Origin of the sequence: Actinoplanes philippinensis (assembly GCF_900113015.1) — a bacterium.
Taxonomy (GTDB): domain Bacteria; phylum Actinomycetota; class Actinomycetes; order Mycobacteriales; family Micromonosporaceae; genus Actinoplanes; species Actinoplanes philippinensis.
Genome location: NZ_FONV01000004.1, coordinates 393,556 through 503,966 on the forward strand (window position 1 = coordinate 393,556; position 110,411 = coordinate 503,966).

116 protein-coding genes and 1 riboswitch (1 of these 117 running past the window's edge) are annotated in these 110,411 nt (G+C 72.9%); of the genes, 58 read left to right on the forward strand and 58 right to left on the reverse strand.

The window, feature by feature from the left end; translation table 11 throughout:
- Nucleotides 1–29 precede the first annotated feature (29 nt).
- Nucleotides 30–380, forward strand: a complete 351-nt coding sequence (locus tag BM290_RS12120; RefSeq protein ID WP_093613150.1) for a DoxX family protein — start codon at nucleotides 30–32, stop codon at nucleotides 378–380.
- Between the two features lie 22 nt (nucleotides 381–402).
- Nucleotides 403–1,140 (forward strand): hypothetical protein, encoded by a 738-nt coding sequence (locus BM290_RS12125; RefSeq protein ID WP_093613152.1) that lies wholly within the window; start codon nucleotides 403–405, stop codon nucleotides 1,138–1,140.
- Between the two features lie 181 nt (nucleotides 1,141–1,321).
- Here the strand turns inward: BM290_RS12125 and BM290_RS48245 are convergent, their stop codons facing one another.
- Genes BM290_RS48245 through BM290_RS12135 form a run of 3 tightly spaced genes read right to left on the reverse strand, consistent with a single transcriptional unit; the run spans nucleotide 1,322 to nucleotide 2,285 of the window.
- Complete coding sequence (locus tag BM290_RS48245; RefSeq protein WP_177319672.1) at nucleotides 1,322–1,477, reverse strand: hypothetical protein; 156 nt, start codon at nucleotides 1,475–1,477, stop codon at nucleotides 1,322–1,324.
- A 17-nt stretch (nucleotides 1,478–1,494) separates the two neighbouring features.
- On the reverse strand, nucleotides 1,495–1,878 hold the full coding sequence (locus BM290_RS12130; RefSeq protein WP_093613154.1) for a VOC family protein: 384 nt from the start codon (nucleotides 1,876–1,878) through the stop codon (nucleotides 1,495–1,497).
- The gene (locus BM290_RS12135; protein WP_093613156.1) at nucleotides 1,845–2,285 is read right to left on the reverse strand and encodes a hypothetical protein; all 441 of its coding nucleotides are present in this window, start codon (nucleotides 2,283–2,285) and stop codon (nucleotides 1,845–1,847) included. The genes BM290_RS12130 and BM290_RS12135 overlap by 34 nt, the downstream gene beginning before the upstream one ends.
- A 91-nt stretch (nucleotides 2,286–2,376) precedes the next feature.
- On the opposite strand from BM290_RS12135, the gene BM290_RS12140 reads away from it, so the two are divergent.
- Nucleotides 2,377–3,120 carry a maleylpyruvate isomerase family mycothiol-dependent enzyme gene (locus BM290_RS12140; protein ID WP_203779278.1) on the forward strand — a complete coding sequence of 248 codons (744 nt, stop codon included), beginning with the start codon at nucleotides 2,377–2,379 and terminating at the stop codon, nucleotides 3,118–3,120.
- Between the two features lie 4 nt (nucleotides 3,121–3,124).
- A complete protein-coding gene (locus BM290_RS12145; protein ID WP_093613160.1) occupies nucleotides 3,125–3,766 on the forward strand; it encodes a nuclear transport factor 2 family protein in 642 nt (213 codons plus the stop codon).
- Between the two features lie 9 nt (nucleotides 3,767–3,775).
- On the opposite strand, the gene BM290_RS12150 is transcribed toward BM290_RS12145, so the two are convergent.
- Nucleotides 3,776–4,597, reverse strand: coding sequence for an EamA family transporter (locus tag BM290_RS12150; protein WP_143133712.1), 822 nt, complete (start codon nucleotides 4,595–4,597; stop codon nucleotides 3,776–3,778).
- 49 nt (nucleotides 4,598–4,646) lie between these two features.
- On the opposite strand from BM290_RS12150, the gene BM290_RS12155 reads away from it, so the two are divergent.
- From BM290_RS12155 to BM290_RS12175, 5 genes are all read left to right on the forward strand, one after another.
- Nucleotides 4,647–5,471, forward strand: a complete 825-nt coding sequence (locus BM290_RS12155; RefSeq protein ID WP_177319673.1) for an SDR family oxidoreductase — start codon at nucleotides 4,647–4,649, stop codon at nucleotides 5,469–5,471.
- 262 nt (nucleotides 5,472–5,733) lie between these two features.
- Nucleotides 5,734–6,912 (forward strand): molybdopterin molybdotransferase MoeA, encoded by a 1,179-nt coding sequence (locus tag BM290_RS12160; RefSeq protein ID WP_239143489.1) that lies wholly within the window; start codon nucleotides 5,734–5,736, stop codon nucleotides 6,910–6,912.
- Between the two features lie 47 nt (nucleotides 6,913–6,959).
- A complete protein-coding gene (locus BM290_RS12165; protein WP_093613168.1) occupies nucleotides 6,960–7,379 on the forward strand; it encodes a hypothetical protein in 420 nt (139 codons plus the stop codon).
- Entirely contained in the window at nucleotides 7,379–10,150 is a 2,772-nt protein-coding gene (locus BM290_RS12170) for a DUF4132 domain-containing protein (protein WP_093613170.1), read from the forward strand. The genes BM290_RS12165 and BM290_RS12170 overlap by 1 nt, the downstream gene beginning before the upstream one ends.
- Entirely contained in the window at nucleotides 10,147–11,073 is a 927-nt protein-coding gene (locus BM290_RS12175) for a DUF4253 domain-containing protein (protein WP_093613172.1), read from the forward strand. Before BM290_RS12170 ends, BM290_RS12175 begins: the two co-directional genes overlap by 4 nt.
- Before the next feature lie 18 nt (nucleotides 11,074–11,091).
- Here the strand turns inward: BM290_RS12175 and BM290_RS12180 are convergent, their stop codons facing one another.
- Nucleotides 11,092–11,433 carry a YnfA family protein gene (locus tag BM290_RS12180; RefSeq protein WP_093613174.1) on the reverse strand — a complete coding sequence of 114 codons (342 nt, stop codon included), beginning with the start codon at nucleotides 11,431–11,433 and terminating at the stop codon, nucleotides 11,092–11,094.
- 551 nt (nucleotides 11,434–11,984) lie between these two features.
- Nucleotides 11,985–12,638, reverse strand: a complete 654-nt coding sequence (locus BM290_RS12185; RefSeq protein WP_093613176.1) for a GOLPH3/VPS74 family protein — start codon at nucleotides 12,636–12,638, stop codon at nucleotides 11,985–11,987.
- Between the two features lie 187 nt (nucleotides 12,639–12,825).
- Here BM290_RS12185 and BM290_RS12190 point away from each other — a divergent pair, with 187 nt between their 5' ends.
- Nucleotides 12,826–13,353 carry a hypothetical protein gene (locus BM290_RS12190; protein ID WP_093613178.1) on the forward strand — a complete coding sequence of 176 codons (528 nt, stop codon included), beginning with the start codon at nucleotides 12,826–12,828 and terminating at the stop codon, nucleotides 13,351–13,353.
- Between the two features lie 142 nt (nucleotides 13,354–13,495).
- Here BM290_RS12190 and BM290_RS12195 read toward each other — a convergent pair whose 3' ends face one another.
- Entirely contained in the window at nucleotides 13,496–14,659 is a 1,164-nt protein-coding gene (locus BM290_RS12195) for a sensor histidine kinase (protein ID WP_239143484.1), read from the reverse strand.
- A gap of 132 nt (nucleotides 14,660–14,791) precedes the next feature.
- On the opposite strand from BM290_RS12195, the gene BM290_RS12200 reads away from it, so the two are divergent.
- Both BM290_RS12200 and BM290_RS12205 read left to right on the forward strand, forming a co-directional pair.
- Complete coding sequence (locus tag BM290_RS12200; protein WP_093613182.1) at nucleotides 14,792–15,418, forward strand: TetR/AcrR family transcriptional regulator; 627 nt, start codon at nucleotides 14,792–14,794, stop codon at nucleotides 15,416–15,418.
- A 190-nt stretch (nucleotides 15,419–15,608) separates the two neighbouring features.
- On the forward strand, nucleotides 15,609–17,405 hold the full coding sequence (locus tag BM290_RS12205) for a flavin-containing monooxygenase (RefSeq protein ID WP_093613184.1): 1,797 nt from the start codon (nucleotides 15,609–15,611) through the stop codon (nucleotides 17,403–17,405).
- A gap of 37 nt (nucleotides 17,406–17,442) precedes the next feature.
- Here BM290_RS12205 and BM290_RS12210 read toward each other — a convergent pair whose 3' ends face one another.
- From BM290_RS12210 to BM290_RS12220, 3 genes are read right to left on the reverse strand one after another with little or no spacing between them, the layout of a single operon-like run.
- Entirely contained in the window at nucleotides 17,443–18,096 is a 654-nt protein-coding gene (locus BM290_RS12210; protein WP_093613186.1) for a lipoprotein, read from the reverse strand.
- A gap of 38 nt (nucleotides 18,097–18,134) precedes the next feature.
- The gene (locus BM290_RS12215) at nucleotides 18,135–18,608 is read right to left on the reverse strand and encodes a hypothetical protein (RefSeq protein ID WP_093613716.1); all 474 of its coding nucleotides are present in this window, start codon (nucleotides 18,606–18,608) and stop codon (nucleotides 18,135–18,137) included.
- 7 nt (nucleotides 18,609–18,615) lie between these two features.
- Nucleotides 18,616–19,722 carry a phospholipase D-like domain-containing protein gene (locus BM290_RS12220; protein WP_177319675.1) on the reverse strand — a complete coding sequence of 369 codons (1,107 nt, stop codon included), beginning with the start codon at nucleotides 19,720–19,722 and terminating at the stop codon, nucleotides 18,616–18,618.
- 258 nt (nucleotides 19,723–19,980) lie between these two features.
- On the opposite strand from BM290_RS12220, the gene BM290_RS12225 reads away from it, so the two are divergent.
- The 3 genes from BM290_RS12225 to BM290_RS12235 are packed head-to-tail and all read left to right on the forward strand — an operon-like array spanning nucleotide 19,981 to nucleotide 22,282.
- Nucleotides 19,981–20,574 (forward strand): RNA polymerase sigma factor, encoded by a 594-nt coding sequence (locus tag BM290_RS12225; protein ID WP_177319676.1) that lies wholly within the window; start codon nucleotides 19,981–19,983, stop codon nucleotides 20,572–20,574.
- Entirely contained in the window at nucleotides 20,564–21,058 is a 495-nt protein-coding gene (locus BM290_RS12230) for a hypothetical protein (RefSeq protein WP_093613192.1), read from the forward strand. Before BM290_RS12225 ends, BM290_RS12230 begins: the two co-directional genes overlap by 11 nt.
- A gap of 21 nt (nucleotides 21,059–21,079) precedes the next feature.
- Nucleotides 21,080–22,282 (forward strand): S8 family peptidase, encoded by a 1,203-nt coding sequence (locus BM290_RS12235; RefSeq protein ID WP_093613194.1) that lies wholly within the window; start codon nucleotides 21,080–21,082, stop codon nucleotides 22,280–22,282.
- 170 nt (nucleotides 22,283–22,452) lie between these two features.
- On the opposite strand, the gene BM290_RS12240 is transcribed toward BM290_RS12235, so the two are convergent.
- Entirely contained in the window at nucleotides 22,453–25,500 is a 3,048-nt protein-coding gene (locus BM290_RS12240; RefSeq protein ID WP_093613196.1) for a CHAT domain-containing protein, read from the reverse strand.
- A 310-nt stretch (nucleotides 25,501–25,810) separates the two neighbouring features.
- On the opposite strand from BM290_RS12240, the gene BM290_RS12245 reads away from it, so the two are divergent.
- Nucleotides 25,811–26,056, forward strand: a complete 246-nt coding sequence (locus BM290_RS12245; protein WP_143133713.1) for a hypothetical protein — start codon at nucleotides 25,811–25,813, stop codon at nucleotides 26,054–26,056.
- A 300-nt stretch (nucleotides 26,057–26,356) separates the two neighbouring features.
- On the opposite strand, the gene BM290_RS12250 is transcribed toward BM290_RS12245, so the two are convergent.
- Nucleotides 26,357–27,409: a DUF7379 domain-containing protein gene (locus BM290_RS12250; protein ID WP_093613200.1), complete on the reverse strand. Its 1,053-nt coding sequence runs from the start codon at nucleotides 27,407–27,409 to the stop codon at nucleotides 26,357–26,359.
- Between the two features lie 139 nt (nucleotides 27,410–27,548).
- Here BM290_RS12250 and BM290_RS48250 point away from each other — a divergent pair, with 139 nt between their 5' ends.
- Together BM290_RS48250 and BM290_RS12255 are read left to right on the forward strand one after the other, a co-directional pair.
- Nucleotides 27,549–27,725: a hypothetical protein gene (locus BM290_RS48250; protein WP_177319677.1), complete on the forward strand. Its 177-nt coding sequence runs from the start codon at nucleotides 27,549–27,551 to the stop codon at nucleotides 27,723–27,725.
- Between the two features lie 23 nt (nucleotides 27,726–27,748).
- Nucleotides 27,749–29,746, forward strand: a complete 1,998-nt coding sequence (locus BM290_RS12255) for an aKG-HExxH-type peptide beta-hydroxylase (RefSeq protein WP_093613202.1) — start codon at nucleotides 27,749–27,751, stop codon at nucleotides 29,744–29,746.
- A gap of 423 nt (nucleotides 29,747–30,169) precedes the next feature.
- Here BM290_RS12255 and fxsT read toward each other — a convergent pair whose 3' ends face one another.
- The 4 genes from fxsT to BM290_RS12275 all read right to left on the reverse strand — a co-directional run bounded on the left by fxsT (nucleotide 30,170) and on the right by BM290_RS12275 (nucleotide 37,022).
- Entirely contained in the window at nucleotides 30,170–33,967 is a 3,798-nt protein-coding gene (gene fxsT / locus BM290_RS12260; RefSeq protein WP_093613204.1) for an FxSxx-COOH system tetratricopeptide repeat protein, read from the reverse strand.
- Entirely contained in the window at nucleotides 33,964–35,466 is a 1,503-nt protein-coding gene (locus BM290_RS12265; RefSeq protein WP_093613206.1) for a VMAP-C domain-containing protein, read from the reverse strand. Before BM290_RS12265 ends, fxsT begins: the two co-directional genes overlap by 4 nt.
- Before the next feature lie 133 nt (nucleotides 35,467–35,599).
- On the reverse strand, nucleotides 35,600–36,484 hold the full coding sequence (locus tag BM290_RS12270; protein ID WP_093613208.1) for an alpha/beta hydrolase fold domain-containing protein: 885 nt from the start codon (nucleotides 36,482–36,484) through the stop codon (nucleotides 35,600–35,602).
- 58 nt (nucleotides 36,485–36,542) lie between these two features.
- The gene (locus BM290_RS12275; RefSeq protein WP_093613210.1) at nucleotides 36,543–37,022 is read right to left on the reverse strand and encodes a DUF1877 family protein; all 480 of its coding nucleotides are present in this window, start codon (nucleotides 37,020–37,022) and stop codon (nucleotides 36,543–36,545) included.
- Between the two features lie 50 nt (nucleotides 37,023–37,072).
- On the opposite strand from BM290_RS12275, the gene BM290_RS12280 reads away from it, so the two are divergent.
- On the forward strand, nucleotides 37,073–37,819 hold the full coding sequence (locus BM290_RS12280) for an SAM-dependent methyltransferase (RefSeq protein WP_093613212.1): 747 nt from the start codon (nucleotides 37,073–37,075) through the stop codon (nucleotides 37,817–37,819).
- Between the two features lie 30 nt (nucleotides 37,820–37,849).
- Here BM290_RS12280 and BM290_RS12285 read toward each other — a convergent pair whose 3' ends face one another.
- Nucleotides 37,850–38,350: a nitroreductase/quinone reductase family protein gene (locus BM290_RS12285; protein ID WP_239143483.1), complete on the reverse strand. Its 501-nt coding sequence runs from the start codon at nucleotides 38,348–38,350 to the stop codon at nucleotides 37,850–37,852.
- A gap of 82 nt (nucleotides 38,351–38,432) precedes the next feature.
- On the opposite strand from BM290_RS12285, the gene BM290_RS12290 reads away from it, so the two are divergent.
- The 4 genes from BM290_RS12290 (at nucleotide 38,433) to BM290_RS12305 (ending at nucleotide 40,744) form a co-directional block, all read left to right on the forward strand.
- The gene (locus tag BM290_RS12290) at nucleotides 38,433–38,909 is read left to right on the forward strand and encodes a macro domain-containing protein (RefSeq protein WP_093613214.1); all 477 of its coding nucleotides are present in this window, start codon (nucleotides 38,433–38,435) and stop codon (nucleotides 38,907–38,909) included.
- Nucleotides 38,910–38,998: 89 nt separating this feature from the next.
- Nucleotides 38,999–39,388: an STAS domain-containing protein gene (locus tag BM290_RS12295; protein ID WP_093613216.1), complete on the forward strand. Its 390-nt coding sequence runs from the start codon at nucleotides 38,999–39,001 to the stop codon at nucleotides 39,386–39,388.
- Nucleotides 39,389–39,432: 44 nt separating this feature from the next.
- On the forward strand, nucleotides 39,433–40,155 hold the full coding sequence (locus BM290_RS12300; RefSeq protein ID WP_093613218.1) for an STAS domain-containing protein: 723 nt from the start codon (nucleotides 39,433–39,435) through the stop codon (nucleotides 40,153–40,155).
- A gap of 37 nt (nucleotides 40,156–40,192) precedes the next feature.
- Complete coding sequence (locus BM290_RS12305; protein ID WP_093613220.1) at nucleotides 40,193–40,744, forward strand: thymidine kinase; 552 nt, start codon at nucleotides 40,193–40,195, stop codon at nucleotides 40,742–40,744.
- Nucleotides 40,745–40,793: 49 nt separating this feature from the next.
- On the opposite strand, the gene BM290_RS12310 is transcribed toward BM290_RS12305, so the two are convergent.
- On the reverse strand, nucleotides 40,794–41,522 hold the full coding sequence (locus tag BM290_RS12310) for a Rossmann-fold NAD(P)-binding domain-containing protein (RefSeq protein ID WP_093613222.1): 729 nt from the start codon (nucleotides 41,520–41,522) through the stop codon (nucleotides 40,794–40,796).
- Between the two features lie 47 nt (nucleotides 41,523–41,569).
- Between BM290_RS12310 and BM290_RS12315 the strand changes: the two genes are divergently transcribed.
- A complete protein-coding gene (locus BM290_RS12315; RefSeq protein ID WP_093613224.1) occupies nucleotides 41,570–41,950 on the forward strand; it encodes a winged helix-turn-helix transcriptional regulator in 381 nt (126 codons plus the stop codon).
- Between the two features lie 7 nt (nucleotides 41,951–41,957).
- Here the strand turns inward: BM290_RS12315 and BM290_RS12320 are convergent, their stop codons facing one another.
- From BM290_RS12320 to BM290_RS12345, 6 genes are all read right to left on the reverse strand, one after another.
- A complete protein-coding gene (locus tag BM290_RS12320) occupies nucleotides 41,958–42,785 on the reverse strand; it encodes a GNAT family N-acetyltransferase (RefSeq protein ID WP_093613226.1) in 828 nt (275 codons plus the stop codon).
- A gap of 74 nt (nucleotides 42,786–42,859) precedes the next feature.
- Nucleotides 42,860–43,936: an acyltransferase family protein gene (locus tag BM290_RS12325; protein WP_177319678.1), complete on the reverse strand. Its 1,077-nt coding sequence runs from the start codon at nucleotides 43,934–43,936 to the stop codon at nucleotides 42,860–42,862.
- A 26-nt stretch (nucleotides 43,937–43,962) separates the two neighbouring features.
- Entirely contained in the window at nucleotides 43,963–44,460 is a 498-nt protein-coding gene (locus tag BM290_RS12330; RefSeq protein ID WP_093613230.1) for a hypothetical protein, read from the reverse strand.
- Nucleotides 44,461–44,537: 77 nt separating this feature from the next.
- On the reverse strand, nucleotides 44,538–45,776 hold the full coding sequence (locus BM290_RS12335) for a hypothetical protein (protein ID WP_093613232.1): 1,239 nt from the start codon (nucleotides 45,774–45,776) through the stop codon (nucleotides 44,538–44,540).
- Nucleotides 45,757–46,299: a SigE family RNA polymerase sigma factor gene (locus tag BM290_RS12340; RefSeq protein ID WP_093613234.1), complete on the reverse strand. Its 543-nt coding sequence runs from the start codon at nucleotides 46,297–46,299 to the stop codon at nucleotides 45,757–45,759. The genes BM290_RS12335 and BM290_RS12340 overlap by 20 nt, the downstream gene beginning before the upstream one ends.
- Before the next feature lie 97 nt (nucleotides 46,300–46,396).
- Nucleotides 46,397–47,590 carry an MFS transporter gene (locus BM290_RS12345; RefSeq protein WP_239143480.1) on the reverse strand — a complete coding sequence of 398 codons (1,194 nt, stop codon included), beginning with the start codon at nucleotides 47,588–47,590 and terminating at the stop codon, nucleotides 46,397–46,399.
- A 74-nt stretch (nucleotides 47,591–47,664) separates the two neighbouring features.
- Here BM290_RS12345 and BM290_RS12350 point away from each other — a divergent pair, with 74 nt between their 5' ends.
- The 3 genes from BM290_RS12350 to BM290_RS50610 all read left to right on the forward strand — a co-directional run bounded on the left by BM290_RS12350 (nucleotide 47,665) and on the right by BM290_RS50610 (nucleotide 49,484).
- A complete protein-coding gene (locus BM290_RS12350) occupies nucleotides 47,665–48,420 on the forward strand; it encodes a DeoR/GlpR family DNA-binding transcription regulator (protein ID WP_093613238.1) in 756 nt (251 codons plus the stop codon).
- A gap of 177 nt (nucleotides 48,421–48,597) precedes the next feature.
- On the forward strand, nucleotides 48,598–49,272 hold the full coding sequence (locus tag BM290_RS12355; RefSeq protein WP_143133716.1) for a DUF6891 domain-containing protein: 675 nt from the start codon (nucleotides 48,598–48,600) through the stop codon (nucleotides 49,270–49,272).
- A gap of 80 nt (nucleotides 49,273–49,352) precedes the next feature.
- Nucleotides 49,353–49,484, forward strand: coding sequence for a hypothetical protein (locus BM290_RS50610; protein WP_275413241.1), 132 nt, complete (start codon nucleotides 49,353–49,355; stop codon nucleotides 49,482–49,484).
- Nucleotides 49,485–49,488: 4 nt separating this feature from the next.
- Here BM290_RS50610 and BM290_RS12360 read toward each other — a convergent pair whose 3' ends face one another.
- Nucleotides 49,489–50,151, reverse strand: a complete 663-nt coding sequence (locus BM290_RS12360) for a nitroreductase (RefSeq protein ID WP_093613242.1) — start codon at nucleotides 50,149–50,151, stop codon at nucleotides 49,489–49,491.
- Nucleotides 50,152–50,179: 28 nt separating this feature from the next.
- Between BM290_RS12360 and BM290_RS12365 the strand changes: the two genes are divergently transcribed.
- Nucleotides 50,180–50,599, forward strand: a complete 420-nt coding sequence (locus tag BM290_RS12365; protein WP_093613244.1) for a type II toxin-antitoxin system VapC family toxin — start codon at nucleotides 50,180–50,182, stop codon at nucleotides 50,597–50,599.
- Here BM290_RS12365 and BM290_RS12370 read toward each other — a convergent pair.
- Complete coding sequence (locus BM290_RS12370) at nucleotides 50,596–51,012, reverse strand: VOC family protein (RefSeq protein ID WP_093613246.1); 417 nt, start codon at nucleotides 51,010–51,012, stop codon at nucleotides 50,596–50,598. The genes BM290_RS12365 and BM290_RS12370 overlap by 4 nt on opposite strands.
- Nucleotides 51,013–51,085: 73 nt before the next feature.
- On the opposite strand from BM290_RS12370, the gene BM290_RS12375 reads away from it, so the two are divergent.
- Nucleotides 51,086–52,300 carry an MFS transporter gene (locus tag BM290_RS12375; RefSeq protein ID WP_093613248.1) on the forward strand — a complete coding sequence of 405 codons (1,215 nt, stop codon included), beginning with the start codon at nucleotides 51,086–51,088 and terminating at the stop codon, nucleotides 52,298–52,300.
- 128 nt (nucleotides 52,301–52,428) lie between these two features.
- Here the strand turns inward: BM290_RS12375 and BM290_RS12380 are convergent, their stop codons facing one another.
- The gene (locus BM290_RS12380) at nucleotides 52,429–52,926 is read right to left on the reverse strand and encodes a YfbM family protein (RefSeq protein ID WP_093613250.1); all 498 of its coding nucleotides are present in this window, start codon (nucleotides 52,924–52,926) and stop codon (nucleotides 52,429–52,431) included.
- A 46-nt stretch (nucleotides 52,927–52,972) separates the two neighbouring features.
- On the opposite strand from BM290_RS12380, the gene BM290_RS12385 reads away from it, so the two are divergent.
- Nucleotides 52,973–53,917: a DUF2332 domain-containing protein gene (locus BM290_RS12385; protein ID WP_093613252.1), complete on the forward strand. Its 945-nt coding sequence runs from the start codon at nucleotides 52,973–52,975 to the stop codon at nucleotides 53,915–53,917.
- On the opposite strand, the gene BM290_RS12390 is transcribed toward BM290_RS12385, so the two are convergent.
- Nucleotides 53,884–54,474 (reverse strand): hypothetical protein, encoded by a 591-nt coding sequence (locus BM290_RS12390; RefSeq protein ID WP_093613254.1) that lies wholly within the window; start codon nucleotides 54,472–54,474, stop codon nucleotides 53,884–53,886. The two genes, BM290_RS12385 and BM290_RS12390, sit on opposite strands and share 34 nt — an antisense overlap.
- A 20-nt stretch (nucleotides 54,475–54,494) precedes the next feature.
- On the opposite strand from BM290_RS12390, the gene BM290_RS12395 reads away from it, so the two are divergent.
- From BM290_RS12395 to BM290_RS12405, 3 genes are all read left to right on the forward strand, one after another.
- Nucleotides 54,495–55,010, forward strand: a complete 516-nt coding sequence (locus tag BM290_RS12395; protein ID WP_244903908.1) for an NUDIX domain-containing protein — start codon at nucleotides 54,495–54,497, stop codon at nucleotides 55,008–55,010.
- Nucleotides 55,007–55,219, forward strand: a complete 213-nt coding sequence (locus BM290_RS12400; protein WP_093613258.1) for a hypothetical protein — start codon at nucleotides 55,007–55,009, stop codon at nucleotides 55,217–55,219. Before BM290_RS12395 ends, BM290_RS12400 begins: the two co-directional genes overlap by 4 nt.
- Nucleotides 55,220–55,251: 32 nt before the next feature.
- Nucleotides 55,252–55,328: riboswitch (ZMP/ZTP riboswitch) on the forward strand.
- 23 nt (nucleotides 55,329–55,351) lie between these two features.
- Nucleotides 55,352–56,218 carry a metallophosphoesterase family protein gene (locus BM290_RS12405; protein ID WP_203779263.1) on the forward strand — a complete coding sequence of 289 codons (867 nt, stop codon included), beginning with the start codon at nucleotides 55,352–55,354 and terminating at the stop codon, nucleotides 56,216–56,218.
- A 67-nt stretch (nucleotides 56,219–56,285) separates the two neighbouring features.
- Here BM290_RS12405 and BM290_RS12410 read toward each other — a convergent pair whose 3' ends face one another.
- Nucleotides 56,286–57,713 carry an MFS transporter gene (locus BM290_RS12410; protein ID WP_093613260.1) on the reverse strand — a complete coding sequence of 476 codons (1,428 nt, stop codon included), beginning with the start codon at nucleotides 57,711–57,713 and terminating at the stop codon, nucleotides 56,286–56,288.
- Between the two features lie 83 nt (nucleotides 57,714–57,796).
- Between BM290_RS12410 and BM290_RS12415 the strand changes: the two genes are divergently transcribed.
- On the forward strand, nucleotides 57,797–58,453 hold the full coding sequence (locus tag BM290_RS12415) for a TetR/AcrR family transcriptional regulator (RefSeq protein WP_093613262.1): 657 nt from the start codon (nucleotides 57,797–57,799) through the stop codon (nucleotides 58,451–58,453).
- Entirely contained in the window at nucleotides 58,450–59,259 is an 810-nt protein-coding gene (locus tag BM290_RS12420) for a phosphotransferase enzyme family protein (RefSeq protein WP_093613264.1), read from the forward strand. The genes BM290_RS12415 and BM290_RS12420 overlap by 4 nt, the downstream gene beginning before the upstream one ends.
- On the opposite strand, the gene BM290_RS12425 is transcribed toward BM290_RS12420, so the two are convergent.
- Nucleotides 59,254–59,814: a suppressor of fused domain protein gene (locus BM290_RS12425; protein ID WP_177319679.1), complete on the reverse strand. Its 561-nt coding sequence runs from the start codon at nucleotides 59,812–59,814 to the stop codon at nucleotides 59,254–59,256. The genes BM290_RS12420 and BM290_RS12425 overlap by 6 nt on opposite strands.
- A 107-nt stretch (nucleotides 59,815–59,921) precedes the next feature.
- Between BM290_RS12425 and BM290_RS12430 the strand changes: the two genes are divergently transcribed.
- A complete protein-coding gene (locus BM290_RS12430) occupies nucleotides 59,922–61,070 on the forward strand; it encodes a M50 family metallopeptidase (protein WP_203779275.1) in 1,149 nt (382 codons plus the stop codon).
- Here the strand turns inward: BM290_RS12430 and BM290_RS12435 are convergent.
- The 4 genes from BM290_RS12435 to BM290_RS12450 form a co-directional block, all read right to left on the reverse strand.
- Nucleotides 61,067–61,705: a gamma-glutamylcyclotransferase family protein gene (locus BM290_RS12435; RefSeq protein ID WP_093613268.1), complete on the reverse strand. Its 639-nt coding sequence runs from the start codon at nucleotides 61,703–61,705 to the stop codon at nucleotides 61,067–61,069. The genes BM290_RS12430 and BM290_RS12435 overlap by 4 nt on opposite strands.
- Before the next feature lie 17 nt (nucleotides 61,706–61,722).
- Complete coding sequence (gene yidC, locus BM290_RS12440) at nucleotides 61,723–62,505, reverse strand: membrane protein insertase YidC (protein ID WP_093613270.1); 783 nt, start codon at nucleotides 62,503–62,505, stop codon at nucleotides 61,723–61,725.
- 69 nt (nucleotides 62,506–62,574) lie between these two features.
- Nucleotides 62,575–62,856: a DUF6412 domain-containing protein gene (locus tag BM290_RS12445; RefSeq protein WP_239143479.1), complete on the reverse strand. Its 282-nt coding sequence runs from the start codon at nucleotides 62,854–62,856 to the stop codon at nucleotides 62,575–62,577.
- Between the two features lie 9 nt (nucleotides 62,857–62,865).
- Nucleotides 62,866–63,174, reverse strand: a complete 309-nt coding sequence (locus BM290_RS12450; protein ID WP_093613272.1) for a TM2 domain-containing protein — start codon at nucleotides 63,172–63,174, stop codon at nucleotides 62,866–62,868.
- A 135-nt stretch (nucleotides 63,175–63,309) separates the two neighbouring features.
- Between BM290_RS12450 and BM290_RS12455 the strand changes: the two genes are divergently transcribed.
- Together BM290_RS12455 and BM290_RS12460 are read left to right on the forward strand one after the other, a co-directional pair.
- Nucleotides 63,310–64,395 (forward strand): glycoside hydrolase family 19 protein, encoded by a 1,086-nt coding sequence (locus tag BM290_RS12455; RefSeq protein WP_093613274.1) that lies wholly within the window; start codon nucleotides 63,310–63,312, stop codon nucleotides 64,393–64,395.
- Nucleotides 64,396–64,509: 114 nt separating this feature from the next.
- A complete protein-coding gene (locus tag BM290_RS12460; RefSeq protein ID WP_093613276.1) occupies nucleotides 64,510–65,667 on the forward strand; it encodes an FAD-dependent oxidoreductase in 1,158 nt (385 codons plus the stop codon).
- Here the strand turns inward: BM290_RS12460 and BM290_RS12465 are convergent.
- The gene (locus tag BM290_RS12465) at nucleotides 65,627–68,875 is read right to left on the reverse strand and encodes an AfsR/SARP family transcriptional regulator (RefSeq protein ID WP_093613278.1); all 3,249 of its coding nucleotides are present in this window, start codon (nucleotides 68,873–68,875) and stop codon (nucleotides 65,627–65,629) included. The two genes, BM290_RS12460 and BM290_RS12465, sit on opposite strands and share 41 nt — an antisense overlap.
- A gap of 124 nt (nucleotides 68,876–68,999) precedes the next feature.
- Between BM290_RS12465 and BM290_RS12470 the strand changes: the two genes are divergently transcribed.
- Complete coding sequence (locus tag BM290_RS12470) at nucleotides 69,000–69,635, forward strand: DUF998 domain-containing protein (RefSeq protein ID WP_203779261.1); 636 nt, start codon at nucleotides 69,000–69,002, stop codon at nucleotides 69,633–69,635.
- Here the strand turns inward: BM290_RS12470 and BM290_RS12475 are convergent.
- The 3 genes from BM290_RS12475 to BM290_RS12485 form a co-directional block, all read right to left on the reverse strand.
- Nucleotides 69,632–70,627 carry a glycerophosphodiester phosphodiesterase family protein gene (locus BM290_RS12475; protein ID WP_093613280.1) on the reverse strand — a complete coding sequence of 332 codons (996 nt, stop codon included), beginning with the start codon at nucleotides 70,625–70,627 and terminating at the stop codon, nucleotides 69,632–69,634. The genes BM290_RS12470 and BM290_RS12475 overlap by 4 nt on opposite strands.
- Nucleotides 70,628–70,649: 22 nt before the next feature.
- On the reverse strand, nucleotides 70,650–73,127 hold the full coding sequence (gene rph, locus BM290_RS12480; RefSeq protein WP_307837934.1) for a rifamycin-inactivating phosphotransferase: 2,478 nt from the start codon (nucleotides 73,125–73,127) through the stop codon (nucleotides 70,650–70,652).
- 90 nt (nucleotides 73,128–73,217) lie between these two features.
- Entirely contained in the window at nucleotides 73,218–74,399 is a 1,182-nt protein-coding gene (locus BM290_RS12485; protein ID WP_143133718.1) for a hypothetical protein, read from the reverse strand.
- A 106-nt stretch (nucleotides 74,400–74,505) separates the two neighbouring features.
- On the opposite strand from BM290_RS12485, the gene BM290_RS49100 reads away from it, so the two are divergent.
- Nucleotides 74,506–75,021 carry a hypothetical protein gene (locus BM290_RS49100; protein ID WP_093613284.1) on the forward strand — a complete coding sequence of 172 codons (516 nt, stop codon included), beginning with the start codon at nucleotides 74,506–74,508 and terminating at the stop codon, nucleotides 75,019–75,021.
- A gap of 137 nt (nucleotides 75,022–75,158) precedes the next feature.
- A complete protein-coding gene (locus BM290_RS49105; protein WP_093613286.1) occupies nucleotides 75,159–75,809 on the forward strand; it encodes a PH domain-containing protein in 651 nt (216 codons plus the stop codon).
- Nucleotides 75,810–75,827: 18 nt separating this feature from the next.
- Here BM290_RS49105 and BM290_RS12500 read toward each other — a convergent pair whose 3' ends face one another.
- From BM290_RS12500 to BM290_RS12515, 4 genes are read right to left on the reverse strand one after another with little or no spacing between them, the layout of a single operon-like run.
- Complete coding sequence (locus BM290_RS12500; RefSeq protein ID WP_239143478.1) at nucleotides 75,828–76,541, reverse strand: FKBP-type peptidyl-prolyl cis-trans isomerase; 714 nt, start codon at nucleotides 76,539–76,541, stop codon at nucleotides 75,828–75,830.
- A gap of 48 nt (nucleotides 76,542–76,589) precedes the next feature.
- Nucleotides 76,590–76,868, reverse strand: coding sequence for a hypothetical protein (locus BM290_RS12505; RefSeq protein WP_093613288.1), 279 nt, complete (start codon nucleotides 76,866–76,868; stop codon nucleotides 76,590–76,592).
- A gap of 47 nt (nucleotides 76,869–76,915) precedes the next feature.
- On the reverse strand, nucleotides 76,916–77,608 hold the full coding sequence (locus BM290_RS12510; protein ID WP_143133719.1) for a hypothetical protein: 693 nt from the start codon (nucleotides 77,606–77,608) through the stop codon (nucleotides 76,916–76,918).
- A 26-nt stretch (nucleotides 77,609–77,634) separates the two neighbouring features.
- Complete coding sequence (locus BM290_RS12515; RefSeq protein WP_093613292.1) at nucleotides 77,635–77,991, reverse strand: MerR family transcriptional regulator; 357 nt, start codon at nucleotides 77,989–77,991, stop codon at nucleotides 77,635–77,637.
- Between the two features lie 95 nt (nucleotides 77,992–78,086).
- On the opposite strand from BM290_RS12515, the gene BM290_RS12520 reads away from it, so the two are divergent.
- The 4 genes from BM290_RS12520 (at nucleotide 78,087) to BM290_RS12535 (ending at nucleotide 82,517) form a co-directional block, all read left to right on the forward strand.
- Nucleotides 78,087–78,833, forward strand: a complete 747-nt coding sequence (locus BM290_RS12520; RefSeq protein ID WP_093613294.1) for an NADPH-dependent F420 reductase — start codon at nucleotides 78,087–78,089, stop codon at nucleotides 78,831–78,833.
- Nucleotides 78,834–78,961: 128 nt separating this feature from the next.
- Nucleotides 78,962–79,147 (forward strand): hypothetical protein, encoded by a 186-nt coding sequence (locus tag BM290_RS12525; RefSeq protein ID WP_093613730.1) that lies wholly within the window; start codon nucleotides 78,962–78,964, stop codon nucleotides 79,145–79,147.
- Entirely contained in the window at nucleotides 79,147–81,852 is a 2,706-nt protein-coding gene (locus BM290_RS50615; protein ID WP_093613296.1) for an ATP-binding protein, read from the forward strand. Before BM290_RS12525 ends, BM290_RS50615 begins: the two co-directional genes overlap by 1 nt.
- Nucleotides 81,853–81,866: 14 nt before the next feature.
- Nucleotides 81,867–82,517, forward strand: a complete 651-nt coding sequence (locus tag BM290_RS12535; RefSeq protein WP_143133720.1) for a hypothetical protein — start codon at nucleotides 81,867–81,869, stop codon at nucleotides 82,515–82,517.
- 769 nt (nucleotides 82,518–83,286) lie between these two features.
- Here the strand turns inward: BM290_RS12535 and BM290_RS12540 are convergent.
- From BM290_RS12540 to BM290_RS12560, 6 genes are all read right to left on the reverse strand, one after another.
- Nucleotides 83,287–84,006 carry a class I SAM-dependent methyltransferase gene (locus BM290_RS12540; RefSeq protein ID WP_093613300.1) on the reverse strand — a complete coding sequence of 240 codons (720 nt, stop codon included), beginning with the start codon at nucleotides 84,004–84,006 and terminating at the stop codon, nucleotides 83,287–83,289.
- Nucleotides 84,007–84,050: 44 nt separating this feature from the next.
- Nucleotides 84,051–85,580, reverse strand: coding sequence for a tetratricopeptide repeat-containing diguanylate cyclase (locus BM290_RS12545; protein ID WP_143133721.1), 1,530 nt, complete (start codon nucleotides 85,578–85,580; stop codon nucleotides 84,051–84,053).
- A gap of 282 nt (nucleotides 85,581–85,862) precedes the next feature.
- The gene (locus tag BM290_RS12550; protein ID WP_177319680.1) at nucleotides 85,863–86,651 is read right to left on the reverse strand and encodes a tetratricopeptide repeat protein; all 789 of its coding nucleotides are present in this window, start codon (nucleotides 86,649–86,651) and stop codon (nucleotides 85,863–85,865) included.
- A complete protein-coding gene (locus BM290_RS12555; protein ID WP_093613304.1) occupies nucleotides 86,648–87,916 on the reverse strand; it encodes an MFS transporter in 1,269 nt (422 codons plus the stop codon). Before BM290_RS12555 ends, BM290_RS12550 begins: the two co-directional genes overlap by 4 nt.
- Before the next feature lie 12 nt (nucleotides 87,917–87,928).
- The gene (locus tag BM290_RS50620; protein ID WP_275413238.1) at nucleotides 87,929–88,057 is read right to left on the reverse strand and encodes a hypothetical protein; all 129 of its coding nucleotides are present in this window, start codon (nucleotides 88,055–88,057) and stop codon (nucleotides 87,929–87,931) included.
- 132 nt (nucleotides 88,058–88,189) lie between these two features.
- Nucleotides 88,190–89,251, reverse strand: coding sequence for a helix-turn-helix transcriptional regulator (locus BM290_RS12560; protein ID WP_093613732.1), 1,062 nt, complete (start codon nucleotides 89,249–89,251; stop codon nucleotides 88,190–88,192).
- A 63-nt stretch (nucleotides 89,252–89,314) separates the two neighbouring features.
- Between BM290_RS12560 and BM290_RS12565 the strand changes: the two genes are divergently transcribed.
- The 3 genes from BM290_RS12565 (at nucleotide 89,315) to BM290_RS12575 (ending at nucleotide 91,587) form a co-directional block, all read left to right on the forward strand.
- Nucleotides 89,315–90,253 carry an alpha/beta fold hydrolase gene (locus BM290_RS12565; protein WP_093613306.1) on the forward strand — a complete coding sequence of 313 codons (939 nt, stop codon included), beginning with the start codon at nucleotides 89,315–89,317 and terminating at the stop codon, nucleotides 90,251–90,253.
- An 87-nt stretch (nucleotides 90,254–90,340) separates the two neighbouring features.
- Nucleotides 90,341–90,946 carry a ribonuclease FAU-1 family protein gene (locus BM290_RS12570; protein ID WP_093613308.1) on the forward strand — a complete coding sequence of 202 codons (606 nt, stop codon included), beginning with the start codon at nucleotides 90,341–90,343 and terminating at the stop codon, nucleotides 90,944–90,946.
- Between the two features lie 2 nt (nucleotides 90,947–90,948).
- Nucleotides 90,949–91,587 carry a hypothetical protein gene (locus tag BM290_RS12575; RefSeq protein WP_143133722.1) on the forward strand — a complete coding sequence of 213 codons (639 nt, stop codon included), beginning with the start codon at nucleotides 90,949–90,951 and terminating at the stop codon, nucleotides 91,585–91,587.
- A gap of 41 nt (nucleotides 91,588–91,628) precedes the next feature.
- Here BM290_RS12575 and BM290_RS12580 read toward each other — a convergent pair whose 3' ends face one another.
- The 6 genes from BM290_RS12580 to BM290_RS12605 all read right to left on the reverse strand — a co-directional run bounded on the left by BM290_RS12580 (nucleotide 91,629) and on the right by BM290_RS12605 (nucleotide 98,136).
- Nucleotides 91,629–92,597: a DUF1152 domain-containing protein gene (locus tag BM290_RS12580; RefSeq protein ID WP_093613312.1), complete on the reverse strand. Its 969-nt coding sequence runs from the start codon at nucleotides 92,595–92,597 to the stop codon at nucleotides 91,629–91,631.
- A 40-nt stretch (nucleotides 92,598–92,637) separates the two neighbouring features.
- Nucleotides 92,638–93,501, reverse strand: a complete 864-nt coding sequence (locus BM290_RS12585; RefSeq protein ID WP_093613314.1) for a response regulator — start codon at nucleotides 93,499–93,501, stop codon at nucleotides 92,638–92,640.
- A gap of 117 nt (nucleotides 93,502–93,618) precedes the next feature.
- Nucleotides 93,619–94,311 (reverse strand): VOC family protein, encoded by a 693-nt coding sequence (locus BM290_RS12590; RefSeq protein WP_093613316.1) that lies wholly within the window; start codon nucleotides 94,309–94,311, stop codon nucleotides 93,619–93,621.
- A 2-nt stretch (nucleotides 94,312–94,313) separates the two neighbouring features.
- Nucleotides 94,314–95,246: a phosphotransferase family protein gene (locus BM290_RS12595; RefSeq protein ID WP_093613318.1), complete on the reverse strand. Its 933-nt coding sequence runs from the start codon at nucleotides 95,244–95,246 to the stop codon at nucleotides 94,314–94,316.
- Nucleotides 95,247–95,288: 42 nt separating this feature from the next.
- Nucleotides 95,289–97,325, reverse strand: a complete 2,037-nt coding sequence (locus BM290_RS12600; RefSeq protein WP_093613320.1) for a S9 family peptidase — start codon at nucleotides 97,323–97,325, stop codon at nucleotides 95,289–95,291.
- The gene (locus BM290_RS12605; RefSeq protein WP_093613322.1) at nucleotides 97,261–98,136 is read right to left on the reverse strand and encodes a helix-turn-helix transcriptional regulator; all 876 of its coding nucleotides are present in this window, start codon (nucleotides 98,134–98,136) and stop codon (nucleotides 97,261–97,263) included. Before BM290_RS12605 ends, BM290_RS12600 begins: the two co-directional genes overlap by 65 nt.
- A gap of 88 nt (nucleotides 98,137–98,224) precedes the next feature.
- On the opposite strand from BM290_RS12605, the gene BM290_RS12610 reads away from it, so the two are divergent.
- Together BM290_RS12610 and BM290_RS12615 are read left to right on the forward strand one after the other, a co-directional pair.
- A complete protein-coding gene (locus BM290_RS12610) occupies nucleotides 98,225–99,205 on the forward strand; it encodes an NAD-dependent epimerase/dehydratase family protein (RefSeq protein ID WP_093613324.1) in 981 nt (326 codons plus the stop codon).
- A 48-nt stretch (nucleotides 99,206–99,253) separates the two neighbouring features.
- The gene (locus tag BM290_RS12615) at nucleotides 99,254–100,000 is read left to right on the forward strand and encodes a hypothetical protein (protein ID WP_093613326.1); all 747 of its coding nucleotides are present in this window, start codon (nucleotides 99,254–99,256) and stop codon (nucleotides 99,998–100,000) included.
- Here the strand turns inward: BM290_RS12615 and BM290_RS47245 are convergent, their stop codons facing one another.
- The gene (locus tag BM290_RS47245) at nucleotides 100,001–100,429 is read right to left on the reverse strand and encodes a DUF2262 domain-containing protein (protein ID WP_143133723.1); all 429 of its coding nucleotides are present in this window, start codon (nucleotides 100,427–100,429) and stop codon (nucleotides 100,001–100,003) included.
- A gap of 217 nt (nucleotides 100,430–100,646) precedes the next feature.
- Here BM290_RS47245 and BM290_RS12625 point away from each other — a divergent pair, with 217 nt between their 5' ends.
- Complete coding sequence (locus BM290_RS12625; protein WP_143133724.1) at nucleotides 100,647–101,930, forward strand: MFS transporter; 1,284 nt, start codon at nucleotides 100,647–100,649, stop codon at nucleotides 101,928–101,930.
- 98 nt (nucleotides 101,931–102,028) lie between these two features.
- Nucleotides 102,029–102,505, forward strand: a complete 477-nt coding sequence (locus BM290_RS12630) for an HIT family protein (RefSeq protein WP_093613330.1) — start codon at nucleotides 102,029–102,031, stop codon at nucleotides 102,503–102,505.
- 9 nt (nucleotides 102,506–102,514) lie between these two features.
- Here BM290_RS12630 and BM290_RS12635 read toward each other — a convergent pair whose 3' ends face one another.
- The 3 genes from BM290_RS12635 to BM290_RS12645 all read right to left on the reverse strand — a co-directional run bounded on the left by BM290_RS12635 (nucleotide 102,515) and on the right by BM290_RS12645 (nucleotide 106,246).
- Nucleotides 102,515–103,153: a DUF4241 domain-containing protein gene (locus BM290_RS12635; protein ID WP_093613332.1), complete on the reverse strand. Its 639-nt coding sequence runs from the start codon at nucleotides 103,151–103,153 to the stop codon at nucleotides 102,515–102,517.
- A 146-nt stretch (nucleotides 103,154–103,299) separates the two neighbouring features.
- Nucleotides 103,300–103,647 (reverse strand): hypothetical protein, encoded by a 348-nt coding sequence (locus BM290_RS12640; RefSeq protein ID WP_093613334.1) that lies wholly within the window; start codon nucleotides 103,645–103,647, stop codon nucleotides 103,300–103,302.
- Nucleotides 103,648–103,669: 22 nt separating this feature from the next.
- Entirely contained in the window at nucleotides 103,670–106,246 is a 2,577-nt protein-coding gene (locus BM290_RS12645; RefSeq protein ID WP_093613336.1) for a DUF6493 family protein, read from the reverse strand.
- Between the two features lie 134 nt (nucleotides 106,247–106,380).
- Between BM290_RS12645 and BM290_RS12650 the strand changes: the two genes are divergently transcribed.
- The 6 genes from BM290_RS12650 to BM290_RS12670 form a co-directional block, all read left to right on the forward strand.
- Complete coding sequence (locus BM290_RS12650; RefSeq protein WP_093613338.1) at nucleotides 106,381–107,262, forward strand: fructosamine kinase family protein; 882 nt, start codon at nucleotides 106,381–106,383, stop codon at nucleotides 107,260–107,262.
- A gap of 81 nt (nucleotides 107,263–107,343) precedes the next feature.
- On the forward strand, nucleotides 107,344–107,847 hold the full coding sequence (locus tag BM290_RS12655; protein WP_093613340.1) for a hypothetical protein: 504 nt from the start codon (nucleotides 107,344–107,346) through the stop codon (nucleotides 107,845–107,847).
- 43 nt (nucleotides 107,848–107,890) lie between these two features.
- Nucleotides 107,891–108,349, forward strand: coding sequence for a hypothetical protein (locus tag BM290_RS12660; RefSeq protein WP_143133725.1), 459 nt, complete (start codon nucleotides 107,891–107,893; stop codon nucleotides 108,347–108,349).
- A gap of 121 nt (nucleotides 108,350–108,470) precedes the next feature.
- Nucleotides 108,471–108,626: a hypothetical protein gene (locus tag BM290_RS48265; protein WP_177319681.1), complete on the forward strand. Its 156-nt coding sequence runs from the start codon at nucleotides 108,471–108,473 to the stop codon at nucleotides 108,624–108,626.
- 12 nt (nucleotides 108,627–108,638) lie between these two features.
- Nucleotides 108,639–109,832 (forward strand): PP2C family protein-serine/threonine phosphatase, encoded by a 1,194-nt coding sequence (locus BM290_RS12665; protein WP_093613736.1) that lies wholly within the window; start codon nucleotides 108,639–108,641, stop codon nucleotides 109,830–109,832.
- Nucleotides 109,829–110,411, forward strand: the 5' portion of a protein-coding gene (locus tag BM290_RS12670; RefSeq protein WP_239143477.1) for a lysophospholipid acyltransferase family protein. Its footprint extends 116 nt past the window's final position; only the first 583 of its 699 coding nucleotides appear in the window; the start codon lies at nucleotides 109,829–109,831; its stop codon lies beyond the right edge, outside the window. Before BM290_RS12665 ends, BM290_RS12670 begins: the two co-directional genes overlap by 4 nt.

Below are 110,411 nucleotides of genomic sequence, written 5' to 3' on the forward strand. Positions count from 1 at the left end.
CCGCAGCATCGACCACTGAGGAGGATCCTTTGTCCACGGCCTACACGATCGTCACGCTGGTGACAGCGTTCCTCACCGGCAGCGCCGCCGTCTTCTACCTGATCGGCCACGAGTACCCGAAGTCCCAGGCCGACATGAAACGGATCCCGCGCCGCTACGTGCCGGTGCTGGGGTCCCTGCTGGCGGCCGGCACGGCGGGACTGCTGACCGGTTTCGCCGTACCCCCGATCGGCACCGCCGCCGCCGTCGGCCTCGTCCTGTATTTCTCCGGCGCTCTCGTCGCCCACCTGCGGGTCGGCTCCCGCAACCTGCTCGGCTGGGCGATCTTCTTCGTCACCGTCGTGACCGACCTGGCCGTAAATCTGCTGCACCTCCACTGACCGCGGCCTACGCTGCCCGGTGATGCCGAACCTCGTCCACATCACCCCGCACCGCCACGCGACCCGGATGCCGCGCGGCGGTGTCGCCGCACGCAGCCGCGGCTGGGACGGCGACCGCGGCGTCTACACGATGGCGGTGCTGCCCGACTTCACCCTCACCCACCAGTGGGTGCGGGAGCTGCGCCGCTGGAAGCCGGGCGTCCTGGTCGCCGTGGACCTGCGCCTCCCCGGCGACGAGCCGGTCACGGTCGGCCGCTACGGCCGCGAGCCGCTGCGGCTCACCGCCGCCGAGGCCGCCGGACATGTTCGAGAGCTGGCCGATCCGCGCGGCTACGAGATCTTCGTCCCGAGAGCGATCCGACCCACGGAGGTACGCCGGATCCGCGCTCTGCCGCAGGGCATCGGCTGGCGGCACGTCCCGGACGCCCACGGCCGCCGCCCGTGCACCTGCCCCGCCTGCCTGCAGCCGGGCACGCCGGGTTCCGCCCGGGTCCGCCGCCGTTTCCCCTACGACGACCCGCCGGTCCCGAAGCCGCAGCTGATGGCCGACCTGCGCGCGGCCGTGACCCCGGACGAGATCGTGAGCGCGTTGTGGGCCCTGTCCGGCCGCCGCCGCGGCGGCGCCGAGGAGCTGGCCCACCTGGCCGACCACCCCGACCCGGAGGTCCGCGAGACCTTGGCCGACCTGCTGGCCGGCTACCGGGGACGGTCGGCCCGCACCCTACGGGACCGCCTGTCGGCCGCCGGCGACGCGTCGTAACGATCGGGCGGCGACGGCCACCGTGACGACCAGGACGACGCCGAAGCTGACCGTGTACACCCACGACCGGCCGGTGATCAGGCACATGGTGATGAGGGCGCCGAAGTACGGCACACCGATGCCGAGGCCGAGGACCGCTCCACGTCGCGCTCGTGCCCGCCACTGCCCCGGCGCGGTCGGGTCAGCGGCTGGAGCACCGGAACGAACGCAGGGCCCATTCCGCGACCGGCGGCATCAGCGCCCACATCGCGCCCTGCAAGGCGCTGGCGGCGAGGATCCGGGTCAGGGGATCACCCTCGTCGAGCAGCGCAACCTTCCCGCCCCGCGCCAGGCCCACTCCTCCCCGGCGGAGGGTCAGGCGCTGACGCAGAAGCGGTTGCCCTCCGGGTCGGCGAGGACCACGTAGGGCAGCTCGTCCGGGTGGCGGTCGCCCGAAGACGGATAGTACGGCCAGTCCACCCTGGTCGCGCCGAGGGTCACCAGGCGTTCCACCTCGGCGTCCAGGCCGTCGGGGCCGGCGCTCAGGTCGAGGTGGATCCGGGGGAACTCCTCGGCGGGGCTTCCGCTGTCGTCCATCGCGATCGGCGCGCCGGGCCGGCCGGGCGGCGGCTCCAGGACGATCCAGTCGTCGCCGGGCCAGCGGGGTGGCCGCCGCGCCCAGCCGAGGGCCGCCGCCCAGAACGTGCCGGCGCGGTCGCAGTCGGTCACACCGAGGGAGATCTGGGCGAAGACGGCCATGCGCCGATGGTAGGGCGCAGCCGGCCGGTCAGCAGGAACACCGCGATCGTGTTGGCGGCGAACAGGGCCGACGACGTGACGGTCAGCCAGTCCGGGAACTCGTAGCGCAACGCCAGGGCGGTCAGCCCGGCACACGCGACCGCGAGCAGGGCGGTGACGACGCATCCGGTGAGGTGGGCGGCCCAGGTGCGTACCCCGCCGACGAGGGCCGCCACGGCCGGGCAGAGCAGGGCCACCGCGGCGAGGGCGACGACCAGGTAGAACACCGAGTCGTCGGTGGCCCAGAAGAGCATCTGCAGGGACAGTGGGAAGGCCGTCGCAAGGGCGGCGACGGCGTCGGCGGCGAGCACGATCGGGGCGACGACGGCGGCCGCCGAGACCGGGCCTCGGCTGTTGTTCGGGAGCACGCCGGAACGCTAACCGTCTTCTATGCTGCGACGGTGGCCTCCGCACGCCACCTGCACGTGTCCTTCACCGTCTCTCCGCAAGGGATCATCCGTGGCGCACAGCGACGTGTTCGACGATCTGGAAGCCGAGCAACAGCAGCTGGAGACGGTGCTGGCCGGTCTCGGCCCGGACGACTGGACCACCCCGTCGGCGGCGGCCGGCTGGACGATCGCCGACGTGCTGCTGCACCTGGCGCAGACCGAGGAGGCGGTGACCGCCACCGTCGGCGAGCACGGTGATCCGGTCCGCTGGCACGAGCTCGGCGCCACCGTGGACGAGGCGATGGGCGCCCTCGTCGAGGCCGAGCGCGGCGACGGCCCACGGATCCTGGACCGGTGGCGGGCGGCGCGGCGCGAGGCGGTTGCGGCCTTGCGGTCGGCCGACCCCGATCAGGCGGTACGGTGGGTCGCCACCCCGCTGAAGCCGCGCACGCTGGCCACCACCCGGCTGGCCGAGCACTGGGCCCACGCCTTGGACATCACCGTCCCGCTCGGTGTGGACTATCCCGACACGGCCCGCCTGCGGCACGTCGCCTGGCTGGGGCTGAGCACCCTGCCGTATGCGTTCCGCCTGGCCGGGCTGCCGCCGGCGCCGGTGCGCGCCGGCCTGACCGCCCCGGACGGCACGTCCTGGCAGCTCGGCGACCCGGCCGCGGAGACCGTGATCAGCGGCCCGGCCGGCGACTTCTGCCGTGTCGGCGCGCAGCGGCTCGCCCCCGCCGACACGACACTGCGGGCCACCGGCCCGCACGCGGCGACCGCGCTGCGTCTGCTGCGCAACTACGCGGTGAGCTGAGGCCATGACGACGACCGAGTGGGCACGGCGCTGGGCGGCGACGTGGCGGGCCGGCTGGCCGGCGCAGGACGTGGAGGCGATCGCCGCGTTGCAGGCGCCGCACGGCGACCACTGGGCCGGGATCACCCGGCGTTTCCGTGGACGGGACGGTCTCCGTGCGTACCTCAGGGAATGCTTCGACGAGGAGACCCGGCCGGCCGAGGTGTGGTTCGCGGAGCCGGTCGTCACCGGGCAGACGGCGAGCGTCGAGTACTGGGCGATCACCCATCCCGGCGGGGAGCCGCTGACCATCGCCGGCTGCACGGTGCTGCTCTTCGGCCGGGGCGGGCTGGTCGTCGAGGCCCGCGACCACTCGCACGCCGAGCCCGGCGCGATCCGGCCGGACAGCCACGTGTTCCTTCCCGAGCATCTGCGCCCGGCCGTCGACGAGCTGCACCGGGCGTACCCCGGCGGGTTGCCGGAGGCGGACTATCTACCGCTGCTGGCCGCTGTGGAGGACGAGTTCAGCGACCGCAACCGGGCCGCCGTGGTCGCCGCGTTCCTCGGCCGGGACCCGTTGCGGGTCGCCAACGACGCGGCCGGCGAGCGGCCGTCCCCCGGCGAGGTGGCCCGCGTCCGGGAGATCCTGCGCCGCGCGGCCGGGTAAGGACACCGGTCAGCGCAGCGCGAGCAGGGCCGCTCCGGCGAACACCAGGACCGCGCCGGCGGCGGCCGCGCGGGTGAAGGTGCGGTCGATCAGCCAGGACAGCGGGATGACGAAGAGGGTGCCGGTCTCGCGGAGGGCGGCGATCGCCGGGACCTGGCCGGGCTCCACCATCGACAGCGCCGTCATCAGCAGACCGCCGGACGCGACCATGCCGGCGCCGGTCGCGATCGTCGCCGGCCGCAGCGCCGCCCGCAGTCCGGGACGGTCGGTGACCAGCGCGATCGCCAGGGTGCCGACGGTCAGCGGCGCGGTCGACAGCCACAGGTAGGCCGCCGGGTCGGCGTGCCGCAGACCGTACCCGGCGACGAACGGGTAGGCGGCCGCCGAGATCGCCACCGGGAACGCCGCCGCCAGCACGCGCCGGTCCACCGACCCGGTCGCGCTCAGCCAGACACCGGCGCTGATCAGGGCCACCGCGGGGTACGCCACCCACGGCACCGGGGCGCCACCGGCGGTCGTGGCCACCAGCACCAGCACCGGCCCGAGACCGCGGGCGACCGGATACACCGTGTGGGCCGGCGCCCGCAGGTAGGCGCGGCGCAGCACCACCAGGTAGTAGATCTGGAAGGCCGCGCTGACCAGCAGGTACGGCCATGCGCCGGCCTCGATGCGCCAGCGGGCCAGGGCCACCGGCGCCCACACGGCCAGGCCGGCGACATTGGTCACGGCCAGCGCGGCGACGCCCCGTGACGCCCGGGCGAAAAGGACGTTCCACAGGGCGTGGACGAAAGCCGACGCCAGCACCAGGGCCAGCGCACCGACGGGAACCATGCGACCTCACCGGGGGAAGAAATCGGACGGGCGGGTTAGCGTGGGGGTCATGAGCCTCGACAGCACGATTCTGGTGCTCGGCGGGACCGGGACGGTCGGCAGCCGGGTGGCCGCGCGGCTGCGGGACGCGGGACGGGACGTCCGGGCCGTGTCGCGTCACAGTTCGCCACGGTTCGACTGGACGGATCCCGGCTCGTGGGTGGGGGCGCTTGGCGGCGTACACACCATGTTTGTGCTTTTGCCTGATCGGTTCGGCATGCCGGAGGGGTTCCTTCCGGCGGCGCTGCGCGCCGGGGTGCGGCGGATGGTGCTGCACTCCGACCGCGGCCTGGAGGTGATGGGTCTCGGTCACCTCCAAAAGGCCGAGCAGGAGGTACGGGACTCCGGCGCCGCCTGGTCCATCGTGCGGCCCGACTGGTTCCACCAGGACTTCGAGACGTTCTTCCGGCAGCCGGTGATCGACGGGCGGCTGTGCGTGCCGATCGGCGGCGCCGGGCAGGGCTTCATCGACGCCGACGACGTCGCCGCGGTCGAAGTGGCCGCTCTGACCAGCGACGATCTGCTCGGTCAGGTGGTCGAGGTGACCGGGCCGCGGACGCTGTCGTTCGGCGCGGCGGTCGCCTCGATCGCCGCCGCCACCGGCCGGGAGATCACCTTCGACGGCACCGCCGAGGGGTACCGCGAGACGATGCGCGCCGACGGCCTGCCCGATGAGGTGATCGAGACGCTGATAGCCGATTTCGGTCGTCTCGCCGCGCGCGGGGACACCCGGCCGACCGGCGCCGTCGAACGGATCCTGAACCGTCCGGGCCGCGACTTCACCGACTACGTCGCCGAGGCGGCCGCCCGCGGCGTCTGGCGCCCGGCCGGGTAGCGCCGTACAGGCCGTAGGACCCTGTCCGGTGGGCCCGGCGACAGGCAGGATCGGGCCATCGCCGGCCGGGTCGATGAACCGGCCGGGTCGAGGGATCGGCCGGGTCGATGAGCCGGCCGGGTCGAGGGATCGTCGGTGGGCGGGGATCCGGGCGCATCGCCGGTCACAACGGGAGCGGACAGTGGGTGAGGTTTTGGTCGCACGGCGGCAGCAGGGTGGGCACGGCGCGGACACAGCGGGCGGGTCTACTCGGGCGGTGCACATGTCGTGGGCGGACGCCTATGCCGTCGCGCGGGACACCGCCAAGCCGCTGGCCGCCGAGCTGACGCGGGTGGTCGAGGCGACCGGGCGGGTGCTGGCCGCGGCGGTGCGGTGCGAGCGGCCGGTTCCAGCGTTCGACAACGCGGCGATGGACGGGTTCGCGATCGCCGGCGACGGCCCCTGGACGGTGCGGGGCCGGGTCCTCGCGGGGCGGCCCGCCGACGGCGGACGGCTGCTCCCGGGCACGGCCGTGGAGATCGCGACCGGGGCGCTGCTGCCGGACGGCGCCGAGGCGGTGCTGCCGTACGAGGACTGCCGTGTCGAGGACGACCTGGTCATCGAGGTCGCCGCGACCGAAGACCGGCCGGACGGCCGGCCCGCCGGAGATCAGACGGGTCCTCGCCGGAAGCGGCACATCCGCCGGGCCGGTGACGCCCTCTCCCCCGGCACGCTGATCGCCCCCGCCGGGCGGATCGTCACCGCCACCGTGGCGGCGGCCGCGCTGCAGGCCGGAGCCGAACAGGTGCTCGCCCACCGCCGGCCGACCGTGACGATGCTGGTCACCGGCGACGAGGTGATCACCGAGGGGTCGCCCGGCCCGGGCCAGGTACGGGACACCTTCACCGGGCTGGTGACCGCGATCACCGCACGGGCCGGCGGCCGTCTCGACATCTCCCGGCGGCTGCCCGACGACCCGGCCGCCCTCGGTGAAGCCCTGCACGGCGCGTGCTCCGACGTGATCGTGGTCAGCGGATCATCCTCGGCCGGGGCGGCGGACCATCTGCACCGGCTGCTGGACGAGGCGGCCGCCACGTGGCTGGTCCGCGGGGTGGCCTGCCGGCCCGGGCATCCGCAGGCGCTGGCGGTGCTGCCGGACGGGCGTCATGTGGTCAGTCTGCCCGGGAACCCGTACGCCGGCCTGGTCGCCGCCCTGACCCTGCTGGAACCGCTGGTGGCCGCCCTCGCCGGACGCCCGCCCGCGCCCCTGCCGACCGCGACGGTGACCGGTCCCGTCAGGCTGATGGCCGGCGGCGTCCGCATCGTCCCGATCGGCCCGGCCGGTGATCTCGCGGCCGCCGGCCCGGTCGGACTCCACGCCGCGGCGGTGGCCGGCGCCCTCGCCGTCCTCCCGGACGACTGGACCGACGGCGACCCGGCCGTGACACTCACCGTCCCCTGACCCCGCCGCACCGGAGTTTGTCGTACCCCTGCTCTAGGGTTCGCGGCATGGTCGACGTCGAGGTGCGCAGCCGGGTGACCGGCACGTCCGAGGGCCTGCCCCCGGTGCTGGTGCGGCTGGCCGGCGAGCAGACGACCGCGCGGGAGCTGATCCACCGCGCGGTCGAGGAGCAGATCCGGCTGGCCGGCGCCGACACGTCCCGCTGCCGGCGCGCTCTCGACCGTCAGTTCCTGTCCGACGACGATCTGCGGGCCCAGGCCGCGACAGGCGTGATCCGCATGCCGCGCGCGCCGTCGTCGCCACCCGATGTCGAGGCCGAGGTCGCGCGGGCGCACCGGGCCTTCCGCCGCGGCACGTTCGTCCTGTTCAACGGCGGCCGGCAGGTCACCGGGCTCGATGAGCCGATCACCGTCCGCCTCGGTGAGCCGGTGGTGTTCCTGCGCCTGGTCGCCCTGGTGGGTGGCTGATGGCCGACCCGATCGACTTCGTCCCGGAGGTCTGTGTCGAGGGTGTCCGCCGCGGCCGGGAGGTCCTGCTGGGCCTGCTGGAGCGCGCGCGGGCCGCCACCCCGGCCGCCCTGGTGCCGCTCGCCGACGAGATCCGGTTGTCGATGCGCCGCGGCGGCCAGTCCTCCGGCGGCCACCTGCGGTCGTGTTCCCTCGACATCGTCGCGGCGTTCGACACGATCTACGACGACGCGTTCCCGGTGCGCGACCCGGCCGACGTCGCCGGCCTGCTCGACGTCCCGTGGGCGAGCGCGTCCCGCCGTGCCCTGCTGATCGAGGCGGCCGGTTCTCACCTCTTCCTCGACGAGGTGACGCGGCGGGCCTTCGCCACCGGCGACGTCCGCCTGCTCGAAATCGTGCTCCACACCCCACACGGCAACTCACCGCGCCAGACCGTCGCCCGCATCCTCGACGCCCTGCACGCCGCGAAGGCTCTGGATGCCGCAGCGGTCGCCCGCGCCTTCACCGACGATCCCTACGTGTGGCGCGACATCGCCGGCCTGCCGTGCGCCGACGCGGTGCGCTCCCACATCGACACGATGATCTGGCACCTGGTCAGCGCCCCCGACCGCCACCACTCCCGGCCCGAGGCGGCGGCCCCCACCGCCGTCGGCCGCACACCCGGCCGGACCCTGCCCTCCACCGGCGGCCCCGCACCCGGCGCGTCCCTCTCCCCGTCGACCGGGCTCACGCCGCAACCCGCCCTCCCGACCCCCACCGGCCAGGTGGGCTCCACCGCTCGGCCCGATGTCCCGGCCGGCTCCACCGCTCGGCCCGATGATCCGGCCGACTCCGCTCGGCCCGATGACCCAGCCGACTCCGCTCGGCCCGATGTCCCGGCCGGCTCCACCGCCGAGGCCGCTGTCCCGGAGGCGGCCGGTCGCGTGGATCGGCTGGCCGACTTCCCGGAGGGTCCGGCCCCCCGGGGCCTGCGGTTCGTGCGGGCCGCTCTCGACGGGGCCGGTGGGCAGGACGGCGCCGACTATCTCGGCACGGCCCAGCTGACCTCCGCCGAGCAGCACGAGCTGGTGGAAATGCTGCGCGACCGCCCCGCGGCCGACCGGGAACGGGTCTGGCGGTGGCGGGTCGAGGCCGGCGACGACGCGGCCCTCCTGCCGCTCTTCGACCTGGCGGGCGCCGCGCCCCTGCTGCGCCTGATCCGCGCGATGCCGACCGGTCACGAGCCGTTCCGGCAGGACCGCGCCGAGATCCTCGCGGTCGTGGAGTCGGTCGGCCCCGAGATCGCCCGCCGGCTGCTGAAACGGCAACCCAGCGAGCTGGTGTCGGCGGTCCTCGGCGACAACCGGGCCGCCGTCCTCAAACGGGTGAAGAACAACGCGTTGCAGGGCATCGCCGCGTTCGGGATGCTGCCGCTCGCGCCCGACGAGACCGTTCTCGATCGCTACCTGGCGGTGCGGGAGGTCGCGAGGAGAGGCCCCGCCCTCGGCCCCAACCGTCGCCTCTCCCACGCGGCGGCCGTCGACATCGCCCTCGACCACCTCGCCCAGGTGACCGGCGCCGGCGACGCGAGCCGTCTCGAGTGGGACTGTGAGGCACGCCTCGCCGCCGAGACACCGGCCGCGGCCGACGCCGGCGACTACCGGATCGAGCTGCGGTTCGACGGCGCCGAGCCGCTGCTGGCGGTGAGCCGGGCCGGCAGGCCGCTGAGATCGGTGCCCGCCGAGGTCCGGGCGCACCCGTCCTACAAGGAGCTGCGCGAGCACCAGGAGCGGCTTCGCGAGCAGGCCCGGCGGATGCGGACCGGCCTCGTCGAGCGACTGGTCGCCACCGCGGCGACGCTCACCGCCGACGAGCTGGCCCGGCTACGGTCACTACCGGCCGGCGCGGCCATGCTGCCCGCCCTGATCTGGCGCGACCACACCGGCGCCGTCGGCCTGCTCGACGACCTCGACACGGCCGGCCCGGTCACCGCCGTGCACCCGTTCGACCTGCTCACCGCGGGCACACTGGCCCACTGGCAGGAGGAGGTCGTGCGGCGCCGGCTGCGGCAGCCGGTCAAACAGGCGTTCCGGGAGCTGTACGTGGTGACTCCCGCCGAACGTGCAGCGGTCGACGTCTCGCAGCGCTTCGCCGGGCAGACCGTGACCGGCCGGGTCGCCGCCCAGCTGCTGGCGGGCCGCGGCTGGAGCACGGGCCACGAGTACGGCGATCAGCAGGCCACCCGTCCCGCCGGTGACGGGCTGACCGCGGCGCTGAGTGCCGGCCTGCACGGCTACTGGGGCGTGAGCGACGTGCTGATCGGCGGCCTGCGGTTCCTCCGGGACGGCCGGCCGATCCCGCTGGCCGACGTACCACCGATCGTGTTCTCCGAGACCATGCGCGATCTCGACCTCGCCGTCTCGGTCGCGGGCACCGGCGGCGAGCCCTGGGGGTCGCCGGCGCAGGCGGAGAGCCGGGCCCGCGTGCTGGCCGCCCTGATCACCGACCTGGGCCTGACACGGGTCAGCATCGACGGGACAGCCGCCGTGGTCCGCGGCAGCCGCGCCACCTACCGGGTGCACCTCACCAGCGGCAGCATCCACGTCGAGCCGGCCGGCTACCTGTGTGTGGTTCCGGCCGGTTTCGGGGCGACCGCCCACCAGCGCCTGTTCCTGCCGTTCGCCGACGACGACCGGATGACCAGCGTGATCCTCAGCAAGGTCCTCCTGCTGTCCGAGGACGACCGCATCACCGACCCCTCGATCCTCCAGCAGCTGAAAACCCTCACATGACACTCTTCGCCATGCCCGCCACCGAACGGCTCGCGGTCACCCCGTCGGGCGCGGAGGTCACCGGTTTCACCGTCGGCAGCGACACGGCCCTGGACTGGTGGCACCGGCTGCGCGCGGCCTATCCGGAGACCGGGTTGTGGCCGCTGCTGATAGACGACGACGCTCCCGGATACCTGGAGGATCCGTACACCCACGCCACCGTCGAGGAGTCGTTGACGCAGGCGTACGCACTGGACGGCGCCGCGATACTGGCCGGATCCGACGGACCGTCGCCAACCTGCCACGACCAGGTGTCCGCCGCCGAGATCCCCACCGAACCAGCCGACCGACCGTCGCCGGCCCGCCACGACCAGTCATCCGCCGCCGAGATCCCCACCGAACCAGCCGACCGACCGTCGCCGACCTGCCACGACCGGGCGTCCGCCGCCGAGATCCCCACCGAACCAGCCGACCGACCGTCGCCGGCCCGCCACGACCAGTCATCCGCCGCCGAGATCCCCACCGAACCGGCCGACGACGGCGAGTGGCCCGGCGACCCGGAGCGGCCAGGTCTCTGGCTGCCCTACGACGGGAACGGCCGGCCATTGCCGATCACGGTCGCCCTGGTCCCGGCCGCCGAGCCGTGGCTGGTGCCGGTGACCCTGCACTACGGAGGGTGGAACGGCTACCCCGACCCCGGGGAGCACGCCGCGATCATGCGGCATTTCCTCGACGAGTACGGCGCCGAGCCGGTGTTCTGGAGCGGCGCGAACCTCGACTACCTGGTCGCCCGCCCACCCACGACTCGCCCGGAGGCGGTGGCCCTGGCCTGGAAATACCGCCGGTACAACGACGGCGAGTACGACTTCTACCGGGCCGAGACCCTGACCGGCCTGGCCGCGGCCCTGCTGAACAACCCCGTCTGGCGCATGTGGTGGGACTGACATCACCCGATCGTGTCGTCAGCCTTCGACGGCGCGTGGCGCATACATGATGACGGCGAAACCGAGCAGGCACAGCCCGGCCCCGATCAGGTCCCAGCGGTCCGGCCGGAAACCGTCGACGAGGACGCCCCACAACAGCGATCCGGCGACGAAAACCCCGCCATAGGCGGCCAGGATCCGGCCGAAATTCGGATCGGGCTGAAAAGTCGCAACGAAGCCGTATGCACCGAGCGCGATCACGCCGGCGGCGATCCACCACAGGCCCCGATTCTCCCGCCAGCCCTGCCAGATCAGCCAGGCTCCCCCGATCTCCGCCACCGCGGCCAGCACGAACAGAAAAAGCGACCGCGCAGTGATCATGAACGGACCCTATCCCCGGGCCCGCACCGCACCGACCGGAGGCGGGCGTCCCCGAACAGGCTGGGGCGGCACCGGATCAGCCGGCGGACGACGAGCGATCAGAGCCCGCAGTGGCATGCCACCGAAACCGAAGTCCCATCGGCAACGGACCGGCCATCGGCACAGCCCCGCGCGGCGGCTGGTCGTGGGTGCTGTCGCAGGCCTTCCCTGAACAGCCGGCCCGCTTCCGAAGGGTGCGTCCGGCGGCGGGTAGCGAGTGCCGTCGCGGGGCCGCCGGCCCGACTCCGAACGTGCGCCGTCCCGGCGGCCGGTAGCGAGCGCCGCCGCAGGCCGCCGGCCCGACTCCGAACGGGCGCCGTCCCGGCGGCCGGTAGCGAGCGCCGCCGCAGGCCGCCAGCCCGACTCCGAATGCTGCCGCCCCGGCGACCGGTAGCGAGCACCGCCGCAGGCCGCCAGCCCGACTCCGAACGGCGCCGTCCCGGCGGCCGGTAGCGAATGCCGTCGCGAGCCATTGCATAGCGGCTCGGTCTCCGGTCCGACGACGGGACCGCTCAGCGGGCGGACGCCGGCACCGGCTCGGCGGCTGCGGCCCGGGTGTGCGCTACCAGGTGGGCGAGCGGCGCAGGCAGGTTTCGGCGGAACTGGTCGGAGAGCCGCGCCCGGTCGCGGGGGTTGCACGTGTCGAGGACGAACGCGTCGAGGCCGGTGGCGAGGATCAGGCCGGCGAGCATCAGGTCGGCGATGTCGAGGTTCTCGTTGTACGACAGGTGGGTGCGGATCCGGGCGGCCGGCTCGCCGGGGCTTTTCGGGTCGGCGAGGACCAGCGACGTGGTGCCGGAGCCGAGGAGCCGCCGCTTGGTCTCCAGGCGCAGTGTGCCGGCCGCGATGAGGCGGCGTTCGACGAGTTGGGTGGCGGTGCCGTTGGCGAGGTGGGCGATCCACTGGCCGAGCCCGTGCGGGCCGGGGCCGCGCGTCAGCCGCTGGAGGATCGCGGAGGTGGCCGGGTCGCCTGTGGGAGTGGCGTCGGCCACGTACAGCGTGTCGCCGTCGGGGCGCACCCGCCGCCAGAACATCAGCTCGCCGAGGAGCGCCGCGCCGAGGCCGACGCCGAGGAGGCGGTCGGGCAGCAGTGACCGGCCGCCTATTCCGTCGTGTGCGGCCAGGTAGAACTCGTCGGCGGGCGCTAGTTTCGGCGGCGATGTCATCGGCTCAGCCCCAGAGATCGACGTCCGTGTCGAACCGCGAGACTATCCGCGGATGGTTGCCGCAAGGTTGCCTCCCGGTGAGAGGTGCCTGGGGATTCCCGTCGTAGGGTGAGCAACGGCTCTCACGTGCGGCACGGACGTGTCGATACGGCAAGAGGATCAGTGGTCGCATCGGAGCGGAGGTCGGATGGACGAGTACGGGACGGATTCCGCCGGGGTCGGGGCGGCTCCCTCGGTGGCGCGCCTGCTGCTGGAGCTGCGCAGCCGGGCGACCATCGACGTGAAGCCACTGGGCAAGGCGCTGCAGGTGCGCCCACAGGGCAAAACCGGCGTCGCGGTACGCATTCACCCGGGCGGGGTGGACTTCGCCGTCGACCGGGAACGGGCCAACGACGTGGCGCTGAGCATGCCGGGCTCGTTCGTGATCGACCCGGACGACCCGGACTGCTGGGTGTCGGTCCAGGCCGACTACATCGACGACAACTACGACGCCCTGCTGGACGCGGCCGCCGAGGCGGTGGAACTGCGGGCCGCGGGCAAACCGGCGCCGGTCAAGCGCGTCCGGGCCGCCGCGGCGCCGAAGGCGGCCGGCACGAGCACGCCGAAGACCCGGGCCGCAGCCAAGCCGGCCCCTCGCCCCGAGCCGGCACGCTGCCCGAAGTGTCGCCAGTACGAGCTGCTGGCCAGCGGAGAGTGCCCGTCCGGCTACTGCTGACCACCCGCCGAAGCACCCGGGCGACCGCCCCCTCTCCCGATCTTGTGGAGTGCCGCAGTGACGTTGCGCAGCACCTCCACAAGATCGCGAAGGAGCGGTCGGCCGACAACAGGCCGGCGGCCAGACCGACGGCGGCGGGATGTCAGGGTGGGAGCGGGAAGGTCACGACCATCGCCACGCCCGGGTCGCGCGCCTCGGCCACCGCCTGACCCCCGTGGGCCGCGGCCAGTTGGCGGACGATCCACAATCCCAGCCCCACCCCTTGATCGCCGCCGACCGCGAACTGCCCGAACAACCGGGGTCGCAGATCGTCCGGAATGCCGGGCCCGTGATCGCGCACCGACAGACGGTCCCCGCCGGCGTCGCGGGTGAAGCCGACGATCACCGGCGGCCCGCCGTAGCGCAGCGCGTTGGTGACCAGGTTCATCAGGATCTGCTCGAAGCGTTGCTTGTCGACGTACACGGTGAGGTCCTCGTCGACCTCGAAGCGCACATCGGCGTCGTCCCGGACATACGTCAGGACATCCTTGACGAGCAGGTGCGCCGGATACCGTGCCCGGTCGAGCTTGAGATGCCCGGTGCTGTCGATGCGCTGCAGGTCGAGCAGGCCGTCGGCGAGCCGCGCGATGCGCGTCGTCTGCCGCAGGGCGGCGCCGATCATTGAGGCGTCCGGTCCGGTCGCGGTTTCCGCGAGTTCTTCGAGCGCCATGTGTACGGTGCTGAGCGGCGTCCGCACGTCGTGCGCCAACGTGTTGATCATGGCGGCACGCCACTGCTCGATCCGGGACAGCCGGTCGCGTTCGTCACGCAGCCGCCGGGCCTGGGCCTCGATCAGGAACGCGACGGCCAGCGCGATCGGCATGAGGACGGCGGCGCTGCCGAGCACGAGGGGCGGCTGCCCGGTGACGACCAGCGGGAGCAGGTAGGCGAGGGTGGCCGGAAGCGCGTAGGCGGTGAGGATCCAGCGCGGGAAGTGCAGGGCCGCCCACGCGTAGAGCAGCACCAGGAACGGGCCGGTGCCGGCCGCCACCCCGCCGAACGACCAGGTGGAGAAGCCGAGGACGACGAATCCGGCGAGCCCGAGCAGGGCGGGGGCGTGCCGGTGGAGGCGCCGCCACGGCAGGAGTGATCCGATCGTGGCGAGGGCGAGGTCGCAGCCGGCGACGGTGAGCAGCCGGCCGGTGCGCGCCGGGTCGTTGAGGGTGCCGATGACGGCGAGCAGGCCGGCGACCGCGAAGAGGACGGCAGCCTGCCGGGCCGCGGCTCGCGGCCCGGTCCCCAACAGGCGGAAGGGTCCGTTTTGCACAGCTCTGGCAGCATATAGCGGCTCGGCGGAGCGAACGGGTGACTCCGGTGTCCCGGGCGGGCCGAGGCAGGCCCTATCCTGGCGCTTTCCCCACGGCACTGAGTTCAACGATGAGCACGGGCGGGTTCGACGATGAGCACGGGCGGGCGGCGCGCGCGGACCGAGCAGGCGGAGCAGACGCGGGCGCTGATCCTGGCGACGGCCGAGCGGCTGTTCGCCGAGCACGGCGTGCACGCGGTCTCGAACCGGCAGGTCGGCGAGGCGGCGGGGCAGGGCAACAACGCGGCGGTCGCCTACCATTTCGGGACAAAGACGGATCTGGTACGCGCGATCATCCGCCGGCACGCCGTCCCGACCGAGCGGATCCGCCGACGCATGCTGGCCGTGCACGCGGGCAGTGGCGATCTGCGTGACTGGGTGACGTGCGTGGTCCGGCCGATCACCGATCATCTCGCCGATCTGGGCCATCCGAGTTGGTATGCCCGGTTCTCCGCACAGTTGATGACCGAGCCGGCACTGCTGGAGGTGGCGACCGAGGAGTTCCGGCACGCGGCGGGGCTGAACGCAGTCATCGACGGGCTCCAGCGGTGCCTGCCGGACCTTTCCGAGGTGGTACGCCAGGAGCGAACCCACATGGCGCACACCCTGCTGGTGCACTTCTGTGCGCAGCGGGAACGGGAGGCCGCGCCGGCGTGGGAGGTGACCGCGGCCATGTTGATCGACGCGATCGTGGGGCTGTTCACCGCGCCGGTGACCTGACGACGCCTCTTGCGCGGGGCGGCACGCGGGCGATCGTACGATATGAGGCTTTTGAATTGCCTTTCTCCGGCGTTCACGTCAATTTTTCGGACATCCCCGCGGTGGAGCACGCTTTTGGTAAGACAAGTGCTTTAAATTGTGCCCTCTGAGTTTGGTCGCACCACCGGATCAACCCCGCGAAAGGGCCCGCATGTCCCCCTCAACCCCCATCCCCCACCGCCTCAAGCCCGAGGATCTCGCAGCGTTACGCGAGCGTTACCGGGTGGAGCGGGAACGGCGCATCCGGCCGGACGGTGTCGCGCAGTACCGGCGGGCCGCCGGCGAGTTCGGCAATTTCGCGCAGGACCCCTACACCGAGCGGGCCGAGCGGGACCCGAAGAACGACCGGATCGAGGCGGTGGTGATCGGTGGCGGATTCGGCGGGCTCCTCACCGGCGCCAAACTGCGGCAGGCCGGCGTCCAGCAGATCCGGACGATCGACGAGGGCGGCGATTTCGGCGGCACGTGGTATTGGAACCGGTATCCCGGAGTCCACTGCGACATCGAGGCGACCGTCTACATGCCGCTGCTGGAGGAGGTCGGTTACGTCCCGAAGTGGAGGTACGCGCCGGGCGAGGAGATCCGGCAGCACTGCATCAACCTCGCGAAGCGCTTCGACCTGTACGCCGACACCCTCTTCCACACCCGCGTCACCGGCCTGACCTGGGACGAGGAGAACGCGGAGTGGCAGGTCACCACCGACCGCGGCGACGACTTCCGGGCCCGTTACGTGGTGATCTCCTCCGGCACCCTGACCCAGCCGAAGCTCCCCGGCATCCCCGGCATCGAGGACTTCAAGGGCCACACCTTCCACACCAGCCGATGGGACTACGCCTACACCGGCGGTGACCAGTCCGGCGGCCTGACCGGGCTGGCCGGCAAGCGGGTCGCCGTGGTCGGCACCGGCGCCACCGGCATCCAGGTGATCCCGCACCTGGCCGAGGCCGCCGGGAAGCTCTACGTCTTCCAGCGCACCCCGTCGACCGTGGACGTCCGCGACAACCGGCCCACGGACCAGTCGGTCCTGGACGCCGTGCGGCCCGGCTGGCAGCAGGAGCGGATGCAGAATTTCCTGCTCAACGTCACCGGCGAGTGGGCCGATGAGGACCTGATCGACGACCGGTGGACGTCGACGGCGAAGCTGCAGCGGCAGATGCTCACCGGCAGCGTCGACTCGAACATCTCCGAGGAGGAGCGCGAACACCTCGACGAGATGGCGGATTTCCGCAAGATGGACGAGATCCGCGAGCGCGTCGACGCGATCGTCACCGATCCGGCCGTCGCGGAGACGCTCAAGCCCTGGTACCGCTACATGTGCAAGCGGCCCACCTTCAGCGATCACTACCTGCAGACCTTCAACCGGCCCAACGTGACGCTGGTGGACACCGCCGACCACGGTGGCATCACCCGGATGACCGAGACCGGTGTGGTCGTCGGCGACACCGAGTACGAGGTGGACTGCGTCATCTTCGCCACCGGTTTCGAGGTCGGCGTCTCCGGTGTGCTCTCCGGGACGCTGCCGGTCACCGGCCGGGGCGGGATGCCGCTGCTCGGGCACTGGCGCAACGGGCCGCGGACGCTGCACGGCTTCTACAGCCACGGCTTCCCCAACCTGTTCCACCTGGGCTCGCTGCAGAACGCCGCCGCCGTCAACTTCGTGCACGTGCTGCAGGAGCAGGCCATCCACATCGCGGCCGTGATCGCCGAGGCGGAGAAGCGGGGCGCCCGCTGGATCGAGCCGACCGCCGAGGACGAGGAGACGTGGGCGCAGATCATCTTCCAGACCGCGCCGAAGACCTTCAAGTTCCAATCCGAGTGCACCCCCGGCTACTACAACGGCGAGGGCAAACCCCGCCCGGTGATGTTCTCCTACGGGCCGGGGCCGGTCGCCTTCCACGAGCTGCTGCGTGAGTGGCGGGCCGAGGCCGTCGACACCGTCCTGCGGTGAGCGCCGGGCCCGGGGCGCCGCCCCGGGCCCGGGCCCTCTAGTCGTCGATCTTCACGGTCGTCCTGGCCAGCTCGTAGGCCGGCTGCATCGACGTGAACTCGCCGGTGTCCAGCGGAGCCAGCTGCACCACAACGATGCCCTTCTTCGTGTTCAGGGCGAACGCCGTGTACTTGCTGCGGATGTCGTACTCCTTGTCGAGGGTCTCCCAGGACCCCTCGGCGGCCTGCGCCCCACCGATCTGCACGTCGGTGATGTCGGTGTTGGACGCCTCCCGCTTGCCGATCGCCGCCTTCATGAACTCCTGCAGATGCTCGGCCGGCGCGCCGCTGAGCCCGTCGGCCACGTGCACCCGGAGGAACCCGATGTTGCCGGCCGGCTTGGCGTCGATCTCGCAGACCACGGTGAAGTCGCCGACCTTGGCCAGCGCGGCGAGCTCGCCCTTGGCCTCGACCTTCTTGGCCTTCCAGCCGGCCGCCGCCTGGAACGAGACCGGCAGTTCACAGGCCGAGCCCTCGGCCCCGACGGTCGCCCCCGCGGCGGCCGCGGGGGGTGCGGCCGGAGCACTGCTCGCCGCCAGCGCCGGCGGTGCCTGCGGTGCCTGCGGTGCCTGCGGCGCCGGGTCGGCGGAACAACCGCTGACGGCCAGAACGAACGCGAGCGCGACGCCCGCCGATGTGTACGTGGTCTTCACAGTCCGGGAACCTACACGCCGGGTACGACATCGACGGCTCAGAGACGGGCCGCCCAGTCGAGAACGTGATCGATGTCGGACCTGGTCCACCCGACCGCCGGGTCGATCGACACCAGCAGCGTCGGCGCCGGACGGGCCGCCGCCCATCGCAGGCCGCGGGTGGTGTGGTTGTCGTCGATCCACGCCGCCGGCCGGCCGCCGGTCACCAGGTCGACCGCGGGCACCTTCAGCTCCGGCTCGAACGGGACCGGCGGGAACCGGACCACCGGCAGCGGATCCACGCCCAGCATCGGCAGGAAGCGCTCGTTGGCGTGCTCGCCCCAGCCGGTCGCCCACCACAGCTCACCGGCCGCGGCCAGCTCCCGGATCCACGCGCCGTGTGCCGGGCAGTAGCGGTGCGGCGGCTCGCCCTCGAAGAACACCCGCTCCAGGTAGCCCTCGGGGCAGGTGGGCGCCGCGAACGGGCTCAGTACCCCGTCCAGGTCCAGCAGCAGAACCGGTTTCTCTCGCACACGCACACTATGCCGCGATCGGGCGGCAGAGGCCCGTCACGATCCGATCGATTTCGGCCAGGGCGTACGCCGCGAGCCTGCGCTGGGCGGTCTCGGCGGCCGGATCGGTCTCCTCGAGGTCGCCGAGCACCACGATGTTCTCGTCGTTGAGCGTGTTGGCGGGCGCGGTGAAGTTGAAGCTGCCCGCGACCACCAGCCGCCGGTCGATGACCATGAGTTTGTGGTGCACCTTGCGGACCCCGTTGCCGGGTGTGTTCTCGTAGAGTTCGGCGCCGGCCGCCTTCAGGCGCTTGGTGGCCGCCCACTCCTGCGAGCCCTGGCCCCGGTCGAGGATCCCGCGGATCGGGATGCCCGCCCTGAGCAGCCACTCCATCGTGTCGTCGATGCCGGACGACCGGGCGAACGTGAACATCGCGAAATCGACCCGCTCGGCCGACTTCAGCATCTGCTTCATGATCTCCATCTCCGGCCCGTGGTAGGGCGCGAAGATCGGTTTCACCCGGATCCGCCCGAGCCGGAACTCCGCGGGCCGCGGGGTCACCCGCTCCTGCAGGGCGCCGAACGTGCCGGACCGCATCCGCTGGAACTCTGCCACGTAAAGGCTCGCCGCCGTCTGCCCGCGCAACACGACCAGGTGGTTGAGGTTGTTGCCGCGCTGTTGCGGATTGTCCGGGGGATTGAGACCGGTGTCGGTACGGGTGAAGTTCGTCGACCCGGTCAGCACCGCCGCGGTGTCGAGCCCCGGATCCCGGACGATGAACTTCTGGTGGAAGATCTTCGGGTTCAGATCGGTGATCAGGTCCACCCCGGCCCGCAGCAGCGCGGCGTGGATCACCCGGTTCTCCTCGTTGTTCCCGCTCACCGCCCACGGATCGGCGCGCGGCGGGTCCTCCCGCAGGTAGTCGCCCTCCAGGATGACCTGGACGCGGATCTTACGGCGCTTGGCGGCCAGCACCGCCTCGGCGATCGGCCGGGAGTCCAGCTCCTGCACGGCGATCAGCAGCGTCTCGGCGGCGCCGTCGATGAACTCGCGGATCACACCGTCGAGGTCGTCCGGTCCGCCGAGCACGGGTGGTCCGGCGTAGAACTCGACACTTCCCAGGTCCAGGCCCATGGCTTCAGTGTCGGCCCCGGCGCGCGGCGCGTACCTCATTTGATCGGATCGTCTGATCGTAGGATCCGGCCATGTTCGACACAGCAGCCGAGCCGCGACCGCGGGTGACCTGCCGCCATGCCGCGATGCCCGGCGTGGAGGGCTACTGGAGCGACTGACGTCCGGCGTCCACGGCATACTGATCGACCGGCCGGACGGTAATCCATGAAATCGTTTCATGGCAGGACGGGTCACGCGGAACGACCGAAGGAGGGCTCGATGGAGCCTGAGCAGACGGCGGCGCTGGTACGGCAGGCGGCAGCCGGCGACGCGTCGGCCTGGGAAGAGCTGGTGCAGGCGTACGCGGGTCTGGTCTGGTCGGTGGCCCGTGCCTACCGTCTGGGCCGGGCCGACGCCGAGGACGTCAGCCAGACCACGTGGGAGCGGTTCGCCCGTTCCCTGGACAAGCTGACCGACCCGGGCCACGCCGGCGCCTGGCTGTCCACGACCGCACGCCGCGAGTCGCTGCGGGTCCTCGCCGCCCGCAACCGCACCGTCCCGACCGGTGACCTCGCGTGGATCGGCCCGGCCCGGGAGGACCAGTCGCCCGAGGAACTGGCGGTCGCCGCCGACGAGGAGGGCCGGCGGGACGCGCTGGCCGGCCGGCTGTGGCAGGCGCTCAACCAGCTCGGCGACAACTGCCAGCGGTTGTTGCGGATCCTGATGGGCCAGCCGCCGCCGTCGTACGCGGACGCCGCCGCCGCCCTGGGCGTGCCGATCGGCTACCTCGGCCCCACCCGCCGGCGCTGCCTGGAGAAGCTCCGGAAACTCGCGGATGTATCTGAGCCGGCGGAGCAGGGTCATGACTGGTGACGAAGACCTGCCCCCGTCCGAGGAGGAGGCCGACGCCATGAATGTGGACGCGGCACTGAGCGCACTGATCGCACGTATCGACCCGATGCCACCCGAGGTGGCGCGGTATGCGGTCGCCGCGTTCGCGTTCCGCTCCGACGGTGAGGACTTCGCCGATCTGGAATGGGATTCGCTGACCGACGCCGAGGTCCTCACCCGAGGGCCGGACGACGTGCGGATGCTGGTGTTCGGCCCGGCCGGGCCGGACGGCATCCGCGTGCACCTGGGCCTCTCCCGGACCGCGACCGGGTTCGAGGTGGACGGCTTCGTCGAGCCGGCCGGCCACACCGAGGCGGAGCTGCTCCACGACGGGGGCGCCGTCCGCCGGCCGATCGACACGGCGGGCAGGTTCTACAGTGACCTGCCCATCGTGCGGTCGATCCGGCTGCGGCTGCGGGGCACCGGATCCGCGCCGATCGTCACCGGCTGGGTGGCGCTCGGCTGACCGCGAGAAAGCGAGACGACGATGCCCGGAGAGACCGGTTTCCCGAACCCGTGGGCGCTTGACCCGCGCGTACGGCGTACTGGCAACACCTACTACATGGCCAATGAGATCCTGGTGGCCGCCGACGATGCCGGAATGGTTCGCGGCGCCATGCGGGGCCTGGGCGCACAGCGGACCGAGGCCCCGGACGGGATCGACGAGTATGTTCATCGGTACGTGCTGCCCGAGATGGGCGACGATCCGGCCGCGGTGCCCGGAGTGGTCGGCCAGCTCCGCGCGCTCGGCAACAGCCCGCGCGTCGGGCTCAACCACGTGTTCGCCGCCAACGCCATCCCGATCGCCGGGCAGCCGAAACTGCACGGCGGGACGGCCACCGACCCGATCCCCGCGCCGAACCCGGAGGTCGACGCGACCGTCACGGACGGCCGCGTGGTGCGGGTCGCCGTCATCGACACCGGGATGGACCCGGCCGCGCTGACGCTGCCGGTGTTCTACCAGCACCAGCGGCACGGCCGGCACGAGCCGGACGCCGTCTACGAAAACCCGGCGGTGCGGCGGATCGGTCTCATGGGCGGTCACGGCACGGCGGCGGCGGGGATCATCGCGCGGTACGCCCGGCGCGCGCACCTGACCTCCATCCAGGTGCTCAACGTGCACGGGATCGCCGACGAGTGGACCCTGGCGGCCGGGATCCTGCGGGCCCGCGACGCCGGCGCCGAGATCATCAGCATGTCGCTGGGCGGCACCTACGTCGGCGACGACGAGCCGCTGGCGCTCAAGGCGGTGCTCGACGACCTGCCGGCCGGGACCGTCGTGGTCGCGGCGGCCGGCAACGTGGACGCGGCGACGCCGAACTTCTACCCGGCCAGCCGGCCCGGCGTGATCTCGGTGGCGGCGATCGACACCACCGGCGCCGGCGAGGTCCCGGCGACGTTCAGCAACACCGGCGACTGGATCACCGCCTGCGCTCCGGGCGTGCGGGTGCACGCGCCGTACGTCTTCGGCACCTGGACCTACGGGACCAACCCGATCGACTTCACCGGGGCGGTCGCCTGGAGCGGCACGTCGTTCGCGACACCGTTCGTGGCTGCGCAGATCGCGGCGAACACCACACTCAAGGAGACGTGCGCGGAGGCGGCCGACCGGCTGCTCGGCGGGCTGACCCAGACGTTCCCCGGCTACGGCCGGTATGTGGCGGCGCCGCCGGGATTCGTCCTGCCGTGACCGATCGGCATGCTCCGCCGATCGGTCATCCGGCCCCGCCGGCTCGTCGCGCCGCTCCCTCGGGCGGCGAGCCGGCGGCGGCCGGGTCAGCCGGCACCGCTGGTCGGGAGCCCGCGTCAGCGGCCGGGTCAGCCGGCACCGCTGGTCGGGGGCCGGCGTCGGCGGGCCGGTCAGCCGGCTCCGTAGCAGACGTACGCGGCGGCGGCCGGGTCGTCGCCGGACTCCCGCTGGGCCTCGGCCAGGGCGGTGGCCGGCGATCTCCCGGCCCGTAGATGCTCGTGCAGGCGCAGCATCACGTCGCGGGCGGCACCGTCGCGCACGGGGGCGACGGTGGCGATCACCGAACGGGTGCCCATCGCCAGCAGCGCGGCGGCGAATCCCATGATCTCGTCGCCGCGGTGCACGGTGGACATGCCCGAGTCACAGGCCGACAGCACGACCAGGCCCGGGGGCCGGCGCAGGCCCTCCAGGTCGTAGACGGTCAACGGGCCGTCGTCCAGCCGCAACGTGGAGAACTGCGGGTTGTCCGCCCGGAAGGTGCCGTGCGCGGCGATGTGCGTACGCCCGGCGCCGTCCATGGCTCGCAACACCGCCGACACCCGCGCTTCGGCGCCGAGCAGCGCGGACGCCGCGCCGTACCGTCCGGAAAGGGCGCCGATCTCGTCCGCCGCGCCCGGCAGCCCCGGGCCCGCCACCAGCACCGTGCCGTTACCGGAGACCTCGGCGGTGACGGCCCGCAGCCAGGCGGCGGCGCTCGGCGCCACCGACACCGTCCGATCCCGGCAGAGAGGAAGAAGCCGCCACGGTACGCCGTGCAACCGCCCCGACGGCACGATGACCAGGTCGGCGTCCCCGATCCGGTCCCGTAGCGGGCCCAGCAGCATCGTGTCGAGCCGGTCCCCGCCCGCGCCCGCCCCGCCGGGCCGCAGCGACATCCGGTGCAACGCGAACCGCAGCCCCCGCACCTCCGCGTCGACCGCCGTGACCGGCCCGAGTTCGTGCCGGGTCAGGCGGCCACCGGCCAGCACCACCGCATACAGCATCTCCCCCACGGTGATCAGCTCGACGAGCGCCCGGTCGCCGAGGCACGAGGCCAGCGACGCGACATCCCAGCCGGCCGCCCGTGCCCGCACCGTCCCGGCCCGGCGCCCGAGAACCGGGTTCGCGGGGCGGCCGACTGCCCCGGCCGCCCCGCGGCCCTCCCCCACACCCCGCCCCACGCCGATCCCGTCCTGGCGATGGTCCGGCGCCGGCGGCTGATCACCGGGGTGGGCTGCCGCGGTCTCCCGGATCCTGGACGCCGCGGGCGCGTCGGCGGCACCGGTCACCCGATGGCCGTCCGAGACGCCGGTTGCCCGATGCCCATCCGTGACGCCGGTTGCCCGATGCCCATCCGTGACGCCGGTCCCCTGGTGGCCATCGGTGACGCCGGTCGCCCGATGGCCGCCCGTGACGCCGATCCCCGGGTGGCCGTCCGTGACGCCGGGCCGGGCTCGGCGGGCGCGTTCCCGGATGGAGCGTTCCAGCTGGGCCTGCCGCTGACTGTGGCGGCGGGCGTCGTTGCCCTCGGCCAGGGCCTGTTCACGTTCGGCGGCGACCGCCCGCAGCTCGGCGATCTCCGCGGCGAACCCGTCGTCGGCCGGTGGGAACGCGGGCCGGGCCTGCTGGGCTGCCGCACGGCCGCGTTCGGCCCAGATGAGCAGCGCCCGCGCCGACCCGTCCGCGACGGCGGCCTCCAGGGCGGTACGCACCAGCTCCAGCCCGTGCTCGGCGGCGTGCACCCGCAGCTCGGTGGCCCCGAGGGTGAGCCGGTGCTCGTCCAGGGCACGCAGTCCGGCCCGGAGCGCCGCGGCCGCGCCCCGGCGGTCCCCGCCCGCGATCCGCAGCAGCGCCTCGGCGTGCCACGCGCTGACCCGCTGGGCGGCCGGACTCCCCGCCCCGCGGGCCCGGCCGGTGTGCCGCAGCAGCTCGGTGGCCTCGGCGGTGCGGCCGGCGGCCAGCGCGCACCGGGCGGCGATCAGCGCGGCGTCCGCGGCGGCCACGGCCCAGCCACCGGCCCGCAGCTCCTCGGCGCCGGCGACGGCCGCCCGCAGCAGGTCCGGACCGTGCCGTCCGGAAGCCCAGTCGGTACGGATCAGCATGTACCGCGCGACCGCCGCCCACCCCGGCCGCCCCTGCTGGTCGAAGGCCCGCCCGGCCAGTCGCGCCGCCTTGCGGGCCTCCCCGGTCTCCCCGCAGGCCAGCGCGGCGGCGGCCAGCAGCAGCCGGGCCTCGGCCAGGTCGGCGGCCATCCGGCGGCGGGCCAGCTCGCGCACGGCCGCGGCGGCCACCTCCCGGGCCTCCTCGTGCAGTCCCGCCGAGAGCAGCACGTCACAGCGGTCCATCATGATCAGCGCGGCGGACAGGTTGTTACGGACGTAGTGGTCCTCGGCCGCGGCCAGATGGGTGAGCGCGGCGACGACCTGGCCGGCCCGGCCGGCGGCGAAGCCACGGTTCCAGCGGGCGTCGGCGACGGCGAGATCCTGGCCGAGCTTCGCGTACAGCTCCTCGGCCCGCACCAGGTCGGTCTCCGCGGGACCGGGCCGCCCCCGGTACGCCTGCAGGACACCGCGGTTGTTCAGCACCTTCGCCTGCCACAGCAGGTCGCCCTCACGACGGAACACGGCGAGCGCCCCGCCGTACTCCCGCAAAGCCTCCTCCAGCAACCCCCGGCGCTGGGCGACGACGGCGAGCTGGTGCCGCAGCCGGGCGGCTTCGATCCCTTCGAGGTACGCCGCGGCGGTCTCGCCCAGCCGCACCGCCCCGGGGATGTCGCCCTGATCGGCTCGCACCAGCGCCAGCGTCATCCGGGCCCGGGCCGCCGCCACCGGAAGCCCCGCCTGGTCGGCCACCGCCACCGCCCGCCGCAGGTGCAGCGCCGCCGAACGCATCCGATTGCTCTCCCGGGCGGCGAGCCCGAGCACCCGCTCCGCCGCCGACTCGGCCCCCGCGTCGCCCGCGCGCCGGGCCGCCGCCCGCAGCCGCAGCGCCTGACCCTTGGCCACCCGCGGATCGATGTGGACGAGCCGCATCGCCTCCTCGGCGACCTCCAGCAGCGCCGGATCCCCGCCCGCCACCCGGTCACCCGGCGGAGTCGGGCCGGCCGGCGGCGCGGGATCACCCGGCGGGATCGGATCGGCCACGAGATCACCGGCCCCCGGATGTATCAGGGTGGACACTGGCCCCTCCTTCTGTACATGACACCGGATGAGAAGGCGAACCGGATCATCACATCGATGGTCCGGAGTGGAGTCACCGAGGGCAGTCTGCCGGTGCTCGCGGTGTTGTCCTCACGCGGATCGCCGAGAGTTCATCCGTGAGTTCTGTATAGCGGCCGGGCCACCCGCCCGTCGCCTCTGTTTCGTGACCGGTTACCGGGTCAGCGGCTGGTTCGGCGGCTGACCACGACCGGCCGTCACCGTCACTGCCGCTCACGATGCGCCGGTACGCCGGCGCGTCTCTTCCGTTGACCCGTTCCAAGGAGCAGATGTGATCGATGCTGACCTGATGGACAGGATTCTGATCGGGCTGATCGGAGTCACCGCTGACGTCTCCGACCGCGTCCTCGACCTGGTCTCCGAGTTCGCCGACGAGCTCGGTGACCTGTCCCACGACGACGTCGTGAAACTGGTCGAGGCCGCGGTGACCGCCACCGCCGCCACGGCGGTGACCGCGGCGTTCAACAAGCGGCGCTCCCTCGCGCCGGCGGGCAGCGGGACCGCTCCGATCGGCTGAGACAAGCAGATCAGCTCAGACAGCACAGCGCGGCCGGCCCGGCAAGGGCCGGCCGGATCCAGGGAGATCGGTCAGACCGAGGGGGGCCCGGTCAGATCGAGGGGGCCCGGTCGAGCAGGGGGGCTCGACCGGGCCAGGGGTCCACCCGGATCATCGCCCCTCAACCGCGCCGACGGACGGGCCGGACCGCGGAGGCGGCGTGCCTCAGGTGCGGGCCGACGGTCCGGACAGGCCGGCGGCCGGCGGCGTGCCTCACCTGCGGGCCGACGGTCCGGACAGGCCGGCGGCCGCCAGCGTGCCTCACCTGCGGGCCGACGGTCCGGACAGGCCGGCGGCCGCCAGTGTGTCGAGGACCGCGGTGACCGCCGGATGGCCGGGGACGAGAGACTCCAGGGCCGCGGCGAGGGCGTCCCACGGCGCCAGGTGCCGGTAGTGCTCGAAGCTGCGGACCAGGGCGAACAGCTCCAGCCGGGCGGCACTGTCACGGCGGAGCTGGTGCACGATCACCGGGGGCAGCTGCTCGTAGACCTGGTCGCGGAACGCCTGCTCGGTCATCCGGGGCACGTCGAGCAGCCGGTCCACCAGTTCGCGGTGGAGGTCGGCGGGGGGCCGTGCCACGAGCGGCGGCGGAAGTGAGGGCGGCCGGTCGTCGGGCATGGACCACGGCTCCTTCAGGTGTCGTTTCAGGGCCAGGTAGGAACGGTGGCGCGGCGAGTCCGGCTTGATGATCGAGAAGTGGTCGCCGGGCAGCACTCCCGTCTCGGGGAAGACGCTGCGGGCCGAGACGGGTGTCACGACCCCGTCGCTCTCCCCGGCGTACGCGATGATCGGGATCGGACACGTGGTGGCGGTGACTGCTGTGGCGTGGACGACCTGGTTGACCACGGTCCGGTGCGCCTCGGTGATGGCCTGGCTGAGCGGCCGCAGTTCGCGCTCCTGGGGGTGCCGCCACAGGCCGCGGCGCAGCAGCAGGGCCAGATCGGACCCGGAGTTGGGGCAGGCGAAGAGGACGATCCGGCGGATCCGGGCCAGTTCGGGCCCGGCGCCGGCAGCGAGCGTACGGGCCAGCATGCGCTGCACCACGAGACCGCCCTGGCTGTGCGCGACCAGCACGAGCCCGGTGTGGCCGGCCAGGTCGTGGGTCAGATGGGTGCGCAGGCTGTCGGCGAGGTCGTCGATGTCGGGAATCCGTCGCAGCGGGTTCAGCGAGACCGGCGGGCTCGGATAGGTGAAGGTGTGCGTCTCGACCGAGGCGAGGTCCGGATCGTCCTCGATCAACCGCAGGAACGCCGACCAGGTGGCCGCCGAGGACAGAAATCCGTGCACGAACACGACTCCGAGGCGCTCGGACATGGTTGACAACCTACCGTGGACGGGCAAATCCCAGGAGCGCCCGAAGTGGAGCCGGTCGCGCCACATTGCGCTTCCGGGATCGTCACCGGGTGCGACATGATGAGTGCAGGATTCGTGACGACGTGAGGAGACGCCGGCAGTGAGCCGATCGATCGACGACATCGAGTCGGACCTGGTAGACCTCACGGAGGTGACTCTCGCGGATCTGCCCACCTATGACGAGCGGGTCCTCGCCCCGACCATGCGGCGCCTGTGGCAACGTATCGATGATCCCGAAAGCATCACCAGCGGCTACAATCCTCAGCGCATTGACTGACATGATTGGGTCGGAGTTACTGGATGGGCAATGACGGCGCCGTGAACCGGCCGCCCCGCCAACATCGGCTCGACCAGTGGCACGTCAGCGCGCTCTCCTCCGGCGGCGGAGACGCGAGCACTGTCGATCAACTGCTCGCCGTCGAGCGGAGCTGGCGCCTCCACCAGTTGCGCGCGCTGCTCGACATCGTCGGGCCCGGCCACGACACCGGCCCGCTCCCGCCCGTCCGGGCCGCCTGGGAGCTGCTCATCGAGGCGGAACGACACGCCCCCGCCGAGGTCGGCGACCTGCTGCTGCACCCGCAGGCGGGCGTCTGGGCGGGGTACACGCTGCGGCGGCTGCGCGGCACCACCAGCTCGGCGGCGCCCCTGTGGGTGGACCTCGGCTACCTGCACGGGCTGGCCGCCGCGGCGGCTCTGCGGGCCGGGCTCGACTTCCGCATCACCGTGCCGGTGCGGGACGGGTTCGTGGTGCTGCCCACGCTCGGGGCCGTCCCGGTGCCGGGAGCGGAGCAGTGGGGTCACACCGAGGTGCGGGGGTCCGGTGGGGACGGTTTCGTCGACACACCGTCCGGTGGGGTACGGGTCGGCGGCGACGGGTGGCAGGCGATGCCCAGCGTGCACGTGCAAGCCGGCGGGCAGACCCTCGCGATCCGGCTGGACTGCCTCGACCCGTACCGTGATCTGCGCTCCCCGACCCCACCGCGGACGCTGAGCGGACCGGAGCTGGAGCACTGGCGCGACCTGCTCGCCCACGCGTGGGAGCTGCTCGTCGAGAACTGCCCGGACCTCGCCGCGCCGATGACCCGCGGCCTGTTCTCGGTGGTGCCGCAACCCCCGGCCGAACGGTTCCGGACGATGAGCGCGTCGGCCGGTGACGCCTTCGGCAGCATGATCATGTCGGAGCCACGGGACGCCACCGAACTCGCGGTGACGATGGTCCACGAGTTCCAGCACATCAAGCTCGGCGCCCTGCTGCACCTGGCGCCCCTGCACAGCGGCGAGCCCGCCCAGCGGCTGTACGCGCCGTGGCGCGACGACCCACGTCCGCTCGGCGGCCTGCTCCAAGGGGTGTACGCGTTCGCCGGCATCACCGAGTTCTGGCGAACCGTCCGCCACCGGGCCACCGGCAGCGCGGGGGTGCTGGCCCACTTCGAGTTCGCGCGGTGGCGTTCCCAGGTGGGCACCGTCCTTCCCCTCGTGGCGCGGCTGCCGGAGCTGACCCCGGTCGGCGAGCGGCTCGTGGCCGGGCTCACCGCGACGGCCGGCCGCTGGCAGAGCGACAACGTCCCGGAGCAGCCGCTGGCCGCCGCTCACGACGCCGTCGCCGACCATCGGGCCCGGTGGCGGCTGCATCACCTCCGGCCACCCGCGGAGGTCGTCACGGCGTACGCCGGATCCTGGATCGCCGGCGCCGCCCGGCCCGACCTGCCCGCCGCTCCGTCCCTGGTCGCCGACCCGGCCGCCCGGGGGCTGGACGCGCGCGCGGTCCTGGAACTGTGGCGGCTGACCGACGCGGCCGGCTTCGAGGGGCTCCTGGCCGATCCGGCGACGGTCGGCGCCTTCGTGACCGGCGCCGAGCCGGCCGACCTCGCCGCCGTGGCCGGCGACCACGCCGCCGCCCGGCGCGGCTACCTGGCGGAGCTGACGGCCGGTTCGGACCGCCCGGGCGCCTGGGCCGGCCTGGCCCTGATCCTGGCGCCGCCCCGCCCGGCCGCCACAGACACGCCTCCCCGGCCCGCCGCCACAGACACGCCGTCCCGCCCGGCCGCCACAGACACGGCGCTCCAGACCGGCCAGACGGCTGACGCACGGCTGATCGGGGCGGACGCGACGATCGAGGCCGACGCGACCGTCGGCACGGCAGAGACCCGATCGGAAGGCGCCGGGGAACTCCTGGCATCGGCTGCGCGGGCACTGCAGACCCGGCCGGAGTTCGTCAGGGCGGTTCACCGGGCGGTGCGCGAGGCGGGCGGTGACGCCGACCCGGTCGAACTGGCCGCATGGATCGGGCCGGCCTGACCGCGAGGACCCGGCATTCGCGCATGACCCCGTCCGACCCACCCGTGGCGGCGGATCTTGCGGCTTCCACCCTTCATCGACACGGCCAGCGTGGATGCCCCTCGTCGGCACGGCCAGCGTGGATGCCCCTCGTCGACACGGCCAGCGTGGATGCCCCTCGTCGGCACGGCCGGCGCGGATGGCCCCTCGTCGGCACGGGCCAACGCGGATGGCCCCTTGTCGGCACGGCCGGCGCGGATGCCGGGACGTGCGAGCGCATCGGGCGGGGGATCCGGAATGCGTCCGGACCCAACGTTCCGATAACCGCGCAGCGACAGCTGGCCGTCGTTCACGCGTCTTCCGGCGTTCCCCTGACAGTGCCGGCCGGACCTCGGCACGGTCATGGGAACGTGACTCCGGCGGTGAGCAGGATCCCGGCGCGCTCTACAACGGCAGCGGGTCCATGTCGCAGTTGGCTCGGCGGTCCAGGTCGATGGCGGCGGCCGTGGCCGGGTGGTCGTCGCCGAGGATGCGGCGGAACGCTGCCACGGTGTCCTCGTGCAACCGGCCGGACTCCTCCACCCGCCCGAGTTGGAGCAGGTCGCTGGCAAGGTTGCCGTACCCGGCGAGGGTGGTCGGGTGTTCCGGGCCGAGCACCCGGGCGAGCCGGTCGGTGGCGTCGACGTCACGCTCGTACGCCTGCTGGTAGTGCCCTTCGGCGTAAAGATCGCTGGCCAGGTTGAGCGCCGCGGCCAGGGTCAGCGGGTGGTCGTCGCCGAGTTGCTCGCGCAGCTGGGCGAAACCCTCCTCGTCCATCCGCCGGGCCTGCGCCACGTTGCCGCGCATCCGCTCGGTGACCGCCCAGTTGAGGCGGGCGGCGATGGTGTGCGGGTGCCGGTCGTTGCGCAGCAGGCGCTGATAGCTGCCGTACACCCGCTCGCCCAGCTCGGCGGCGCCGTCGAGGTCGCCGGTCTCGCGCAGGTCGCTGGAGAGGTTGAGGGACGCGGCGATGGTGTCCGGGTGGTCCTCGCCGTAGCGGGTGAGGAAGCCGTCGCGTACCTCCTCGGAGATCCGCCGGGCGCCCTGGTGGTCGCCGGCCTTGCGCAGCGCCACCGCGAGGGTCCGCAGTGCCCGCATGGTCTGCGGGTGGCCGGGGCTGAGCTGGTGGCGCAGCTGGTCGGCGACGGCCTGCGCCTCGGCCCGGGCGCCCACGTAGTCGCCGAGCTCGCGCCGGTTGGTGATCAGGTTGCGGGTGCTCTCCAGGGTGATCGGGTGATCGGTGCCGTAGAGCTGGATGCGCAGCCGCTGATTCTCCTGGTCGATCTCGTAGGCGCGTTTCAGGTCACCGGACAGGCGCAGGCTCACGGCGAGGTTGTGACCGGCCGTGATCGTCTCGACGTCGTCGGGGCCGAGGGCGCGCACGTGCCGCTGGTAGATCTCCTCGGCCAGCTCCAGCGCGCCCTTGAAGTCACCGGCCACCCGGCGGTCGGCGGCGACCGCGCCGAGGGCACGCAGCAGGTCCTCGTTGTCCTCCTCGACGATCTCCTGGTACGCGGTGAGCACCTGCTCGTTGAGCTGGGCGGCCTCGGAGAACCGGCCGAGGACGAACAGCAGCCAGCCCATCCAGTGGCCCATCCGCAGCGTGGACGGGTCGGTGGCGCCGAGCTGCTCGCGGCGGGCGTCGTAGGCCCGGCCGGCCAGGTCGTACGCGGCGCGGTGATCGCCCCACCAGTAGAGGTAGCGGGACAGGTTGTCGATCAGCTGCTGCACCCACGGGTCGGTGGAGCGGAACGCCTGGGCGGTCATGGCGTGCGGGTACAGGTCGGCGTACGCCCGCCAGCTGTCCGGCGAGTTCGGGTCGTTGGGGTCGCCGTCGGCGAGCATCAGGTGGGCGCTCTGGCGCATGGCGGTCTGCTCGGCGTCGTCGAGGCGGTCCATCAGGACGGCCTGGACGAGGCGGTGCATCTGGATCGAGTTGGTCCGGTAGTCGATCTTGGCCAGGGCGTACCGGTTGATCTCCCGGATGGCCCGGTTGAGCCGCATCGGGTCGCGGCGCACCTCGTCCAGTTCGGGGTGGACGTTGCTGGCCCGGCCCCGGCTGAACAGGGTCCGCGGGATCGGCTCGGGAGCGAAGAACGAGCACACCTGCAGCAGCCGCAGCGCTCCGGGGCTGGAGTCGGCCAGACGGTCCAGCGACACGTTCCACGCGGCGGCGACCGGCAGCTGGTAGTCCAGCGGGACCGAGACCTCGAGCAGCTCGGTACGTTTCTCCTCGAACAGCCGCAGATACTCGTCGGTCGGCATGCCGGTCTCGGCCCGCCACGCGGCCGCCTGGTCCAGCGCCAGCGGCAGGTCGCCGAGCGCCTCGGCCAGCCGGCCCGCGTCCTCGTCGCTCAGCTCCGGGCCACGGCGGCGCAGCAGCTCGACGCTCTCCTGCCGGGCGAAGACGTTCACCTCGAGCTGGCGGGCGATGTTCGACCACTGCGGGTTGCGCGAGGTGACCATGATGCGGCCGGGGCCGCCGTTGGGGAAGTAGCGGCGCACCGCCTCCGGACTCTCCGCGTTATCGAAGATCAAGAGCCAGTTGGCGTACGGCTGACCCAGCCGCAGCGCCTCGCGGACGGCCGGGACCGCGGCGTTCGCCTCCAGGCCCACCGGCAGTTGCAGCCGCTGGGCCAGCTCGGCCAGCGCGTTGCCGATCTGGGCCGGCCGCTCCGACGGGATCCACCAGATCACGTCGTACTCGTCCTGGTGGCGGTAGACATACTCGACGGCCAGCTGCGACTTGCCGACACCGCCCATGCCGTGCAGCGCGTGCGGCAAAACCGCCGTGGTGCCGACCCGCATCTGCTCGTGCAGGTGGTCGAGCAGGGTCTCCCGGCCGGTGAAGTTGGGGTTGCGCGGTGGGACGCTGCCCCAGATGACGGGCGCGCCGGCCGGTGTTCTGGGTGGTGCAGCCACATCCGACACCCTGCTCGACACGACCGCTCCTTCTGATGTCCGATCATCGGTGCCCGCTGTCGTTCCCATTGTCACAGGGGGCATGCTCTCCGTAGTAGTGGCGGACGGCGTGTCCGCATCGATGCCGAGCGCTTCGTGCAGATGGCGTGCTCGCGCGAGGTAGCGGCCGGACAGGGCGTGGCACACCGCGTGCTCCACCCGGACGTAGGGGGCGGTCTCCGGAGTGACCGTCGGCATCGGCGTGGTGTCCGGATCGTCGAGCATCCGCCGCAGGGTGCGGACCGCCGGGACCGTGGTGCCCAGCCGCTCGTCGACCACCCGCAGCACCCGTGCCGCGTCGGCCCGGCGCCCCGCCGCGAGCAGCTCCTCCCGGACGCCCCGGAAGAACTCGTAGGTGACCTCGGTGCTGTCGGCGGTCTCCGGCTCGGCGGCGACCGGGTGCAGCAGCTCGCTGTTGAGGATCTCGGAGAGGTGCGACGTCTGCGAGCCGGGGTTGAGGGCCCGCTGGATCCAGCGCATCACGGCGAGGTTGAGCGGGGCCGCCGCGAGCTGGGTGGCGAGGGTGACGGCGGTCGGCGTGGCCCACGCGGTGAACTCGCGGACCCGCATCCGCGCGGTCGTGGCGGCCTCCGCCCACGGCGGCGCGACCGTCTCCGGGCGCCGGTCGGCGGCCAGCACCGCTGGCAGCTGCGACTCGCCGCCGGTGAGCAGCCGCACCCAGGCGGCCAGCCAGCGGGCGTCCAGCTCCAGCACCGGCACCGGCACCGGGTCGCCGCCGGTGGGCTCGGGCTCGTCGAGGACGTCCGGCACCGGGTTGTGCACCTCCCACGCCAGGCCGGCGTTGGTGGCGGCGGGCCGGGGCCCGGGCTGCCACAGCCGCAGCCGGCGCGGCCGGATGCCGGTGCGATACCACTGCAGCTGGGGCAGCAGGTGCAGGATCGCGACCGGCGCGCGACGGCCCCAGGCGCGCAGCAGCGACAGCATCGCCCCGCTGTGCCAGGCCGCGCCGGTGCCGTCGGAGAGCACCAGCACGATGCGCCCGTCGACCGGGATGTCACGCGACGGCAGGGCCACCTCGGCGGCCGTGGTGTCGAACGGGACCGCCTCGACGCCGTCGAGGTCGTCGTGCGCGCCGAGCACCGCCACCGCCCGGTCGACGGTGTCACGCCAGACCGCCATCGACGGCGCCGTGTCGACCAGCACCGTCACACCGGACCGGGGCAGCGGGCGCAGCGCCTGGGCGATCTCCGCCCAGGTGTCCACCTCGCCGGCCCCGGTCACCAGCCCTCCCCTGTGCCACGATCAGCGGGAGCACCCAGCGTGTCGGGCCTGCGCTCCGGATCGTCCCAGAGGATGGTCAGGTGGTGGCCGATGTGGCCGTCTCGCAGTGCCGGCTCCAGCCGGAGCGCCTGATGCCGCAATTCTTTCGCACGCAACGGGAGCTGACCTATGCCTCCATCGGTTACCAGACTGGTGACCGCTTCCCGGAACTCGGCGCTGGTACAGTCGCCGCGGTGCCAGATGATCACCGGCAGGCCGGCCCGGAGCGCCGCCTCGATCTCCTGCTGGCCGGTCTCGCCGCGCTGCGCCGGTGGCTCGCTCAGCACCAGTGAGACCACCCGGTCGTCAGCCTTCAGCTCGGACTCCAGCCGGGTGAAGTAGTCCTTGCCGCTGGGACGGCTCCAGTAGACGACACTGTGCGCCGGCGCGGTGAGCAGCTGACGCCACCGCTGGTGCCAGGCCCGGTGCCAGCGCTGGGTGCGCAGCCGCTCCAGGCTGCGGACCACCACCGGATAGTCCATGGCCAGCGTGATCGGGCGGGAACTGTCGGTCTCCTTGCGCCAGCGGTCGACGCCGACGTTGAGCAGCTCCCACGGCAGGACGAACTCGACCACCACGGTGCCGGTCCGGTCCGACCACTCGATCTCCATCTGCTCGATCACGCGCTCCACCTCGCGTTCGAGGTCGGCGAGGCGTGCCAGACGGGGCTCACCCCGCCGAGAATGCCAGGAATCAGCGCCGTACCACTGGCGGAAGTGCGACAACGCATACATGTCGTCGCTGCCGCCCGGGTCGAGATGCGGCTCCACCTGGACCACCAGATACGCCGTCGTGTCGATCGGCTGCTCGCCGCCGCGCCGCAGGTGGGCCCGCCGGTCCTCCAGCTCGGGCGTCAGCCCCTGCCCGGTGGCGAGCCGGCCGTTGCGCAGCCGGATCCAGCGGGCGGCCTGCGCGTCGACCTGGTCCTCCAGCAGCACCAGGAAGGCCATGCTGGGCGGCAGGCCGTCGGGTCCCGCATTTTGCCCGGCGAGGTGCACGAACGCCTGCCACGCGTTGGCGCACCAGGAGGGCGGGCCGGGCGAGCGGTGCTCGGTGGCGCGCTGGTAGAGAACGGTCAGATTGGTGGGCGCGAGATTTTCCAGCAGCGGGCGCAACCGGGTCCAGTCGTCCTCGATCAGGACGTCGGCCGCCTCCCACTCGTCGCGGAGCCGGCGCAGCTGGACCACCTCGTCGGTGCCCGGCTCCAGATGCTCCACCGTCTCCACCAGGATCTGGACCCCGTCGGTGAGCCGGCGACAGGCGCCCACCAGCTCGGCCGTCTGCAGGCGGAGCTCGGCGTGCTCCCGGAGCGGGAAGGGGCCGAGACGATCCTGGAGCTGCTCGATGAGGAGCTGCCGGCCGGGCTGCCCTCTCATCAGCCGGGTGCGTTCGAGCACGCCGACGAGCACCGTCTGAATCCGGTGCCGCACCTGGTCACCGCTGGTCTGCGCAGTCTTCATATACCCACAGGTCGATGGCGTGGCGGTTGGAGCCCGGACCGGGCCTGGCCGTCACAGGCTACCCTCTGGCGCTCCCGGAGGGGACCTTCGACCACGATCAGGGACGTGTCGCCCCGGGGCTGGGCGAATGCGGTCATCGGACCGTGGTCGCCCGGATGTGGCCGACGACGGCGCGGCGGCCGGCCCGGGCCTCAGGGACCGGCAGGAGCGGGTAGACGTGCACGGCGCCCGGCTCCTCGTGATAGGTCAGCGGCACCGACGGCGGCAGGCGGTCACGCAGCAGGCGGCAGTCGGGCAGGGTGATGTCACGGGTGCCGACCAGCACCTGCAACGGCGGCAGCCGGGTCAGGTCGCCGAAGAGCGGGCTCAGCCGTGGGTCCTGCAGCGGGACGTCACGGGCCCACGCGGCGGCCAGCGGACGCAGGCCGGGACGGCGCAGCCACGGGTCGTGCGGCTCCACCCGGTCGACCTCGGGGTTGCTGATCGACAGGTCCAGCCAGGGGGCGATAGCGGTCAGGCCGGCCACTCCCCCGGCCTCGCCGCCGACCGCCTGGGCGGCCAGCAGGGCCAGGCCGCCGCCCGCCGAGTCGCCGGCCAGATAGCAGCGCCGGCCGCGGGTGGCCTCGGCGGCGATCACGCCGGTCACGAACTCCAGGGCCTGCAGCCCGTGGTGGGCGGGCGCCAGGCCGTAGATCGGGACGGCGACCTCGTGCCCGGTGCGGCCGGCGATGTGGGCGATCAGCGACCAGTGCTGGCGGACGATCTCGCTCGTGTACGCCCCACCGTGCAGGTAGATCACCGTCACGTCGGTCCCCGGGCCCGGCGGGCGGACACGGTGCAGGTCGAACCCGTGGTCACGGGTCGTGCTCACCGCATACCGCCGGCGGATCGCCGACGGCGGCCCGGACGGCCCCTTGGGGCGCGCGAGCGATCGCAGCCCCGCCTCCTCGGAGACGAATCTGCGCTGGTAGGCGAGCCTGGTGAAGGCGGCCACCACGGACATCTGCCAACTGGTCACGGGGCCTCCGTCACGTCGCGGCTCAGGTCACCGCTCACGTCGCGGCTCAGGTCGCCGCTCACGTGGCAGTGAAGATGACGGCCCGGCCCGCGGCGGCGGCCCGCTGGTAGAAGTCCCGCAGGTCGGCGAGGTTGGACCAGGTGTACTGGAAATCCTGCTCGTCGGCGGCCCCGTCGTAGTCGTCGCCGAAGTCGCCGAAACGCTCGCGCAGCCACGCCTCGTCGATGTCGAGCAGGGCCGCCGCCACCTCGCGGACCTCGGCGGCGGTCACGTGCACCACATACATCTCGTCGTGCAGGTGACGGCCGCCCGCGACGGCCAGCGACAGTGGTGGGTCACCGGCGTCCGGGTCGAGAGTGCCGTCGGTGAGGCAACGGTGGATCGCATCCCACGCCTTGTCGGTGTCGACCTTGAGGTCGTCGTCGGGCCACTCCTCCTCGAGGTCGCCGAGGATCTCACTGACGGCGTCGTCGTCACCATCCGCATCGAGCAGCAGTTTCTCCTGCTCGGCGGTGATCGCGAAGTGCACTCCCAACATGCGCTGATATTAGGTCGCCCGTACGACAATCTCGTGGTTGGTTGAGCGGTGTGGATCTACCGCGTAGTTTTGCCGTCCGGGAACGTGATCATCGCATTCACGACCCGTTCACCCCGGAGAAGCTGGCCCTGCTGGGGGAGGTGATCCGCCTGCGGCCGGGGATGTCGATGCTCGACCTGGCGTGCGGCAGCGGCGAGTGGCTGTGTCAGTGGAGCCGGGCGCACGGGATCACCGGCGCCGGGGTCGACATCAGCACCGTCTTCCTGGCCAAGGCGCGGGCCAGGGCCGAGGAGCTGGGGGTGGCCGACCGGGTGACGTTCACCCACGGCGACGCCGCCGGTCATGTCGCCGCCGAGCCGGTGGACGTGGCCGCGTGCATCGGCGCCACCTGGATCGGCCGGGGCGTCGAGGGCACGATCGAGCTGCTCGAGCGCAGTCTGCGGCCGGGCGGGCTGCTCCTGATCGGTGAGCCGTTCTGGCGGCTCGACCCACCGGATCAGGCGGCGGTCACGGGCAGCGGCGCCGGCTCGCGGGACGACTTCCGGGACCTGCCCGGCCTGGTGGAGTCGTTCGGCTCGCTCGGCTGGGACCTGGTGGAGATGGTGCTGGCCGACGAGGACAGCTGGGACCGCTACGTGGCGGCCCAGTGGTTCACCGTCCGGGCGTGGCTCGACGAGAACCCGGACGACGAGCTGGCCCCGTCGATGCGGGCCGAGCTGGACACCGCGCCGCTGGACTACGTCCGTTACCAGCGGCGGTATCTGGGCTGGGGCGTGTTCGCGCTGAAGCGGCGCTGACCGGCGTCGCCGGACGGAGGCCGATCAGCGTCAGCCGGCCCGGGGCTCCAGCACCACGATGTCGGTCCGGGTGGAGCGGCGCGACGCGAACTCGTCGAGGTCCTTGTTGGTCTCCCGCCAGACGGCCCAGAGGCGCTCACGTTCGGCGCCCTCGGCGACCCGGGCCCGGACCAGCCGCTCGCCGTCCGGCCAGACGGCGTGGGCGTCCGGGTTGGCCTGCAGGTTCAGCCACCAGGCCGGGTCGCCCTCGCCCCAGCCGTTCATGGCCAGCGTGGTCAGGTTGGGGCCGTCCTCGACGTAGGCGAGGATCACCGGGCGGTCCTTGCCGGAGCGGCGGCCGGTCACGGTGAGACGCATCGTGCCCCACTTCTGCGGCTTCGCCCGCTGCAGGGCGAACCGGCCGCCGGTGAGGCGATAAAGGCCGCGGTGCACCGCCCAGGCGGTACGGATCACCCAGCGCGGCGGGAGCCACGGGCCCTTGGATCGTGGATTGTCGGACACACCCATCACCCCAGCGAAGTCGCTCGTCATGTACTGGTCCTCCACTGTGGCACCAGCGGGCCAGCGGTTCGACGGGTCGCGGCGCCCGGCGTCCGTACGCCAAGATCGTCCGATGTCGGCAATCAGGTTCGTCAAGGGTGACGCCACCAGCCCGCAGGCCAAGGGGCCGAAGATCATCGCGCATGTGTCGAACGACATCGGCGGGTGGGGCAAGGGGTTCGTGGTGGCCATCTCCCGGCGCTGGAGGGAGCCGGAACGGGCGTTCCGGCAGTGGCACCGGGAGCGGGCCGGCAACGACTTCGGGCTCGGCGCGACGCAGCTCGTGCGGGTGCGGCCGGACGTGTGGGTGGCCAACATGGTCGGGCAGCGCGGGATCCGGACGGGCAGCGGCGGGCCGCCGGTCCGGTACGAGGCGATCGGGCAGTGCCTGCACACGGTCGCCGGGCACGCCGTCGAGCTGGGCGCCTCGGTGCACATGCCGCGGATCGGGTGCGGCCTGGCCGGTGGGAGGTGGGAGCGGATCGAGCCGTTGATCGTCGACGCTCTGTGCGCCCGCGACATCCCGGTGACCGTCTATGACTTCGACTGACCCGTGCCCGCCGGGGCCGGTGCGGCGTAGGGTGGGGGCGACACCTTCAGCAGTGAGGGGCCATCGCCGCGTGCCTGACAGGGGTCATCATGAAGTTCACACCATCCACCAGTCGTCTCACCGTCGTGGCAGGCGAGGCCGATTCCGACGGCCGTGTCCTGATCAGGCTGATCGGGGAGCTCGACTACGACGAGACCGAGCGGCTCCGGGAGGCGGTGGCCGGCGCTGTCGGCCGCTGGGTGCCGGCGCACGTCACGATGGACGCGACCGAGTTGACCTTCCTCGACTCGGCCGGCATCCGGGCGCTGCTCGAGTGCCGCGACCTGGCCGACAAGATCGGGGCCGGGCTCTCCGTCGAGGGGGTGTCGCCGATCGTCTTCCAGGTCCTGCGGGTCACCGAGCTGCTGGAGCATCTGGCGGTCACCAGGGTCCCGCCGGTGACCGTGCACGGCACTACGGGGTCGACGCGGCACGGCTGAGCCCTTCGGCCGTTGCCGATGCCGCGGTGAGCGACAATGGGTGGGTGACGGCCATCCGATGCGACGTCGAGTCGATCGGCACGCGGCTGCTGGTGCGGGTCACCGGCGAGTTGTCCGTGTCCTCGACGTCGCAGGTCCGGCTGGCTCTGATGAAATGCCTGGTGGAGCAGCCCGACGCGGTCGTCCTGGATCTGGCCGGCCTGGCAGTCGGCGAGGCGGCCGCCGCGTCGGTGTTCCTCGCGGTGTCCCGGCAGGCGGCGGTGTGGCCGGGCACTCCCCTCCTGGTGGCGGCCCCCGCTCCGGATCTGGCGAGGATCTTCGACCGGGGCTACACCCGGCTCGCCGTGTTCGACTCGGTCGACGCGGCGCTCGCCGCCGAGCCGGGGCCGCGCCTGCCCGCGATCAGCGACATGATGCTGCCGGCCAGCGGGGCGCCGCGCCGGGCGCGCGACGTGGTGACCGAGGCGTGCCTGCGCTGGGCCCTGCCGCAGCTGATCGACCGGGCCTCGGTGATCGCCGGTGAGCTGGTGACGAACGCGGTGGTGCACGCGCGGACGATGCTGAGCCTGCGCCTGACGCTGAGCCGTCGTCATCTGCTGCTGGCGGTCCGTGACGGCTCCGCCGAGGTGCCGCTGCTGCCGGCCGCGGCGTCCACCGATCCGGCCGCGCCACGGGGGTTGCTGCTGGTGGATGCGCTGTCGGTCCGGTGGGGCAGCCAGCCCACCCACGACGGCAAGGTGGTGTGGGCCACGCTTCCACGATCATGATTTGGCGCACGGCCGGTGGGATGGCACGGTGTGCGCCATGGACCTGACCGTGATCCTCGGCCCGATGAAGGGCGGCAAGTCGCTGGAGATGATCAGCCTGCTGTCGCCGCTGCAGTATGCGAACATCCCGCACCGGGTGTTCCAGTCGGCGCGGCACGGGCGGGACACGGCGGTGACGTCCCGGTCGGGCGGCAGCCTGGAGACGGTGAAGGTGCACACGCTGGCCGGGGCGGCCGACGGCGGCGTCGAGGTGATCGGCGTCGACGAGATCCACATGTTCACCGTCGACGACATCGCGGTCCTCGGGGCGGCGGTCCGGTCGGGGGTGCGGGTGGTGGTCGCCGGGATCGACCTGGATCACCGGGGGCAGTTGTTCGCGCCGGTGCGGGCGCTGTTCGAGCTGGCCCCGGCCGAGGTGATCTACCGGCGGGCGGTCTGTGACGTGTGCCGGTCGCTGGACGCGACGCACACGCAGGTGCTGGAGCACGGCAAGCCGATGATCCGCGAGCTGGCCCCGTCGACGGCGCTGCCCGACGACGGGACGTACACGTACGAAGCGCGCTGCCGGCGGTGCGTCGTCCTGCCGTGAGGCGGACGAACCGGTGGTGGCGGCCACTCATCTCCGCCGGCGATGAGTCTCAGGCCACGCGGGCCCGGAGCATCTCGTAGAGGCGGGCGGCGTCGGCCGGATCGGGCAGCGGCACCGGCTCGCCTCGCCGCAGCGCGGTCAGCGGAGCGGTCGGCGGGTCGTCGAGCAGCGCCTTCAACGGCGCCGCGGCCTTGGTCGCCGACTGGCCGAACACCTTCGCGGCGACGCCGACGACAGTGCGCATCGGCTGGTCGAAATGGCGGTGCATGCCGCTGTCGACGAAGAGCGGGTTGTACAGGACGTACCGGACCCGGCTGCCCGGGTACCGGCCGGCGAACCCGGCGCCGAGCAGGTCGTTCGCCCTCGCCACCTGCATCGTCGCGGTGAACAGCGAGTAGCCGCGGGTCAGGGTCGGGTCGTCCCAGTGGACGTGCCCGGACCGGATGCCGCCGACGCCGCAGAGGTTGAGGATCATCGGGTTCGGGCTGCGTTCCAGGGCCGGGCGCAGACCGTCGGCCAGCAGGTGGCGGGCCAGCACGCCGATCGCGAACGTCCGCTCGTGTCCCTCGGCGGTGACGACCCGCCGGCGGGAGAACTGTCCGGCCGACAGGACCAGCGCGTCGATCCGGTCCGGCAGCCGGTCGATCAGGGCGCGGGTCTGCGCGACCGACGTGAGGTCGGCGTCCGCGCTGCCGAGCGCGATCACGTCGCCGTCGAGCGAGGAGGCCAGAGCCCGGCCGATTCCGCGGGTCCCGCCCGCGATCACCACAGTGCGCATACTGGGATCGTCCACGCCGCCGGCCGCGCCCGAAAGAAGGCACATCCATGTCACCGGTCCTGCCGCTGCCCGTCACCTCAGCCGACCGCGAGACGTGCACGGCCACCGATGTGCTGCGGCTCGTCGGGGAGAAGTGGACCGTCCTGATCCTGGCCGTCCTGCGTGACGGCGGCCCGTCCGGGTTCAACCGGCTGGACCGTACGGTCGAGGGGCTCAGCCGGCGCATCCTCACCCGCACGCTGCGCGCCCTGGAGGCGGACGGCCTGGTCAGCCGCACGGTCACCGGCTCACACGTCGAATACGCCATCACCGATCTGGGCGCCTCGCTGCTCCCGCTGATCCTCGCGGTCGGCGAGTGGGCGGTCGAGCACGCCCCGCGCATGGCGGCCGCCCGCGCCGCCTACCACAGCGGCTCACTACAGCGGTGACGGCTGCTCAGCGCTCCTGCCGCAGCGGCTTCCGATAGCGGTGATGGCTGCTCACGACCCGGAAGCCGAGCCTCTCGTACAGGGTGCGGGCGCCCGCCGGATCGTGCGCCTCGGTCCGCAGCCGGACAGCGCCGCCGTGGTCCGCCAGCGCCCGGGTGAGCAGCGCCGACGCCAGCCCTCGCCGCTGGAAGTCCGGGTCGACACCGACGTCCTCGACCTCGTCGCCCTGCACCGCCACGAACCCGGCGAGCCGCTCCCCCGACGTCGCCACCAGGAACGACGACCGGTCCGACCGGCCCAGCCACTCCCGCAGCCGCTCCGCCGGGGGCAGGCTCACGAACGGCCGCCCGGCCCACGCTCGCTGCGCGAGCCGCCACAGAGCACCGGCATCGTCCACGGTCGCGGCCCGCACGGCGATCCCTTCCGGCAGATCCCGCAGTGGTACGGACGAAGCCTCCCGCCGCATCCAGACCATCGTGAAGGCCCGTGCGTACCCCCGGCCGGTCAGCAGCGCCACCCGGTCGTCCTCGCCGTCGTCGGCGTTGCCGCCGAGCATCACCGGCCCGGCCGGCTCACGCTGGGCGGCGAGCCGAGCCGCGGCCTCCTCGGTGGCGTCGAGCAGCATCCCGCCGAGCCCGCGCCGCCGGTCCGCGGGCCGCACGTGCCCGAGCGTGAGGAACACCCGTACCCCGTCGTCCTCGGTCCACGACCGCAGCGACGCCCACCCGGCGAGCGTCCCGTCATCGGCGGCCGCGACGAGCGACCACTCCGCCGACGCGAGCCGCTCGCCGGCCGTGTCCCCGGCCCGCCACGGCCGCAGCTGATACCCCGCCATGCCTTCGCACTCTAGGCACTGCCGCTCGTCAGCGCCGTTCTCAGCCGGGCGGCGACCGGGCGTTCGACCGCACTCTAGGCACTGCCGCTTGTCAGCGCCGTTCTCAGCCGGGCGGCGACCGGGCGTTCGACACAGCGGTTCACCAGGACGGCCACGCCGATCAGGCCCGCGACCACGAGGAGCAGCAGGGTGACCGAGCCGATCGGGGTGGTCCGTCGCAGCAGGTGGACCACGGCGAAGCCGGCGACGTAGTGCAGCAGGTAGAACGGGTACGTGGCGGCGCCGAGGGTCGCCAGTGGACGCCACCGGATCCGGTCGAGGCGGCCCACTGCCAGCAGCGCCATCGCCGCGAAGCAGACCGTCACCGCCACGCTCGACGGCGTGTAGGACATGCCGTGGCTCGCCTGCCACGGGTTGCCCTCGTAGTAGTGCAGCGACAGCGCCCAGCTGAACGCGACGAGCAGCCACAGCTCGGGCCGGGACCCGCGCCGGTGGATCAGGTGGAACGCGATGCCCGCGACGAAGTAGTGCGAGTTGCCGCGCATCACCAGCGCGTCCAGCCACGGCTGCCCGATCTCGGCGGCCAGCACCGACGCGACGCTCCACAGCAGGCAGAAGGCGACCACGTTGCGGTACGTGACGCCGATCCACACCACGACCAGGAACAGCAGGTAGAACTTGAGTTCCAGCCAGAGTGTCCAGTAGACGTCGTCGACGCGGGGCTCGCCGAGCGGGTCGGCCAGCAGGAACATGTTGGCCAGGAACGCGCGGAACGGGACCGGGGTGAACACCCGCGGGTAGGCGACGGCGACCAGTGTCGTGATCGTCATGCAGACCCACAGCACCGGGAACAGCCGGACGAACCGGGAGCGCAGGTACTGGCCGGGGGTGCGGTCCCAGGCGGTCATGCAGATCACGAAGCCGCTGATCATGAAGAAGAACGGGACGCCGACCCAGCCGTACGCCGCCACCCGGTAGAACTCGCCGAAGACCGTCTCGGGCGGGCTGTCCCAGATCCGGATGTTCCCGGTGCCGGCCACCGCCACCAGGTGGAAGAGGGCCACGCCGAGCGCCGCCACGAACCGGAAGAGGTCCAGCGCCGCCAGGCGCCGCCCGGCCCGCGGCGGTTCGGGGACCGATGGTTCCGTCATCCGGACCGGTCCGGTGGCCGTCATCGTCACGGGGCCGGCTCCGCCACCGGCGCCGGGGTCACCGCACGGAGCAGCCGCACCCACGGCGACCAGCGGGCCGGGTGGCGGACCCGGCCGGTGGCGGCGCGTTCGGCGTTGTCCAGCAGGTCGGCGACGAGGGCCTGGTGCGTCCACCGGGTCGCCAGGGGCCAGAGCAGCAGCATCGGGCCGCGCGGCCGGGCCACCACGATGTGCACCATCTCGGCCCGGTCCGGGGCGAGCGCGCGGACCCACAGCTCGTGGTAACCCTCCATCGGGGCGTCCTCGGTGAACTCGAAGCGCACGCGCAGCCCCGGCTGGTAGGCGGTGACGGTGTAGCGCAGGGCGCCGTGGCCACCGGTCGCGCCGGCGGCGAGCGGGCGGTCCAGTCGCAGCGGCTCCCAGTCGACCGGCCAGAGCAGGTCGCCCGGGCCGGCGAGCCGGTCGAGCAGGTTCCCCAGAACCGTGACGGGCGCGGGGATGATGCGGCGTTGCATGTTGATCATGAAAACTCCGTACGGGCACGGCGAAGCGATTCGCCACCGGAAGGTGTGAATGAGGGGTGTCGTGTGAAGCCGGGTGGTTACCGGACCGGGCCGGGCAGCGCCTCGCTCAGCTCGGACCAGGTGCCGGTGTCGTCGGGGTCGGCGAGCCGCAGGCCGCGCAGCACCTGGACCAGCTCGGCGTCCGGCTCGGGCGCGGAGGCCGTCGCCTCGACCAGGTAGGCGCCGTCCGCCGTGTACCGGAAGCAGCGGCCCTGCCCCGGCGCACAGAACGGGTCGACCAGTGGTGGCTGGGCCGAGGGGTCCGACGTGGGCCAGTTCGAGACGCCCGCCGACGGGTCGTAGGACGGCCAGTTCGAGGGGCCGGAGGACGGGTCGTACGACGGCTCACCGGACGGATCGTGGGAGGGTCCGCCCGAGGCGCCGGCGTTCGGCTCGACGGAGGTGCCGCCGAAGATGATCGAGAGCTGGTTCTCGCCGTACCACCGGGGGAAGACCTTGATCCGCAGGTTGTCCAGGCCCTCGCCGGTCAGCGGATCGGCCAGTCCGGCATAGCTCTCCGCCTGCCGGGTGAACCGGGCGTCACCCCGCTGCAGGTGGGCGCCGGTCACCTCGTCGTCCGAGGTGATGCCCATCGAGCTGAGCTGGTAGCCGGGCGGCAGGTAGGTCATCCGCCAGGGCAGTGCCGCCGGACGGCTCGGTCCGGCCGGCAGCCGTTCGGCCACGCGCGTCATGTCGGCCCGGCTCAGGTGCCCGTTGCCGGAGTGGATCACCGCCCAGGAGTCCGGCGCGTACGGCCACGCCAGCACCCCGCCCGGGAGATACCGTCCGGTCACCCCGCCGATCTGCACCGGCTCCCCGCCGCCCACGACGTTCGCGTCGAAGACCCCGGCCCGGTAGACGACGAGCACCGAGGCGCTGACCTCGACCTGCTGGAAGGTGCCGTCGCCCCGGTTGTACCGGCGGTCGTCGCCGGTCCGCCGGATCCGGGACTGCTGATAGCCGGGCGTGACGTTGACCGGGTCGCTGACCTCGATGTCGCCCACCGTGTAGCCGGTCACCGTGTACTCGAACGCGGACGCCGGATAGCGCATCGCGTCCTGGCCGCTCGCCGGAACCGACCGGTTCCCGGCGATGATCTGCGGCATGACCGTGACGCCCACGACCGCCAGCATCGCCGTGGCGGCGCCGGCCGCCCAGGACGCGCGACGGCGGGCCCGGCGGGTGCGGCCCCCGGCCACGAAGTCGTCGGTGCTGTGGCGCATCGGCGGCTCGCCCGCGTACGCCGCCTCCAGCAACTCACGCATGTCGCGTGGCATAGCGCTCCACCTCGTCTGACTCTCCGGCCGGCAGATCGGCGTCGGCACCCAGCACCTCACGCAGCGTCCGCAGCCCGCGGACGGTGTGGCTCTTCACGGTCGCCTCCGGGCAGTTCAGCGCCTCGGCGGTCTCCTGCACGGACAGGCCCTCGAAATAGCGGAGCACCAGCACGGCCCGGCGGCGCGTCGGCAACTGGCCGAGGGCGGCGTGGATCCGCAGGCGCTCGTCGACCTGGTGCGCGCCGTCCGGGACGGTCCGCTCCGGGATGGCGTTGCCGGCCGGTTGCTCGCGCCGCCACCAGGGACGGCGCACCTCGTCGATGGCGGCGCGGACCACCATGCTGCGGGCGTAGCTCTCCGGCCGGTCGACGCGCCGCCACCGGGTGTAGAGCTTCGCCAGTGCGGTGAAGACCGCGTCCTCGGCGAGCTGCCAGTCGCCGCAGGTGAGGTACGCGAGGCGGCGCAGCGAGTGCGCCTGCGCGTCGACGAAACTTCGGTAGTTCGTCTCTTCATCACTGTTCACCAGCCGTGGCTCCTGTCTGTCCGAGCACTAGACGGCCGGAAGGCCCCGCCGCGGATGCAGCGAGGCCGAAGTAATTTCGGAAAAATTCTTCCCGATCTTATTTCCGCTGGTCAACCGGGGGACGAACGGCTCCGGCGATGAGGGCGGCGAGGCCGAGCAGGGCGGCCACGGTGATCAGGGCGCGCAGCACGGTGATCCGGTCGCCGAGGAAGCCGATGACCGGCGGACCGGCCAGGAACGCGCAGTAGCCGATCGAGGCGATCACGCTGACCCGGGCGGCGGCGCGGGACGGGTCGTCGCCGCCGGCGCTCATCCCGACCGGGAAGCCCAGCGACGCGCCCAGGCCCCAGAGCAGGGCGCCGGCGTAGGCGAGGACCGGGTGCGGGGCGAAGACGAACAGGGCGACACCGGCGGTGCCGATCACGGCGAGGATGCGGACCACGGCGGTACGGCCGTGCCGGTCCAGCAGCGCGGGACCATACCAGCGGCCGATCGTCATGGCGGTGAGGAACCCGGCGAACGCGAGGGTGCCCAGCGCGGGCGACACGTGGTGGCCGTCGATGGCGGCGATGCTGATCCAGTCGTTGCCGACGCCCTCGGTGAACGCGAAGGCCAGCACGAACACGCCGATCAGCAGGGTGCGTGGCTCCTTCCAGGCGGTGAGCGCGCTGACCTTCGGCGCGGACTCGCCGGCGCCGGGCTCGGTCTCGTCGTGGTCGGCGACGAAACGGCCGGCCTGCCAGACGACGGCCGCGACCACGAGGGCGGCGACGCCGGTCAGGTGCGCGGCGACCGGGACGCGCAGAGCGACCATGCCCGCGCCGAGCAGGGCGCCGGCGACGGTGCCGAGGCTGAACCCGGCGTGGAAGCGGGACATGATCGAGCGGCCGAGCCGGCGCTCGACGACGGTGCCCTGCACGTTCATGCCGACGTCCCAGGCGCCGTTGGCGAACCCGAGCAGGAACAGTCCGATCACGACCGGGACGACGCCGGCAAGGGAGCCGAGGGCGGCGGTGATCAGGCCCACGCCGAGCAGCAGGGCCATCGCCATGACCGTACGGGAGGAGCCGATCCGGGTGACGACCGGCCCGGAGAGCGGGAGCGCGAGCAGGGAGCCGGCGGCGATGGCGAGCAGCACCATGCCGAGGGCCGCCGGGTCGAGGCCGAGCTGGTCGCGGACCTGCGGGATGCGGGAGGCCCAGCTGGCGAACGCGAAGCCGGAGCCGATGAAGGCGACGTAGGTGGCCGTGGTGGCCGCCCGGACCGTTTCCGGCCGTACGGTGGTGAACATGTTTTCGAACATAACAAACGCGTTCAGTGTTCGGAACGTTGAGTCGGGGCCATGTTTGCGGTTCAATGGCGGGCATGACGATCAGTGACCGCCATCGACGGATCCTCGACGCGGTGCAGCAGGCCGGCCAGATCGGTGTCCCCCGGCTGGCCGAGCTGACCGGCACCTCGGAGATGACCGTCCGCCGGGACCTGGAGCAACTCGCCGACCAGGGCGTGATCGAGCGCTACCGCGGCGGCGCCCGCAGTCTCATGCTGCGCGGCGAGGAGCCTCCGTTCACGGTACGCGCGCACGACGGCCACGAGGCGAAACGCCGGATCGCCGAGGCCGTGGCCGGCATGATCGCCGATGGCGAGGCCGTCGTGCTGGACAGCGGCACCACCTGCCTGGAGGTGGCCCGGCTGCTCACCGGCCGGCGGCTCACCGTGATGCCGATGTCGCTGCACGCCGCGAACGCGCTGACCGGGGCGCCCCGGCTGCGGCTCCTGCTGCCCGGCGGCGAGCCCCGGCCCGGTGAGCTGGCGCTGACCGGCCCGCTGGCCCTGGCGTCGCTGGCGGCGCTGCGCTTCGACACGGCGATCCTCGGGTGCTGCGGGCTCACCGCGGACGGGCTCACCGCCTACGACCTGGACGACGCCGCGGTCAAACGCGCGATCATCGCCTCCGCGCACCGGGTCGTCGCGCTCGCCGACCCGGCCAAACTCACCCGGACCGCGCTGGCCCACGTGGCGCCGGTGTCCGCCCTCGACGTCGTCGTCACCACCGAGGACGCCCCCGACGAGCAGACCGGCGCCCTCACCGCAGCCGGCACGATCGTGCGGCGGGTGTGAGCGCCGGACGTTCCGGTCCAGCCGATCTCCGCGCACGATGTCGCGGTGCGCCTCGCCGGGCTGGTGGACCGGCCGGTCCCGGGCCGCGCCGACGACCTCGGCCGTCGGGCGCTGATCGGAAACGGGCGGCCCGGTGCCCTTGCCGGGCCGCGATCACGCTGTGTCATCATCACGGGCATGAGCGCTTGGGTCTACAACGACCGCCCCGACGGTGTGACGTTCCTGCCCGCCCGGATCACCGGCGAGGCCCGCACCGAGATCGAGGAGGAGATCTGGACCTGGATCGTGAAGGGTGAGGACGACCCGGCCGAGTTCGTCGACTACCTCGAGGACGACGAGGAGCGGCACGGCCTCACCGACGAGGAGCTGACCACGGCGTACGAGAGGGCGCTCGCCGTCCGCCGCGATCAGCAACGGTCGTGGGGCCCGGTGCGCAGCAACCTGACACAGGCCTTCGCCGAGCTCAACGCCCGCGGTGTCCTGGCCCGCGAGGACTTCAGCTGCTGCGGCACCTGCGCCTCCGCCGAGATCCACGACGAACGCGACGACTCCCGCCACTGGCGTGGCTACGTCTGGTACCACACCCAGGACACCGACTCGCTGATCGCCGACCCGAACGGCTCGGTCTACCTCGGCTACGGCGTCTACCCGCCGGAGGACTTCGACGAGGACGCGTACGAGTCGCTCTCCGACGACGAGAAGCGGGCCGCCTACCAGTCCGATCTGGAGCACCTGATGGACACGGTGGTCTTCCCGGTTCTGCAGGACCACGGCATGCGGGTCGTCTGGAACCGGGACCAGGCCAAACGCATCCTGGTCACCGGCGCCCAGTGGTACGCCCCGCTCGACTGACCCCGGTCCTCGGCCGCCCGCACCCGTTCCGCACCCCGATGACACCCACCGCGGCAATCGGACCGGCCGACCAGGGGGTCATGCAGACGCTTCTCACCGACCTCGCCACCCCGGTCATCACCGGTCTCGCCGGGATGCTCGGCGTCTACGCCGTCGAGGACATCCTCGGCCGGCTGCGCCGCTCCGGCCGCTGCCCGGAGCGCTGGCGCTGACCGGTCAGTCCAGGAACGTCACCGTCTCCGGCAGCGGGGCGCGGCGCGGACGGGGCGGGACGGACGCCGGGTCGGCGAACCCGATCGACATGCCGCAGAACAGCAGGCGCCGGGGCGGCGGCGTGGTCACCCGGGCGACGCTGCGGTGGTATTCCGCCCACACCTCCTGCGTGCAGCTGTGCAGCCCCTCGGCCCGCAGCAGCAGCATCACCGTCTGGAGGTGGATGCCGACGTCCGCCCAACGCGGCGGTGGCATGTCCCGGTCCACGTAGTAGAACAGCGCGGTGCCGGCGCCGAAGCAGCTCCAGTTCTCGGCACGGATCCGGGCCCGGCCCGCGGCGTCGCCGCGCTGCACGCCGCGCCGGCCGTAGATGACCTCGCCGGCCGCCGCCATGCGCTCGCGATACGACGGGTCGAGGTCGGGCGGGTAGGTGGCGAACTCCCGCTCGTCGCCGGAGTCGCCGGCCGCGGCCCGCGCGGCGACCGTCTTCTTCAGCACCGCCAGCGCGTCACCGGCGACGACACAGACGTGCCAGGGCTGGATGTTGCTGCCCGACGGCGCGTCGGCGGCCGCTGCCAGCACCCGTCGCAGAGTCTCCCGCGGGACGGGCCGGCCGGTGAACCGGCGTATCGACTGCCGGGTGCGCACCGCCTGATAGACGTCCATCAGCTCCCTCAGCCCCTACCCTGAACCGGTGGCCCGCTATGTGATCGACGCTCCGACCCTGCTGCACCTCGTCGACAACGCTCTCGCCGTGGATCCCGGCCATCAACTGGTCGCGCCGAACACCATCCGATCGGAGGCCCTGCATCTCCTGCTGCTCGACGTGCGCCGGGGTGAGCGTACCGACCGGGCGGCTCTGGAGACGCACGAGCGGATCACCGAGCTGAAGATGCGGCTGCTCGGCGACCGTGTCTCCCGGGCGACGGCGTGGCGGATCGCGCGGGAGAACGACTGGGACACCCTGCGCGACGCCGAATACCTGGCGGTGACCCGGCTCCAGGCCGACGCCCTGGTCACGGTCGACCCCCGGCTGGCCGCGACAGCCACCGGCCTGGTCCCGGTCGAGTCCCTCGGCGCCCTGCTCGGCGGCAGCCGGCCGGACCCGGGTTAGTGCAGGCAGAACTCATTGCCCTCCGGGTCGCGCAGCACGTACGTCAAAGGGCCCCTGTCGCTGTGTTTCTCGATCAGCGTGGCGCCCAGCAGGACCAGGCGCTCGACCTCCGCCTCCTTGCGGTGGCCGGCGACGTGGACGTCGAGGTGGACGCGGTTCTTGGCGGTCTTGCCCTCGGGGACCCGCTGGAAGAACAGGCGCGGCTCGAGCCCGGCCGGATCGCTGCACGCGGCCACGTCACGGAACGCGGAACGGCCGTTGATGATGATCCGGTCGGCGGGATCCATCCGGCCGTCGCTGATCAGACTGTCGACGAGCGGGGCGTGGTCCTCGACGGCCACCCCGAAGACCTGCGCCCAGAAGGCGGCCTGGGCGTGCGGGTCGGCGCAGTCGAACGTCACCTGAGTCCTCATGACAAGCCATCCTGCCAACCGATGGTCACATAATTCAGCGGAATCGATCGACGGGTTCTGTTAGACAGTTCCGATGCCCGGACGCCGACGACTGATCCCGCTCGCCTGTGCCCTCGCCGTCGACATGTTCGGCAGTGGCCTCTTCCTGCCGATGTCGCTGCTGTATTTCACCGAGGTCGCCGGCCTGTCGCTGAGCACGGTCGGTGTGCTGCTGAGCGTCGCCACGGTCGCGTCGCTGCCCGTCCCGCTGCTGGTCGGGCACGTGGCGCACCGGTTCCGGCCGGTCGACCGGGTGATCCTGGCGCAGGTCGTGCAGGGCACGGCATTCCTGGCGTACGGGTGGGCGCGCTCCCCCGCGGCGGTGCTGGTCGTGGCCATGCTCGCGGCGGTCGGGCAACGGCTGTTCTGGTCGTCGTTCTTCTCCGTCGTCGCCGGGCTCGGCGAACCCGGTGAGGACCGGCAGCACACCGACCGGCGGTACGCGGTCACCGGCATGATCCAGATGGCGTCGATGGGCGCCGGCACCCTGGTCGGCGGGCTGGTCGTGGCGTACGGCTGGTACCGGCCGGTGGTCGGGGTCAACGCGGCGACCTTCCTGATCTCGGCGGTGCTGCTGCTCGCCGTGCCCCGCGATTCGCCGGCCCCGGTGGGCGGACCGGTGGCCGGCGGCTATCGGGCGATGCTGCGCGACCGCCCCTACCTGCTGCTGATCGCGGTGAACACGATCTTCGCGCTGTGCAGCGTGTTCATCGGTGTCGCGTTGCCGGTCTACCTCATCGAGGCGCTGCCCACCCCGGACTGGCTGGTCGGGCCGCTGCTCGCGGCGAACACGGTGCTGCTCGCCTCCGGGCAGGCGCTCGCCGTCCGGGTGGTCCGGCCGCTGTCCCGGCCCCGTGGGCTTGCCCTGGCCGGCGTGCTGTGGGTGGTGTGGGCGCTGCTGTACGCGGCGGCGGTCCGGGTTCCGGGGGCGGCGCTCGTCCCGTACCTCCTGGTGGGGTTGATCTTCTTCGCCGCCGCCGACCTCATCCACGCGCCGCTGTCGAACGCCCTCTCTGCAGCGGCCGCCCCACCCGCGCAGCGGGACCGTTATCTGGCGGTCTACCAGTACTGTTTCGCCTTCGCCGGCATCATCGCGCCGGTCTTCTTCACCGCTCTGTACGCCCGCGGGCCGGCCGTGCCGTGGCTGGCGCTGGCCGCCGTCACGGCCGTCGCCACCGTCGTCGTGCACGCCCTCGACGGGTCGCTGACCGCCCGCGAGGAAGCCGCCCGCGAGCCGGCCGCCACCTGACTTCGGGCCTCACTCGGCCCAGGAAAACCGCCGGTGGCTCATCTCGCGCCGCGATCAATCTCGGTCAGAGATCAGACCGGGCGCGGACGTGACCCGGCGGCGGCGCCCGGCACCGAGGTGCCGGTCGTCTAGGTGATCATCAGGAGGATCGCCTGGTGGTCGGCGGCTGCGGTGCGGTAGAAGATGCGGAGGCCGGCGATCTCCTCGAGGAAGCCGTCGACCGGAACATCCTCGTCCCAGATGTCCGGGTAGATCTCGGCGGCTTTCATGGCGGAGCGGTCGAACCGGGCCCGGAGAGCGTCATCGGTGACGGCGTCGAGGGCCTCCGCGATCGCCCGGACGCGGTCGGCGGAGACGAGCCGGGCCGGGCCGTAGCCGCCGTCCTCGCCGATGTCGTCGCCGCCGAGGACCGCCGCACCGGCGAGGCCGTCACCGAGGCCCCACGCCGAGCCGGCGAGCAGGAAGTGCACGGCGTGCCAGGATTTGTCCAGATCCAGGTCGGGCTCCGGCATCCCATCGGCGTCGTCCTCGTCCTCGGACCCGAACAGCAGCGTTTCCACCAGCGCCGGATCGGCGAGGACCGCATCGTGCTCGGCGGCGGACAGGCGGCGGCCGATCAGCTCCATTCCCACGGGACGACCTTCTCACATCGACTGTGCCAAGATCGCTGGAATGAGCACCGCTGCGACCTACACCGCGTTCGCCGATCGGGAAGCCCACGGCGTCTCCCCCACCTATGAGCGGCTGTCCCGGGCGGTGGCCGCGGACGAGACGCTCCACCGGCTGCTGGACGAGGTTCCGGAGGCGAAGCGGCAGCCGAACCTGCTGTTCGGGGTGGTGCGGCTGCTGGGCGGGCCGGTCGGCGACCCGGAGGCGTTCCACGATTTCACGGTCCGGCGCTGGGCGGAGATCGCGGCCGGTCTGCGTGCCCGCGCGACGCAGACGAACGAGCCCGGTCGATGCGCGGTGCTGCTGCCCGTACTGCAGAGCCTGCCGCAACCCCTCGCCCTGCTGGAGGTCGGCGCGTCGGCCGGGCTCGGGCTCTATCCCGATCGGTACGCCTACCGCTACGGCGACCACCGTCTCGGCGACGGCGGCCCGGTTCTGGAGTGTGAGCTGACCGGGGCCGAGCCGCCGACCCGGCTGCCGGAGGTGGCGTGGCGGGCCGGGCTGGATCTCAACCCGCTGCGGGTGACCGATGCGGACGATGTCGCCTGGCTGGACGCGCTGATCTGGCCGGAACACGAGCATCGCCGGGAGCGATTGCGGGCGGCCGCCGCGATCGCCGCCGCTGATCCTCCGCACCTGATCCGCGGTGACCTCGTCGACGATCTGCCGGCCCTGGCCGCCCAGGCGCCCGCGGAGGCGACGCTCGTCGTCTTCCACACGTCCGTGCTGTACCAGGTGCCGGAGCCGAAGCGGCTGGCGTTCGAGGAACTGGTCCGGACGTTGCCGGGCCATCGGATCTCGGTCGAGGCGCCCGGCCTGGTCCCGGTCGGGAAGCTGCCGCCCGCGCCGGACGACGCGCTGCACAACGTGGTCGCCCTCGACGGCGTGCCGCTGGCGTGGGCCCGCGGGCACGGTCAGGCGATGTCCTGGTTCGCGGACCGGCGTTGATCGTCGATCCACCGTCGCAGGTCGGCCGCGGACTCCTCGACGGACCGGCCGGTCGTATCGATGACCGTCACCGCCCAGCCGGGGAGGTCGGCCCAGCGGTCCCAGCGCATCGGCTCCCAGCCGCCGGCGGTGATCGCCTCCGGGAGGTGCCACCGGTCGGCGGCGTGGGCCCGCTGCCATCGCGCCCAGCCGATGAACCTGTCGGTGGCGCGGTCGTCCCACTTGCCGGGGTCACGCTGCGCGAGGCGTTGCCGCCGCACGTCGTCGTCGACGTCGAGCAGGCACGCCGCGATGCCGTCGAGCAGCGGCGCCGACGGGCAGGCCAGCACCTCGCCGAGCGGCGACTGGCCTGTGAGCAGCATGTCCAGGCCGTCGGCCTGGTACCGCAGCGCCTTCTGAAGCCAGCCCTCCAGGCTGCGGTGCCGCCAGACCAGGTCGGCGTCGTCCGGCACGCCGATCTCGTCGAAGTCGTGCCAGACCAGGCCGTCGATCGGCCCGCAGGCACGCACCGTGGTGGTTTTGCCGGAACAGCTCGAACCGGAGATCGTCAACAGCATCGGAGTCTCCCATGGAGCAGGTGAGCAGTCGCGTCGTCTATTCAAACCCGTGGATGACGGTACGGGAGGACGAGATCCGCCGCCCGGACGGCACGCCCGGCATCTACGGCGTGGTGGAGAAACCGGACTTCGCGCTGGTCCTGCCCCGGTGGCGGGACGGGTTCTGGATGGTGGAGCAGTTCCGGTACCCGGTGGGGCGGCGGGCGTGGGAGTTCCCGCAGGGCAGCTGGGGCGCCGGCGCGTCGGGCGATCAGGCGTCCCTGGCGCGGCGCGAGCTCGCCGAGGAGACCGGGCTGCGCGCCTCCTCGATGAGCCATCTCGGTCATCTCTACGAGGCGTACGGCTACTGCACGCAGGGTTTCGACGTCTACCTGGCCACCGGCCTCGCCGAGGGTGAGCCGGACCGGGAGGTGACCGAGCAGGACATGATCCACCGGGCGTTCACCGACGAGGAGATCACCACCATGATCCGTACCGGCCGGATCGTCGACGCCCCCTCGCTGGCCGCGCTCACCCTGTACCGTCTCGGCGCATGAACAAGGTGGAGCGACGCGCCGACACCGCCCGCATCCTCGGCACCATGGCGATCCTGACCGGGCTGCTGATCGCCGGGATCGGGCTGGCCACCGACGCCACCCCGGTGAAGGGCTACTTCTTCGCCGCCCTGCTCGTGATCATCGGGTCGGGGCTGCGCCTGGAGGCCGCCGTCACATCGACGTCCGCCGCGTCGGCATCCGGCCGATGACACCTTGCCCCGGCCACCGGCGCCGCCATAGCCTGGCCGGACACGACTGGCGCGGGTGGGTCACCACCGGGGAGTGACGTCGGGAGCATCGACCGCCTGGGTGCTCCTCCGTCACCGGATGAGGAGCTGCCCGTGACCACCCATCGGATCCTGCATCTGTCCGACCCGCACATGACCGGGTCCGGCTTCGACGAGGACGGGGTCGACGCGGCCGGCTCGCTGGACCGGATCCTGCGTGACGCGCGGTTCGTGCCGGACATCGACGTCGTCCTGGTGACCGGGGACATCGCCGACGACGGGTCGGCCGAGGGGTGTGCGGCGGTGCTGCAGCGGGTGGGGGCGTTCGCCCGGGAGCGCGGGGTGCCGCACGTCTACACGACCGGCAACCACGACGCCCGGGAGCCGTTCGCGACGGTGTTCGGCAGCGCCCATCGCGGGGCGGACGGCGCGGACCTCGGGGAGAGCGGGCCGGACCGGTCGGCGGTCAGCGAGGTGGGCGGGCTGCGGATCATCACGCTGGACAGTCTGGTGCCCGGCTCGGTGCACGGTGTGGTGAGCGAGGAGCAGCTGGCCTGGCTGGGTCGGCTGTTGTCGCGGCCGGCGCCGGCCGGCTCGGTGGTGGCCCTGCACCATCCGCCGATCGCGATCGGCACGTCGCCGTCGATGGCGGACGTCAACCTGCGCAACGGCGGGCGGCTCGCCGAGGTGCTGGCCGGAAGTGACGTACGGGCGGTGCTGTGCGGTCACTACCACGCCCAGGTGTCGGGGTTCGTGAGCGGGATCCCGGTGTGGGTGACGCCCGGAGTGGTCACCCGCATCGACCTGACCGCGCCGTCACATCTGGTGCGCGGGGTGCTCGGCGCGGGCGCGACGGTCGTGGACCTGGGCGGCCCGTACTCGCCGATGTTCCATCTGCTGCAGGCGCGGGATCCGCGGGCGGGTGAGCAGGTGTATCTGGTGGACTCGCGCTCCGGCACGGACGCGCCCGCCGAGGAGTAGAAAACCGCTCCGAGCGACGGCGGGCCGTCACTCGGAGCGGTACGACCGTCGGCGGCCGGGCCGGTGATCAGGTGCGGGCACGGCGGGCGGCCCAGGTCACCAGGGCGGCGCAGACGACGGTCAGGGCCAGCGTGGCGGTGGTGACGGCGTTCTGGAAGGCGGTGGCGGAGGCCGTACCACCGGTGATGTCCGAAAGGGATCCGGTGAGAGCCGCGGCGACGATGGTGCCGGTGACGGCCATGCCGATGCTGCTCGCGACCTCCTGGCTGGTGTCGCTGAGGGCCGCTCCGGTGGAGGTCTGGTCCTCGGGGAGCCCGCGCATCACGGTGACGCCGGCGATGGTGGCGACGACGCGCATGCCGCCGGCGGTGAGCGCGAGGGCCACCGCGATCCAGACGTAGTCGTAGCGGCCGAGCAGGGCGTAGACGAGCAGGCCGGTGATGACGGCGGCGGCGCCGATGCGGGCGGCGCGCTGGGTGCCGAGCCGGGTGACGATCTTCTCGACGAACGGGCCGATGGCGAGCATGACGATGATCTGCGGGAGGTTGCCGAGGGCGGCCTGGGCGGGGGTCCAGCCCCAGACCAGCTGCAGCTGGAGGGAGACGCTGAAGGCGATGACGGCCATACCGAGGCCCATGGCCGCCTCGTAGGCGAGGCTGGCGGAGACGGCGGGCCGCCGGATCAGGGCGAAGTCGAACAGCGGGTGGGCGGTGCGCCGCTCGTGGACGACGAAGACGATCGCGGTCACGACGGCGCCCAGGCCGGCGAGCCAGGGGGTGGCGTGGCTCCAGCCCTCTTCGACGGCGAGGGTGGCGGTCCACAGGGCCAGGACGATCGTGACGGTGCCGAGCAGGGCGCCGGGCAGGTCGAGGGGGCTGGTGTTGCGCTGGGCGGGGTCGTCGGCGGGGATGCCGGTGCGGATGCAGAGGATGGCGAGCACGGCGATCGGCACGTTCATCACCAGCAGCGTCTGCCAGGGCAGGGCCTGCAGGACGAGGCCGCCGACGGTGGGGCCGACGGCCAGGCCGACGAGGCCGACCGTGGTGATCAGCGAGGTGGCGCGCATCAGCAGGTTCTCGGCGTCGAAGAGGCGGAAGCAGAGGGCCATGGTGCCGGGGGCGGTCGTGGCGGCGGTGACGCCGATGGCGGCACGGACGGCGATCAGCTGACCGGGCGTGTGCACGATCAGGACGGCCAGGTTGGCGAGGGCGAACAGGGCCAGGCCGATGAGCATCATCCGGCGGGTGCCGAACCGGTCGGCGATCGCGCCGAAGGCCATCATCAGGCCGCCGAACAGCAGCGAGTAGCCGGAGGTGATCCATTGCAGGTCGGTGGCGGAGGCCTGCAGCTCGCGGGCGATGGTCGGCAGGGCGACGTTGAGGACCGAGTTGTCGAGCATCTCGACGAGGAAGACGACGGACAGGCCGAGGATGGCCGGCCAGACGGCGCGCAGGGATCCGGCGCCGCCCGGCTTGTCCAGGGTGATGACAGTCATATGCGGACCTTTCTTCGATATCGCTGGAACGTCGTTCCAGAGGCAAGCTTGGAACGTCGTTCCAGACATGTCAAGATGGGCGCATGGCTACCAGGACCGGTCAGGACGGGCTCTCCCGGGAACGCATCGTCGAGGCGGCGATCGCGATGCTCGACGACGGCGGAGAGAGCGCGCTGACCTTCCGCGCGCTCTCCACCAGGCTCAAGACCGGTCCGGGCGCGATCTACTGGCACGTGGCGAACAAGGAGGAGCTGCTCGCCGCGGCGGTCCAGGCGACCCTCGCCGACGTGCTGCGCAGTGACGAAGCCGACACCACCCCCCGCGATGCGGTACGAGCCCTCGCGCTCGGCATGTTCGACGCGATCGACCGCCACCCGTGGATCGGCGGGCAGCTGGCCGGGCTGGCGTCGCGGTCCGCGTCGATGCGGATCATCGAGCGGCTCGGGCAGCAGGTGCAGGCGCTCGGCATGCCGCACCACCATCAGTTCTTCGCGACGTCCACGCTGTTCAGCTTCATCCTCGGCGTGGCCGGGCAGAACGCGGCGAACGCGCGGGCGCGGGTGGCCGGCAAGAGCCGCGCCGAGCTGCTGGGCGCGGAGGCCGCGGTGTGGGCGAGCCTCGATCCGGCCGAGTTCCCGTTCCTGCGCGGGGTGGCCGGCCAGCTGGGCGACCACGACGACCGGGAGCAGTTCCTGGTCGGCATCGACCTGATCCTGGCGGGCATCGGCGCCGCCCGGTGACGCCGTGGGCCCGATGGCGGCTGGCGAATCACCGGGCGCTCACCGACCGGGTGAACGGCACCTGGGCGGCCGAGCGCGACGGCCTCCCGGTGATCGTCAAGTTCTTCACCGAGCAGGACTGGCGCTACCCGTTGCGGGTGGCGGCGGCGCTGCGGGCGCAGGGCTGGCCCACCCCGGAGCCGATCGAGGAGCCGCTGGTCGTGCCGGGCGGGGCCTGGGTCCTGTTCGCCCGGCTGCCCGGCCGGCCGCGGGATCCGGGGCCGGCCGAGCAGCGGGCGCGGGGACGGCTGCTCGCCGAGCTGCACCTGGCGGCCACGGCGACCGGCATCACCGGGCAGCGTGGTGGTTTCGCCCTGCCCGCCGACGTCGTCGCCGACCCGGAGCTGGAGCGCTGGCTACGGGCGCACGAGGCGGCGCGGCCCGAGGAGGGCGCGATCCTGCGGCGCTGCCGGGACGCGGCGGTGGCCTGGTTCGACGAGCATCCCGGCATCGACGCGCCGCGCAGTGTCATCCACGGCGACGTCGCGCCGTGGAACCTGCTCTACGACGACGGCCGCCTCACCGGGCTGCTCGACTTCGAAGGCGCCCACCACACGTACCAGGTGGCCGACTTCGTGCTGTCCTGGCGCGGATACCAGGACGAGGTGATCCGCGGCTACGAGGAGGTGCGGCCGCTGCCGGAGGCGGAACGCGAGTTGATCCGGCCGGTCTACCGCGCCTGGATGTTCCTCGGCCTGACCCGGCAGCCGGCGGGCGCCGCCGCCCTCGACCTGAGCTGGCAGATCACCCACATCAACCGGCTATGACCAGAGGTCACGCTGGGTCAGCAGGGACTCGGCGAAGGCCAGCGGGGACATCAGCCGGCCGCGCTCGCGCTCGGTGTCGGTGATCGGGACGACGTTGAGGATGCGCACGGCGCCCTCGCCGGTCCGGACGTAGTCGAGCGCCTCCGGGCTGAGCGGCCCGGAGAGGAACACCGACCGGCGGCCCGGGAACGCCGGGAACTCCTCGCCCAACCCGATCATGTGACCCCAGTTGAGCTGGTCGCCGGTGAGGAACGGGTGGACGGCGAGATTCGCCAGCCGTACCGCGATGGCATGCTCCTCGGAACGCTGCAACCGGCCGCGCCGGGCCAGCCGCAGCTCGGCCCGCCCTCCCCCGCCCGGGCCCGGCGCAGCCGGCATCGGCTGCGCCGCCATCCCGATGGTGGCGAACGTCGTCAGGTCGAGCGTCCGGTAGACGAAGACGTCGAGCCGGGACAACGGCCCGTAGGGGTCCTCGAAGAGGAACCCGTCGTGCTCCTCGCCGTCACGCTCGCGGTAGGCGAGGAAGATGTCGCGGAGAATCGCGATTGCAGGCATATCAGTCTCCGCTCCAGCCGATCGATCCGGCACGAGGCCCCGATGATCATCCCCTCGTTCCGGCGGGGCGATACTACGCGGCCGTCGCGGCGTACGATCGCCGCGTGCTGGCATACGTCATCGGGGTCACGCTGTTCGTCGCCGGGTTGTGCGTCTCGCTCGCGCTGCACGAGGCGGGTCATCTGCTGTCGGCGCGCGCCTTCGGGATGCGGGTGCGGCGGTTCTTCGTGGGCCGGGGCCCGACCGTGTTCTCGTTCCGGCGCGGTGACACCGAGTACGGGTTGAAGGCCCTGCCGATCGGTGGTTTCTGTGAGATCGCGGGCATGACCACGCTCGACGACCTCACCGAGGACGAGCGGCCACGGGCGATGTGGCGCCACCCGGCGTGGCGGCGGACCGTGGTGATGGCCTCCGGCGCGGTCACGCACGTGCTGCTGGCGATGGCGATCCTCTACGGCCTCGCGGTCAGCGCCGGCCTGCCCAACCTGCATCCGGTCGCCGAGCCGGTCGTCGCGTCCACCACCTGCCCCGCGACGACCTGCCCGGCCGCCGACGCCGGGATCCGGGCCGGCGACCGGATCCTCGCGGTCGGCGCGACGGCCACCCCGCTCTGGTCCGACGTGCTCGCCGCCGTGCAGTCCGCGAGCGGCCCGACCGCGGTGACCGTGCGGCGTGGCGGCACGACGCTGACGCTGACCGTGGACGTGGCGCGGGTGACCCGGGGCGGGGCGCGGGTGGGGATGATCGGGGCGACCGCACAGGCGCCGCCCGCCTCTCTGCGGTACGGGCCGGTGGACGCGGCCGGGGCCACCGTGGCGTACACGGGTGACCTGTTCGGCCGTACCTTCGCTCAGTTGATCGCCTTTCCGCAGCGCCTGCCCGCGGTGGTGGCCGCGATCGGTGGCGCCGAGCGCAGCCCCGACACCCCGATCAGCATGGTCGGGGCGAGCCGGCTCGGCGGTGAGGCCGCCGAGCGGGGCCTGTGGGAGGTCTTCCTGCTGCTGCTGGCGAGCCTGAACCTGTTCATGGCGGTGTTCAACCTGCTGCCGCTGCTGCCGCTGGACGGCGGGCACATCATGGTGATCTGGTTCGAGCGGGCGCGTGACGCGCTGCGCCGCCTGCGCGGGCTGCCGGCGGCCGGGCCGATCGACTTCACCCGGCTCTACCCGGTCACGATGGCGCTGGTCCTGATCGGCGGCGCGGTCATGCTGCTGACCGTCACCGCCGACGTGGTCAACCCGATCCGGCTGTCCTAGCCGGTCACGCCCGCCGGGCCGGCTCGGTACGGGTCTGTCGGGCGACCCGCGCGCCGCCGGTCGAGATCGACGACCCGTTCCGGGGGGACCGGCAGGCGCTCCGCGCGGAACCGGTCGAGAACACCGTCGTAGAAACCGAAGGCGGACGTCACCCGGTCCAGATAGCGGCGCCAGATCACCGCCGTGCCCGCGGCGGTCCCGGTCGCCGCCGCCCGGGCCGCATCAGCGGTGCCGACGTAGAGCCAGACCCGGCCGGGTCGCCGGTGTGCCGGGATCGCCGCCATGTCGACGTGCTCGGTGACCTGGAGGCGCCGGTAGTTCCCCTCCCGTTCGTCGAGCGCCGGCAGGTCCTCGGCGCGCAGCGGCAGCAGGGCGCCGTCGAGGCTCGCGCCGGGCATCGGCGCCGCGTCGAGGAAGAGCACCTGGCACGGTGGACGGATGCCGGTTCCCGGCTCGAAGTACGCGACCTCCCGCCCGGCCACCGCATTGTCGGTCGCCACCGTCCAGGCGCGGCGGTAGCCGGCGAGCACCGCCGGGAAGTAGTCCCTCCCCAGCCGGGCGTGCGGGCCGCACAGGGCGGCCGCCGTCTCAGGGTGCGCCAGGGAACCGTAGGCGAAGACGGCGTCGGCGGGCACGGTCGAGGCGGGCCCGGTCAGCCGGCCGGCGTGAGGACCGCCGGCGTGGCCGGATACCTCCGGTTGAGCCAGATCTGCTGGCCGAGGGCGAACAGGTTCTGCGTGGTCCAGTAGAGGATGACGCCGACCGGGAAGATCAGGCCGGACACCAGCAGCGACAGCGGGAAGCCGAAGAGCATGAGCCGCTGGACGGTGCGCTGCTGCGGGTTCTCCGACCAGCCGGCCTTGAGGATCGACATCCGGGTGGTCAGGAACGTCGTGGTGATCATGGCGGCGATCAGCACCCCGGCGACGAGCTGGACGGCGCCGCCGGACTGGAAGGACGCGGCGATCGGGGCGCCGAACAGGTGGGCGCCGGACGCGTCCAGGAACTGCGTCTCCGACCAGCCGTAGAGCGTACGGGTGGCGACGTCCTCGATGGCCGGGTTGAGGTGGCGCAGCACGTGCAGCAGGCCGATGAAGATCGGGATCTGGATCAGCATGGGCAGGAACGCGCCGAACGGGCTGACCTTCTCCTGCTGATACAACTCGGTCAGCTCGCGCTGCAGCGACTGCGGGTCGCCCTTGTGTTTGGCCTGCAGCTCCCGGAATCTCGGCTGCAGCCGCTGGAGGGCCTGCTGCGAGCGGACCTGCCGCAGGAAGAGCGGGAACAGCGCGACCCGGACGGTCAGCACCAGGAAGACGATGCCGAGCACCCAGGCCCAGTCGGTGCTCAGGCCGTGCGGGTCGCCGAGCAGGGCGTCCCAGGTCGAGTGCCAGAACAGGAGCACGGCGGAGATCATGGAATAGATGACGGACATGGCGAACCCCCAGGGGCGGCTGACGACAGGATGATCGGCAGCGGCCACCCGACGCGGGCAGCAGCGAGGTCAGGCGGCCGCGGGGGCCGCGGTCGGTCCTCGGGGGCGGGTGCGCCCGGACGCGTCCGGGTCTCGGTGGCGGGGCACGCCGGTGCGCACGGCGCGGGTGCGTAGAGCGCCCGCGGTGGCGTGGCCGTCAGCGGAGGGGGCGCGGCGGACCAGCAGGACGCGGGCCAGGACGGCGATCAGGACCACACCGACCAGGGCGCTCGCGCCGCTCGCCAGATCGGACGAGCCGGTGGCCTCGGCCAGCATGCTGACCAGGCGCCAGAGCGCGTCCCACCATTTCACCGGCACAACCTAACACCCGTTGTCGAGGATCCCGTATCTCGCCATGATCATCGCCCGGCGGTGACGGTTGACGGCGCGCACGCGCCTGCCGACGAAGAACACGTCGGCCAGCGTCCACACGCCGAGGCCGCCGAGGGTGAACAGCATCGCGACCGAGCGCCCGGTGTCACCGAGATAGAAGCGGTGGCCGCCGATCAGACCGGTCAATCCCCAGAGGAGGTACGCCACCCGCGTCTCCTTACGGACCGACGCGAACTCGTGCTCGGCCCGCAGGACACGGAGGCGCTCCCATTCCGGCAGCGGCGCGGCGACGGTCATCGGCGGATCTTAGCCCGTCATAATTTCTGAACTTTCTTAACAGATATCTTGACGAGCGGTCTCCCCATCTAGTCGAATCGATATACCTCTCATCCCTCTCGCACCATGCGTCCCCCGGCGCACGGAAGGTGAAGCATGCCCAGAAAACGGGTGTTATCCATCCTGGCCACGATCGGTGTCGCGGTGGCCGGCGCCGCCGCGGCGATCCTGCCGATGACCGCGTCAAATGCCGCCGAGGCGTGCGTCGCGGCGTACAACAACTCGGCCGTCTACACCGGCGGGCAGCGGGCCTCCTACAGCGGGCGCAACTGGACCGCCAAGTGGTGGACCCAGGGCGAGGCGCCCAGCACCGGCGGCTCCGGCGTGTGGGCCGACAACGGCGCCTGCGGTGGCGGCACCACGAACCCGCCCACCACCTGCAACTACCCGAACTGGGTGGCCGGGCAGTTCTACCCGGCCGGATCGATCGTGCGCTACACGAACGGGCAGTACTACCGGGCCACCAACGAGAACCCGGGATACGACCCGGTGATCAGCACCTGGTACTGGTCGCCGTACACCTGCACCGGCGGCGGCACCACCAACCCGCCGACCAACCCGGGCGCCTTCCCGGTCTCCGAGGCGCAGTTCAACCAGATGTTCCCGAACCGGATCGCGTTCTACTCGTACGCCGGCCTGATCGATGCCGTGAAGAAGTATCCGGCGTTCACCGCCACCGGCAGCGACACCGTCAAGAAGCAGGAGGCGGCCGCCTTCCTCGCCAACATCAACCACGAGTCCGGCGGCCTGGTCTACGTCGAGGAGATCAACCAGGCGAACTGGCCGCTCTACTGCGACCGCAGCCAGCCCTACGGGTGCCCGGCCGGGCAGAGCGCCTACCACGGCCGCGGGCCGATCCAGCTGAGCTGGAACTTCAACTACAAGGCGGCCGGTGACGCGCTCGGCATCGACCTGCTCAACAACCCGGACCGGGTCAAGAACGAGTCGTCGGTCGCCTACCAGACCGCCGTCTGGTACTGGATGACCCAGCGCGGGCCGGGCACGATGACCCCGCACGACGCGATCGTCAACGGCCGCGGCTTCGGCGAGACGATCCGCAGCATCAACGGCTCCCTGGAGTGCAACGGCGGCAACCCGGCGCAGGTCCAGAGCCGCGTGGACGCGTACAACCGCTTCACCGCCATCCTCGGCGTCGCCCCGGGCGGCAACCTGTACTGCTGACAGTTCCGGCGGGGCCGGCCTCGGCCGGCCCCGTGTCCGCGCCGCGGGAGCCCGGTGTCCGCGGGCGGCGCCATCGTTCACGAGCACCGCATCCGACGAACACGGAGGAGCATCGTGAACACTCCCGTCACCATCATCGGCGCCGGCCTGGGCGGTCTGGTCCTGGCCCGAGTCCTGCACCTGAACGGCATCCCGGCGGCGGTCTACGAGGCCGAGCCCACGCCCACGGCCCGGTCGCAGGGCGGCATGCTCGACATCCACGACTACAACGGGCTGCTCGCGATCGAGGCGGCCGGCCTCACCGCCGAGTTCCGCGGGATCGTCCTGGAGGGCCGGCAGGCGTTCCGGTTCCTCGGCACGGACGGCACGGTCCTCTTCGAGAAGGACGACGACGGCTCCGGCGGACGCCCCGAGGTGCAGCGCGGAGACCTGCGGCGGATTCTGCTCGACGCGCTTCCGGACGGCACGGTCCGCTGGGGCGCCAAGGCCGACACGGTCCGCGGCCTCGGTGACGGGCGCCATGAGGTCACCTTCGCCGACGGGTCGACAGTGCGGACCGATCTGCTGGTGGGGGCCGACGGCGCGTGGTCGCGGATCAGGCCGCTGCTGTCCGCCGCCACGCCGGAGTACACCGGTGAGTCGTACATGGAGACGTTCCTGCACGACACCCCGGCCCGGCACCCGGCCGTCGCCGCGACGGTCGGCGCCGGAGCGATGTACGCGCCGTCGGCAACCGAGGGTATCGTCGCGCACCGGGAGAGCGGCGGAACCGTCCACACCTACGTCTCGCTCGTCCGGCCGCTCGACTGGTTCGCCGGCATCGACTTCGACGACCCGGCCGCGGCCGCCGCCCGGATCGCGAGGGAGTTCGACGGCTGGGCGCCGGAGCTGACCGCGCTGATCACCGAGGCCGACCGCGGGCCGATTCCGCGCCCGCTGCACACCCTGCCGCTCGGCCACCGGTGGGATCGGGCGCCGGGCGTGACGCTGCTGGGTGACGCCGCACACCTGGTCGCCCCGAACGGCGAGGGCGCCAATCTGGCCATGCTCGACGGCGCCGATCTGGGCCGGGCGCTGGCCGCCCATCCCGGCGACGTCGAGACCGCGCTCGCGGAGTACGAGCAGGCGATGTTCCCGCGTACCGCCGAGGTCCCGTCCGGTGAGGAGCTGATGGCCAGCTTCTTCGGCGACAACCCGCCCGAGGGACTGCTCGCCGAACTCGGCGCCCTTCCTACCGCGTCGGACGACCGCCCTGGGCGTACGCCGCGGTGAACCCGTCCTGACCCAGCGCGGCCGTCGCCCGGCGGGTGAGTTCGCGGACCTGCGGGTCGGTACGGTCGTGGGCTCCGCGCAGCCGGGCGGCGACACCCAGGAGCACCGCCGACTCGTGGGGCCGCCCGCGCCGGTCGGCCACCGCGGCCCGCTGCACCGTCAGCCGGGCCAGCAGCGGCAGTTCCCCGGTCGCCTCGGCGGCCGCCGTCGCCACCGCCAGCGCCCGCTCCGCGCCGGGCGGGTCGTCGCGCGCGAGCAGGTACGCCGCCCGGGTGCCGCTCAGCAGCGCCCGGGCGTGACCGCCGGGGAACACGGTGGCGGCGGACAGGCCCCGCTCGGCGGCGTCGAGCAGGTCACCGGCCCGGTCCAGGTCACCGAGCGTCACCCGCAGGGCCGCCTCGTGCACGTCGACGAGGACCAGCATCTCCGTCGAGGAGGCGCGCATGGCACGGGCGCGGGCGGCATCGAGCGTCGCGGCGGCCTCGCCGGTGTCGCCGCGGCGCAGGTGCAGGTCGATCCAGCGCAGGTCGCCGTAGAGCTGGTCGCTGAGGCCGAGCGCGCCGAACCTGCCGGTCAGCGTCCGGGCCTCGGTCAGGTCGGCCAGGGCGCCGTCCAGGTCGTCGTATCGCCGGAGCATCGCGCGCATCGGCAGCACGGCGGCCCGGGCCCACTCGTCGCCGGCGTGGTGGAGGTGGTCCAGGGCCGCCTCCACGTGGTGGCGCATCCGGTCGAGGGCGCCGGTGTTCTCGGCGATCTCGGCCCGGAACATGTGCGCCAGCCCGGCCGACCACCGATCCTCACCGTCGGCGAGGCGCTCGAAGGCGGGCAGCGCGGCCCGCTCGTCCTGGAGGAACAGCAGGATCGCGCCCAGCAGCCGGAAGAGGCCCGGCAGGTCCGGGCGGGCGAGCAGCCGGCCGGCCAGCTCACGCATCTCCGCCCGGTCGCCGGCCGCCTCCGCCGTGGAGATGCCGGACAGCAGGTCGGCCCGGTTGAGCAGGTGGGCGGCGCGGGCACAGTCACGGGCGACCGAGGGCTCGCCGCCCGGCACCGCGAGCGCCGCCCCCAGCCAGTACGCGCCGTCGGTGTGCCGGCCCCGCATCTGCCAGTACCAGGTCAGGTCGAGCGCGAGCGTGATCGCGCCGGCCGCATCGCCGCTGGCGCACCGGTGGTGGAGGGCGGCGAGCGTGTTGTCGTACTCGGCGTCGACGGTCCGGAGGGCGGCCGGCTGGCCGGGGCCGCGTAGCCGGGGATCCTGTTCGGACATCAGTGCGGCGAAATATGCGGCGGCCCGATCGCGGGTCTCGTCGAGGGCGCCGGTCTCGGCGAGGCGCTCACGGCCGTACTCCCGGATGCTCTCCAGCATGCGATAGCGGCCGGTGGCCGGATCGAGGTGCAGCAGCGACCTGTCGACGAGCGAGGCCAGGAGGTCCGCGACGTCCGTGCCGCCCGGGCAGACCGCGGTCGCCGAGCCGGTGGTGACGGTGCCGGGCAGCACGGCGATGCGTTCCGCGACGGCACGTTCGCCGGCGTCGAGCAGATCCCAGCTCCACGCGATCACGGCGCGCAGAGTGCGGTGCCGGGGCGACGCGGCACGGCTGCCGGTGCCGAGCAGGCGGAAGCGGTCGGCGAGCCCGTCGGCCAGATCGGGCAGCGCCAGGGTCCGCAGGCGGGCGGCGGCCAGCTCCAGCGCGAGGGGCATCCCGTCGAGGCCGCGGACGAGACGCACCACATGCGGCAGTGTCGTCTCGTCGACCTGGAAGTGCGGGCGGACGGCGGCGGCCCGCGCGGCGAACAGGCGGACCGAGGCGGCGTCCCGGGCCCGCGTGACGTCGTCGTCCGGGCCGGGCAGCGCGAGCGGGCCCAGCGGGACGAGCCCTTCGCCGTCGACGGTGAGCGGTTCCCGGCTGGTGGCGAGCACCCGGAGGCCGGGACAGCGGGGCAGCAGCGTCGCGAGCAGGCCGGCCACCGCGTCGATCAGATGCTCGCAGTTGTCCACCAGCAGCAGGACGTCCCGGCCGCTGAGCTCGGCGAGCAGGAGATCGAGCTCGGCGCCGACGGCGCGGCTGAGCGGGCCGCCGGTGCGCGGGCCGATCGCGGCGAGCACGGCCGCGGGGGTCTCGGCCGGGTCGGTGACGGAGGCGAGGTCGACGAGGCGGACACCGTCGCGGTGCTCGGGACGGAGGCGGTGGGCGGCCTCCAGCGCGAGGCGGGTCTTGCCGGCGCCACCGGGTCCGACCACGGTGGCCAGCCGGCCGGCACGCAGCAGCTCGGCGATCCGGTCGAGGTCGTCGTCGCGGCCGATGAAGCTGGTCAGGGGCGTCGGAAGGGCCACGGGCGCGGCGGCCGGGAGAGCGGGCGCGGGGACGGCGGCCGGGAGGATGGGCCCGGGGGCGGCGGCCGGGAGGATGGGCGCGGGGGCGGCGGCCGGGAGGATGGGCGCGGGGACGGCGGCCGGGAGGGTGGGCGCCGGCCGGGCGGGTGCGGGTCGTAGCAGGCGCAGGTGCCGCTCGCGCAAGGCGGTGCCCGGATCGGCGCCGAGGCCGTCGGCCAGTGCCTCGCGGACCCGCTCGTAGACGGCGAGGGCCTCCGCCTGCCGGCCCAGCGCGGCGAGCGCATCGATCAGCGACGCGGCCGCCCGCTCGTGCGCGGGATGGTCCGCCACCAGCCCGGACAGCCGGGCGGCAGCGGCCTCGGCCCGTCCGGCGGACAGCTCGGCCCCGGCGAGATCGGTGACCACCTCGACGGACGTCTGCGCCAGCCGCGTCGCGACGGCGGGCGCGACCGCGGCGATCACCGCGGGCTCGACGCCGGGCCGGTCGCCCCACAGCGCCACCGCCTCGGCCAGGGCCGCCTCGCGGCCGTCGGCGGCGAGTCTCTCGAACCGCACGGCGTCGACGTCGGACGCCGCCACGGCCAGCCGGTATCCACCCGCGACCGCCTCCACGACCGCGGGATCCGGGGCGTCCGGGCCGAGCGCGCGGCGCAGCCGGGAGACGAGTCGCTGCAGGGTGTGCGCCGGGTCGGCGGGCGGCTCGTCGGCCCACACCGCGTCGATCAGCACCGCCGGTGGGACCGCCCGGCCACCGGCCAGGGCCAGCCGGACGAGCAGGCTCCGCAGCCGGGCGCCCGGCACGGCCAGGGCGGTGTCACCGCGGGCGACGCGGAAGGCGCCGAGCAGCGTGACCCGTAGCCGTGTGCCGCCGTCCATCCACAGATCTTCGCGCGGTCCGCCGCCGGGCCTCGCGGTGGGGGCGATGTCCGTGCGGTGTCCGAGGCATGTCAGCGCCGGCCCGCAGGCTCGGGGCACCGAACCACCCGTCGAAAGGATCATCGTGACCGACGTCAGGCAGCGTCCCGCGGCCGCGGGGGCTCTCCTCGCCAGCGGCATCGTCTATTTCACCGGCGAGTTCGTCACCGCCGCGGCGTGGAGCGATCCGCCCTACAGCTACACCCACCACTTCATCAGCGACCTCGGCGTCCACGGGCCGCTCACCGCGTTCGGGCAGTACATGTACTCCCCGCTCGCGGCCGTGATGAACACCGGCATGGGGTTGACCGGCCTGGCCGTCCTGGCCGGAGTCGCCCTGCTGAAAGGACTGTCCCGCGGCCTTCGGGCGGCCACCGTCGCCGCGGCCGTCGTGCTGGCGGCCGGCATGCTGCTGGTGGCGCTCTTCCCGGGAGACGGGGACAGCGGCTATCACGGGCTCGGCGCCATCCTGGCGTTCGTCTCCGGCAACGTGCTGATCGTCCTGCTCGGCCGGGCACATCGGCCGCTCGGGATGAGCCCCGGGACCGGCCGCCTGCTGACGGCGGCCGGGGCGCTCGGCATCCTCTCGCTGGTGGTCTTCGCCACGGTCGTGACCTCGGGCCCGGGCCTGCTCATCGGCCTGTTCGAGCGAGGGATCATCTATTCGTTCCTGATCGGCTTCATGCTCGTGGGGGCGCGGCTGCGCCGGGGCCGCGCCTAGCGTCCGCCGGCGAGCGGGGCGATCACGTCGGTACGGTTGGTCCACAGCCAGCCCGACCAGCCGGACGGGACCGCGTCGAGATCCTCGGGCTGGTCGAAACCCTCCGACCAGTCGCCCTCGCCGCCCACCAGGATCACCCGGGTGTCGACGTCGCGCATCCGGTCGACGAACAGGTTCGGCCAGCCCCACAGGTACTGCCCGTAACGCCGGGGCAGGTGCAGCTCGGTGCGCCGGCAGCTGTCCGCGACGTGGCCGGTCCAGCCGGTCGCCAGGTAGTCGACCAGGCAGTCCTTCATGATCGCCCGCGAGGTGGCCCGTACCTGCGGCAGACGGGAGCGGACGGCCTGCACCGAGTGGTCACCGCCGTACACGCTGATGGTCGTCAGGCGCTCGGCGGGCAGCGTGGCCAGGTAGCCGGCGAGGGCCGTGCCGTCGGCCGGGTCGTCGTCCTTCAGGTCGATCAGCAGCTCCCGGCCGGGAAACGCGGCCACCACCTCCTGCGCCGTGGGCAGCAACCCGACCGCCGTGCCCCGCAACGGATGGGTGGCGCCGTTGTCGGCGGTGTAGCCGTAGCCCAGGTCGAGACGGCGCAGCTCGGCGAGGGTGTGGTCGGCGACCCGGCCGGTCCCGTCGGTACGGCACTCCAGCACCGGATCGTGGAAGACCGCCAGCTGCCCGTCGGCGGTCAGCTGCACGTCGAACTCGACCATGTCGGCGCCCACGTCGAAGGCGGCCCGCATCGACACGATCGTGTTCTCCACATAGGTGTGGCCGGGCGGGTGGATCCGGGTCGCCGTGCAGGTGTCGTTCCCCACTCCGTCGAGCGGGAACGTCTGGGCGAGGCCCCGGTGCGCGAGCAGCGACGGCCGGCCCTCCCCGCCGCCCCGCAGCGCCGAGGAGTTGCCGGCCCACAGACCCGCCACGACCAGCAGCGCCACCGCCAGTGTCAGCCACAGTCGACGGACCCACCGGCGCGGTTTCGCTTCACGCATCCGGAAACTATGGCAGAGGACGTCAAACGAACTCGACGAAGCCGTCGGTGCCGTGGATCCGGATCCGGGCGCCGTCCTCGATCAGGGTGGTCGCGTTCTCGACACCGACGACGGCGGGCAGGCCGTACTCGCGGGCGATCACCGCGCCGTGCGTCATCTGCCCGCCCACCTCGGTGACCAGGCCCGCGATCGTCACGAAGGCGGGCGTCCAGCTGGGATCGGTGCTGGTGGTGACCAGGATGTCGCCCGGTTCCAGGCCGGCGTCGGCGACGTCGAGGACGACCCGGGCACGGCCCTCGACGGTGCCGGCCGAGACGGGCAGCCCGGCCAGCGCGCCGGGTGGCAGGTCACCGCGACGGTACGCGCCGTGCACGGCCTCGCCGTCGGAGGTCAGCACGCGCGGGGCGGTCAGCGTCGCGTACCCCGCGAAGTCCTCCCGCCGCTGCCGGATCAGCTCCCGGTCGGCGTGCGCGGTGTGCACGACGTCGCGGAACTCGGGCAACGTAAGGAAGTAGACGTCCTCCGGCTCGTCGATCACCCCGGCCGCGGCCAGCCGGCCCGCTTCGGCCAGCAGCGCCCGCTTGTAGATGAAGTAGCGGTTGACCAGGTAGTACTTCGGGAACTCGCGATAGCCGATGAACGTGCGGAGCCGGTCGATCTGCTGTTTCGTCTCGGCCGCCCTGGCCTCGCCGCCGGGCAGCTCACGCAGCCGGGCCAGCAGCTCGGTCTCCTTGCCGAGCGCCTCCCGGCGGCCCTGCTCGAAACGGCGGGCGGCCTCCCCCGGCTCGGCGTTGCGGATGTTGCTCAGCAGCATCGGCACGATCGCGGCCGGTTCCTCGCTCCACCGCGGACGGGTGATGTCGATCTCGCCGACGCAGCGCGCGCCGTAGACGTCGAGGAACCCCTGGATCGCCTCCCGCGCCTCACGGCCGCCGGTCACCTCCGGCAGGCGGTCCAGGCCGCGGCCCTCTTCGAGGAGATCAACGACCTGGGGGTACGCCCGGAGCACGTCCGCCACGTCCAGGAGCGCCATCCCCATCTCCGAGGTGACGTTGCCCGGCGCCGAGCGGGTCAGCACGTCGGCCGCGTTCTTCTCGCCGAGCCACTCCTCGAGGTGCTCGTTGAGCCACCAGGTGGCCTCCATGCCCGCCATGATCGCCGGCATGTTGCGCGGGTCGAACAGCATCTGCCGGATCTCCTGGACGTCCGCGAGCACGAAGTCCAGCAGCTCGGGGCCGCTCTTCGTGGCGATGTCCCGCTCCAGCGCCGCCAGCATCGACCGCCGGTGCTCGACCAGCTCGGCGACGACGGCCGGGTCGTTCGGCGGCGCCTCGGCCGCGCTCGGCCCGGGCACCGGCGGGCGGCCGCCGTCGTCGGCGAGCGGGACGAAACCGCTGTCGACGACACTGCGCAGGGCGTCGCCCATCAGCGGGTCCGACTTGGTCATGGCGGCCAGCAGGCCCGGCCCGACCCGCCCGGTCACGTCGACGAACAGCCGGCCGCCCGCGTCGTGCATGTGGCCCGGCGACGTCAGTTTCCACACCGACAGGCCCAGCGGTTTCATCGCCTCGGTCATCATCTGCTGGTGGCCGACCGAGACGTACACCCGTGGATTGTCGTCGGGCGCCTCCGGGACGGGGAAAAGCGTGGTGATCGGACGGCTCTGCACGATCGCGAAACCGTCGTCGTCCAGGCACCATTCGATGTCCTGCGGGGTCCCGAAATGGGCCTCCAGTCGTCGGGCGAGCTCGTTCAGCCGTACGATTTCCGCGTCGTTGAGAACCGGAAGGTGCTGCTGCCCGGCGGCGATCGCCTCCGGTGCGGTGCCGCCTCCGGGCGTGGGTGTGATCCGCAGCCTTTTCGTGGCGATCTCCCGGGTGATGATCTCGCCGTCGCGGACCTTGTAGACGTCGGCGTCGACCAGGCCGGAAACCAGCGCCTCACCGAGCCCGAAACCGGCGTCGATGGAGGTGATCCGCCGATTGCCGGTGACCGGATCGGCGGTGAAGACGATTCCCGAGGCGCGCGGGAAAATCATCCGCTGCACCACGACGGCCATCCGCACAGCGCCGTGATCGATCCCGTTGCGCTGCCGGTAGGCGACCGCCCGGTCGGTGAAGAGCGAGGCCCAGCACCTGGCCACGTGGACGGGAACCGCGTCCGCCGGCACGTTGAGGAAGGTGTCGTGCTGGCCGGCGAACGACGCCGTCGCCGAATCCTCGGCGGTGGCGCTGGAGCGCACCGCATAGGTGTGACCGGGTGCGATGGCGTCATGGATCGCCGCCGCCAGATCGTCCGGAGGGACCACCGGATCGTCGGGGGCCAGCCCTTTCTCGAAAGCGGGCGCGACCCGATCGAAAGCCGCGGTCGTGACCACGAATCCGGGCGGCACCCGGACCCCGTCGATCCGCAGCAGCTGCCCCAGATGTGCCCCTTTGCCTCCGGCGATCGCGACCTGGTCCCGGTCGATCTCGTCCAGATTCATGACGTAGCGGGTCACCGCTGACCGTCCTCTCACCTTGCGGGCAGAAACGAAGCGATTCTGCGCGCTCCCCCGGGTCTTGCGGCAAGATCCCCCATCCGCTATAGCTTAGAAGTGGGAGGGGGTGCCCTCCGTGCCGTCGGTGAGGGTCAGCTCGTCGCCGTCGTTGCCCATCAGGACCCGCTCCGGCCAGATCATCTTCGCCGCCCGCGGCCGCCCGTCACCCGGATCGACGTAGTTCACCGTCACCAGGCGTGACTCCGTCTCGTACATCATCAGGGTGAGCCGGGCGCCATCCGGCAGCTCCTCGCCGGCTTCCGGACCGTCCGGTCCGACACTGCTCCAGCGTTCCGTGAGGATCCGGAACGCTCGGTCCGCGTCAGCGGCCGGGCCGTCCGACGCGGCCATCGCCCGCGTGCCCGCACCGGCCAGCACCTCGCACAACTCGGCGATCGGGATCCGGCCCACCTCCTCGGCCCGGCGCACCCGGTGGATGCGCCGCACCGCCTCACGGAACGCGGACGCCGCGCCCCACAACCGCCCGCCCGGCCACCGCTCGGGCTCGTCGCCGGGCGCCGCTCGCCGTTTACGGACCGTGATCCGGTCGACGGCCCGGCCGGCCCGCGACAGGTGCCACTGCACGTCCATCGGCAGGATGTGCGCGGCGCTCCCGCGCAGCAGCCCCTCCGCGCCGAGCCGGATCTCCGGGCCACCGGGACTGTCGCGCACGTCGGCGCCGGTCGTGTCGGCGCTGTCGAACCACACCTCCCGCAGCCCGTCGACGGTCAGATGCAGGTGCCCGTCCCCGTCGCTGTAGCGTCGCGGCGCGCGCAGCGACAGGGTGGCCCCCAGGCCGGCGCCGAGCCGCTCGATCGACAGCCACTCCAGCGCGGCCATCGGCAGGTCGTAGTCGACGGCGAGCGCCGGGCCGTCGACCGGGAGCACGCCGGGCCGTACCCGTCCGAGGACGTCCCGGTAGTGGCGCGGCTCCGGCCGGCCGCGGCCGATCAGCGGCTCGATGCCGGCGCCGGCGGTCCGGACCATCCAGTCCCGCTCGGAGCGGGCCGTGGCCATCGCCCGCAGCACACCCCGCGCCCGTGGCTCGCGCAGCAGCCGTGGCCGCAGCGCGACCACGCTGAAGAAACCGTGGGCGCGTGCCTCCCAGGCCCCGGCGATCCGGGCCACCTCGTCCCGGTCGAACGCCCGCCCGCCGACGGCCATCTCCCCGATCCGCTCGATCGACCGGTCCAGCAGCCGCACCAGCATCGCCGTAGCGCCGTCAGCCTTCACGTCCGCAGCGTAATGCCCCTCGTGACAGGGCCGGCGTCTCAAGTCGGTGGCCGCCCGGCCGACCTAGGTCCACGACCCCACACCCGCACGCACGGACGGATCCCCGATGACCGCCGAACCGCAGCAACACGGCTCCTGGACGCCGCCCTATGTCCAGCCGCAGGTCGGCAGCACCCCGCAGGGTTACGGCCAGCAGGGCTACGGCCAGCAGGGCTACGGCCAGCAGGGCTACGGCCAGCAGGGCTACGGCCAGCAGGATTACGGCCATTACCAGCAGCCGGCGCCGACGGCCGGCTACGGTGTTGCCGGGCCGGCGCCGACCGGATACCCGCAGGCGTACGGCCAGCCGGGCCTCCAGCAGATGCACCCGGGACCGGCCTACGGTGGCGGCTTCGTCCCGTCCGGCCACCACGGCCAGGTGGACGGCAAGGTGCCCGGCGTCGCCCTGACCATCATCATCACCGCGATCTTCGGGATCTTCGGGCTCATCCCGGCGTCGCGGAGTGCCCGGAAGGCGAAGAGGCTCGGGCTGTCCGGCGCGAAGTACTGGCAGGCCTTCGGCTTCACCCTGGCCGTGACGTGGGTCATGTACATGCTTCTGGTCAAGGGAAACGGCGGCTAGAGCAGTGCCGGAGGCCCCGGGCATCATGCCCGGGGCCTCCGGGTTTCTCCTGCCGGTCACGAAGTGCCGCCTCAAGTGGGTCCGGACCATGCCGATCTGACCCGCGACCGAGTCGGCGGCGACAAACGAGGTGTGCGATGGCGAAGAAGTTCAACCCCCCGCCCGGATGGCCCGAGGCGCCCGAGGGCTGGCTGCCCGCCGAGGGCTGGCAGCCCGACCCGTCATGGCCGCCGGCCCCGCCCGGCTGGCAGCTGGTCGTGGAGCTGGGCGACCCGGACACGCTGTGGTCCGCCAAGGGCATGACGCTGACCGGGCTCGGCGGCGGCAAGTACCGGTTGACGTCCACGCTGCTCCACTTCGAGAAGGGCATCGTGTCGACCAACGCCCAGCAGGTGCCGGTCGCGCACATCATCGACGTCGACATGCGCCAGGCGATGGTGCAGAAGGCCCGCGGCGTCGGCAACGTCCTGGTCCACGTGCAGCGCGCCTCCTCGATCGAGATCGTCGTCCTCGAGGACGTCCCGGAACCGCGCACCGCGGTCGCCATCATCAACGAGACCGCCCGGCTCGGCCGGCTCCGCGAGCAGCAGCTGCACAACACCCACCACTACGCCGGCATGGCGGCGCACCAGCCGATGGCGATGGCCGCGCCCGCCGCCCCGGCCGCCGCGCCCGCTCCGGTGGACCCGATGGAACAGTTGCGGCGGCTGGGCGAGCTGCGTCAGGCCGGGCTGGTGACCGACGACGAGTTCACCAGCAAGAAATCCGAGATCCTCGCTCGTCTCTGAGGAACCGCGCCGACCCGGTCAGGCGGCGGACAGGACGTCGACGACGAAGCGGAGGGCGCCACCCGGGCGCCCCTGGCCCGGGTTGTCGCCGTAGGCCATGTCGGACGGGATGTCGAGCTGGACCCGGCTGCCCACCTTGACGCCGACCAGGCCCTCGTCCCATCCCTTGATGACGTTGCCGCCGCCGACCTGGAAGCTGAACGCCTCCTCGCGTTTCCAGGAGTTGTCGAACTCCTTGCCGTCGGCGTAGGTGACACCGACGTAGTTGACCTCGACCGTCTGACCCTTCTGGACGGCGGCGCCGGTGCCCTCGATGAGGGTGGTCGTCTTGAGCTGGGTGACCTTGCCGGTGCCGGCCGAGGTGGCGGGCTTGGCGCCCAGGGCCGGGTCGGCGCCGGCGGGCAGCGGCGGGAACGGCTTGCTCATCGTGTCGGTGGCCGCCGTGGTGCCGGTGGCGGCGCTGGGGGCCGCGGCGGTGTCGGCCGGCGTCGTCGACGAACTGTTGATCCACAGGGCCAGGCCGACCACGAGGGCGATGACGGCCACGGCGGCGCCGGCGATGGTCAGCATCTCACGGCGTTTCTGCATCGCCCGGGCGCGGGCCTTGGCGGCCTTGGCCTCGGCCCGTTTCTCCGCCTTCGTCTTGAGTGGCGGGCGGGGCGCGCCGGGGCGGGACGGGCTTGCGGCGGCACGTCGGGACGCGTTGTCACGGGTCACTGCGGAATCAGGCACGGCCCGACGATACGACACTCGGCTGTGAACCGCTGACACACCGTGTGTTCAGGGTTCCTCGTGAGCACAGCGGTCGAGGGCGTCGGCCCACATCCGGGCGATCAGCCCGGGCATCGGGCCGATCGACCAGTCGTAGCTGGCCACGACCCAGAACGGCGAGCGGGGTGTGCGCTCCCGCGCGACCGCCCAGGTGTCGCCGTGTGCTCGTACCTCGTAGGTCCGCGGGTCCAGGGTCCGGTTCCAGATCCGCAGCCGCCGGGCGCTGAAGTCGGTCAGCGCCTGCCGCACCTGCTCGGGTGCGGCGACCGTGTCGATGTCGAAGCGCACGACCTCATCGGAGCACGGCCGCCGCCCGGCGTCCAGAGGAGTACGCCCTACGCGGTGACCCCGGCCGCCTTGAGGCGTGCGGTCAGGCCGTCGATGCCGGCGGCGGGATCCGGGTGCCAGGCCTCGGGCATGTCCTCGATCTTCGCGTAGGCGCCGACGACGGTCCGCCCCGCGGTGGTCGCGCTCTCGAAGAGCAGCCCGCCCGGATTCGGCCGGACGAGGCGGGCGCCGGGCGGGCGGCCGGCGTCGTTGTCGGCGTATCGCAAGTCGGGTGGCGCCACTTCTGCGGCGGTGTCACCGAGAACGAGCACTTTCGTACCGGCCGGAATCGCTGCGGCGAAATCCTCGACCGTGGCGCAGGGAACGTTGCCGGCACAGAGCGGCTGGAGGATTTCGACGTACGCAGAACCGTCTTCGCTTGTCGGGCCTTCGAGGGTTTCGCGAATCGTGGCCCACATGACCACGTGTCTGTCCTCGATGCCCGGGCCGGCGAGGACACGGCCCTGGGCGAAGCCGCCGACCAGGGCGGACATCACCGTTGTGACGCCCTTCGCCTTCGCCATGTCCTCCGGGGTCTCGAACATCACGAATTCGTAGTCGACTCCCCGGAACACCGAGGTGTCGACGATTCCGCCCGTCGTCTCCGGCCCCGGCGCTTTCCCGGAATTCGAGGAGGTGCACGCCGCGACGGCCAGAACGGCGAACACCGCGGCGACACGCAAAAGGAACAACGCCGGCACGGTGCCGATCGTAGAAGAATCGCCGGTCAGGCGTCGCATTTCCGGGTGGGGTCGGTGACGAGCGCGATGACCTCGTCGAGGCGCGTCCGGGCCTGGGTCATCGCGGCGATCTGCGCCTCCAGGCGCTGCCGCTCGGCGTCGAGCAGGGCCCGCGACCGGGGCACGCAGGCGGCTTCGAGCAGTGGCAGCAGGTCGGCGATGACCCGGCTGGACAGGCTCGCCGCAAAACCGCGCCGGATCAGCGCCACCCGGGCCACTGCCGACTCGGGGTAGCGGCGGCGGCCAGCCGAGTCGCGGCCGGCCGTCAGCAGGCCCTGCTCCTCGTAGTACCGCAGCGACCGCACGCTCGCGCCACTGCGGGCCGACAGCTCCCCGATACGCACCTATGACCACCGCCACATTCGTCGGGACCTCACACCAATGTCAGCTTTTAGCGTAGCCACCGCAGCCCTTTCACCCCCTGCGGAGGAGTAGTCACATGCCCGGAACACTGGCCATCATCGGCAGCGGAAACATCGGCTCGGCCGTCGCCCGCAGCGCGGTCCGCGCCGGCCGGCACGTGGTGATCAGCAACTCGCGGGGCCCGGAGAGCCTCGCCGGCCTGATCGCCGAACTGGGGCCGCTCGCCCGCGCGGCGACCCCGGCGGAGGCGGCACGGGCCGGTGACCTCGTCGTCGCGGCCATTCCGCTGGCCCGCTACGAGCAGCTGCCGCGCGCCGCGCTGGCCGGCAAGACGGTGATCGACACCATGAATTACGCGCCGGCCGTGAACGGCTGGGCGCGCCCGGAGCTCGACGCCGACGAGCTGACCTCCAGTGAGCTGGTGCAACGGTTTCTGGACAGGTCGTCGGTGGTCAAGGCGTTCCACGACGTCAACGGCCGGCTGCTGGGTGAGCTGGCCCGCCCGGCCGGCGCCCCGGACCGCACCGCCCTGCCGATCACCGGCGACGACCCGGAGGCCAAGGCGCGGGTCACCGGGCTGATCGACGACTTCGGATTCGACACCGTCGATGTCGGTGGGCTCGCCGAGAGCTGGCGCATCGGGCCCAACACGCCACTCTATTTCGAGGCCTTCGTCGGTACGGTCCCGGCGGGCCTGAGCCTGCCGGAGATCTACGCGTGGCTGGCTGCCACACCGCTGATCCCGACGTCGGCCGCCGAGGTCGCCGAGCTGGCCGCCACCGCCGTACGCCGCCCGGCCGGCTTCCAGATCGGAGCGATCTAGGTATGCCTAGACGGCCTGAGCATGCTCTCTAAGGCTTTCTGAGCTGGGAAGATAGGTAACGGCGCCTCATGTGGTGGGCCTCCTTACGGACGACGATTGGTGCATCGACGAACGACAAGGAGATGGTGATGTTCGCCAGCCCGGAACTCATGCTTCATCTGGCCCACGACCGCAACCGCGAGATGATCGCCGAAGCCGACCGGGAGCGGCTTCTGTCCAGCGCCCGTCTGGCCCGCCGTGGGCGTAAGGTCCGCAGCCGCCCCGCCGGTACCCTGGCGTCGTGCGAAGCAACCGCGGTGGTGCCAGCCCGGTGATGATCGGTCGGGGAAGCGAGCTGCGCCGCCTGACGCAGCTCGCCAAGTCCCGGGAGCCGGCCGTCGCCCTGATCGCCGGCGAGCCGGGCATCGGCAAGACCCGGCTGGTCCAGGAGCTGCTGGACGTCGTCGCGGCGGGCACGACCGTGCTCGTCGGGCATGCCGAGCCCGGGTCGCTGGCCCGGCCGTATGAGGTGTTGCTCGACGCGATCGACGGGCGGCCCGAGGTCGACAAGCGGCAGCTGGCCGCGCTGTCCGATGCCGAGCGCAGCCCGGTCGAGCGGCTGCACACGGGGCTGGCGATCCTGTCGGCCCTGATCGGCGGCTCACCGGCGGTGATCGTGTTCGAGGATCTGCACTGGGCCGACTCGGAGAGTGCCGCCCTGTTCGAGCGGATCGCCGACCAGCCCGGGCCGCGGCTGCTGATCGGGACGTACCGTCCGGACGAGGTGACCCGGCGGCAGCCGGTGGCGGGGCTGCTCGCCCAACTAGAGCGACGTCATGCAGTCACGCACGTGCGGCTGGATCGGTTGTCCCCGGCGCAGACCGCGGCGTTGCTCGCGGCCGCCAGCGGCAGTCCGGCCCCGGTGCGGGCCGCGGCGGCCCTGCACCAGCGCACCGGCGGCAATCCCTTCTTCCTGGAGGAGCTCTTACGAGCCATGCCGGGGTATGACCTGGAGGCGCTCGTCGACCAGCCGCTGCCCTGGAGCCTCGCGGATGTGCTGCGGCGTCAGGTGGACGACCTGGATCCGGTCAGTCACCGGATCGTCGAGGCGGCCACCGTGCTCGGTCACCGGATCCTGTTCGACCTGCTGGCCGACGTGACGGGCACCGGCGAGGACGAGTTGATCGCCGTGCTGCGTGACCTGGTGACGCGGGGTGTGCTGGTCGAGTCCGGTGAGGACGAGTTCGCGTTCCGGCACGCGCTGGTGCGGGAGGCGATCGCCGGGCAGATGCTGGGCCGGCAGCGGCGGCGACTGCACGAGGCGGCGCTGGACGTGCTGTTGCGAGGCGGCGGCTCGGATCCGGCGATGGTCGCGCATCACGCGCGCGGTGCGGGCCGGTATGAGGACATGATCGCGGCAGCCCGGCACGGGGCGGCGCTGTATCTGTCGATCGGGTCGGCGTATCAGGCGTTGCAGCTGGCCGAGATGGGCCTGGACGAGGTTCCGGAGGACAGCGAGCTGCTGGGGGCGGCGGCCCGGGCGGCGTGGCTGGCCGGTCTGCTCGACGACGCGTGGCGGCACGGGCGGCGCTGGCGGGAGCACGCGCACGATCCGTCCGACCAGGCCGAGGCCCTGTATCTGCTGGTCCGGCTGGCATGGGAGTCGCGGGAGGCGGCTGAGGTGCGGGCGCTGACCGCCGACATCGAGAACCTGATCGCGCAGCTGCCGCCGGGCGCCGGGCAGGCGAGGGCGATGACGGCGATCGCCCAGTCGGCGTACCTGTACGACGAGACCGAGACGGCGCTGCTGTGGGCCGACCGGGCGCTGGCGCTGGCCGACGAGTTCGATCTGCCGAGCGTGCGGCTGACGGCGTTGCTGGAGAAGGGTTCGGCGATGTCCGACTGGCCGCAGACCGCCGCCGACGGCAGCAAGATCCTGTCGGCGCTGGTCCATGAAGCGGAGCAGGCCGGCGAATGGGTGATCGCGGCCCGGGCGCTGAACGTGCTGGTGCAGGGTGAGCCGCCGACCTCCTCGACGGAACACGCCGAGATCCTGGAGCGGATGCGGGTCAACGCCGAGCGGGCCGGGTTCGAGTCGCTGTCGGTGGCGGCGTATTTCCAGGGGCGGGCGCGGCTGGCGTTGCGGGCCGGTGATCTCGGTGCGGCGATCGCGGCGCTGCAGGAGGGCCGCGCCCAGGACCGGAGCCTGCGCCGCCGGGGCCGGTGGGCCGACTTCCACGGGGTGTTCCTGGCCGGCCTGTCGCTGGAGGCCGGCGACCTGGACGAGGTCGAGGAGCTGATCGCCGACCTGGCCGAGTTGCCGAACAATCCGCCGACCGTGATACCCGGGCTGACGTTCCATCTGGCGTGCCGCCGGCACGACCGGCCGCGGGCCGAGGCGGCGCTCGCCGAGCTGGTCACCGCGTTGGAGGAGCAGGTGTGGCGCAGTGGGGAGCAGGCGCACGACCTGATCTCGGCGGCGCTGGAGCTGGGCCTGCCGGCCGACGACCTGGATCGGATGGCGGCGATCCTGCTGGACTCCGAGGTGTGGGACGCGCACCGGATGCTCGTGGAGGCCCAGGTCACCGAGGCTCACGGGTTGCACGCCCAGGCGCTGGCCGGATACCTGTCGATCACCGAGGCGAACTGGCTGGCGCCGGCGGTCCGCGGCACCGTGCGGGTGAGTGCCGCCCGGTGCCTGCTCGCAGCCGACCGGCGGGCCGAGGCGCAGGAGCAGATCGAGGCAGCCGGGCCGCTGCTGGCCGGCTGGCGTGGCTGGCGGGTCGAGCAGTTCGACCGGGTCCGGGCCCAGCTCGGCATGGCCCCGGCCGGCGCGCCGACCGCGGTCACCGGGCCGGCCGCCCTCACTCCCCGGGAACGCGAGGTGGCGGTGCTGATCAGTGACGGGCTGACCAATACGGAGCTGGCGCAGCGCCTCTACATCTCCCCCAAGACAGCGGCGGTGCACGTGTCCAACATTCTGCGCAAGCTGGGTGTGTCCTCCCGCGGCGAGGTCGGCGACCTGGTCGGGCGGCGCTGATGTGGGAGCAGGACTTGACGGCGGCGTTCACGGTGATGCTGGGCCGGCCGGTCGACGACTTCGACCCCGATCGTGAGTACGTGCTGTACTACCTGAACAGCCTCTCCCCGGACCTCCCGCTCAGCCCCGACTGGGAGTTCGACGAGGATCGGTCGGTGTTCGAGATCGAGTTCCTGAAGGGGTCGGCACTGGCCGAGGCGCTCGGGGCCCGGCCCGACTCCAACCGCGTCGCCGATGCCTTCCGGACCGTCTCGGGGCGAGAGCTGGCCGGTCACGGGTTCACCCGTTCCGCGTTGACGGGCGACGACGTCTCCGTGACCGTCGCCCACCGGGTCGTCACCGACGGAAGCCTCCGCGATGCGCTGCTCACCGCGATCCGCGGCCGCCGCGGCCCGGCCGGTTTACGCCCGGATCCGGCCGAGCGGCTGGCGGCGGTCTTCCCCGATCCGGAAAGCCCGCCACCGGCCGCGCTCGACATCATCGGTGAGGGACGGCTGCGTGCTCATGTCTGGTCGCCCTATCTGGACCGGCCGTGGGATCCGGGCGGTAGCGCCCTGCGCCGCGACTTCCTCCCGGGCGAGCCGGTGGGGGCGTGGGACCTCGCCTACTTCGGCGAGATCTCCCTGGTGGTCACCGCAGTCGAGCCAGCGGCCGGTGCGGTTTAGGTCGCCATCGGCGCCGCGGGGCCAGCTGTCACCACAATGTTGCCGGTGGCCGTCGCGGCAGAGGCCCGGGGCGCCCTGGTCGAGCCCGTAACCAGCGCCGAGACAGCAGCCACCGCAGACCGGACCGCGGTGAGGCCACCGCGGCAGAGCCAGCGGTCAGCGCAGCGCAGCTGAGCCGGCCGCAACCGCAGCAGGGCAAGCGGTTCCGCAGCGGAGCCGCCGGCCACCGCCCCGCACACCTACCGCCCGGGGCCGTCTTGGACACATAGCAACGGTGCCGATCGTGGATGCGCGTTGCCGATGAGGTCCCAGCCGCGAGGGGTTCCGCCTGCTGCGCGGCGAGGACGAGGGACGGCAGGTGGCTCGTGGGAATCGATCACGGATACGACCCTTACCTGCCGACTCAAGCGGTCGGCCGGGCTCTGCGGACGCTCGCCGCCATCGCCCGGAAAGAGATCGGGTCAGTGGACGTCGTTGTGCCTGGCGGTGAACGGATCGCGCTGCCGTTCCGGGTGATTCCCCGAATCACGCGGACCGCTGGCACCTGGACACATGCCTGTACTTCCCGGTCGGCGACGAGGCGACCCGAACATGCCGCCCGGCGGAGGCGATCTCGCGGCGCTCGCCGGCCCGAGATCAGGTGGTGACGCACCCGCCCGGGAGAGACACATCGAGCGTCGGCCGCCCTGGGACATGACACGGAGTCACCCGAGGAGAACGCGCCCGGCTGAGCACGGCCGCTTCCCAGGTCGACGAGTGAGATCAGCGGTCAGGGCAGTTGCGCCCGGGTGCAGCGGGTCACGTAGGGCATCTCGAAGGAGTCGCCCAAGTTGTGCTGGTCCAGCACGGTGAGCACGCTGTCGAACAGGGCTTGGCGGTCGGTTTCCGGGAGCAGGATCACGTAGCTTCGGGAGGCGACCATGTCGAGCAGTTCGGCGCGGTTCAGGGGGTGACGCCAAGAGAACTCGGCGCGTTCCGGCTCGCTGAACGGGGTGCCCACCGGTGGGGCGGTGTCGATCTCCTGACGGGTGTGCCGGTGCAGCACGTCGTCGAGGGCGGCCACCCACGGTTCGGTGTGGTCGCGGATGTTCCAGATCAGGCTCAGGGTGCCGCCGGGACGTAGTACCCGGGCCATCTCCGGGACCGCGCGGGCCGGGTCGACCCAGTGCCAGGCCTGCGCGCACACGATCGCGTCCACTGAGGCGTCAGGAAGGGGGACGCTTTCACCCGTACCCTCGAAGATGGCAGCCCCGGCGGCGGAGACCGCGAGTTGATCGCGCATTGGAGCCGAAGGCTCGACGGCGTCGACGTCGAACCCGGCGGCCAGCAGCGCCCGGGTGAGCTTGCCGGTGCCGGCGCCGAGATCCAGCACACGCCGGGCCCGCGACGGCACGGCCCACGTCACCGCCTCGGGCGGATAGGGCGGCCGGCCCCGCTCGTAGGCCTCGGCCGCGGCCCCGAACGAGGCCGCATGAAGATCGGATGACATAGGCCGACAATACGCGCATCAGCGCCTATGTGGACCAGGCGGTGTCAGGCGACCACGCGATCACGACCGGCGCGTTTGGCGATGTAGAGATTGTGGTCGGCGGCGGCCAGCAGCGGCGGCACCGTGGTCGGGCCGGCGGGAGCGGCCGCGACGCCGATGCTGGCGGTCACCGGATGGTCGCCGGTGATCGGCCGCCACGGGAACTCGCGGATCGCCCGGGCGACGTCCTCGCAGAATCGGGCGGCGCCGGCCGCATCATAGCCGGGCAGGATCAGCAGGAACTCCTCACCGCCGAGGCGGGCGGCGGCGCCGGCGCCGGTCACGGCCTGCTCGAGGAGGGTGCCGAGTTGCTGGAGGACCGCGTCGCCGATGGCGTGGGACAGGGAGTCGTTGATCTGTTTGAAGTGATCCAGGTCGACGATCGCCACCGACAGCGGGCGGTCGCGGTCGAGCAGGGACGGGAGCCGCTCGTCGACGTAGCGGCGGTTGTAGAGGCCGGTCAGCGCGTCGCGGTTGGCGAGTTCGCGGAACTGTTCGATGGCCTGCCGGGCCTCGTCGGCCTCGAAGACGGCCTGCATGGCGCGGGCCCGGGTCTCCCGTTCGGCGTTCTGCAGGGTGGACAGGCTCTGCTGGTAGCGCAGCAACTCCTCGTAGGCGTCGCGGAACCGGTCGGTGGCGGCGAACAGCGCCGCCTGCTCGCGTCGCATCTGGACGGCGGCGCGGGCCAGGCCGCTGCGTTCGCACAGTTCGGCGGTCCGGTCGAGGGCGATCTGGGCCGCCTCGGGGTGGCCGTTGAGGCGGCGGGCCTCGGCGAGGGTGAGCAGGCATTCGGCGAGGCCGTCACCGTCCGGGTCGACGACGGTGCCGTCGAGGACCCCGGCCAGGGTCTCCTCGAGCGCGGCGAACCGTCCGGCCATCATCTCGACCCGCGCGATCGTGTCGAGTTCCTTGGCGGCCAGCCCGCGGCCGCGGGCGGCGACCTCGCGCATGCGTGCGGCCAGGGCCGTCGCCGTGGGTTCGTCGCCGCGCTCGTACGCGTTGTAGGCCAGGTTGTTGAGCGCGCGCAGCGTCAGCCCGTCGTCGCCGGTGTCGCCGGAGATCCGCAGCACCTCGCGGTAGCGGACGTCGCTCTCGTCATACGATCCGTTGTCGTCCAGGGAGCAGCCGAGCATGAGCAGGTGCCGGGCCCGCACACCGGGCGCCGCGCCGGCCGGCAATGTCGACACCGCCTGCACGCCGTGCGCCAGCGATTCGGAGAAATCCCCGAGCAGCCGGTAGAAATTGGACAACACCCGGTGGGCGCGGGCCTGCACGTAGAGGTTGCCGCGCTCCTCGGCCCACTCCAGGGCGCCCCGGGCGCTGTGCCCGCCCGGCCCCAGGTGTCCCTCCCGCACCAGCACGTCGGCGATGATCAGATCGCAGCGGCGGACCGCTTCGTCGTCGCCGGCCGCGACGGCGAGGCCGCGCAGCTCGGTGGCGCGCTGCCGGACGGTGACCAGCTCGTCGATGCTGCTGGAACTCTCCAGCCGGGTGACGTCCGCGGTCAGATCGCGCACCGCCACATCCGCCGTCATCGCCACCTCCCCCTGAGCGTCGCCACCAGCCTGTCACACACCGGTGGTCACCGGCTGCGATCCGGTCCGCGCTCCCGGCGGTCCATCGCCCCACGAAACCCACGCACCCCAGGTGGTACGCCGTACGCCCGCCCCGAAGCCCACACCGCCCGTCCCCACCCCGCGACGCGGGCGGCCGGTCCCGCCCATCACCGCGCCTTTCGGGCGAAAGCTGTGGTGCTTCGGCGAGGACGAGGCGGGACCTGGGGTGGTGCTGCCCGCCCGCCGCGAGGTGAGGCCGGCTCAGTCCCAGTCCCGCAGGGTGCAAAGCAGGTCGTGGTCCGGCGGCAGCGTCGCCTCGGCGATCGCGAGGGCACGGGTGTGTGCTCGACCGGACGTGTCGGGGTCGCCGAGGTTCTCCGCCACCACCGCGATGTTGATCAGGGTCCGGATCAGGTCGGGGTGCTCCGGGCCGAGCCGTGCCGACTTGATCCGTACCGCCTCGGTGAGATGGTCCAGGGCGACCGGCAGGTCGTCGCGCCGGGCGGCCAGCGCGCCCAGGTTGGTGAGCGCGACCGCCACCTCGTAGTCGTCGGCGCCCAGCTGCGCGACGAACTGCGCGTGGACATGGGCGAGCAGCCGCCCGGCCTCGTCGAACTCACCCGCGGCGATCAGGATCGGCGCCAGGTTGCCTTCGTCGAACAGCACCGGGAGGTCGTCGGGACCCGCGACGGTACGGCGCAGATCGAGCCCGCTGCGTCCCCACCGGATCGCCTGCCGCAGGTCGTCGAGCGCGAACTCGATCCCGGCGAGGTTGTGGTGCAGCGCGGCGAGGTCGTCCACCGGGGCGGCCGACGACTCCAGGATGTCGAGGGCCTCCCGGTAGCGGGTCCGCGCCTCGGCGTACCGCCCGGTCGCCTTGAGGAGCAGGCCGTAGGCGTTGCGGACGTGCGCGGCCGCGGGCGAGCGGGCGCCGTGCTCGGCGTCGACCCGGGCCACCAGCGGGCGCAGGATCGCCTCGGCCTCCGTGTAGTGTCCGCGTTCCCGCAGGTCGTCGACCAGGTCCAGGATCGCCTCAAGGGCCTGTGTCACGACGACTCCTCCGGTGCCGGCGCCCGCAGGCGCACCAACAGGGCCGCGCCGGCGGCCAGCGCGACGGCCGCGCACAGCAGCGGGACGGTCCCGCTGACGGCGGCGGCGACCGAGGTCAGCAGTGGTCCGGCGGCCATGCCGACGGTCAGCGACAGGGTGGACAGCGCGTTGTACCGGCCGCGTATCTCGTCCGGGGCGATGGCGTTCACCAGGGTGGGCAGGGCGCCCGCGAAGAGGAGCTCACCGGCGCCGGTGAGGACGGCGGCGCCGACCAGCGCCGTCCGGGTGGGCAGCCCGCCACCCGCCGCGGTGGGCACGCAGACGGCCCAGGCCAGCGCCCAGAGGCCCGCGGTGCACAGCAGCGCCGCGCGGGCCGGGAGCCGGTCGGCGAACCGCCAGGCGATCGGCGCGCCGGCGATCACGGTGACCGCGTTCGCGACGCTCAGCCAGGCCAGTGCCGACGGGTCACCGGCCGCGACGGCCAGCAGTGACGGCGCCGCGTTGTAGATGCCGTAGCCGACGGTGGAGAGCAGGGTCGCGGCGCCGAGGATCGGCAGCAGCCTCCGGTCGGCCAGTGCCTGGCGGTAGCCGGCTTCCGGCGGCTCGCCGGTGCCGGCCGCCTCGCGGTGCGGGCGGGCCGGGCCAGGTCCGGCGGCGACGGCGAGGCCGATGCTCACGAGGCAGACCAGCGCCGCGGCGACCCACAGTGCGGGCAGTGCCGGATGTCCGGCCGGGGAGCCGGACCCGGCGCGGCCGACCACCAGGCCGCCGACCGCTGCCCCGGCGGCCAGGCCGACGTTGAACAGCACGTACTGCAGTGTGTAGACGCGCTGGTGAAGGTGTTCCCCGGTGAGGGTCGCCAGGCGGGTGCCGAGGGCGGGCATCGACAGCGACCATCCGAACCCGGTCAGTGCCACCGAGACGGCGACGGTGACGAGACCATGGCCGGCACCGAGCAGCAGCATGCCGGTCGCGGCCAGCGCGAGGCCGGCGCACATCACCGCGCGTCCGCCCCACCTGTCGATCAGTGTCCCGGCGACCGGGTTGCCGACGAGGCTGGCGACCGCCGCGAGCGCCACGGCACCGGTCGCCAGGGCCAGCGGCACACCGAGCACTCCGTGCAGATAGACCACGAGGTACGGCTGTGTCAGGCCGACGGCGGCCGCCGCGACGAGGTCGCCGGTCAGCAGGAGCCAAACAGCGCCGGGAAACCCGAGGAGGTTTCCCGGCTGCTTGGCGACGGATTGTCCGGTGGAAGTCACCATCGCCGGTTCGGGTCAGCGCGTCGACGAACCGCGACGGGCCAGCGTGATCTCGGTGTGGTTGACGGAGATGCCCCGCTTGAGGACGACCTCGGTGTGGTTCACCGAGATGCCGCGAGTGGTGCTCTTCTGCTTCGTGTCCATGGCGTTTTCCCTTCTCGAGCGGCACGAACAGGGTTCCGTGCCGGGCGGGGTCCCATCCTCGGGGCACGCCCGCGCTGAAGCGAATACGCCGGCCGGATTCATCGCGACGGCGAGCGTGGGCCGATGCCCGCTTCACTCTTCCGGGGTCGGCGATCCGGCCGGCTGGCCGTGCGGGACGGCCGGCGGGCTCCCGGCGTCCGGCGGGGCGGGCCCGGTCCGGCCGGCGGGCGGGGACTCCACCCGGCGGGCGGCGTATCGCTCGACGAGCGCGGCGCCGATCGCGATCAGGTGGTCCCGCACGCCCGGTGGGCCGGTCACCTCGAGCCATTCGACGAAGCCGGCCAGCTCGCCGGCGAGCGCGTACTCGTTGTGGCCGCGGATCACCACCTCGACGCGGCCGTCGTCGGTGGCGCCGCCCACGTCGAGGCGGTCGCCGATCGACAGCCGGAGCTTGCCGATGCCGTACGGCGTACAGACGCCCTGGGCCTGCCGGGGTGTGCGCCGGCGATCGACCTCGTCGGCGATCTCGCGCCAGCTCGCGGCGAGGTCGAAGTCCCCGGGCCGGTGCACGGGATCGCCGGTGGGCGCGGCCGACGTCACCCGGTCGATCCGGAAGGTCCGCCGGCCGGCCGCGGTGCCGGCGACGAGATACCACGACGGGCCCTTGGCGACGATGCCCAGCGGGTGGACGACCCGCTCGGTCGCGGCACCGGCTGTGTCGACGTAGCCGAGCCGCACCTGGACACCGCGGATCACCGCGTCCTGCAGTTCGTCGAGGAAGCCGGGCGGCCGGGCCTCGATCCGGCCGGCGCCCCACCGTTGCGGGTCCAGGACCAGCGACGACGCCGCCGCCTCGGCCTGCGCGCGGAACGGCTCGGGGAGCGCCCGGACGAGTTTGCGCAGTGCCGCCTTCACCGCCGGGGCCGCCGCCGAGGCCGGGCCGGCGACCAGGAACAGGGCGCGGGCCTCCCCCGCGGTCAGCCCGGACAGGTCGGTACGGGCGCCGCCGACGAGCCGCCAGCCGCCGCCACGGCCCTGCAGCGAGTAGATCGGCACCCCGGCCATGGCCAGGGCGTCGAGGTCGCGGCGGGCGGTGCGCTCGGAGATCTCCAGCTCCCGGGCCACCTCCGCCGCGGTCACGTGCTCGCGCTGTTGCAGCAGCAGAAGGATGGCCATCAACCGGTCGGCTCGCATGCCGCCCACCTTCCCGGGGAAACAGGTCAGAGGATGACCGGTTTCGGTCCGCACCATGTCGTCATGATCGATTTTCCGGAGCCCACCGTCGTCTCCGTCAACGGCGTGGAACTCGAAGTCTTCGAAGCGGGCCGCGAGAACGCGGGGCGGCCCATCGTGCTCTGCCACGGCTGGCCGGAGCTGGCCCAGTCGTGGCGTCATCAGGTGCCCGCGCTCGCGGCGGCCGGTCACCACGTCATCGTGCCGAACCAGCGGGGGTACGGCCGATCGTCGCGGCCGGACGACGTGACGGCCTACGACATCGCGCACCTGTCGGGTGACCTGGTCGCGCTCCTCGACCACTACGGGTACGCGGACGCCACCTTCGTCGGCCACGACTGGGGCGCGTTCGTGGTGTGGGGCCTGGCCCTGCTGCATCCGGGCCGGGTGAACGCGGTGATCAACCTGAGCCTGCCCTACCAGGAGCGCGGCGAGCGGCCGTGGATCGAGGTCATGGAGGAGTTCCTGGGCGGAGACTTCTACTTCGTCCACTTCAACCGGCAGCCCGGGGTGGCGGACGCCGTGCTGGACGCCAACACGTCCCGGTTCCTGCGCAACCTGTACCGGAAGAACCTGCCCCCGGCGCCGCCGCAGCCGGGCATGGTGATGATCGACCTGGCCCGGGCCGAGACGCCGCTCGGTGAGCCCGTACTGAGCGACGACGAGCTGGACCTGTTCGCCGCCACCTTCGCGTCGACGGGATTCACCGGCGGCATCAACTGGTACCGCAACCTCGACCGCAACTGGCGGCTGCTGGCCGGCGTGGACCCGGTCATCGCGCAGCCCGCCCTGATGATCTACGGCGACCGGGACACGATCGCGCCATCGGAGCGGCTGGCCACGTTCGTGCCCGACGTGGAGGTGGTCACTCTCGACTGCGGCCATTGGATCCCGCAGGAGAGGCCGGCGGAGACGAACGCGGCGATCCTGAGCTGGCTGGGCCGGCGGTCACCTTCGTACTGACCGGGGCGCCGCCGCCCACGAGCAGGTCGCGGGGCGCCTCGCACACGCCGGCGTCCCGCGACGGCGGCCGCGGGCTACCGTGCCCCCATGCGATTCCGGCCCGGACAGACCGTCACCCGTCGATACCGTCGCGGGCGCTGGGTGATGTGGGAACAGGCCATGCGGGTGATCCGCGACGACCCCGACGGGCTGCTGCTGTGGCAGCCGGTCGGCGGCGACTTCGCGAAACTCGTCGACGCCGACGGCGGCACCGCCCACGAGGTCACCCCCGACGCGATGACCGCGCCACGGATGGTGAGCAGCGGCTGGCTTCATTACGACGTGCTGATCCTGATGCCACCGGGCGCCGCCCACGCGGTGTGGTGGTTCTTCCGGGACGGTGAGTTCACCGGATGGTATGTGAACCTGGAAGCCCCGTACGTGCGGCGCGGCGACGCCGTCGAGACCGTCGACCACGTCCTCGACATCGTCGCCACGCCGCGGCGGGAGTGGCGGTGGAAGGACGAGGACGAGTTCGCGGCCCGGCTCGGGCACCCGCTCTACTTCGACACCGACGAGGCGACACGGATCCGCGCCGAAGGGGAACGGCTGGTCAGGCTGATCGAGGCGGGCGAGTTCCCGTTCGACGACACGTACACCGGGTTTCGGCCCGATTCGTCGTGGCCGGTGGCCCGTTTCCCGGGGGCGCGGTAGCCGTGGACCGGACACTGGGGGTGCTCGCGCACCGGGGCGGGCTGATCGCCGAACGGCCGGAACTCACCGTCGGCGTGCTGCGGGCGGTGTCCCGGCCCACCGGGCTGGAGCTGGAACTGGTCGCCCGCCGCCCGCTCGACCGGCGCAGCGCCGGCGAACGGCAGGCCGACATCCGAGCGGGACGGCGGGGCCCGGCGCCCGCGCCACGGCGGCTGCTGCCACCGTACGACGAAGGCCGGCACCGGACCGGCGACTTCCCGGCCGCCGAGCCGGACGCCGAGACCGGCCGGATCGTCGCCGGGCCCGAGGTCCTGAGCCGCAACGACGTCGCCGTGGTCGTGCTGACCCGGCTCACCGAGGTCGGCGGGGCCCTGTCGTTCGAGCTCGGCTGCGTCGCGACGATCGGCATCACCCACGACCTCACCACCGTCGAGGGCGCCACGGTCGCGGTGGTGCAGGACGGCGAGGCGGTCCGGGTCCAGCCGTGCACCGCCGGCGCCGGCGGTGGTGACGACTTCTTCGAGTCCCTCGCCGACTACACCGTCGCCCGCCCGGACGGCGACGTCCTGCCCCTGCTGATCTCCTGGGCGGCCGCGAACCTCCCCGAGGTCTGCGTCGACATCCCGCTCACGGCGACCTGAGCGGGCGCCCGCGGGTGGTCACCGTCCGGTCCTTCGCCGGATCAGTGCGGGTAGGCGCGGGGGATCCGGGTCGTCGGGATCTCGTTGCGGAACGCCTCGATCCGGGTGATCACCTGGCGGCGGCTGATGGTGTTCTCGATCCGGTCCAGGTACAGGCAGCGGGCGGCCAGCTTGTCCAGGTCGACGGTGAAGTAGATGGCCATCAGCGGGTTCACGAAAAGGGTGCTGCCGCTGGTGCGGCGGGTGAACTGGACGTCGCCGAAGGCGCCGGCGACGGCGGCCGCGATCTGGCCGTTGACGATGCTCGGGCGTTCCGGGGTGGCGGCCTGCGCGTCGGCGACCGCGTCCCGGTAGAGGCGCGCCTCACGGCTGTCGCCGGGGATCGACAGGGCGCCCAGGTAGCCGCCGTCGCGGTCGAGGGCGGCGAGGTTCTCCAGCACCTGCACGTGGTTGACGCCGTGGTAGGCGTCGATGCCGAAACCGAGGCAGGTGACCAGCTTGATCGGCACGTCGAGGGCGGTGACGGCGGCGATGCTGGCGATGTCCTCGACGGGGGTGCCGAGCGCGTTCTCGTCGCCGCGCATCAGGATGTCGGTGCCGCCGTCGACCAGCACGACCGCGTCGATGCCGAGACGGCCGATCAGGAAGCGGTACGCCTCCCGCAGCGCCTGCACACCCAGGGGCGGGAACGCGTACACCGTCGACGGCATGTCCTGGGCGGCGAGCCATCGGGCCAGCGTCCGCTCCGGGAAGTACCAGTCGGGGCTGGCCGTGGCCGGGGTGATCGCGGCGACGTTGCGTTCCGCCCACGACTCCTGGTCGATCAGCTCCAGCTGGGAGAAGGAGAGGCTGGCCAGGTGCACCTCGGCGCCGGTCTCGCGCAGGGCCAGGGCCAGCGGCAGCCCGGCGTAGACGTCGAAGCCGCCGCCGGCGCCGGCGATCAGGATGCGCCGCGCCGGCGCCAGGGCGGCGAACAGCGGCGGTGTCCGTAGATTCCAGGTGGATGTCATGTGCGCCGCCCCCGGTCCGATACGTGATCGAACGCGAATCCTAGACGGTGGTCTGCAACAGCAGCTCGGCGTTGGCCGCGGCGGTGGCCAGCTGCTTCAGGGTGCCCTCGTCGAAGGCGAACGGCAGCTCGTCCAGTACGCACAGCGTGCCCACCGGGATGCCGGCCGCGTCGTGCAGCGGAACGCCGGCGTAGGACCGCACGCCCAGCTGGGTGACGACCGGGTTGCGCAGGTTCGCCGGATCCGCGTGGGTGTCGGTGATCAGCACCGCCTCGTTCCGGTCGACCACCAGGGAGCAGGGCGCCCACTCGGCCGGCAGCCCACCGGCCTCGGCGAGCGGCCCGGGCACGCCGACCGACGCCACATAGGTCACGGCGTCGCTGAGCACCAGGGTGACCGCGGCGGTCCGCGCCCCGGTCAGGACGGTCAGCTCCGCGGTGAGGGCGGCCAGCATCCGCTGCGCCACCGGGTCGGTACGGTCCAGCAACCGGCTGACGGCCCTGAGGCGGCCGGGGCTGGTCAGGTGCGGGCCGGTGGGCGGCACCACGTCGCGGTGCGATCGGAGCAGCTCGTGGGCGGTGGCGGTGACGGTCCGCAGGCTCGCCGGCTTGGTCATCACCCGGTCGACGACCTCGCTCGCGCGGGCGGGCGGCCGGGCGGCGAGCATCAGCAGCGGCATCGAGGCCGTGCCGGCGTCGGCGCGCAGCAGGCGGGCCGTCTCCAGGCCGTTCATCCGGGGCATCCGGTGGTCGAGGATCATCAGGTCGGGGCGCTGCCACTCGACCAGGTCCATGGCATGCTGCCGGCTGTCGGCGACCCGGACGGTGTGTCCCGACGAGGACAGCGTCGCGGCGAGCATGCCCGCCACCTCGATGTCGTTCTCGACCGTCACGATGAGCGCCATGTCATCGCCCTTCTCTCACTCGGCGGACGGTTGTTCCGCCCGTATCCGACCGTGACCGGCCGTCGTCGCAGAGCCGTGGCCACTGAGTTTCGGTCCGGTTGTCGTCGTCCGGAGCCGTCAGAGGGCGGTCAGGATCCGGAAGTCGTTGCCGTCCGGGTCGGCGAGCCGCACCCAGCCGGGGCCGTCGGCGAGGTGGGTGGCGCCGAGGGCGATCAGGCGGCGGGTCTCTCCCTGATCGGAGGCGACGAGGTCGTACGACCACCGGTTGCGGCCGTGGCGCGGCTCCAGCGGCGGCCCGCCCCAGGTGATCTTGGGACCGCCGGCCGGGGACTGGATCGCGGTCTCCTCGTTCTCGTCCCACACCAGCGGCCAGCCCAGCGCCCGCGCCCAGAAGTACCCGACCGCCTGGCTGCCGTCGCCGGCCAGCGCCCCGACGAACCCGCACCCGGCGAGGAACCCGTTGCCCGGCTCGATCACGTCGAACTCGTTGCCCTCCGGGTCGCCGAGCACCACGTGGTCGACGTCGCCCTGCCCGATGTCGAGGTGCCGGCCGCCGAGGGCGAGCGCCGTGGCGACGGTCCGCTCCTGGTCCTCGACCGACGTGCTGGTCAGGTCGAAGTGCATCAGGTTCGCGGCCGTCTTCGGCGCCTGCTCCGGCCGGAACCGCATCCGGAACCCGCTGCCACCGCCGATCACCACCCCGTCGTACGGGTCGTCGACAGGCTGGTGGCCGAGCATCCCGGCCCAGAAACCGGCGAGGCGGGCCGGGTCCCGCGCGTCGACGCAGAGCGCGTACAGATCGAGGGGCATCGTCATGTCCGATCGTCGAGAAGGCCGGGGCAGCGGGTCGCCAGCCAGGCGAGCAGCGCTTTCGCCTGCGCCCGCTGGAAGTCACGGACGGCCGGCGCGGCCGGGGGCGGCGGCTGCAGCGACCGGCTGACGAAGAGCCCGGCCGCGGCGACCAGGACGGTGTCGACGTCGTCGCGGTCGGCGGAGGCGGTCAGGGGATGCCGGTCGAGCAGGGCTTCCACGTCGACGCCCTGCATGGCCAGGCTGGGGGTCATCAGCACCAGATCGAACCAGGCCGCGCCGGTGCACGCGTTGGGCCAGTCGACGACGCGGACGCCCGCGCCGGTGCGGATCATGTTGTCCAGGCGCAGGTCACCGTGGACGAGAGCGGCGCCGCCGGCGGCGTGCGGCCAGCGCTCCTCACGGGCGGCCAGCACCACGATCGAGGCGCCGCCGAGCTCCGGATAGGCGGCGACGACGGCCGGCCACGTGCCGGCCGCCGCGATGTCGCGCCATCCGGAGAAGTCGTCGGCGTACTCGTCGGCGATCCGCGGCAGGCCCTCCGGTCCCGGGATCGCACCGAGCGCGGCCACCGCGTCCATCACCGCGCCGAGGTCGGCGAGCTGCGGGGTACGGCCGTCGACGTGCTCGAAGACCATGACGATCCAGTCGCCGTCGTCGTGCCACCACAGCAACCGTGGGCTGGGCGCCTGCGGGGGCAGCGCCGCGGCGACCTGCGCCTCGCGACGGTACGCCCCGGCGACCTCGGACGTGCCGCGGGAGATCGCCTTGACGAAGAAGCGGGCGCCCGAGTCGCCGGCCACGGCCGAGGCCACGCCCGGGGTGAAGCCGCCGGGCGCGCTCGCGATCTCGTGCAGCGGGGTGCCCACGGCGGCCTCGGCACGGCTCCGGAGCGGGGCGGGGATGTCGGTCCACCGGAGCCGGGTCACGTTCATGACCCGGCACGGTACCGCCGTGTCCCCGGCCGGGCATCGGATTTACCCGATGCCGAGGGACTGGCGCAGGAAGGCCAGCTCGAACTCCCACAGGCCGTCGGCGATGCCCATGTGGGAGGCGCCGGGCAACGGCAGGACGGTGTGCGGTCGGCCGGCGGCCAGCAGCGCGGCGGACAGTTTCATGGTGTGGACCGGGAGGACGTTGTCGTCGACCAGGCCGTGGATCAGCAGCAGCGGGCGGCGCAGGCCGGGGGCGTCGTCGATCAGGGACGACTGGGCGTACATCGCCGGGTTCTCGGCCGGCAGGCCCAGGGTGCGCTCCTGCCAGTGCGAGCTGTAGAGCAGCATGTCGGTGACCGGCGCCCCGGCGATGCCGGCGTGGAACACGTCGGGGCGGCGCAGCACGGCCAGCGCGGCCAGGTATCCGCCGGCCGACCAGCCGCGGATGCCGACCCGGCCGAGGTCGAGGTCGTAGTGCTCGGCGGCGGCGTGCAGGGCGTCGACCTGGTCCTGCAGGCGGGGCGCCGGGTGGTCGTCGCCGCGGGCGCGGTCCCACGCGGGGCCACGGCCGGGGGTGCCGCGGCCGTCGGCGATGATCACGGCGAAGCCCTGGTCGGCGAACCACTGGGACGCCCAGTAGCGGGATCGGGCGGCGACGGCGCGCTGGGCGGCCCGGCCGCCGTAGGGGTCCATCAGCACCGGCAGGGCGCCGCCCTGGTATCCGGCCGGCAGCAGCACCGCGGTGCGCAGCTCGCGGGCGCCGAGGCGGTGCAGGCGCGGCTCCGGGATCACCGGGGGGACGGCGGCCAGGCTGGTCAGCGGGCGGCCGTCGACGGTGACGGTCTCGGCTTCGAGGGTGCGGGCGTCGACCACGGTGACCCCGCCGCGGCGACGGCCGTCGTGCAGGCCGGGGACCGTGGTGACCTGCCGCAGCGACCCCGGCGACCAGGTCCACAGGTCGCGGGAGGCCGGGTCCTGGAAGGCGGCGAACAGGACGGTGTCGCCGTCGATCGACAGGATCCGGTCGACCTGCAGGCCGGGCGGGGTGACCGGCTCGCCGTCGACGGTGAGCCGGCGGGTGTCGCCGTCCTCGACGGTCCACAGCAGCGCGCCGGACGCGGTGTGGGCGGGCAGGCCGGAGACGATGGTCGTCCAGTCCGGGGCGGTGTCCTCGTGCCGGAGCGTGGTGCGGCCGGTGGCCGGGTCGACGGCGAGGATCCGCATCACGGTCTGCGGGCGGTTCTGGACGGTGACCAGCAGGGCGGTGGCGTCCCAGGTGACCCGGGTGACGTATTCGAAGGCCTTGCGGTCCCAGTCGACCTCGACCCGGGTGCCGTCCAGGCCGATCACGTGCAGGCTGACGTCGGCGTTCGGGGTGCCGGCGGCCGGGTAGCGCAACGCGGTCGGCGGTTTCTCCGGGTGGGCCGGGTCGCTGATGTGCCACACCTGCACGGGGCTGTTGTCGACGCGGGCGGCGATCAGCGACCGGCCGTCCGGCGCCCACCAGTAGCCCTCGAACCGGTCCATCGACTCGGACGCCTCGTGCTCCGGCAGGCCCCAGGTGACCTCGGGGCCGTCCGGTTCGGCGAGCGGCCGGTCGTCCTTGCCGTCGCGCCCGATCACCCGCAGCTCGTCGTCGTGGACGTAGGCGATCCAGTGGCCGGTCGGGTCGATGCGCGCCTCGGCGACCGGTTCCCGCGCGCCGACCTCGGTGACCTCGCCGGAGGACACGTCGGCCACGAACAGCCTCATGTCGAGGGTGAACGCGATCGTGCGTACCGCCGCATCGGTGTTGAAGGCGCCGATCCCCGCGGACCTGTCGCGGGCCCGCTCACGCCGCGCCCGTTCCCGGTCGGACATCTCGCCGGCGCCGGCGGCGCCGAGCGCCGCCGCGTCGGCCAGCAGCCGTTCCTCGCCGGTCGCGACGTCGTAGGTCCAGAGACTGGCGATCGGGTCCTCGCCGCCCGGGGTGCGCAGGAAGTGGACCCGCGAGCCGTCCGGGGCGATCGCGAAGTTACGAGCCAGACCGAGTGTGAACCCCTGGGTGCGGGCGACCTGCCCGGGAAATGTGTACGCCATTCGCATACTCTGCCGCAAATGTTGCGAGGAGTGTGAGCTTGTCGGCGGCTTCGCTCCCGGCATCCGCGTGGTAGATCACCAGCATGATCCCGTCGGTGCCGCTGACCAGCAGTTTCTCGCGGTTGAGGACGAGTTCGCCGACCTGCGGGTGGGTGAAGGTGATGACCGCTCCGGCGCGGGGGCGCACGTCGTGGCGGGCCCACAGTTTCCGGAAGAGCGGGCTGGCGAGGGACAGCTCGCCGACCAGCTCGATGAACCGGGGGTCGTCGGTGTCCGTGCCGACCGACTCACGGAACCCGGCGACGAGGTACGCGCAGGCCTGCTCCCAGGCGGGGAAGAGCGCCTGCTCGGCCTCGTCGAGAAAGACGTCGCGCAGCCGGTTGCCGCCGGTGACGAGCCTCGGTGACAGGGCGGTGGCCAGCGGGTTCGCCGCGAGCACGTCGAGGCAGCGGCCCTCGACGAAAGCCGGCAGCGGCAGGGTGGCGACGAGTTTCGCGGTGCCCGGCGGCAGCGTCTCCCGGCGTGGCCGCCGCCGGCGGGGTTTCGGGCCGGTGAGGCTGAACAGGTAGGCGCGGGTGTCGTCGTCGAGACGCAGCACGCGGGCCAGCGCTTCCAGGACCTGCGGTGACGGGTTGAGGTCGCGGCCGCGTTCCAGTCGCAGGTAGTAGTCGGCGCTGATGCCGGCGAGCATGGCGACCTCCTCGCGGCGCAGGCCGGCGACCCGGCGCACGCCGGTCACCGGGATCCCGGCGTCGCCGGGGGTCACGAGTTCGCGGCGAGCCTGCAGGAAGGCGCCCAGTTCCGATGGCATGCCACCACGGTAGGTCGCGGCGCGGCCGGCAGAGGGGGTCCTGTCAGGGCTCTGGCTGTGGCCGCACGGCCGCCGGATCGTTGTCGGCATGACTCAGCGTGTTCTCGTCACCGGCGGTTCCGGATTCATCGCCGGTCACTGCATCCGGCTGCTCACCGATCAGGGGTATGAGGTACGTGCCACGTCACGGACCGCGGCGCCCGGCTTCGTGCGGGCCGATCTGCTGTCCGACGACGGCTGGGCGGCCGCCGCCGACGGCTGCGACTACGTGCTGCACGTGGCGTCGCCGGTACGGCCGGGCCATGTCGTGGACGAGGACGACCTGATCGTCCCCGCCCGGGAGGGGACGCTGCGGGTGCTGCGGGCGGCCCGCGACGCCGGCGTGAAGCGGGTGGTGCTGACGTCGGCGTTCCATGCGGCCGGTTTCGGTCATCCGCACACCGATCACGTGTTCACCGAGGACGACTGGTCGGTGCTGGACGGGCCCGGCATGGACGCGTACGGGCGCAGCAAGGTCCTCGCCGAGCGGGCCGCCTGGGAGTTCGCCGCACGGGAGGGCCTGGAGCTGACGACGATGCTGCCGGTCGCGGTGATGGGCCCGGTGCCGTCCGGCGGGACGGTGTCCGGGGCCAACCACATCGTGCAGCGGATGCTCGGCGGCGACATGCCCGGCTTCCCGGACCTGCACATCCCGATCGTGGACGTGCGTGACGTGGCGAGCGCCCACGTGGCGGCGATGACCGCGGACGGGGCGGCCGGCGAGCGGTTCCTGCTGTCCAGCGGCCCGGTCGTGCCGTTGCGGGAGATCGGCGCGCTCCTGCGGGCGCATCTCGGCCCGGCGGCGGCGCGGGTCCCGACCCGCACCCTGCCGAACGTCGTCGTCCGCCTCGGCGCCGTCTTCAACCCGCAGCTGCGGGCCTTCGCGGGCGAGCTCGGCCACGTCAAGAAGATCTCCAACACCAAGGCGAGGCGCGTCCTGGGCTGGGAGCCGAGGCCGTCCAGCGAGGCGATTCTCGCCGCGGGAGAGACCTTGGCGGTACGGTCCGCGCCTCCCGTCCGCGCGCAATAGGCGGTGTCGTACCGGCGGGCCCTGGCGTCGATGGCTCATCATCGGGCAGTGACCGACAGTGACCTGTTCGCCTCGTTCGCTCCGGACGAGCGTGTGCTGCTGGCCTGGGTGGCCCCGCAGCTCGACGCCGCCGCGATCGGCGCGATGGCCGTGGCCGACCACGGCGCCCGCGCCGACGAGTACCGGCGGGCGCTCGACGACCTGGCACACAGCCGGTGGCTGCCGGACGAGATCGGCTGGATGCCCGGCTCGGTGCTGACCCTGACCCGGTCGCACGATCCGGCCGGGCAGCGGGACCACGTACGACGGCTGTTCGTCTGCACCCTGCTGGTCCGGGCGTCCACCCCGGACGCCGACCCGGTGGACTCGCTGGCCCCGCTGCTCGACTCGGCGCTGGAACTGGGCGGGCCGGCCCGCGACGCGTCCCTGCGTTTCCTGGCCTGGTGCCGCCTGGAGCTGCCGGGTGACTGGCGTGACGACCCGTCGTCGCCGATGTTCCTGACCCTGGCGGTGTTGCTGCTGACGGCGCGTCCCGAGGTGGCCGCTGTCCTGGTCGAGGAGCTGGCCGCGGTGCTGGCCGACCCGGACCTGCCGTGGCGGCGCCGGCCGCGGTCGCCGCTGTTCGCCCGTCGCGCCGGCGACGACGGCGGCGCCCGGCGGCTGTGGTCCGATCTGGTGACCCGCTGCCTGGTGGACGATCCGGCGGTCACCGATCCCCGGCTGGCCACCCTGGGCAGAGCCCTCAGCGGCGACACCGGCACGCCGATCGACGAGCTGCGGGCGCTGTTCCGCTGATCAGCCGGCGATCTGGGCGTCGGTCACCGTGCCGGACTCGTCGATCCAGGCGCGGATGGTGTGGCCGCCGAACATCTCGTCGTCGTCGAAGTAGACCTCGACGTCGCCGTCGCTGCCCGCGGTGACGCAGCCGAGAGTGAGGCGGCGGGCGAACTCGGCGCCACTGACGACGGACTCGCCGTTCTCCCAGACCTCCACCTCGTCCGGTCCCTCCGGCGCGAAGACGTACGCCAGCTGGGTCGCGACCCGCCGGGCGAAGTCGTCCAGGTCGCCGATGGTCGTGCTGACCCGCTGGGCGACCGCGAGCGCCGTCTCCGCGTCGTCGACGTCGAGGACGATCGCCACCTCCCCGAGTCGCCCGGAGAAGTCGAACCCACCGTCGGCGCGCCGCAACTCACCGAGCGCCGTGTGCACCGTCGAGATCGCCATGAGCCTCGCTCCCGTCCGTCTCGGATCCTCCTCCGCCGCAGCGCCCGCTGCTCGTCCTGCCGGCGCGACGACCACCGTCGACACGAACAGAACCAGACCCGCCACGCCGATTCCACCCTCCACCTGATCCGCCGTGTCGGTTAGGGTGGTGTCGCGAGTTGACGTCCCAGTCCGGCCTGTCTGGCGGCTCGCGGTGTGATGCCGCTGGAGTTCCGCTGTGCGTACGGGTCGTGTGTTCTTTCGTCGTGTCGTTCCGTCTGCCTCCGCGTGGTCGCGGTATCGGCGGGCGCTGTCTCTGGGCCGCCGGTTCTTCGCCGGCGCGGCGGTGGCCCGTCTGGGTGTGGCGATGTCCGGGCCGGCGGTGTTCTGGGCGGTCCAGGGCTCGTCCGGGTCGTTCGGGCGGGCCGGCGCCGCCACCGGCGTGTTCGCCGTCGCGGAGGCGCTGGCCGGGCCGCAGATCGGCCGCCTGGTCGACCGGTGGGGCCAGCGCCGGGTGATGCCGGTGGTGACGGCGGTGTTCGCCGTCGCGGCGCTGCTGCTGATCGTGGCGTGCGGCCGGCCGGGGCCGGCCTGGTCGCTGATCGTGCCGGCGGCGGCGGTGGGCGCGAGTGTGCCGGCCGTGGGCGCGCTGTCGGCGGCCCGCTGGCGGCACGTCGCCACGGCCCGGGGCGGCGACGACGTGTCCGGGCTGCCGGCGGCGGCGCTGTCGCTGGAGGGCGCCGTCAACGACGCGGTGTTCCTGGCCGGCCCGGTCCTGGTGACGACGGTGAGCACCGTCCTGGCACCGTGGGCCGGCCTGGCGGTGGCGGGGTCGCTGGTGGTCACCGGGATGGTCGTGCTGCTGTCCGACACCGGGTCCGCGCCGTCGCCGGGCGGCGGATCGCGGGGGCTGCTGGTGGATCGTCGGCTGCTGAACCGCCGTTTCGCCGGCCTCGTCGCCGCGAACCTGGCGCTCGGTTTCTTCTTCGGCGGCATCGGGGTGGCGATCACCGCCTTCGCGTTCGCGCACCGGGCCGAGGCGCTGTCGGGCCTGATCACCGCGGTCGCCGGCGGGGTGAGCCTGGTCGCGGGCCTGGTCTACGGCGCGGTGGCCCCGGCACGTCCGGCGCGGGTGATGCTGGCCGCCGGCGGGATTCTCACGGTGGGTTGTGCGGCGTTGTCGTTCGCGCCGGGTGTCGCGGTGATGTTCGCCGGCTGCGCGCTCGTCGGTGGCTGTGTGGCGCTGGTGCTGATCCCCGGCGCGATCCTGTTGCAGCGGGCCGCCGCGCCGGAGGTCTACACCCAGGCGATGACGTGGATCAACTCGGCGAGCGCGCTCGGCATCGCGGTCGCGGCGCCGCTGACCGGGGTGGTGGCCGAGCATCACGGCTGGGCGGCCGGTTTCCTGGCGCTGGCCGCTCTGACGGCGACGCTGCCGGTCACGGTCGCGGCGCTGGGCCGTGCCGGGCGGCGATCGCGGCGGCCCGCCGGCGCACGGCGGCGCGCGACGCCGGTGGGGTGAGGGCGTCCGCGCCGGCGCCGGGCTGCCACACGGCGACTGACCCGCCCGCCGCTCCTGCCGGGGTGGCCCGGCACGAGCGGCGTCGATACGTTTCCCTGATGTTCAACCACGAGCCGGACGACTACATCTGTCCGTTCTGCCGCCTCGTCGCGGGCCTCGACGACGTGCGCAGGATCAACGACCCGCGAGATGTGGTACGCCGTACCCAGCTCGCCACCGCGTTCGTCTCCCCGCGCTGGTGGCCCCGCAATCACGGGCACGTGCTGGTGGTGCCGAACGCGCACCACGAGAACATCTACGACCTGCCGCCGGCGTACGGGCACGCCGTCCACGATCTGGCGCGGGAGGTCGCGATCGGGATCCGCAGCACGTACGGCTGTGCCGGCACGTCGGTGCGCCAGCACAACGAGCCGGCCGGCAACCAGGACGTCTGGCATTATCACGTGCACGTCTATCCACGGTATTCCGGCGATGATCTGTACCGGTCACAGGCGTTGAGTGATTTGCCGTCCGTCGAGGAGCGTCTCGTCTATTCGGATCGCCTGCGTGCCTTTTTCGCGGGGCAGGAGGCGTAGCCCGTACCGCTAAAGGGACGGAATCACCAGGAAATCGGTGACGAATCCGCAGACCGTCCCGTCGGCGGCGAAGCCGACGAACGTCGGATAGACCCCGTCGCCCCAGCCGGCGGTGACGGTGATGACGTTCGCGCCGGTGACCTGGTCGACGACGCCGTCGACCGGTGCCGGGCCGGGCGGGATCCGCGCCGGGACGAAGACCTCGTCGAGCTGGTCGAAATCCCAGTCGGCCAGCGCGGCGACGGCGGACAGGTCGGCGAGCGTGCCGACCCCGGCGTCGACCGGATAGCCGAAATAGCCGTCGGCGTCGAGGACACCGACGTCCTGACCCTCGTTCAGGGCCATTTCCCAACGCACCACAGGCTGATCACTGACGGTCAGAGCCAATGCGGCGGTACGGTGGTCGGGCGCCGCGTCCGCCCGGCTGATCACGGCCACCCAGGCGGTCAGCGGATAGGCGCCCGGCGCCACGGTGACGGTGAACGCCTCGGCGCCGCCCGCCGACGTGAGCGGATCACAGGCGGTGATCTCCCCGGTCGGCGCGACGACGGTGCCCACCGGCCGGCGCTCGACGACGTAGGCGATGCCGTCGGCCTCGAACCGCGCTCCCTCGGTCAGGATCGCGTCGAGATCAGGCGAATACGGCACACGTCCTCCAGCCCTCGGCAACCCCGCCGAAGATCATTCTTCCACGTCATGGGCCCGCTGGCCGCCGGCGGAGAAGCTCCCCGAGGGACCCCCGCCGCCGGGTCCGCGGGCCCGGGCCGGTGTCCGCCGCGCGACGTGGACCCGGCCTACGGCTCGCCCGCCCGCGCCGGGCTCTCCCGGCTCAGATAGCGGACCGGCTTGCCGAGCGACTCCGCATAGGCGATCTCCCGCCGGGTCGACTCCCCCAGGTAGCCGCCCGGATCCACGATGTACACCTCGTCCGCCATGCGGATCTTCTGGAAGTGCACGGCGCCGAGCCGCTCCTTCAGCTCCGAGCTGTCGGCCGCCCAGTCGTGGCCCGGCAGGTCGGGAAGCCGGAACATCCCGAGGCTGATCACGACGGACCCCTCCATCGTGAGCCGCTGGTTGACCTCGGCGAACGCGGCCTCGAACCGGGTCGAGCCACAGAGCGTGACAACCTTGGCGTCCTCCATGGGGTTCATGATGGCCGCGTCCTCACGGAGCCGCGAGGGCCTGGCGCAGCCGCCGGGCCTGTTTCACCGTCTGCGAGGCGCCGGGGCCGGCGGCCAGTTCGGCCAGGCCGGGCACCTCGCCGGTCGCGCTGATCCGGACGGCGCAGTCCGCGGCGAGCAGCAGGACGCCGCTGAGCTTGCGGGGGCGTTTCGGCAGGGCCAGCAGCGCCGGGAGCGCCGCCCGCAGCACCTCCCACACCGGGCGGTACGCACCCGCGGCCGCCACCTCGGTCAGCACGGGCACGATGTCGGCCATCTCGTCGTGCCACGTGCTCCACCGGCCGATCTGCTCGCCGCACCACTGCGGGTCCAGTTCGCCGCGCGCGTCGGCCTGCAGCAGCGCGTCGACCACGGCGGGCCGGTGTGCCCGGCCGGTGGCGACGATCGCGCAGGCGAGCACCATGCTGAGCCGCCGGCCGGCCGGCCCGTCCGCCTCGATCAGCAACGGCAGGTCGGCCAGGTAGTCATCGAGGTGGACGGAATGGTCCAACGGGTTGGTCAGCTGGTCGGCGAGATACTCGCGGAACACCGGGACGACCGCCACCCACTCCGGCAGCGAGGCGCGCACGAAGTCGGTCCCGGAGTGCCAGGTGGCGTCCAGCGTCTGGTCCAGGTGCCGGAACTCCGGGGTGAACCCCAACCGAAGGGCAGGCAGCGCGGTACGGGACCCGCCGTCCCGCCCCGCGTGCAGGCCGCCGGTGGCCAGCCAGGAGGCGAGCCGGTCCCCGTCCGGGGTGCCCAGTCCGGCAGCCGCGGCAGCGAGCCTGTCCCGTTCCGCGGGCTCGGGCAGGCGGGCCCGCAGCAGAGCCTGGTCGAGATCGAGAGGCCCGGCCCGCAGGCCCAGCCGTGCGTATCCGGCGAGACGGTCGACGAGGACGTCGGCGGACAACGCCCCGGTGCTCCAGCCGGGTGTGGACAGCAGGAACGGCACCGGCTCGGTCGACAGCCGGCGCGCGGCCTCGTACCACCGCGCCTCGGAAAGGTATTCGTAAAGACACGGAATGCAGCGTGCGTGGTCGGAGCGCCCCTCCATCGGGCGGGGACCGGCCGGCACGTCGCCGGCCGTGATCTCGCCGAGGGCAGCCTTGATCAGCTCGTGGAGGCCGGCGGGGAGCCAGTCGTGCCGGCGGGCCACGGGCGCGAGGCGCTCGGCGAGAGCCGACCGGTCCCGGTGGGCGGCACGGATCAGGCCGTCGACCGCCCGTTCCCGGTCCACGGGCGCCGGCTTTCGTGAGCCGAGCAGCGCGGCGATCTCCTCGACCGCCTCGGCCACGCTGTCCGGCGCGGCAGCGACCGGGCGGGGCGACGACACGGTGACCGCCGGCGTCCCCGGTTCGCTGGACGGGGTGACGGACGTGCCGAGCACGGCCGCGGCTCGCTCCCGCAGGTCCGGCGCCAGCCCCGGCAGGGCGTCGGCGAGCTGCCCACGGACGTCGTCGCCGACGGTCGTGAGGTGCCGGGCCACCAGCTTCCACGCCTGCTCCTGCACGGTCGTGTCGGCGTGCCCGAACGCGGTGGCGACCGCGGGCAGCAGCTCGGCGGCGTCCCCGGGGGTGCGGCGCAGCGCTTCGGCGACCAGTTTCAGGTGGCCCCGGACCAGGGTCTTCTCCGGCCGGGCCAGCACGGCGTACGACGTGTCGGCCAGCAGAGCGGCGCCGAGCCGTCCGGCGTCCAGCAGCCGGCGCAGGGTGTCGACGGCACGGCCGGCGGTCGGCGGATCCGCACGCTCGGCCAGCCCCGCCCAGTCGGGGGCCCGCTCGGCCAGCTCGTCCTCGGTCGGCTCCAACTCGTCCAGCAGTTTCTGGAACCCGCGGATCTCGGGTATCCGCCCGCCCCGCATCAGCCCTTCGACGCAGCGGTCGATCAGGGCCGCGCGGTCGACGTCACCGGTCCCGGCCAGCGCGACCAGCGTCGCCCGCCACGGCTCGGACTCGTTGAGGTACGCCGCGAAACCGGCAAGGCCGAAAACCCGGGGCAGAAACCCGGCGGTGTACGGGTCGGCACGGAACGCCTCAGCCATGTCCCTCTGGTAGGCGCCCTCCTGGAAGCGCATGTGGTGGGCCAGGCAGAGCTCCCGGTCCCGGTGCCGTTTGCTCAGCGCCCATTCCAGGACGTAGCCGTCGTCGGGCGCCGGCTCGACGCCGGCCATCCACAGCAGGTCCCGCGCCACGCGGTAGAGCTGGTCGTTCTCGTGGCCACTGAAGCACCAGTCGGCCGACCGTCGCACCGGCACCGCGGCGGCGACACGGCGCCCGGTCTCGGCGAGCCAGGCGGGTTCCCGGCCGTCGAAGACCTCCAGCTGCCGGCCGGTCCGGTCCCGCTGGCGCCACAGGGTGATCAGGGCTTTCGCGGCCTCCGCGGGGGTGGTCCGGCAGCCGAGCACGGCGTACGCGACAGCGATCCGCACCTCCTCCGGATCGTCCGCGGTGAGGGCCTTCCCGGCCGCTTCCAGTGGCCGGCGCGCGGCCCGTCTGCCCGCGTCGTCCATGGTCGCCAGCATGTCGAGGACACGGCTGACGTCGCCTCGGGCAGCCGCCTCCGTGAGCGTGGCGGCGCTCATCGCCGGTCCGCGCGGGCCGGCGCCGAGGGATCTGCGCCGGACGGCCGGTGCTCCATCACGATCATCCCGGCGAGGGTAGCGGAAACGATCACGGCCCGGTCGGCGACCGTGACGGAGGCTGCGACGATGAAGCGATGTCCCCGACGACTCTCCTCGCCGAACGGTTGCTGCGCGCCGGGATCCGTGACGTCGTCTCCGTCGAACCGGTGAGCGGTGGCCTCGCCGCGATCGCCGGCCTGGCCGTCCGCGAGGACGCGCCGCCGGTCTTCGTGAAGACCTTCGACGAGGCGCCCGGCGCCGACGCCTTCGTGGCGGAGGCCGACGGCCTGGCGGCGCTGCGGGACCTCGGCGGTGTGGCGACACCCGAGGTCGTCGTGGCGAACCACGAGCTGCTCGTGCTGTCGCTCCTGCATCCGAGGCCGCACGAGGAGGCGTTCTGGGAGCGGTTCGCCCACACGCTCGCCCACCTGCACAGCAGCACCGTTCATCCGCGTTTCGGGTGGCACCGCGACAACTGGCTGGGCCGCCGCCGGCAGTCCAACACGTGGACCGCCGACGGTTTCGTGTTCTTCGCCGAGCACCGGCTGCTGCGCTGGTTGTCCGAGCCGCGCGTCGAGGCGGCGCTCACCCCCGCCGACCGGGTCGCGCTGGAACGGCTGTGCCACCGCCTCCCCGAGCTGCTGCCCCAGCGTCCGGCCTGCCTGACCCACGGCGACCTGTGGTCCCAGAACGTGCTGGCCACCGCCGACGGCCGGGCGGCGCTGATCGACCCGGCCGTGTCGTACACCTGGCCCGAGGTGGACCTGGCCCACCTCTGGACCACCGCGCCACCACCGGAGTCGCACCGCTTCTTCGACCTCTACGCCGACCTGACCGGCCTCGACACCGACTGGCGCGCCCGCATGCCGATCATCCAGCTGCGCCAGCACCTGGCGGTCCTGGCCCAGTTCGACGACGACTGGGGCGCCGCCGAGACGATCCGCGCCACACTGTCACCGTTCCGCCCGGCCACCTGAGCCGCCCTCGTGCCGACCCCGCCACCCGACGTGCCTCGAATCGAGTCGACGGATCTCCGAGCGGCCGGATACCGTCGCTCGGTGAATGATCTGGGCCGGTACCGCTACGTCGGTCCGGCGGAACTCGCCGGCGACGATCCGCCCGTGGGCGCGGTCGTGGTCGGTTCCAGCGCTGTTCTCGACCGCTGGCCGGCCGGCGGCAATCCGGACGAGCCGGTCACCTTCGTCGTGGCGCTCGACGGGTCGCTGCGCATAGCGCCACGCCGCAGTGAGCACGTGGCCCTGGCAGGCGGCCGGGACGTACTGGCTGCGGGCGAGATGACGTTCACCCGCGAGGGCGGCCGCTGGACGGTCGCGGAGGTGACCAACCAGTCGACCGGTTACTGCCCCGACCCGGACTGCTGGCCGGCGGTGCGCAGAGCACTCGACCACCTCGGGCTCGACCACCCCGGCGCCTTCACCACCGAGATCGTCTTCCGCCGATGCCCGTCCTGCGGCGAGCGCAACATCGTCCGCGACGGCGACTTCACCTGCGCCCTGTGCGACAGCGCCCTGCCGCCGGCCTGGAACTTCCCGCCCGCCTGATCCGGCCGGCCCATGGTTGCGGCGGACGCGGGAGGATGGTGCCGTGTTTCGGTTGGAACGAGGTGTGACAGGTTTTCGATCCGGCCGGGAGCCGGACCTCCCGCCGGTTGCGGCCCGCACGTTCAGAGGTGCTTGCCACGAGGCCGCACGCGCCGCGGATGGCACCGTCGAACAGGTCACCGAGAGCGCCTATCCGCGGAATTTCCACTCCGCCGTGATCCGGGCGCCGAGCGGCCGGCTAACGGTGCTGTGCAACGACTCGTACCCCTGGGTCGCCTTCGCGGAGGGGGTCACCGGCGACCTCGACCCGAAAGCCTTCGCTGACCCGCCGTCATGGGCCGGCACGTTCACCGGGGCCGGATTCGTCGTCATGAGCCGCCGGCTGCTCGCTTCGCCCCTCGACGCCGTGGACACCGGCGCGCTGGGAACGGCGGAGCGGCTGCAGATCGATTCATGGCGCCCTCCAAACGTCGGCGAAACGGTCTTCAACTCCTGGGACTGACGCCCGCCGGCTGGTCTTTCGCGGCGGCGGACGTGGCGCCGCTGAGGGCCGGTGCCGCTGGTCACGTCACCCGACCTTCCCGGTAGGGCCGCGACCAGGGTGGCGTAGGTCGTGGCGCTCAATGTCACGGCCGGCCGTGGTGTGGCTGCGCCGCCTGCTCCTCGACGTGGCGGTCGCCGTCGAGGACCACCCTGGTGCGGCGACGCGTCACCCGGGCGCGGAGACCCGGCGTGGACCGATCGGGTACCCCGGGGCGCCTTTTCCGGCCGGGACGTGAAGGATGGGGGTGATGCTCGAATCGATGGAGGCCGTGCGGCGGCTCATGGACCTGCGGCACCGGGGCCGGGCCGAGGACCTGCCGGCCGTGCTGACGGAGACCGCGCCGCTGCTGGACGCGCGGTCCGCGACCGTGCTGCTGGCCGACTACGGGCAGGTCGGATTGCATCCGCTGCGGTCGGCCCGCGACGTGTCCGCGCCGCTGGAGGTGGAGGCCACACTCGCCGGGCGGGCGTTCATCACGTCCGAGCGGCAGTGGAGCGACACCGGTGACGGCGGGGTGCTGTGGCTGCCGCTGCTGCACGGGGCGGAACGGCTCGGGGTGCTGGAGCTGCAGGTCAAGGACCATCCGACGGGTGCGGCGCTGCACGACCTGGAGATCATCGCGGCGCTGGTGGCCGAGCTGATCGCCAGCCGGCGGTTCTACGGCGACGCGGTGGAGCACACCCGGCGGCGGCTGCCGATGCAGCTGGCGGCGGAGATCATCTGGAATCAGCTGCCGCCGCTGACGTACGCGATCGACGGCACCCGGGTCGCCGCCGTCCTGGAGCCCTGCTACGACGTCGGCGGGGACGCCTTCGACTACGCCGCCAACGCCGACGTGCTGCACGTGGCGCTGTTCGACACGGTCGGTCACGGGATCAGCGCCAGCGCGCTGACCACGCTGACGCTCAACACGTACCGTAATGCTCGCCGTTCCGGTCTCTCCCTGACCGACACCTGCCGGTCCATCGACAAGTGGGTACGCGCACAGTATCCGGGGGCGTTCGTGACGGCGCTGCTGGCCGAGCTGGACATGGCGACCGGCCGGTACCGGCGGATCAGCGCCGGGCATCCGGCCGAGATCTTCCTGCGCGCCGGCCGGGCGCTGCCGACACTGCCGACCCCGAACGCGCTGCCGCTGGGCCTCGGCCACATGGTCTCGCGGCCCCCGGCGGTCGTCGAGGAACACCTCGAACCCGGCGACACCCTGGTCCTCTACACCGACGGCATCACCGAGGCGCGGGACGCGTCCGGCACGCTGTTCGGAGTCGAGCAGCTGACCGCGTTCCTGCTGCGCACCCTCGGCGAGGGCACGGCCGCGGCGGAGACGATGCGGCGCCTGATCCACACCATCGTGTCGTACGAGGACGGCGAGCTCCGCGACGACGCCACCGCCGCGATGCTGCAGTGGCGTGCCGCCCGCACCGGAGAGAGTGGATCGTGAGGACAACCCCATCGGTCTCACCGATGTACCGCCTGGTCATGGTGGCAGCCGGCCCGATCGTGCGCTGGTGGGGCCGGCTGGAGGTGACCGGGCTGGACCTGCTGCCGTCGCAGGGCCCGACGATCGTCCCGGCCAATCACGACAGCGCCTGGGACCCGTTCGTCATCGCCGTCGCCGCCCGCCGCCGCCGGCAGATCCAGGCCCTCGCGAAGGCCTCGCTCTGGAAGAATCCGCTGCTCCGGTGGGTGCTCGACGGGATGGGGCAGATTCCCGTCCGCCGCGGGCAGGCCGACACGGACGCGCTCGACGCCGCGGTGCGGTGCCTGTCCACCGGCGGCTGCCTCGGGATCTTCCCGGAGGGCACCCGATCGCAGGGTCGGCTGCTTCGTGCCCGTAGCGGGGTCGGCCGGCTCGCCCAGGCCGTTCCGCAGGCCCGCATCGTGTGCGCGGCGGTCACCGGGACCGTAGACATCGCCCGTTTCCCGCGCCGCCCGCGGTTGACGGTGACGTTCTTCGAACCCACGCCGGCCCCGCCGTCGCCCTCGCCGGAGTCCGCGCTGGAGCTGGCCGCCAGGCTCA

Coding starts and splice junctions, on each gene's coding strand:
- BM290_RS49100 (WP_093613284.1), top strand. CDS start 74,506: ATGACCGCCGAACCGCAGCAACACGGCTCCTGGACGCCGCCCTATGTC.
- BM290_RS12380 (WP_093613250.1), bottom strand. CDS start 52,926: ATGGAGCTGATCGGCCGCCGCCTGTCCGCCGCCGAGCACGATGCGGTC.
- yidC (WP_093613270.1), bottom strand. CDS start 62,505: ATGTCCGTCATCTATTCCATGATCTCCGCCGTGCTCCTGTTCTGGCAC.
- BM290_RS12225 (WP_177319676.1), top strand. CDS start 19,981: ATGGAGCCTGAGCAGACGGCGGCGCTGGTACGGCAGGCGGCAGCCGGC.
- BM290_RS12170 (WP_093613170.1), top strand. CDS start 7,379: ATGGCCGACCCGATCGACTTCGTCCCGGAGGTCTGTGTCGAGGGTGTC.
- BM290_RS12230 (WP_093613192.1), top strand. CDS start 20,564: ATGACTGGTGACGAAGACCTGCCCCCGTCCGAGGAGGAGGCCGACGCC.
- BM290_RS12565 (WP_093613306.1), top strand. CDS start 89,315: ATGATCGATTTTCCGGAGCCCACCGTCGTCTCCGTCAACGGCGTGGAA.
- BM290_RS12310 (WP_093613222.1), bottom strand. CDS start 41,522: ATGCGCACTGTGGTGATCGCGGGCGGGACCCGCGGAATCGGCCGGGCT.
- BM290_RS50615 (WP_093613296.1), top strand. CDS start 79,147: ATGATCGGTCGGGGAAGCGAGCTGCGCCGCCTGACGCAGCTCGCCAAG.
- BM290_RS12165 (WP_093613168.1), top strand. CDS start 6,960: ATGGTCGACGTCGAGGTGCGCAGCCGGGTGACCGGCACGTCCGAGGGC.
- BM290_RS12585 (WP_093613314.1), bottom strand. CDS start 93,501: ATGGCGCTCATCGTGACGGTCGAGAACGACATCGAGGTGGCGGGCATG.
- BM290_RS12520 (WP_093613294.1), top strand. CDS start 78,087: ATGCCCGGAACACTGGCCATCATCGGCAGCGGAAACATCGGCTCGGCC.
- BM290_RS12305 (WP_093613220.1), top strand. CDS start 40,193: ATGGACCTGACCGTGATCCTCGGCCCGATGAAGGGCGGCAAGTCGCTG.
- BM290_RS12560 (WP_093613732.1), bottom strand. CDS start 89,251: ATGCGAGCCGACCGGTTGATGGCCATCCTTCTGCTGCTGCAACAGCGC.
- BM290_RS12320 (WP_093613226.1), bottom strand. CDS start 42,785: ATGGCGGGGTATCAGCTGCGGCCGTGGCGGGCCGGGGACACGGCCGGC.
- BM290_RS12525 (WP_093613730.1), top strand. CDS start 78,962: ATGTTCGCCAGCCCGGAACTCATGCTTCATCTGGCCCACGACCGCAAC.
- BM290_RS49105 (WP_093613286.1), top strand. CDS start 75,159: ATGGCGAAGAAGTTCAACCCCCCGCCCGGATGGCCCGAGGCGCCCGAG.
- BM290_RS12640 (WP_093613334.1), bottom strand. CDS start 103,647: ATGGAGGACGCCAAGGTTGTCACGCTCTGTGGCTCGACCCGGTTCGAG.
- BM290_RS12385 (WP_093613252.1), top strand. CDS start 52,973: ATGAGCACCGCTGCGACCTACACCGCGTTCGCCGATCGGGAAGCCCAC.
- BM290_RS50610 (WP_275413241.1), top strand. CDS start 49,353: ATGCAGACGCTTCTCACCGACCTCGCCACCCCGGTCATCACCGGTCTC.
- BM290_RS12335 (WP_093613232.1), bottom strand. CDS start 45,776: ATGCCACGCGACATGCGTGAGTTGCTGGAGGCGGCGTACGCGGGCGAG.
- BM290_RS12600 (WP_093613320.1), bottom strand. CDS start 97,325: ATGGCGTACACATTTCCCGGGCAGGTCGCCCGCACCCAGGGGTTCACA.
- BM290_RS12390 (WP_093613254.1), bottom strand. CDS start 54,474: ATGCTGTTGACGATCTCCGGTTCGAGCTGTTCCGGCAAAACCACCACG.
- BM290_RS12455 (WP_093613274.1), top strand. CDS start 63,310: ATGCCCAGAAAACGGGTGTTATCCATCCTGGCCACGATCGGTGTCGCG.
- BM290_RS12375 (WP_093613248.1), top strand. CDS start 51,086: ATGCCCGGACGCCGACGACTGATCCCGCTCGCCTGTGCCCTCGCCGTC.
- BM290_RS12290 (WP_093613214.1), top strand. CDS start 38,433: ATGTCGGCAATCAGGTTCGTCAAGGGTGACGCCACCAGCCCGCAGGCC.
- BM290_RS48265 (WP_177319681.1), top strand. CDS start 108,471: ATGTCACGGCCGGCCGTGGTGTGGCTGCGCCGCCTGCTCCTCGACGTG.
- BM290_RS12350 (WP_093613238.1), top strand. CDS start 47,665: ATGACGATCAGTGACCGCCATCGACGGATCCTCGACGCGGTGCAGCAG.
- BM290_RS12665 (WP_093613736.1), top strand. CDS start 108,639: ATGCTCGAATCGATGGAGGCCGTGCGGCGGCTCATGGACCTGCGGCAC.
- BM290_RS12610 (WP_093613324.1), top strand. CDS start 98,225: ATGACTCAGCGTGTTCTCGTCACCGGCGGTTCCGGATTCATCGCCGGT.
- BM290_RS12650 (WP_093613338.1), top strand. CDS start 106,381: ATGTCCCCGACGACTCTCCTCGCCGAACGGTTGCTGCGCGCCGGGATC.
- BM290_RS12235 (WP_093613194.1), top strand. CDS start 21,080: ATGCCCGGAGAGACCGGTTTCCCGAACCCGTGGGCGCTTGACCCGCGC.
- BM290_RS12400 (WP_093613258.1), top strand. CDS start 55,007: ATGAACAAGGTGGAGCGACGCGCCGACACCGCCCGCATCCTCGGCACC.
- BM290_RS12545 (WP_143133721.1), bottom strand. CDS start 85,580: ATGACGGCGGATGTGGCGGTGCGCGATCTGACCGCGGACGTCACCCGG.
- BM290_RS12315 (WP_093613224.1), top strand. CDS start 41,570: ATGTCACCGGTCCTGCCGCTGCCCGTCACCTCAGCCGACCGCGAGACG.
- BM290_RS12465 (WP_093613278.1), bottom strand. CDS start 68,875: ATGGACGGCGGCACACGGCTACGGGTCACGCTGCTCGGCGCCTTCCGC.
- BM290_RS12155 (WP_177319673.1), top strand. CDS start 4,647: ATGAGCCTCGACAGCACGATTCTGGTGCTCGGCGGGACCGGGACGGTC.
- BM290_RS12630 (WP_093613330.1), top strand. CDS start 102,029: ATGTTCAACCACGAGCCGGACGACTACATCTGTCCGTTCTGCCGCCTC.
- BM290_RS12190 (WP_093613178.1), top strand. CDS start 12,826: ATGGACGAGTACGGGACGGATTCCGCCGGGGTCGGGGCGGCTCCCTCG.
- BM290_RS12160 (WP_239143489.1), top strand. CDS start 5,734: ATGTCGTGGGCGGACGCCTATGCCGTCGCGCGGGACACCGCCAAGCCG.
- BM290_RS12540 (WP_093613300.1), bottom strand. CDS start 84,006: ATGTCATCCGATCTTCATGCGGCCTCGTTCGGGGCCGCGGCCGAGGCC.
- BM290_RS12145 (WP_093613160.1), top strand. CDS start 3,125: ATGACGACGACCGAGTGGGCACGGCGCTGGGCGGCGACGTGGCGGGCC.
- BM290_RS12590 (WP_093613316.1), bottom strand. CDS start 94,311: ATGCCCCTCGATCTGTACGCGCTCTGCGTCGACGCGCGGGACCCGGCC.
- BM290_RS12410 (WP_093613260.1), bottom strand. CDS start 57,713: ATGACTGTCATCACCCTGGACAAGCCGGGCGGCGCCGGATCCCTGCGC.
- BM290_RS12570 (WP_093613308.1), top strand. CDS start 90,341: ATGCGATTCCGGCCCGGACAGACCGTCACCCGTCGATACCGTCGCGGG.
- BM290_RS12130 (WP_093613154.1), bottom strand. CDS start 1,878: ATGGCCGTCTTCGCCCAGATCTCCCTCGGTGTGACCGACTGCGACCGC.
- BM290_RS12200 (WP_093613182.1), top strand. CDS start 14,792: ATGAGCACGGGCGGGCGGCGCGCGCGGACCGAGCAGGCGGAGCAGACG.
- BM290_RS12645 (WP_093613336.1), bottom strand. CDS start 106,246: ATGAGCGCCGCCACGCTCACGGAGGCGGCTGCCCGAGGCGACGTCAGC.
- BM290_RS12125 (WP_093613152.1), top strand. CDS start 403: ATGCCGAACCTCGTCCACATCACCCCGCACCGCCACGCGACCCGGATG.
- BM290_RS12475 (WP_093613280.1), bottom strand. CDS start 70,627: ATGCGTGAAGCGAAACCGCGCCGGTGGGTCCGTCGACTGTGGCTGACA.
- BM290_RS12220 (WP_177319675.1), bottom strand. CDS start 19,722: ATGGGCCTGGACCTGGGAAGTGTCGAGTTCTACGCCGGACCACCCGTG.
- BM290_RS12415 (WP_093613262.1), top strand. CDS start 57,797: ATGGCTACCAGGACCGGTCAGGACGGGCTCTCCCGGGAACGCATCGTC.
- BM290_RS12450 (WP_093613272.1), bottom strand. CDS start 63,174: ATGACCGTCGCCGCGCCGCTGCCGGAATGGGAGCGCCTCCGTGTCCTG.
- BM290_RS47245 (WP_143133723.1), bottom strand. CDS start 100,429: ATGGCGATCTCGACGGTGCACACGGCGCTCGGTGAGTTGCGGCGCGCC.
- BM290_RS12555 (WP_093613304.1), bottom strand. CDS start 87,916: ATGGTGACTTCCACCGGACAATCCGTCGCCAAGCAGCCGGGAAACCTC.
- BM290_RS12580 (WP_093613312.1), bottom strand. CDS start 92,597: ATGACATCCACCTGGAATCTACGGACACCGCCGCTGTTCGCCGCCCTG.
- BM290_RS12345 (WP_239143480.1), bottom strand. CDS start 47,590: ATGTTCACCACCGTACGGCCGGAAACGGTCCGGGCGGCCACCACGGCC.
- BM290_RS12370 (WP_093613246.1), bottom strand. CDS start 51,012: ATGAGGACTCAGGTGACGTTCGACTGCGCCGACCCGCACGCCCAGGCC.
- BM290_RS12595 (WP_093613318.1), bottom strand. CDS start 95,246: ATGAACGTGACCCGGCTCCGGTGGACCGACATCCCCGCCCCGCTCCGG.
- BM290_RS12180 (WP_093613174.1), bottom strand. CDS start 11,433: ATGATCACTGCGCGGTCGCTTTTTCTGTTCGTGCTGGCCGCGGTGGCG.
- BM290_RS12425 (WP_177319679.1), bottom strand. CDS start 59,814: ATGCCTGCAATCGCGATTCTCCGCGACATCTTCCTCGCCTACCGCGAG.
- BM290_RS12175 (WP_093613172.1), top strand. CDS start 10,147: ATGACACTCTTCGCCATGCCCGCCACCGAACGGCTCGCGGTCACCCCG.
- BM290_RS12330 (WP_093613230.1), bottom strand. CDS start 44,460: ATGATCAACATGCAACGCCGCATCATCCCCGCGCCCGTCACGGTTCTG.
- BM290_RS12255 (WP_093613202.1), top strand. CDS start 27,749: ATGGGCAATGACGGCGCCGTGAACCGGCCGCCCCGCCAACATCGGCTC.
- BM290_RS12360 (WP_093613242.1), bottom strand. CDS start 50,151: ATGGACGTCTATCAGGCGGTGCGCACCCGGCAGTCGATACGCCGGTTC.
- BM290_RS12205 (WP_093613184.1), top strand. CDS start 15,609: ATGTCCCCCTCAACCCCCATCCCCCACCGCCTCAAGCCCGAGGATCTC.
- BM290_RS12355 (WP_143133716.1), top strand. CDS start 48,598: ATGAGCGCTTGGGTCTACAACGACCGCCCCGACGGTGTGACGTTCCTG.
- BM290_RS12325 (WP_177319678.1), bottom strand. CDS start 43,936: ATGACGGAACCATCGGTCCCCGAACCGCCGCGGGCCGGGCGGCGCCTG.
- BM290_RS12250 (WP_093613200.1), bottom strand. CDS start 27,409: ATGTCCGAGCGCCTCGGAGTCGTGTTCGTGCACGGATTTCTGTCCTCG.
- BM290_RS12275 (WP_093613210.1), bottom strand. CDS start 37,022: ATGTTGGGAGTGCACTTCGCGATCACCGCCGAGCAGGAGAAACTGCTG.
- BM290_RS12285 (WP_239143483.1), bottom strand. CDS start 38,350: ATGACGAGCGACTTCGCTGGGGTGATGGGTGTGTCCGACAATCCACGA.
- BM290_RS12605 (WP_093613322.1), bottom strand. CDS start 98,136: ATGCCATCGGAACTGGGCGCCTTCCTGCAGGCTCGCCGCGAACTCGTG.
- BM290_RS12295 (WP_093613216.1), top strand. CDS start 38,999: ATGAAGTTCACACCATCCACCAGTCGTCTCACCGTCGTGGCAGGCGAG.
- BM290_RS12265 (WP_093613206.1), bottom strand. CDS start 35,466: ATGAAGACTGCGCAGACCAGCGGTGACCAGGTGCGGCACCGGATTCAG.
- BM290_RS12185 (WP_093613176.1), bottom strand. CDS start 12,638: ATGACATCGCCGCCGAAACTAGCGCCCGCCGACGAGTTCTACCTGGCC.
- BM290_RS50620 (WP_275413238.1), bottom strand. CDS start 88,057: ATGGACACGAAGCAGAAGAGCACCACTCGCGGCATCTCGGTGAACCAC.
- BM290_RS12150 (WP_143133712.1), bottom strand. CDS start 4,597: ATGGTTCCCGTCGGTGCGCTGGCCCTGGTGCTGGCGTCGGCTTTCGTC.